The 115,343-nt window shown below is 59.1% G+C and carries 96 protein-coding genes and 2 tRNA genes (1 of these 98 only partly in view); 48 read left to right on the forward strand and 50 right to left on the reverse strand.

Translation table 11 applies throughout. The features are described from left to right. The 4 genes from QRN41_RS08300 to edd form a co-directional block, all read right to left on the reverse strand. Positions 1-895: the 5' portion of an ATP-binding protein gene (locus QRN41_RS08300; protein ID WP_034139159.1), read on the reverse strand. The gene continues 575 nt to the left of window position 1, outside the view; only the first 895 of its 1,470 coding nucleotides appear in the window; its start codon is at positions 893-895; the stop codon falls past the left edge of the window. Next, positions 885-1,619 carry a response regulator gene (locus tag QRN41_RS08305; RefSeq protein WP_034100258.1) on the reverse strand — a complete coding sequence of 245 codons (735 nt, stop codon included), beginning with the start codon at positions 1,617-1,619 and terminating at the stop codon, positions 885-887. Before QRN41_RS08305 ends, QRN41_RS08300 begins: the two co-directional genes overlap by 11 nt. 88 nt (positions 1,620-1,707) lie before the next feature. Continuing rightward, complete coding sequence (locus QRN41_RS08310; protein WP_034100260.1) at positions 1,708-2,664, reverse strand: glucokinase; 957 nt, start codon at positions 2,662-2,664, stop codon at positions 1,708-1,710. Further along, complete coding sequence (gene edd / locus QRN41_RS08315) at positions 2,661-4,487, reverse strand: phosphogluconate dehydratase (RefSeq protein WP_034100262.1); 1,827 nt, start codon at positions 4,485-4,487, stop codon at positions 2,661-2,663. Before edd ends, QRN41_RS08310 begins: the two co-directional genes overlap by 4 nt. Positions 4,488-4,708: 221 nt before the next feature. Here edd and gap point away from each other — a divergent pair, with 221 nt between their 5' ends. From gap to QRN41_RS08350, 7 genes are all read left to right on the forward strand, one after another. Further along, positions 4,709-5,710: a type I glyceraldehyde-3-phosphate dehydrogenase gene (gap, locus tag QRN41_RS08320; protein WP_034114997.1), complete on the forward strand. Its 1,002-nt coding sequence runs from the start codon at positions 4,709-4,711 to the stop codon at positions 5,708-5,710. A 131-nt stretch (positions 5,711-5,841) separates the two neighbouring features. After that, complete coding sequence (locus tag QRN41_RS08325) at positions 5,842-6,360, forward strand: RNA polymerase sigma factor (RefSeq protein WP_034114998.1); 519 nt, start codon at positions 5,842-5,844, stop codon at positions 6,358-6,360. A 75-nt stretch (positions 6,361-6,435) separates the two neighbouring features. Beyond that, positions 6,436-7,404 (forward strand): FecR family protein, encoded by a 969-nt coding sequence (locus QRN41_RS08330; protein WP_167416656.1) that lies wholly within the window; start codon positions 6,436-6,438, stop codon positions 7,402-7,404. A 115-nt stretch (positions 7,405-7,519) separates the two neighbouring features. Next, complete coding sequence (locus QRN41_RS08335) at positions 7,520-10,084, forward strand: TonB-dependent receptor (protein WP_167416655.1); 2,565 nt, start codon at positions 7,520-7,522, stop codon at positions 10,082-10,084. A 134-nt stretch (positions 10,085-10,218) separates the two neighbouring features. Then, on the forward strand, positions 10,219-10,827 hold the full coding sequence (locus QRN41_RS08340; protein WP_034100272.1) for a biliverdin-producing heme oxygenase: 609 nt from the start codon (positions 10,219-10,221) through the stop codon (positions 10,825-10,827). A gap of 147 nt (positions 10,828-10,974) precedes the next feature. Beyond that, entirely contained in the window at positions 10,975-11,376 is a 402-nt protein-coding gene (locus QRN41_RS08345) for a YbaN family protein (RefSeq protein WP_034100274.1), read from the forward strand. Positions 11,377-11,512: 136 nt separating this feature from the next. Then, complete coding sequence (locus tag QRN41_RS08350; protein WP_167416654.1) at positions 11,513-13,651, forward strand: methyl-accepting chemotaxis protein; 2,139 nt, start codon at positions 11,513-11,515, stop codon at positions 13,649-13,651. A gap of 110 nt (positions 13,652-13,761) precedes the next feature. Here QRN41_RS08350 and QRN41_RS08355 read toward each other — a convergent pair whose 3' ends face one another. After that, positions 13,762-14,325 (reverse strand): nitroreductase family protein, encoded by a 564-nt coding sequence (locus QRN41_RS08355; protein ID WP_034115003.1) that lies wholly within the window; start codon positions 14,323-14,325, stop codon positions 13,762-13,764. Between the two features lie 140 nt (positions 14,326-14,465). Between QRN41_RS08355 and QRN41_RS08360 the strand changes: the two genes are divergently transcribed. The 4 genes from QRN41_RS08360 (at position 14,466) to QRN41_RS08375 (ending at position 19,280) form a co-directional block, all read left to right on the forward strand. Further along, on the forward strand, positions 14,466-15,893 hold the full coding sequence (locus tag QRN41_RS08360) for a di-heme oxidoreductase family protein (RefSeq protein WP_167416653.1): 1,428 nt from the start codon (positions 14,466-14,468) through the stop codon (positions 15,891-15,893). A gap of 31 nt (positions 15,894-15,924) precedes the next feature. Next, entirely contained in the window at positions 15,925-16,989 is a 1,065-nt protein-coding gene (locus QRN41_RS08365) for an imelysin family protein (protein WP_094065464.1), read from the forward strand. A gap of 2 nt (positions 16,990-16,991) precedes the next feature. Then, positions 16,992-18,089, forward strand: coding sequence for a DUF1513 domain-containing protein (locus QRN41_RS08370; RefSeq protein WP_167416710.1), 1,098 nt, complete (start codon positions 16,992-16,994; stop codon positions 18,087-18,089). A 90-nt stretch (positions 18,090-18,179) separates the two neighbouring features. Next, the gene (locus tag QRN41_RS08375) at positions 18,180-19,280 is read left to right on the forward strand and encodes a hypothetical protein (RefSeq protein WP_285421439.1); all 1,101 of its coding nucleotides are present in this window, start codon (positions 18,180-18,182) and stop codon (positions 19,278-19,280) included. Positions 19,281-19,346: 66 nt separating this feature from the next. On the opposite strand, the gene QRN41_RS08380 is transcribed toward QRN41_RS08375, so the two are convergent. The 5 genes from QRN41_RS08380 to colR form a co-directional block, all read right to left on the reverse strand. Continuing rightward, positions 19,347-19,574: a hypothetical protein gene (locus QRN41_RS08380; protein ID WP_034100283.1), complete on the reverse strand. Its 228-nt coding sequence runs from the start codon at positions 19,572-19,574 to the stop codon at positions 19,347-19,349. Then, the gene (locus QRN41_RS08385; RefSeq protein WP_094065467.1) at positions 19,571-20,290 is read right to left on the reverse strand and encodes a lipopolysaccharide kinase InaA family protein; all 720 of its coding nucleotides are present in this window, start codon (positions 20,288-20,290) and stop codon (positions 19,571-19,573) included. The genes QRN41_RS08380 and QRN41_RS08385 overlap by 4 nt, the downstream gene beginning before the upstream one ends. Before the next feature lie 4 nt (positions 20,291-20,294). After that, positions 20,295-20,975, reverse strand: coding sequence for a class I SAM-dependent methyltransferase (locus QRN41_RS08390; protein WP_285421440.1), 681 nt, complete (start codon positions 20,973-20,975; stop codon positions 20,295-20,297). A 187-nt stretch (positions 20,976-21,162) separates the two neighbouring features. After that, complete coding sequence (locus tag QRN41_RS08395; RefSeq protein WP_167416651.1) at positions 21,163-22,443, reverse strand: sensor histidine kinase; 1,281 nt, start codon at positions 22,441-22,443, stop codon at positions 21,163-21,165. Further along, a complete protein-coding gene (colR, locus tag QRN41_RS08400; RefSeq protein WP_034139171.1) occupies positions 22,433-23,116 on the reverse strand; it encodes a two-component system response regulator ColR in 684 nt (227 codons plus the stop codon). Before colR ends, QRN41_RS08395 begins: the two co-directional genes overlap by 11 nt. A 201-nt stretch (positions 23,117-23,317) precedes the next feature. On the opposite strand from colR, the gene QRN41_RS08405 reads away from it, so the two are divergent. Then, positions 23,318-25,267, forward strand: a complete 1,950-nt coding sequence (locus QRN41_RS08405) for an LTA synthase family protein (RefSeq protein ID WP_285421441.1) — start codon at positions 23,318-23,320, stop codon at positions 25,265-25,267. A gap of 83 nt (positions 25,268-25,350) precedes the next feature. Here QRN41_RS08405 and groL read toward each other — a convergent pair whose 3' ends face one another. The 5 genes from groL to QRN41_RS08430 all read right to left on the reverse strand — a co-directional run bounded on the left by groL (position 25,351) and on the right by QRN41_RS08430 (position 29,967). Further along, a complete protein-coding gene (groL, locus tag QRN41_RS08410; protein WP_167416649.1) occupies positions 25,351-26,997 on the reverse strand; it encodes a chaperonin GroEL in 1,647 nt (548 codons plus the stop codon). Between the two features lie 49 nt (positions 26,998-27,046). Then, positions 27,047-27,343: a co-chaperone GroES gene (locus tag QRN41_RS08415; RefSeq protein WP_017846112.1), complete on the reverse strand. Its 297-nt coding sequence runs from the start codon at positions 27,341-27,343 to the stop codon at positions 27,047-27,049. 247 nt (positions 27,344-27,590) lie between these two features. After that, positions 27,591-28,067: an FxsA family protein gene (locus tag QRN41_RS08420; RefSeq protein ID WP_034139174.1), complete on the reverse strand. Its 477-nt coding sequence runs from the start codon at positions 28,065-28,067 to the stop codon at positions 27,591-27,593. Between the two features lie 66 nt (positions 28,068-28,133). Then, positions 28,134-28,865, reverse strand: a complete 732-nt coding sequence (locus QRN41_RS08425; RefSeq protein ID WP_034139175.1) for a HugZ family pyridoxamine 5'-phosphate oxidase — start codon at positions 28,863-28,865, stop codon at positions 28,134-28,136. Positions 28,866-28,959: 94 nt separating this feature from the next. Next, a complete protein-coding gene (locus QRN41_RS08430; RefSeq protein ID WP_034115006.1) occupies positions 28,960-29,967 on the reverse strand; it encodes a DUF481 domain-containing protein in 1,008 nt (335 codons plus the stop codon). A 202-nt stretch (positions 29,968-30,169) separates the two neighbouring features. Between QRN41_RS08430 and QRN41_RS08435 the strand changes: the two genes are divergently transcribed. The 4 genes from QRN41_RS08435 (at position 30,170) to QRN41_RS08450 (ending at position 34,941) form a co-directional block, all read left to right on the forward strand. Next, the gene (locus QRN41_RS08435) at positions 30,170-30,484 is read left to right on the forward strand and encodes an MGMT family protein (protein WP_285421470.1); all 315 of its coding nucleotides are present in this window, start codon (positions 30,170-30,172) and stop codon (positions 30,482-30,484) included. Positions 30,485-30,527: 43 nt separating this feature from the next. Next, entirely contained in the window at positions 30,528-32,060 is a 1,533-nt protein-coding gene (locus tag QRN41_RS08440; protein WP_034115007.1) for an AmpG family muropeptide MFS transporter, read from the forward strand. A 191-nt stretch (positions 32,061-32,251) separates the two neighbouring features. Next, entirely contained in the window at positions 32,252-33,967 is a 1,716-nt protein-coding gene (locus QRN41_RS08445; RefSeq protein WP_034139177.1) for a proline--tRNA ligase, read from the forward strand. A 20-nt stretch (positions 33,968-33,987) separates the two neighbouring features. Further along, the gene (locus QRN41_RS08450) at positions 33,988-34,941 is read left to right on the forward strand and encodes a hypothetical protein (RefSeq protein ID WP_034139178.1); all 954 of its coding nucleotides are present in this window, start codon (positions 33,988-33,990) and stop codon (positions 34,939-34,941) included. A gap of 61 nt (positions 34,942-35,002) precedes the next feature. Here QRN41_RS08450 and dinB read toward each other — a convergent pair whose 3' ends face one another. Next, complete coding sequence (gene dinB / locus QRN41_RS08455) at positions 35,003-36,061, reverse strand: DNA polymerase IV (RefSeq protein ID WP_285421442.1); 1,059 nt, start codon at positions 36,059-36,061, stop codon at positions 35,003-35,005. 279 nt (positions 36,062-36,340) lie between these two features. Here dinB and QRN41_RS08460 point away from each other — a divergent pair. From QRN41_RS08460 to QRN41_RS08475, 4 genes are all read left to right on the forward strand, one after another. Further along, positions 36,341-36,417: transfer RNA gene (locus tag QRN41_RS08460), tRNA-Met, on the forward strand. 206 nt (positions 36,418-36,623) lie between these two features. Further along, positions 36,624-36,700: transfer RNA gene (locus tag QRN41_RS08465), tRNA-Met, on the forward strand. A 266-nt stretch (positions 36,701-36,966) separates the two neighbouring features. Next, entirely contained in the window at positions 36,967-39,609 is a 2,643-nt protein-coding gene (mprF, locus tag QRN41_RS08470; RefSeq protein ID WP_094065472.1) for a bifunctional lysylphosphatidylglycerol flippase/synthetase MprF, read from the forward strand. Further along, a complete protein-coding gene (locus QRN41_RS08475) occupies positions 39,609-40,889 on the forward strand; it encodes a virulence factor family protein (RefSeq protein WP_034139181.1) in 1,281 nt (426 codons plus the stop codon). Before mprF ends, QRN41_RS08475 begins: the two co-directional genes overlap by 1 nt. 76 nt (positions 40,890-40,965) lie before the next feature. Here QRN41_RS08475 and recJ read toward each other — a convergent pair whose 3' ends face one another. Both recJ and QRN41_RS08485 read right to left on the reverse strand, forming a co-directional pair. Continuing rightward, positions 40,966-42,675: a single-stranded-DNA-specific exonuclease RecJ gene (recJ, locus tag QRN41_RS08480; protein WP_285421443.1), complete on the reverse strand. Its 1,710-nt coding sequence runs from the start codon at positions 42,673-42,675 to the stop codon at positions 40,966-40,968. A gap of 96 nt (positions 42,676-42,771) precedes the next feature. Beyond that, positions 42,772-43,314 carry a YaeQ family protein gene (locus QRN41_RS08485; RefSeq protein WP_285421444.1) on the reverse strand — a complete coding sequence of 181 codons (543 nt, stop codon included), beginning with the start codon at positions 43,312-43,314 and terminating at the stop codon, positions 42,772-42,774. Between the two features lie 148 nt (positions 43,315-43,462). Between QRN41_RS08485 and QRN41_RS08490 the strand changes: the two genes are divergently transcribed. Together QRN41_RS08490 and QRN41_RS08495 are read left to right on the forward strand one after the other, a co-directional pair. Further along, entirely contained in the window at positions 43,463-44,662 is a 1,200-nt protein-coding gene (locus QRN41_RS08490; RefSeq protein ID WP_034100321.1) for a CaiB/BaiF CoA transferase family protein, read from the forward strand. After that, the gene (locus tag QRN41_RS08495; RefSeq protein WP_285421445.1) at positions 44,662-45,546 is read left to right on the forward strand and encodes a TIGR02285 family protein; all 885 of its coding nucleotides are present in this window, start codon (positions 44,662-44,664) and stop codon (positions 45,544-45,546) included. The genes QRN41_RS08490 and QRN41_RS08495 overlap by 1 nt, the downstream gene beginning before the upstream one ends. Positions 45,547-45,718: 172 nt before the next feature. On the opposite strand, the gene QRN41_RS08500 is transcribed toward QRN41_RS08495, so the two are convergent. From QRN41_RS08500 to ffh, 10 genes are all read right to left on the reverse strand, one after another. Then, positions 45,719-46,015, reverse strand: coding sequence for a DUF3509 domain-containing protein (locus QRN41_RS08500; RefSeq protein WP_034100324.1), 297 nt, complete (start codon positions 46,013-46,015; stop codon positions 45,719-45,721). Positions 46,016-46,280: 265 nt separating this feature from the next. Beyond that, entirely contained in the window at positions 46,281-47,690 is a 1,410-nt protein-coding gene (gene thrC / locus QRN41_RS08505) for a threonine synthase (RefSeq protein WP_285421446.1), read from the reverse strand. A gap of 103 nt (positions 47,691-47,793) precedes the next feature. Next, entirely contained in the window at positions 47,794-49,098 is a 1,305-nt protein-coding gene (locus QRN41_RS08510; protein ID WP_034100328.1) for a homoserine dehydrogenase, read from the reverse strand. 129 nt (positions 49,099-49,227) lie between these two features. Beyond that, the gene (gene dsbC, locus QRN41_RS08515) at positions 49,228-49,959 is read right to left on the reverse strand and encodes a bifunctional protein-disulfide isomerase/oxidoreductase DsbC (RefSeq protein ID WP_034100330.1); all 732 of its coding nucleotides are present in this window, start codon (positions 49,957-49,959) and stop codon (positions 49,228-49,230) included. Between the two features lie 140 nt (positions 49,960-50,099). Beyond that, on the reverse strand, positions 50,100-50,996 hold the full coding sequence (gene xerD / locus QRN41_RS08520; protein ID WP_285421447.1) for a site-specific tyrosine recombinase XerD: 897 nt from the start codon (positions 50,994-50,996) through the stop codon (positions 50,100-50,102). 109 nt (positions 50,997-51,105) lie between these two features. Further along, positions 51,106-51,456 carry a 50S ribosomal protein L19 gene (gene rplS / locus QRN41_RS08525; RefSeq protein WP_003175895.1) on the reverse strand — a complete coding sequence of 117 codons (351 nt, stop codon included), beginning with the start codon at positions 51,454-51,456 and terminating at the stop codon, positions 51,106-51,108. A gap of 45 nt (positions 51,457-51,501) precedes the next feature. Continuing rightward, complete coding sequence (trmD, locus tag QRN41_RS08530; protein ID WP_024077235.1) at positions 51,502-52,275, reverse strand: tRNA (guanosine(37)-N1)-methyltransferase TrmD; 774 nt, start codon at positions 52,273-52,275, stop codon at positions 51,502-51,504. Beyond that, positions 52,257-52,793: a ribosome maturation factor RimM gene (rimM, locus tag QRN41_RS08535; protein ID WP_034139188.1), complete on the reverse strand. Its 537-nt coding sequence runs from the start codon at positions 52,791-52,793 to the stop codon at positions 52,257-52,259. Before rimM ends, trmD begins: the two co-directional genes overlap by 19 nt. Before the next feature lie 5 nt (positions 52,794-52,798). Further along, positions 52,799-53,050: a 30S ribosomal protein S16 gene (gene rpsP / locus QRN41_RS08540; RefSeq protein WP_003238923.1), complete on the reverse strand. Its 252-nt coding sequence runs from the start codon at positions 53,048-53,050 to the stop codon at positions 52,799-52,801. A 250-nt stretch (positions 53,051-53,300) separates the two neighbouring features. Then, positions 53,301-54,677, reverse strand: a complete 1,377-nt coding sequence (ffh, locus tag QRN41_RS08545) for a signal recognition particle protein (RefSeq protein WP_034100336.1) — start codon at positions 54,675-54,677, stop codon at positions 53,301-53,303. Positions 54,678-54,896: 219 nt separating this feature from the next. On the opposite strand from ffh, the gene QRN41_RS08550 reads away from it, so the two are divergent. From QRN41_RS08550 to QRN41_RS08560, 3 genes are all read left to right on the forward strand, one after another. After that, positions 54,897-55,709: a cytochrome C assembly family protein gene (locus QRN41_RS08550; RefSeq protein ID WP_167416641.1), complete on the forward strand. Its 813-nt coding sequence runs from the start codon at positions 54,897-54,899 to the stop codon at positions 55,707-55,709. A gap of 12 nt (positions 55,710-55,721) precedes the next feature. Further along, positions 55,722-56,960, forward strand: coding sequence for a transporter associated domain-containing protein (locus QRN41_RS08555; protein ID WP_285421448.1), 1,239 nt, complete (start codon positions 55,722-55,724; stop codon positions 56,958-56,960). A 282-nt stretch (positions 56,961-57,242) separates the two neighbouring features. Beyond that, the gene (locus QRN41_RS08560) at positions 57,243-58,553 is read left to right on the forward strand and encodes an MFS transporter (protein ID WP_034100341.1); all 1,311 of its coding nucleotides are present in this window, start codon (positions 57,243-57,245) and stop codon (positions 58,551-58,553) included. Positions 58,554-58,636: 83 nt separating this feature from the next. Here the strand turns inward: QRN41_RS08560 and purT are convergent, their stop codons facing one another. From purT to QRN41_RS08585, 5 genes are all read right to left on the reverse strand, one after another. Next, entirely contained in the window at positions 58,637-59,818 is a 1,182-nt protein-coding gene (gene purT, locus QRN41_RS08565) for a formate-dependent phosphoribosylglycinamide formyltransferase (protein ID WP_017139720.1), read from the reverse strand. Positions 59,819-59,887: 69 nt separating this feature from the next. Then, positions 59,888-60,355, reverse strand: a complete 468-nt coding sequence (locus QRN41_RS08570) for a VUT family protein (protein ID WP_034100344.1) — start codon at positions 60,353-60,355, stop codon at positions 59,888-59,890. A 134-nt stretch (positions 60,356-60,489) separates the two neighbouring features. Beyond that, positions 60,490-60,705 (reverse strand): DUF1289 domain-containing protein, encoded by a 216-nt coding sequence (locus tag QRN41_RS08575; protein ID WP_034139190.1) that lies wholly within the window; start codon positions 60,703-60,705, stop codon positions 60,490-60,492. After that, positions 60,702-61,226 carry a gamma carbonic anhydrase family protein gene (locus QRN41_RS08580; RefSeq protein ID WP_034139191.1) on the reverse strand — a complete coding sequence of 175 codons (525 nt, stop codon included), beginning with the start codon at positions 61,224-61,226 and terminating at the stop codon, positions 60,702-60,704. Before QRN41_RS08580 ends, QRN41_RS08575 begins: the two co-directional genes overlap by 4 nt. A gap of 36 nt (positions 61,227-61,262) precedes the next feature. After that, entirely contained in the window at positions 61,263-61,865 is a 603-nt protein-coding gene (locus QRN41_RS08585; RefSeq protein ID WP_034100348.1) for a CoA pyrophosphatase, read from the reverse strand. 147 nt (positions 61,866-62,012) lie between these two features. Here QRN41_RS08585 and QRN41_RS08590 point away from each other — a divergent pair, with 147 nt between their 5' ends. The 8 genes from QRN41_RS08590 to QRN41_RS08625 all read left to right on the forward strand — a co-directional run bounded on the left by QRN41_RS08590 (position 62,013) and on the right by QRN41_RS08625 (position 76,366). Then, a complete protein-coding gene (locus QRN41_RS08590) occupies positions 62,013-62,561 on the forward strand; it encodes an NUDIX hydrolase (protein WP_034139192.1) in 549 nt (182 codons plus the stop codon). A 35-nt stretch (positions 62,562-62,596) separates the two neighbouring features. Then, positions 62,597-63,100: a L,D-transpeptidase family protein gene (locus QRN41_RS08595; protein WP_285421449.1), complete on the forward strand. Its 504-nt coding sequence runs from the start codon at positions 62,597-62,599 to the stop codon at positions 63,098-63,100. Positions 63,101-63,363: 263 nt separating this feature from the next. Further along, positions 63,364-64,095, forward strand: coding sequence for a GntR family transcriptional regulator (locus QRN41_RS08600; RefSeq protein WP_034100353.1), 732 nt, complete (start codon positions 63,364-63,366; stop codon positions 64,093-64,095). A gap of 53 nt (positions 64,096-64,148) precedes the next feature. Continuing rightward, positions 64,149-65,255, forward strand: a complete 1,107-nt coding sequence (nagA, locus tag QRN41_RS08605) for an N-acetylglucosamine-6-phosphate deacetylase (protein ID WP_040269359.1) — start codon at positions 64,149-64,151, stop codon at positions 65,253-65,255. Next, on the forward strand, positions 65,236-66,258 hold the full coding sequence (locus QRN41_RS08610; protein WP_285421450.1) for an SIS domain-containing protein: 1,023 nt from the start codon (positions 65,236-65,238) through the stop codon (positions 66,256-66,258). The genes nagA and QRN41_RS08610 overlap by 20 nt, the downstream gene beginning before the upstream one ends. 36 nt (positions 66,259-66,294) lie before the next feature. Continuing rightward, entirely contained in the window at positions 66,295-68,805 is a 2,511-nt protein-coding gene (gene ptsP, locus QRN41_RS08615; RefSeq protein ID WP_285421451.1) for a phosphoenolpyruvate--protein phosphotransferase, read from the forward strand. 26 nt (positions 68,806-68,831) lie between these two features. Next, on the forward strand, positions 68,832-70,526 hold the full coding sequence (nagE, locus tag QRN41_RS08620) for an N-acetylglucosamine-specific PTS transporter subunit IIBC (RefSeq protein WP_285421452.1): 1,695 nt from the start codon (positions 68,832-68,834) through the stop codon (positions 70,524-70,526). A 92-nt stretch (positions 70,527-70,618) separates the two neighbouring features. Further along, positions 70,619-76,366, forward strand: a complete 5,748-nt coding sequence (locus QRN41_RS08625) for a membrane-targeted effector domain-containing toxin (RefSeq protein ID WP_285421453.1) — start codon at positions 70,619-70,621, stop codon at positions 76,364-76,366. Between the two features lie 67 nt (positions 76,367-76,433). On the opposite strand, the gene QRN41_RS08630 is transcribed toward QRN41_RS08625, so the two are convergent. Together QRN41_RS08630 and purL are read right to left on the reverse strand one after the other, a co-directional pair. Then, the gene (locus QRN41_RS08630) at positions 76,434-76,745 is read right to left on the reverse strand and encodes a YqfO family protein (RefSeq protein WP_034139199.1); all 312 of its coding nucleotides are present in this window, start codon (positions 76,743-76,745) and stop codon (positions 76,434-76,436) included. A 4-nt stretch (positions 76,746-76,749) separates the two neighbouring features. After that, positions 76,750-80,646 (reverse strand): phosphoribosylformylglycinamidine synthase, encoded by a 3,897-nt coding sequence (gene purL, locus QRN41_RS08635; RefSeq protein WP_034139200.1) that lies wholly within the window; start codon positions 80,644-80,646, stop codon positions 76,750-76,752. Positions 80,647-80,932: 286 nt separating this feature from the next. On the opposite strand from purL, the gene mltF reads away from it, so the two are divergent. Next, positions 80,933-82,393: a membrane-bound lytic murein transglycosylase MltF gene (mltF, locus tag QRN41_RS08640; RefSeq protein WP_034100367.1), complete on the forward strand. Its 1,461-nt coding sequence runs from the start codon at positions 80,933-80,935 to the stop codon at positions 82,391-82,393. Between the two features lie 39 nt (positions 82,394-82,432). Here mltF and QRN41_RS08645 read toward each other — a convergent pair whose 3' ends face one another. The 5 genes from QRN41_RS08645 to treP all read right to left on the reverse strand — a co-directional run bounded on the left by QRN41_RS08645 (position 82,433) and on the right by treP (position 89,809). Next, positions 82,433-82,711, reverse strand: a complete 279-nt coding sequence (locus QRN41_RS08645; protein ID WP_034100369.1) for a PTS sugar transporter subunit IIB — start codon at positions 82,709-82,711, stop codon at positions 82,433-82,435. Positions 82,712-82,713: 2 nt separating this feature from the next. After that, entirely contained in the window at positions 82,714-85,230 is a 2,517-nt protein-coding gene (ptsP, locus tag QRN41_RS08650; RefSeq protein ID WP_285421454.1) for a phosphoenolpyruvate--protein phosphotransferase, read from the reverse strand. 61 nt (positions 85,231-85,291) lie between these two features. Further along, positions 85,292-86,512, reverse strand: a complete 1,221-nt coding sequence (locus QRN41_RS08655; protein WP_034139202.1) for a maltoporin — start codon at positions 86,510-86,512, stop codon at positions 85,292-85,294. A gap of 72 nt (positions 86,513-86,584) precedes the next feature. Further along, positions 86,585-88,231 carry an alpha,alpha-phosphotrehalase gene (gene treC, locus QRN41_RS08660; protein ID WP_094065489.1) on the reverse strand — a complete coding sequence of 549 codons (1,647 nt, stop codon included), beginning with the start codon at positions 88,229-88,231 and terminating at the stop codon, positions 86,585-86,587. A gap of 135 nt (positions 88,232-88,366) precedes the next feature. Further along, on the reverse strand, positions 88,367-89,809 hold the full coding sequence (gene treP, locus QRN41_RS08665) for a PTS system trehalose-specific EIIBC component (RefSeq protein ID WP_167416630.1): 1,443 nt from the start codon (positions 89,807-89,809) through the stop codon (positions 88,367-88,369). Positions 89,810-90,054: 245 nt separating this feature from the next. Between treP and treR the strand changes: the two genes are divergently transcribed. From treR to QRN41_RS08680, 3 genes are all read left to right on the forward strand, one after another. Beyond that, positions 90,055-90,759, forward strand: coding sequence for a trehalose operon repressor (gene treR, locus QRN41_RS08670; RefSeq protein WP_034100378.1), 705 nt, complete (start codon positions 90,055-90,057; stop codon positions 90,757-90,759). A 119-nt stretch (positions 90,760-90,878) separates the two neighbouring features. Further along, positions 90,879-91,775 (forward strand): alpha/beta hydrolase, encoded by an 897-nt coding sequence (locus QRN41_RS08675; RefSeq protein ID WP_243269793.1) that lies wholly within the window; start codon positions 90,879-90,881, stop codon positions 91,773-91,775. Positions 91,776-91,987: 212 nt separating this feature from the next. Continuing rightward, the gene (locus QRN41_RS08680; RefSeq protein ID WP_103387571.1) at positions 91,988-94,291 is read left to right on the forward strand and encodes an autotransporter family protein; all 2,304 of its coding nucleotides are present in this window, start codon (positions 91,988-91,990) and stop codon (positions 94,289-94,291) included. Between the two features lie 117 nt (positions 94,292-94,408). Here QRN41_RS08680 and QRN41_RS08685 read toward each other — a convergent pair whose 3' ends face one another. The 3 genes from QRN41_RS08685 to QRN41_RS08695 are packed head-to-tail and all read right to left on the reverse strand — an operon-like array spanning position 94,409 to position 96,149. Beyond that, entirely contained in the window at positions 94,409-95,248 is an 840-nt protein-coding gene (locus QRN41_RS08685; RefSeq protein ID WP_167416629.1) for an MBL fold metallo-hydrolase, read from the reverse strand. Between the two features lie 21 nt (positions 95,249-95,269). Continuing rightward, positions 95,270-95,596, reverse strand: coding sequence for a hypothetical protein (locus QRN41_RS08690; protein ID WP_167416628.1), 327 nt, complete (start codon positions 95,594-95,596; stop codon positions 95,270-95,272). Then, complete coding sequence (locus QRN41_RS08695) at positions 95,589-96,149, reverse strand: sugar ABC transporter (protein ID WP_167416627.1); 561 nt, start codon at positions 96,147-96,149, stop codon at positions 95,589-95,591. The genes QRN41_RS08690 and QRN41_RS08695 overlap by 8 nt, the downstream gene beginning before the upstream one ends. A gap of 158 nt (positions 96,150-96,307) precedes the next feature. Between QRN41_RS08695 and QRN41_RS08700 the strand changes: the two genes are divergently transcribed. Next, a complete protein-coding gene (locus QRN41_RS08700; RefSeq protein WP_034139218.1) occupies positions 96,308-97,234 on the forward strand; it encodes a LysR substrate-binding domain-containing protein in 927 nt (308 codons plus the stop codon). Positions 97,235-97,523: 289 nt separating this feature from the next. Here the strand turns inward: QRN41_RS08700 and QRN41_RS08705 are convergent, their stop codons facing one another. Both QRN41_RS08705 and QRN41_RS08710 read right to left on the reverse strand, forming a co-directional pair. After that, positions 97,524-98,561, reverse strand: coding sequence for a PIN domain-containing protein (locus QRN41_RS08705; protein ID WP_285421455.1), 1,038 nt, complete (start codon positions 98,559-98,561; stop codon positions 97,524-97,526). Further along, on the reverse strand, positions 98,558-98,725 hold the full coding sequence (locus QRN41_RS08710; protein WP_502941875.1) for a hypothetical protein: 168 nt from the start codon (positions 98,723-98,725) through the stop codon (positions 98,558-98,560). Before QRN41_RS08710 ends, QRN41_RS08705 begins: the two co-directional genes overlap by 4 nt. Positions 98,726-99,032: 307 nt before the next feature. Between QRN41_RS08710 and QRN41_RS08715 the strand changes: the two genes are divergently transcribed. From QRN41_RS08715 to QRN41_RS08730, 4 genes are all read left to right on the forward strand, one after another. Then, positions 99,033-100,262 carry an ABC-three component system protein gene (locus QRN41_RS08715; protein ID WP_285421457.1) on the forward strand — a complete coding sequence of 410 codons (1,230 nt, stop codon included), beginning with the start codon at positions 99,033-99,035 and terminating at the stop codon, positions 100,260-100,262. After that, a complete protein-coding gene (locus tag QRN41_RS08720; RefSeq protein ID WP_087715960.1) occupies positions 100,259-100,924 on the forward strand; it encodes an ABC-three component system middle component 1 in 666 nt (221 codons plus the stop codon). Before QRN41_RS08715 ends, QRN41_RS08720 begins: the two co-directional genes overlap by 4 nt. Beyond that, positions 100,899-103,238: an AAA family ATPase gene (locus QRN41_RS08725; protein WP_285421458.1), complete on the forward strand. Its 2,340-nt coding sequence runs from the start codon at positions 100,899-100,901 to the stop codon at positions 103,236-103,238. The genes QRN41_RS08720 and QRN41_RS08725 overlap by 26 nt, the downstream gene beginning before the upstream one ends. Before the next feature lie 807 nt (positions 103,239-104,045). Next, positions 104,046-105,098: a hypothetical protein gene (locus QRN41_RS08730; protein ID WP_087715957.1), complete on the forward strand. Its 1,053-nt coding sequence runs from the start codon at positions 104,046-104,048 to the stop codon at positions 105,096-105,098. 462 nt (positions 105,099-105,560) lie between these two features. Here the strand turns inward: QRN41_RS08730 and QRN41_RS08735 are convergent, their stop codons facing one another. Next, positions 105,561-105,932 (reverse strand): plasmid mobilization protein, encoded by a 372-nt coding sequence (locus QRN41_RS08735; RefSeq protein WP_068967679.1) that lies wholly within the window; start codon positions 105,930-105,932, stop codon positions 105,561-105,563. Positions 105,933-106,424: 492 nt separating this feature from the next. Here QRN41_RS08735 and QRN41_RS08740 point away from each other — a divergent pair, with 492 nt between their 5' ends. The 6 genes from QRN41_RS08740 to QRN41_RS08765 all read left to right on the forward strand — a co-directional run bounded on the left by QRN41_RS08740 (position 106,425) and on the right by QRN41_RS08765 (position 110,061). Beyond that, positions 106,425-106,634, forward strand: a complete 210-nt coding sequence (locus QRN41_RS08740; protein WP_124401818.1) for a TraC family protein — start codon at positions 106,425-106,427, stop codon at positions 106,632-106,634. A gap of 2 nt (positions 106,635-106,636) precedes the next feature. Then, positions 106,637-106,861 (forward strand): hypothetical protein, encoded by a 225-nt coding sequence (locus QRN41_RS26275; RefSeq protein ID WP_124401819.1) that lies wholly within the window; start codon positions 106,637-106,639, stop codon positions 106,859-106,861. A 268-nt stretch (positions 106,862-107,129) separates the two neighbouring features. After that, a complete protein-coding gene (gene trbJ / locus QRN41_RS08750) occupies positions 107,130-107,924 on the forward strand; it encodes a P-type conjugative transfer protein TrbJ (protein WP_285421459.1) in 795 nt (264 codons plus the stop codon). A gap of 2 nt (positions 107,925-107,926) precedes the next feature. Beyond that, complete coding sequence (locus QRN41_RS08755) at positions 107,927-108,115, forward strand: hypothetical protein (protein ID WP_140920011.1); 189 nt, start codon at positions 107,927-107,929, stop codon at positions 108,113-108,115. Positions 108,116-108,118: 3 nt separating this feature from the next. Next, complete coding sequence (gene trbL, locus QRN41_RS08760; protein ID WP_285421460.1) at positions 108,119-109,738, forward strand: P-type conjugative transfer protein TrbL; 1,620 nt, start codon at positions 108,119-108,121, stop codon at positions 109,736-109,738. A gap of 2 nt (positions 109,739-109,740) precedes the next feature. Further along, positions 109,741-110,061 (forward strand): hypothetical protein, encoded by a 321-nt coding sequence (locus tag QRN41_RS08765; protein WP_285421461.1) that lies wholly within the window; start codon positions 109,741-109,743, stop codon positions 110,059-110,061. Positions 110,062-110,617: 556 nt separating this feature from the next. Here the strand turns inward: QRN41_RS08765 and QRN41_RS08770 are convergent. From QRN41_RS08770 to QRN41_RS08785, 4 genes are all read right to left on the reverse strand, one after another. After that, the gene (locus QRN41_RS08770; protein WP_285421462.1) at positions 110,618-112,789 is read right to left on the reverse strand and encodes a CHAT domain-containing protein; all 2,172 of its coding nucleotides are present in this window, start codon (positions 112,787-112,789) and stop codon (positions 110,618-110,620) included. A 678-nt stretch (positions 112,790-113,467) separates the two neighbouring features. Continuing rightward, the gene (locus tag QRN41_RS08775) at positions 113,468-113,974 is read right to left on the reverse strand and encodes a hypothetical protein (protein ID WP_238545194.1); all 507 of its coding nucleotides are present in this window, start codon (positions 113,972-113,974) and stop codon (positions 113,468-113,470) included. Positions 113,975-114,206: 232 nt separating this feature from the next. Further along, positions 114,207-115,085 (reverse strand): helicase RepA family protein, encoded by an 879-nt coding sequence (locus QRN41_RS08780; RefSeq protein WP_285421463.1) that lies wholly within the window; start codon positions 115,083-115,085, stop codon positions 114,207-114,209. Positions 115,086-115,088: 3 nt separating this feature from the next. Next, entirely contained in the window at positions 115,089-115,319 is a 231-nt protein-coding gene (locus QRN41_RS08785) for a helix-turn-helix transcriptional regulator (RefSeq protein ID WP_024777066.1), read from the reverse strand. Positions 115,320-115,343 lie beyond the last annotated feature (24 nt).

Genomic DNA, 115,343 nt, shown 5'->3' on the forward strand with positions numbered 1-115,343 from the left:
GCGTGCGCAGGTCGTGGGAAATTGCACTGAACAACTGGCTGCGCTCGGTCAGGTAGCGGCTGATGCGTTCGCGCATGGCGTTGAATGCACGCCCCACTTCGACCACCTCGCTGCCGCCGCCTTCGGCTACCGGTTCGACGTCGGCGCCCAGGGACATATCCCGTGCCGCCCGCGCCAGGCGCTTGAGGGGCCGGCTCTGCCAGTGCACCAACAAACCGATAAACAGCAATAGAAGGCCGCTGGTCAACACGATGAACCACACCTGCTGAGACGGCAGGCCCTGTTCTTCGAGGCTGGTGTAGGGTTCGGGCAGCAGCGAAGCGATATACAGCCATTCGCCGGGCGCCAGTTGGATCTGGGTCACCAGCACTGGCGGGTTCACCGGCTCCAGGGTCAGCGCGTAATGGGCCCAGGACCGTGGCAATTCATCGAGCTTGAGGCCCGCGTTGAAAATCCGCAGGTCTTCGGCGCTGACGAATTCCACCGAGATATGCACATCGGCGCCCAGGGTCTGGCGCAACACTTCATCCACCGCTACCAGCACCGCTTGTTTGCGCGGAGTTTCAGGCAGTACTTGCATGTCGAGGGGGCGATCGTTGAGGGTCACCACAAAGCGAGTGCCGCCCATGCTGCGCAGTTGGTCGAGCACCAATGGGCGATAGGCCACCGGCAGGGAACGGAAGTAACTCACGCTGGCGGTCATCGAATGCGCCAGGCTGCGCGCGCTGGTGACCAGGCCTTCGAGCTGGGTAGCGCGCAATTGCGAGACCCAGATCACGCTGGACAGCGCCTGGGCGAACAGCACCACCAGCAACGTGAGCAACAACATGCGCCCCAATAGCGAGCGTGGCACCGGAAAGCGGCGGCGACGTTCGGCTACTGGTTCAGTGGGCATTGCCGGCAACCACGTTGGCTGCCAGTTGATAGCCGCTGCCGCGCACGGTGCGGATCAGCCGTGGAGGCTTTTCGGTATCGCGCAGGCGTTGGCGCAGACGGCTGACCGCCATGTCGACGATACGGTCCAGCGGCATCAGGTCGCGGCCACGGGTGGCGTTGCCGATGGTGTCGCGGTCGAGAATTTCCTGGGGATGATCGAGAAACAATTTGAGCAGGGCAAAGTCGGCGCCGGACAGAATCACTTCTTCGCCATCGACGTGAAACAGGCGGTGGCTGATCATGTCCAGTCGCCACTCGTCGAACACCACCACGTCGCCGCCGGTATTGCGCTCCTGGCCGAACTGACAACGGCGCAACAGCGCTTTGATCCGCGCTTGCAGCTCACGTGGGCTGAACGGCTTACCGATGTAGTCATCGGCGCCCAGCTCCAGGCCGATCACGCGGTCGGCTTCGTCGGAGCTGGCGGTGAGCATGATGATCGGCACCTGCGCCTGGCGCGGGTGCTGGCGAACCCAGCGACACAGGCTGAAACCGTCTTCGTCCGGCAACATCACATCAAGGATCACCAGATCGCACGGCGCGTCGTTCATCGCCTGACGAAACCCCGCGCCATCGGCCACGCCCCGCACCTGGAAGCCGGCGCGACTGAGGTAGGTTTGCAGCAATTCGCGGATTTCCTGGTCGTCGTCGACCAGGAGAATGGATTTACTGATAACGCTCACGAGGGGCCTCCTTGTTGTTATGGGGTGTTGTTGCTGGCCTCATCGGGGGCAAGCTCCCTCCCACACGGCTGTGGGTGGCTATCACTGCCTAAGCAAATGCCTGTTCTAACGCCACACCCGCCCCGGTCAAGCCAGAATACGGCGCCGTCACCAGCCACACCGGAATACCGTTGAAGTACTCGCTCATGCAGCCTTTGTCACGAAAGCTCTTGGCAAAGCCGCTGTGGATAAAGAAGTCGGCAAATCTCGGAATCACCCCGCCCACGATATACACGCCGCCGCGCGCGCCGGTGGTGAGCACGTTGTTACCGGCCACACGACCCAGCCAGATGCTGAACTGATCCAATACTTCCATGGCGATCGGATCGCCGGCCAGGCCTGCCGCCGTGATGGCTTCGGGCGTGTCCAGCACCGGCACATGACCGTCCACCGCACAAATCGCCCGATACAGACGCGGCAAGCCGCCGCCGCTCAAGGCAGTTTCGGCGCTAACGTGGCCGATCTCGTTGTAAATGTGCTGCCACAGCTGGGTTTCCCGTGGGCTGCTCAGGGGCAGGTCGACATGGCCGCCCTCCCCCGGCAACGCCGCGAACCGGCCGGCGCCAAGGTCCAGCAAGGTGCCGACCCCCAGCCCGGTGCCTGGGCCGATCACCACCGCTGGGCGCAACGGCTCGGGCGTGCCTTCGCAAACCACGCGGAATTCGTCGGGTTGCAGGCGCGTCATGCCCAGGGCCATGGCCGAGAAATCGTTGACCAGCAGCAGTTCATCCACCTGCAACGTTTTGCAGAATGCGGTCTTGCTCAAGCGCCAGTGATTGTTGGTGAACTTGAACTCATCGCCACTCACCGGCCCCGCCACTGACAGGCACACCGCGCCGATGTCGCCGACGCTCAGGCCCTCTTCCTTGAGGTAGACCTGGATGGCCGCCTCAGGGCTGTCGTGATCCGCCGTGGCGTGCACGCGGATCGAATGCAGGGCTTGATCCCGCCACAACGCGAAACGGGCGTTGGTACCACCGATGTCACCGACCAGCGCTAACTTCACTTAAGCGTCTCCAGGGCAGAGGTAAAGGCGCTGGCGCCCTGCTCTGCGGAGCTTGCGGCCAAGCGCATAAATGCAAACAGCTCGCGACCGGCCCCCACGTTATTGCCCAACAGGCCCGTGGCAGGCGCTCGCGCTGCAAATTCTTCGGCGTCCACCTTAAGCTCCAGGGTGCCTTTGACGCCATCCACGCGAATGATATCGCCATCGCGCACGCGCGCCAGCGGCCCGCCGCTTTGGGCTTCGGGGTTTACATGGATCGCGGCGGGAATCTTACCCGACGCGCCGGACATGCGCCCGTCTGTTACCAACGCCACTTTGAAACCACGGTCCTGCAACACACCAAGGAACGGCGTCATTTTGTGCAGTTCCGGCATGCCATTGGAGCGCGGGCCCTGGAAGCGCATCACCGCCACGAAATCTTTTTCCAACTCGCCGGCCTTGAACGCGTCGGCCAGGTCCTGCTGGTCCTGGAACACCACCGCCGGCGCTTCGACGATCTGGTGCTCAAGGGCCACGGCGGAGACTTTCATTACGCCACGACCGAGGTTGCCCTCCATCACCCGCAGCCCGCCTTCGGGCGAGAACGCACGGGCCACCGGGCGCAGGATGGCTTCGTCGAGGCTTTCGATGGGGCCGTCGCGCCAGATCAGCTCGCCGTCGACCAGGAACGGTTCCTGGGTGTAGCGGCTCAGGCCTTTGCCGGCCACGGTGTTGACGTCTTCATGCAACAGGCCGGCTTCCAGCAGCTCACGGATCAGGAACGACATACCGCCCGCTGCCTGGAAGTGGTTGATATCGGCTTTGCCGTTTGGATAAACGTGGGACAGAGTCGGCACCACCTCGGAGAGGTCGGCCATGTCCTGCCAGGTCAGGATGATGCCCGCCGACATGGCGATGGCCGGCATGTGCAGGGTGTGGTTGGTGGAGCCGCCGGTGGCATTCAGGGCCACGATGGAGTTGACGATGGATTTTTCGTCGACTATCTCGCCGATCGGCGTGAAGTTGCCGTTGGCCTTGGTCAGACGCGTGACCTGGTGCGCGGCTTCGCGGGTCAACGCATCGCGCAGCGGTGTATACGGGTTGACGAATGACGCGCCCGGCAGGTGCAGGCCCATCACTTCCATCAGCAGTTGGTTGGTGTTGGCGGTGCCGTAGAAGGTGCAGGTGCCGGGGCTGTGGTAGGACTGCATCTCCGATTCCAGCAGCTCCTCGCGGCTGGCCTTGCCTTCGGCGTAGCGCTGGCGCACATCGGCTTTCTGTTTGTTGGAGATGCCCGACGGCATCGGCCCGCCGGGCACGAAGATCATCGGCAAATGCCCGTAGCGCAGCGCGCCCATCATCAGGCCCGGCACGATCTTGTCGCAGATGCCCAGCATCAGCGCCGCATCGAACATGTTGTGGGACAGCGCCACCGCCGTGGACATGGCGATGACTTCACGACTGAGCAGGCTCAGCTCCATGCCCGGTTCGCCCTGAGTCACGCCGTCGCACATCGCCGGAGTGCCGCCGGCGAATTGGCCGACCGAGCCCACTTCGCGTAGGGCTTTCTTTATTTGTTCAGGGAAATGTTCGTAGGGCTGATGCGCTGAGAGCATGTCGTTATATGAAGAAACAATTGCCACGTTGGCGGCATTCATCATGCGCAGGCTCTGTTTGTCTTCGGTGCCGCAACCAGCCACGCCATGGGCAAAGTTGGCGCATTGCAGCTTACCGCGCATCGGACCGTCGCTGGCTGCGCCGCGGATGAGCGCAAGGTAAGCCTCGCGGGTGGCGCGGCTGCGGGCGATAAGCCGTTCGGTGACCTCAAGGACGCGGGGATGCATGTGTAGAACTCCAGGCTAACGGATGTGGCGACCTGAGTGTCTATGCTGATCAAACGCCCACAGCGCATGGGATGGCAGGGTGTCGTTTGGATCATCGGACCAGTTGATTCAGGTCACTCGTTGTAGATTGAACAAAATATTGCCACTAAAAAGGCTTGTTTTCTATTTTTATGCGAATAATCTTGTAATTCTTACAACAAATCGACGACAGGCACTTTCCAATGACTCTTCGTATCGCAATCAATGGTTTTGGCCGTATCGGCCGCAATGTCCTGCGCGCACTGTATACCCAAGGCTACCGCCAGGATTTGCAGATCGTCGCCATCAATGATCTGGGCGACAGTTCGATCAATGCCCACTTGCTCAAATTCGATACCGTACACGGTACTTTCGATGCAGAGGTCGCCCACGATCAGGAAAGCCTGACCGTCAACGGTGACCGGATCGCCGTCAGTGCTATTCGCAACCCGGCCGAGCTGCCGTGGGCCGCGCTGAATATCGACGTGGTGTTCGAATGCACCGGTCTGTTCACCGACCGCGCCAAAGCCGCCGCCCATATCAGCGCCGGCGCGCGCAAGGTGATCATCTCCGCCCCGGCCAAGGGCGCGGACGCCACCGTGGTCTACGGCGTGAACCATGACATTCTGCGCCAATCCCACCAGATCATCTCCAACGCTTCGTGCACCACCAACTGCCTGGCGCCGGTGGCCCAGGTGCTGCACCGTGAGCTGGGCATCGAAAGCGGCCTGATGACCACGATCCACGCCTACACCAACGACCAGAACCTGACCGACGTTTACCACACCGACCCATACCGCGCGCGTTCGGCCACCCAGAACATGATCCCAAGCAAGACCGGCGCTGCCGAAGCGGTCGGCCTGGTGCTGCCGGAACTGGCGGGCAAACTGACCGGCATGGCCGTGCGCGTGCCGGTAATCAACGTGTCCCTGGTGGACCTCACCGTGCAACTGAAGCAAGAAGCCACCGCCGAGCAAGTCAACGCGCTGCTCAAGGACGCCAGCCAGCACTCCAAGATCCTCGGCTACAACACCCTGCCGCTGGTTTCCAGTGACTTCAACCACAACCCGCTGTCGTCGATCTTCGATGCCAATCACACCAAGGTCAGCGGTAAATTGCTGAAAGTGCTCGCCTGGTATGACAACGAGTGGGGCTTCTCCAACCGTATGCTGGATAACTGCCTGGCACTCTGCAACGCCGAGTAATGGTGGTTGTGCGGGAGGGGGGGCAAGCTCCCTCCCGCATTGGCTTTGCATTGAGCAACAGAGGAATAGCCACTTGCCATTTGCGTTGATGATAAGCATTATCATTAACTGCCTATCGGTCTGGTGTCACTGTGAGCCAATCTCGCTTCAACCATGTCTTCCTCACTCAACGGGCGATTCTGCTGCGCACCCTGCAACGCATGGTGCATAACCACAGCACCGCCGAAGACTTGCTGCAGGAAACCTACCTGCGCGTGACCCGGGCCCTGAACGAGCGGCCGATCGATCACCTGGAACCTTTCGTCTATCAAACAGCGCGCAATCTGGCGTTGGATCATCTACGCGCGCGCAAAATCCAGGCCCGCACCCTGCAAGAAGACGTACCGCTGCAGATTCTGCAAAGCGTCGTCGCCCCCACCACCACCCCCGAGGATGCGACCCAGGCCGAGCAACTGCTGGAGCACCTGAGCGTCAGCCTGGGCCAATTGAGCGCGCGTCAGCAGCAGATTTTCATCCTCAGTCGCCTGCACGGTTGCAGCTATCAGGAGATTGCCGACCAGTTGGGTGTGTCCTTGAGCACGGTGCAGAAGGAACTGAAATTGATCATGGCCATCTGCGTAGGTGTGGCCGAACGGCTGGATCAGTCTTAAGCTTCATCCCACAGAAGTGTCGACGCAGGCCGTAGGAAAATTGAATAAAAACGTGGCGAAGACCCGAGGAACCCCGTGACCGACCCCAATAACCCGCGCCCCGAAGCGCTGGCGCATGAGGTGCTGCAAGACCCGGCGATGGACCAGGCCCTCGATTGGCTGATCGCCCTGCAGTGCCCGCAGCCCGGCCAGCAGGCTGAGTTCCAAGCCTGGCTGGCCCGCGATCCGGCCCATGCTCACGCCTTCGATAAAGCCCAAGCCGCCTGGGGCGGCGCGCCGGTACACAGCGCCGCCGTGGCCCTGGCCGCGCCGCGCAAACCCAGCGCCTGGCGCCGTATCCAACCGCACTGGAAACCCCTGGCTACCGCCGCCGTGCTGGTGATCGGGCTGTTCAGCTTCAGCAGTCTGCCGATGCGCCTGCAAGCCGACCACCTCACCGTGGTCGGTGAACGTCAGCGCCTGCAACTGGACGAAGGCGCCAACGTGTTGCTCAACACCAACTCGGCGTTTTCCAGCCGCGTTCAGAACCACCAGCGCATCGCCCGCCTCTATCAGGGCGAAGCGTTTTTCGACGTGGCGGCCACCCATGGCCTGCCCCTGGAAATCGATGCCGGCCCGGTGCGCGCCAGCGTAAGTGACACCGCGTTCGCCGTGCGCTACCTCGATGGCGAGGCACAAGTGCAGGTGCAACGCGGCGATGTGGACCTGAGCAACACCTTCGACGACGCCCGGGTGCGCCTGAGCGCAGGGGAAAGTATCCGCATCGGCCCCAAGGGCTTCGGCCAGCCGGCCAAGCTGGATGCCAACAAAGACCTGGCCTGGGTGCGGGGCCGGCTGATTTTCGAAAACTGCCCTTTGAGCGAGGTGCTTGCCGAACTACGTCGCTACTACCCCGGCTGGATCGTCAACACCAACGAGCAACTCGCCAGTGTCGCCGTCACCGGTAATTACCGCCTCGACCAACCTCTGGATGTTGTGCGCTCACTGGCCCACATCACTTCGGCCACGCTCTCGGAATACCCCGCGCTGGTGATCTTGAACTAAATGAGAATTATTTTTACTCGATAGCCAGCGGTGGTACGTCTCGTCTTAGCCAATGCAACTAATTCCTATTTGGAAAGGTTCGCAACTATAAGATTCGTACCCCGGAGCGCTCTCGATGTCCTCTCGTTTCAACCGCCGGTCTTCTTCGCCCGTTCTGTCCTTGCTCACCGCCGCCATCCTGTTGGCCGGCATACCCGCCGTCAGCGCCACGGCCGCCGAACCGGCGCCGCGCAGCCACGGCAATTATCAATTCAGCATCGAACAACAGCCGCTGGTCTCGGCCCTCAATGCCTTTACCGCGGTGACTGGCTGGCAAGTGGGCCTGCCGGCGGAACTCGGCCAGGGCGTGTCCTCTCCGGGCGTGCGCGGCCCATTGCCGCCGGAAAAAGCCCTGGATCGGCTGTTGGTGGGGACCAACCTGAGCTATCGCAAACTGGGCAATAACAACATTGTTCTAGAGAGACGCGCCGCCGGCAGCACCCTCAACCTGCAACAGGTGACCATCAGCGCCACCCGCAACGCCCAGGACGTCGACAGCGTACCGAGCACCGTCAGCGTGCACGAGCGCGAGGAACTCGACCGCCAGAACGTCAACACCATTCGCGACCTGGCCCGCTATGAACCTGGGGTTTCGGTGGGCGGCGCCGGCACCCGTTCGGGCAATGCCGGTTTCAACATCCGCGGCATCGACGGCGACCGCATTCTCACCCAGGTGGACGGCGTGGAAGTGCCGGACAACTTCTTCAACGGCCCCTACGCCAAGACGCGCCGCAACTACGTCGATCCGGAAATCGTCAAGCGCGTGGAGATTCTGCGCGGCCCGGCCTCGGCCCTGTACGGCAGCAGCGCCATCGGCGGTGCCGTGAGTTACTTCACCCTCGACCCGGACGACATCATCAAGCCCGGCCAGGATGTCGGTGCGCGCCTGAAGACCGGCTACAGCTCCGCCGACGAGAGCTGGCTAACCTCCGGCACCTTCGCCGGCCGCGTGGGCGACGTCGACGGTTTGCTGCACCTGAGCCAGCGCAACGGCCATGAAACCGAATCCTACAACGGCAACAACGCCACCGGCCTGGCCCGCACCGGCGCCAACCCGGAAGACGCACGCACCACCAACGTACTGGCCAAGCTCGGGTGGAACTACGGCGAGGATAACCGCCTGGGCCTGACCTACGAAAAGTACAAGGATGACCGCGACGTCAACTTGAAGAACGCCGTGGGTGGTCCGTTCATCGGTGGCCGAGGGTTCAACCTGTACCGTGATCGTCGAGGCAACGACACCATCACCCGCGAGCGTTTCGGCCTGGAAAACAGCTTCGCGCTTGAGTCGCCGATTGCCGATCGCATCAAGACCAGCCTCAATTACCAGATCGCCAAGACCGACCAGACCACTGCCGAGATCTATCAGTCAGGCCGTCGCGTCCTGCGCACGCGCGACACGCTCTACCAGGAAAAACAGTGGGTTTTCGATGCGCAGTTAGACAAAGCATTCAGCCTGGGTGCCACCGATCACCAAGTGACCTACGGCACCACCCTCAAGCAGCAGAAGGTCACCGGCTCGCGGGAGGGCAGCGCGACGTGCCTGGCCGTTGGCAGCGGTTGCACCGCCATCGGCGCGCCCAGCCCAATGGCCAGTGACAGCGTGAAGAAGTCCAGCGACTTTCCCGACCCGACCATCAACACCTACTCGCTGTTCGCCCAGGATCAGATCGCCTGGGACAAATGGACCTTCCTGCCGGCCGTGCGCTACGACTACACCCGGCTCAAGCCCAAGCTGACCCAGGAGTTCCTCAACACCGTCAACCCGACCGGCGCGGACCCGGTGAGTGACAAGGAAAAAACCTGGCACCGTATAACGCCCAAGTTTGGCCTGACGTACGCCCTGACCGATCAATACACCTGGTTCGGCCAATACGCCGAAGGTTTCCGTACACCGTCCGCCAAGGCCCTGTACGGGCGCTTTGAAAACCTCAATCTGGGCTACACGGTCGAACCGAACCCCGACCTCAAGCCAGAAACCAGCAAAGGCGTCGAAACCGGGATTCGCGGCAAGTTCGACGAGGGCTCTTTTGAAATCGCGTTGTTTTATAACAAGTACCGCAACTTTATCGACGAAGACAATGCGGTCGTCGGGGGCACGGTTGAACAGTTCCAGGCGGTCAATATCAAGCGCGCCACCATCAAGGGCGCGGAAGCCAAAGGCCGCCTGAACCTGGATGCTTTCGGCGCCCCGCAAGGCCTCTATACCCAGGGTGCGGTTTCCTATGCCTACGGCCGCAACGACGATAACGGCGAGCCGCTGAACAGCGTCAACCCGCTTAAGGGCGTATTGGGCCTGGGCTATGACCAGGACAACTACGGTGGCCTGTTGAGCTGGACCCTGGTGAAAAAACAGAACCGCGTTGACAGCAGTACCTTCCACGCGCCGGACGGCGATACCAGCGGCCCGTTCAAAACCCCAGGATTCGGCGTGGTCGACCTGACGGCCTTCTACAAAGTGACTGACGACGTGACCATCAACGGCGGCGTCTACAACCTCACCGACAAGAAATACTGGAACTGGGATGACGTGCGCAGCTACGACAGCGTCGGCGAAGCGGCTGTGACCGGTCCGGCCAACCTCGACCGCCTGACCCAGCCCGGGCGCAACTTTGCCGTCAATGTGATCTGGGATATCTGACCGCATCGACCTCACTTCGCCGAAATGTCAGCGGCGAGGTGAGGATTTTTTACTGTGCTGCGTCTTCTTGTTCGTCTAGTTGATAACCACTCTCTTTAAGAACAACCCGGCGCCCCCCTATCAAGGACTTTTTCATGACCGCTTCCCCTACCGCAGAACGCCCAAGCCTGCGCTCCCAGCGCCTGAACCAGATCACCCACGCCCCGCACGCCAAGCTCGACGCGCTAGTCAAGGCCCACGCCCCATTCGAGACCCAGGCCAACTTCGCGCGGTTCGTGGTGGCGCAATACCTGTTCCAATCGGAACTGGTGGCGCTGTACACCGATCCCGAGCTGATCAAGCTGGTACCGGACCTGGCCGAACGCTGCCGCGCCGAAGCCGCCAGGCTGGACCTGGCCGACCTGGAGACCGACGTGCCAGCCCCAGTCCCGGGCGCACTGAAAAACCCAAGCAAGGCCGAAGCCCTGGGCTGGTTGTTTGTGTCCGAAGGTTCCAAGCTGGGCGCTGCGTTCCTGATCAAGCGCGCCGTGGGCCTGGGCCTGAGCGACACCTTTGGTGCACGTCATTTGGGTGAGCCGGCCGGCGGACGCGCCGAAGGCTGGAAAAGCTTCACCCGCACCCTGGATGCACTGCAATTGAGCGCCGAAGAAGAAGCGGCAGCGGAAAAAGGCGCGATTGACGCGTTTGTACGCTTCACCGTTTTGCTGGAACAGGCGTACGCTAGCGCCCCAGAACTGGCCTGATCTCGCTTTTGAAATGCAATCGACTGTGGGAGGGGGCTTGCCCCCGATGACGGCGGGTCAGTTTCCTATTTGTTGGCTGATGCACGGCAATCGAGGCCAAGCCCCCTCCCACCTTTGTCTTTGTTTTTTCCCGAATCTGCATATCCCATGACCCGCCAGACCCAATCCACTTCGAAAATCGCCCAGCTCCTCTTCGGCCTGCTGGCTTATGTGAGCCTGGGCATCGGCTTGATTGCGATTGTGGTGCCGGGGTTGCCCACCACCGAATTCATCCTGCTGGCCGCCTGGGCCGCGACCAAAAGCTCGCCGCGCCTGAGCGCGTGGCTGGAGAACCACCGCCTGTTCGGACCCATCCTGTTCAACTGGCGCAACGGCAAGATCATCGCCCGGCGCGCCAAAATCAGCGCCACCGTGAGCATGTTGCTGTGCGCGATCCTGATGCTGGTGATGCTCGACCATGGCTGGCCGGTGTACCTGGCAATCGTCGGCATGAGCCTGGGCAACCTATGGATCTGGTCGCGCCCCGAGAGGCTGCCAGCCCCCGCGTAACAAAGGCTGTAGTTGTTTTCCTACCGCTTATCGCCTTCTGCTCATGAATCGATCCGTTGCGCCGATGTTGCAGACATAGCGCTGAATGGACTTGGCCGTGCCTTGCCCACCACTACGTCCATTCGTGAGTGAACCTATGTTCGACACCCTCTCTATCCGCTTGAAAATCGTGCTGCTGTCCGGGCTTTGCCTGTTAGGGGTGATTGCGCTGGTGGTCAGCATCAACATTTACAACACCAACCAGAATGATCAACTGGTCAGTGACTCAAGTTCACGCATGCTCACTGACGGCGTGGAACAGTTGCTGCAGGCCAAGGCGGCCGAACAGGCGGTGCAGTTGCAGGAAACATTCGGCGACAGCCTGCTGGCACTGACCGCACTGGCCGACCAGATCAAGGACCTGCGCATCATGGCCAACAAACGTGGCCTGGAAGCCGGTGCGCTGCGCGAAGACCTCAATCAGAGCATGAAAACCACGTTCGATCGCAACAGCAAAGTATTGGGTTTCTGGCTGTCGTTCGAACCCAACGCTCTGGACGGCAAGGACAGCGAATTCCTTGATGACAAGGCCCGCGCTTCCAATGAGAAAGGGCGCTTCTCCAGTTATTGGAGCCGTGCCGGCGGCGAAAGCTTGAACACCGTCATGGTTGAAGAGGACCTGAACAAGACCACTCTGACCCTCAACGGTACGCCCTACAACATCTGGTACACGTGCCCACGCGACACCCGCAATACCTGCCTGCTGGAACCCTATGAAGATACGGTAGGTGGCAAAAAGGTACTGATGACCACCATCGCATCGCCGTTGATTGTAGAGGGCAAGCTTATCGGCGTCGTCGGCGTGGACATTGCGCTGACCGCCTTGCAGGAAACCACCGACGTCGCACAAAAAGACCTGTTCAACGGGGCTGCGCACCTGGAGATTCTCTCCAGCAGCGGTCTGATTGCGGCCTACAGCGGCGAACCGGCCAGGGTCGGCAAGAATTTGATCGACACCCTGGGTGAAGAAGGCAAGGAGATCGTGCAGTTGCTGGCAAGTGACAGCCGCATGATCCGCGAACAGGGCGACACCATCCGCGCGGTGTACCCGGTCAAACCACTCGCCGATGCCAAGCCTTGGGGCGTGGTGATCAAACTGCCCAAAAGCGTGATGCTGGCCGATAACGTCAAGCTCCAAGCGGTACTCGACGAAGCCCAGGCCAGCGGCACAATCAAGGCGCTGCTGGTAGGGGCTGCTGCCGGCCTGCTGGGCCTGCTGCTGATCTGGCTCACCGCCACCGGCGTGACCCGTCCGATCAACAGCGTGGCGGCCATGCTCAAGAACATCGCCAGCGGTGAAGGCGACCTTACGCAGCGTCTGGCCTACGCCAAAAAGGACGAACTAGGCGAGTTGGTGAACTGGTTCAACCGCTTCCTCGACAAGCTGCAGCCCACCATTGCACAGATCAAGCAAAGCATCACCGAAGCCCGGGGCACGGCGGATCAATCGTCGGCCATTGCTCGCCAGACCAGTGAAGGCATGCAAGTGCAGTTCCGCGAAATCGACCAGGTGGCCACCGCCTCCAACGAGATGAGTGCCACGGCCCATGACGTCGCCAACAGCGCCTCCAACGCCGCCAATGCGGCGCGCGGCGCCGACCAGTCGGCCCGTGAAGGCATGCAGATTATCGAGAAGAGCACCCGCGACATCACCACCTTGGCCGACGAAGTCAGCAAAGCGGTGGGTGAAGTCGAAGCGCTGGCGGTCAACAGCGAGCAGATCGGCTCAGTGCTGGAGGTGATCCGCAGCATCGCCGAGCAGACCAACCTGCTGGCGCTCAACGCGGCGATCGAAGCAGCGCGCGCCGGGGAAAGCGGACGCGGATTCGCGGTGGTGGCCGACGAAGTGCGCAACCTGGCCAAGCGCACCCAGGATTCGGTGGAGGAAATCCGCCAGGTAATCGAACGCATCCAGAGCGGCACCCGTGGCGTGGTGGCGACCATGCATTCCAGCCAAAGCCAGGCCCAGAGCAATGCCGGACAGATTCATCAGGCCGTGCAGGCCCTGGGCAAGATCAGCGACGCAGTTACGGTGATCAGCGATATGAACCTGCAAATCGCCAGCGCCGCCGAGCAGCAGAGCGCGGTTGCCGAAGAGGTCAACCGCAATGTCTCGGCAATCCGCACCGTGACCGAAACCCTTACCGGCCAGGCCACCGAATCGGCGGCCATCAGCAGCCAGCTCAATGCGTTGGCCAGCCAGCAGATGAAGCTCATGGATCAGTTCAAGGTTTAACAAACACCACGGGACCAATGTGGAAGGGGGCAAGCCCCCGATTGCAGTGTGTCAGTCAACTCATCTGTAGCTGACACATCGCTGTCGGGGGCAAGCCCCCTCCCACCTTGTCAAAGACCGGGCCAAGCCTGCACAAACGCCGCCACATCTTCCTTCGGCGCCGTACGCGGCGGGTTCTGCGGTGTGCCCAAATAGAGGAAGCCAATCACTTCCTCATTCGCCGCCAGCCCCAAGCCCTTGGCGACGTGGGCCGAGTAGGACAATTCGCCAGTGCGCCACACCGCGCCTATTCCTTGGGCGTAAGCCGCCAGCAGAATGCCGTGGGCGGCGCAGGCGGCTGCCAGCAGTTGTTCGGATTTTGGCACCTTGAAATGCTCCTGCAGACGCGCGATCACCACCACCACCAGCGGCGCCCGCAACGGACCATTCTGGGCCTTGTCGATGGCGGCCTGCGGGGCTTGGGGGTCTTGCAGGCGCGCGGCTTCGGCCAGCAGCGTGCCCATTTGCTCACGCGCCGCGCCTTCAACGGTGAGGAAACGCCACGGACGCAGTTGACCGTGGTCCGGCGCGCGCATGGCGGCGGCGAAGAGCACCTCGCGCTGCGCCGGGGTCGGTGCCGGCTCCAGCAAACGCGGCACGGAAACACGGTTGAGCAAAGCGTCGAGAGCCTGCATTGGCCACCTCCAGAAAAAAATGTGCGGTCATTCTAGCGGGAATGAACCGTGAGTCCATCAAACGATAATTGCTCTTATTCAATCCGCCCCGCCCTGTTAGACTTTGCGCCCACCTTTTTCGCATTCGTTCAGGAAACTCGATGTTCCGTTCGCTTTTTCGTCTGTCTGTCGCATGTATGGCCCTGGGCCTGACTGCGTGCGACAACGCCCCGCGCTTTACCCAGGCCGAGCCCGGTGAAGCGCGCGCCGGCGGTGCGACGACGGTAAACAAAGGCGACCAGAACGCGTTTTCCCTGCCCTCGGCCAACCTGTCACCCACGCGCCGCCTGGACTTCAGCGTCGGCAACAGTTTTTTCCGCAGCCCCTGGGTGATTGCACCGTCCACCACCACCGCCCGTGATGGCCTGGGCCCGCTGTTCAACACCAATGCCTGCCAGAACTGCCATATCAAGGACGGTCGCGGGCACCCGCCGCTGGCCGATGCGCCCAACGCAGTGTCCATGCTGGTGCGCCTGTCGATACCGGATGCACCGCCCTACGCCAAGCTGATCGAACAACTCGGCGTGGTGCCGGAGCCGGTGTACGGCGGGCAATTGCAGGACATGGCCGTACCGGGCGTGGCGCCGGAAGGCAAGGTGCGGGTCGACTACACCCCGGTCAACGTGACATTCAAAGACGGCACCGTGGTCGAGCTGCGCAAGCCGAACCTGCAAATCACCCAACTGGGCTACGGCCCGATGCACCCCGACACGCGTTTCTCCGCCCGCATTGCGCCACCGATGATTGGCCTGGGCCTGCTCGAAGCCATCAGCGACGCGGATATCCTGCGCAACACCGATCCAAAAACCGCCGACAAAGACGCCATTGTCGGTCGGCCGAATTGGGTCTGGGACGACGCCCAGCAGAAAACCGTGCTGGGCCGGTTTGGCTGGAAAGCCGGGCAACCCACGCTCAATCAACAAAATGTTCACGCGTTCTCTGGTGATATGGGCCTCACCACCACCCTGAGACCCTTCGATGACTGCACCGACGCCCAAGTCGCCTGCAAACAGGCGCCCAACGGGAATGGCCCCGACGGCGAGCCGGAAGTCAGCGATAACATTCTGCGCCTGGTGCTGTTCTACACTCGCAACCTGGCCGTGCCGGTGCGCCGCAATGTCGACTCACCACAGGTGCTGGCCGGGAAAAACCTGTTCTATCAGGCCGGTTGCCAGGGTTGTCACAAGCCGACGTTCACCACCGCCGCCGACGCCGCCGAGCCTGAATTGGCCAATCAAGCCATCCGTCCATACAGCGATTTGTTGTTGCACGACATGGGCGAAGGCCTTGCCGACAACCGCAGCGAATTCAAGGCCGGTGGCCGTGACTGGCGCACGCCGCCGTTGTGGGGCATCGGTTTGACACAAACCGTGAGTGGTCATACCCAGTTTCTGCATGACGGCCGCGCCCGCAACCTGCTCGAAGCCGTGCTCTGGCATGGCGGCGAGGCCCAGGCGGCGCAGCAGCATGTGCTGTCTTTCAATGCCGAGCAGCGCGCTGCGTTGCTGGCGTTTCTGAACTCTTTATAAGCTTCGCCCCAATTACAGAAGGGAGCTCGACATGTTCCGTCCCAAGTTGTTGTTCACCAGCCTGGCCGCCCTCGCCCTTGGCGCCTGTTCGCCCCAGGACCCGCAAGCCGTGACCTCGGCGGCCATCGCCAAGCAAGTGATCCTGCCTACCTACAGCCGCTGGGTCGACGCCGACCGCCAATTGGCGGTCAGCGCGCTGGCCTACTGCCAAGGCAAGGAAAGCCTGGACACCGCCCGCGCCGATTTCCTGCACGCACAAAAGGCCTGGGCCGAGCTGCAACCGCTGCTGATCGGCCCGTTGGCCGAAGGCAACCGCGCGTGGCAAGTGCAGTTCTGGCCGGACAAAAAGAACTTGGTGGGTCGCCAGGTCGAGCAACTGGTGGAAGCCCAGCCGCAGATCGACGGCGCCGCCCTGGCCAAGGCCAGCGTGGTTGTGCAAGGCCTGTCGGCCTACGAATACATCCTCTACGACGCCAAGACCGACCTCGCCGACAGCGCCCAGAAAGCCCGCTATTGCCCGCTGCTGGTGGCCATCGGTGAGCGCCAGAAAGCCCTGGCCGAAGAGATCCTGGCCAGTTGGAACAGCACCGACGGCATGCTCGCGCAGATGAGCAAATTTCCGAACCAGCGTTATGCCGATTCCCACGAAGCAATCGCCGATCTGCTGCGTGTGCAAGTGACCGCGCTGGACACCCTGAAGAAAAAACTCGGCACGCCCATGGGTCGCCAGACCAAAGGCATCCCGCAACCGTTCCAGGCCGATGCCTGGCGTAGCCAGTCGTCGCTGCAAAGCCTGGAGGCCAGCCTCGCCGCCGCCCAGACCGTGTGGGTCGGCGTCGACAATAAAGGCTTGCGTGGCTTGCTGCCGTCGGATCAGAAAGCCTTGGCCGACAAGATCGACGCCGCCTATGCCGCGTCCCTGAAACTGTTCGCCAGCAACCAGCGCAGCCTCAACGAACTGTTGAACGACGACGCCGGGCGTCAGCAACTCAACGACCTCTACGACAGCCTCAACGTGGTGCATCGCCTGCATGAAGGTGAGCTGGCCAAGGCGCTGGGGATCCAACTGGGCTTTAACGCCAACGACGGTGACTGATGATGCTCAGGCGACAGGCTTTGGCGATTGGCAGCGTGCTGCTCAGCGCGCTCACTCTGGGCGGCTGGACGCTGTTCAAGCACAAGGACAACGGACCGTTGCTGCTGTCGGCGCGGGATGATGCGCACGGCAAGCACTACGCCGTGGGTTATCGACTGGACGGCACGCGGGTGTTCGCCACCCAGGTCGGCCAGCGCTGCCACGACATCATCAACCACCCGACGCTGCCGATTGCGCTGTTTGTGGCCCGTCGTCCGGGCACCGAGAGCTACCTGATCGACCTGCGCGATGGCGCGCTGCTGCAAACCATCGCCTCAAACGCCAATCGCCACTTCTATGGCCACGCGGTCATCCACAAGAGTGGCGAGTGGCTGTACGCCACCGAAAACGATACCTCCGACCCCGGCCGCGGCCTGCTCGGTGTGTACAAGTTCGAGGGTGAGCGCCTGGTGCATAGCGGCGAGCTGTCCACCCATGGCATCGGCCCGCACCAAGTGTCGTGGATGCCCGACGGCGAAACCCTGGTGGTGGCCAATGGCGGCATCCGCACCGAAGCGGAAAGCCGCGTGGAGATGAACCTCAACGCCATGGAGCCGAGCCTGGTGCTGATGCGTCGCGACGGCACGCTGATCAGTAAGGAAACCCTGAGCCAGCAAATGAACAGCGTACGTCACATGGGTATTGCCAGCGATGGCACGATCCTTACCGGCCAACAGTTTATGGGCCCTTCCCAGGAGCGCTCCGAACTGCTGGCCATCAAGCGTCCCGGCCAACCGTTCGTGGCATTTCCGGTGGCCGATGCGCAGTTGCAAGCCATGGGGCATTACACCGCCAGCGTGGCCGTGCACAGCGAACTGCGCTTGGTCGCCTTGACGGCCCCGCGCGGCAATCGCTTCTTTATCTGGGACATGGACAGCGGTGAGCTGCGCCTGGACGGCCCACTGCCCGACTGCGCGGGCGTGGGAGCGGTGGCGGATGGGTTTGTGGTCACCTCGGGCCAGGGCCGTTGCCGCTTCTACGATTGCCGGCAGAAACAGTTGGTCGCTAAACCGTTGGAATTGCCGGCCGGGCTTTGGGATAACCATCTGCACCTGGTCTGAATATCCCGACAGATTCAAGCGCCCTTTGGAACCGTAACGCGCGAATGGTCACTCAGCAGATTCATATCAGTACGACATCTCGAGGTGACCATGACGATCAGCAGTCCCCTATCCCGCCATTTCTCCCAGATGCTGACGCCAGCATCGGTTAACCGGACCGATGCAAGATCCACTATTGAGAAACAATCTTCCTGGGGAATGGAAAACCCAGGCACTAGTGCTAGAGCGTTCGCAAGTACATTCACCAGCGCGGTTATCGAAAGCAATCACCGCGCGCTCAGAGACCCGCATTCACCACTGAAAAACCCGGACACGCAGAGGACGATGGCAAATAAGGCCAACACGGCTTCACTCAGTGAGAAAAATACTGACTTTGCCCCCACCGCTGCTACGGGACGGCCGCAAGGCGACCATCGCACGGCAGAACAGATCATCAGCGAAAATCCCATTTTGAATAACCTGCCCTCGTCTGTCTCGAAGGAGGCGATGTTCAAGCATCTGGGTGACTGGACCAGCAGTAATCCGGATCCAGAGAAACGAGCAGATGCAGCCTTCAATGCCGCACGCCTGTTCAATTACATTGATGGGCTCGAAGCGAAGCAATCCGCTCGAGGCGACAGCAAGCAAGGTGACGGCAAGATCAAGGGTGAGTACTGGTCCCCGCTCCCGCCGCCCTTCGATGAGGTCTCGATCGAAGAAAATTCCGAGGCCGCTCTGGTTAAAAAATTCAGCGAAGAGGGTTACGCCGCCTTGGGCAATCAAGGCGCACCGCTTGCCTCAGAGAATGAAAAAGCCGTTGAGACAATCCCGACTTCGGCTTCCGGGCGGCCTGAAGGCGATGGACGCACGGCGGATCAAATTCTCAGCGCGAATCCGATCGTTGCCCGGTTGGAATCATCCTTGGCAAAGCAACCCGGTGGCGCTAAAACGTTGGAGAACCTCAAAGCGCTGACAGGCGATTGGAGCGAGAACAATACGAATGCCGACTCGCGTGCCGACGCCGCGTACAACATCGCGAAAGTAGCCAACTATCTTGACGCAAACCCCACCTACAATCGGCTTGATGAGGCGTTTGATAACATCGGCCCTGGCCACCTGACTGGCTTCACCCGCAACGGCGCGAACCCAGGCACTGAAGCAAGCGCCCTGATCGACTTCAGCAATAGAGGCTACACGGCCTTGGCGGGATGATTAAAATTGCGGCACATTGAAAAAATGCCTCGCAGTGCGAGGCATTTTAGGTGGGTTTGAATCGTTTCAACTTTGCGGCCTCATCCCTTGAGACATTCCGAACATGAACAGCAACAGTTCATGATCGGGCTTGGCCGCGGTGCTCGCCTTGGCGACACGCGGCAACAGGCATTGCGCGCCGCCCTGCGACGCGCTGAGTACCTGGGTGCGAGGCTGCTCCCAGGCGGCCAGCGCCAAGGCTGCTACGCCTAACGCTCCCACCAAAAAAAAACCTCGTGCTATTTCTAGCTTCATCTGGTTAAACCCTTGATAGCGCTGCCAAACGCCGTCTCGTAAAAGTAGCTGAGTTTTTCCCAGTCAGCGCTGCTCCACGACGAATGGCGCCGCAGTTGCAGCATGTCGTGGGAAGCCGCCCGATAAGCGGTAAGGCGCTGGCGACATTTTTCAAAATCCAGCAACGCCACTTCGACGGTGGCCGAGTCACCCTCGCCCGTCACGCGCGCAAAAATATGCTTGATGTACAGACAGCCGTGCTGCCAGCGCCCCTTGTGCATACGTGCCAGGGTGGTCGCCACTTCCTTGAGCAGACGCTCATGCACCTGTTCACCGTACTGCTCACGGCCACCGGCGGCATACCATTTTTCGATCTCGTCGAAACCGTCCAGCGAAGCCGTCACCAACAAGGCTTTCCATTGGTGGTCGGGATCGCGACGTGCCTCGCAAAACACCATTTCCGGGACTCGCACGTCCAACAGACGCAGACCGTTGAGCGCGTCACGTTCGCGCAGCACCGTGGGGCGCCCGAAGGGATGCAACCAACTGCGGTAAATATGCCCGGTCTGCCGCTTGCAGTAGAGCAAACGCCCGCTGGCACTTATAACCCGCTGTACACCGCTTTCACCGCCGCGCCGACGGTTGGGCTCTTCCACCCATTCGCCCTGCTGACGCCAGAAATAGTCAAATCGTTCTTCTGGAGCTACGTGACTGCCTGCTACGCACTCAACTGCCATCCTGTTACCTCTTGCGTAATACATATACTCGCCACATGGCGTAGAGCGGTATGAAGTCCAGAGCGTCCTGAACACGAAAACCCGCCTGCTCGAATTCTGCTTCTACAGTAGCAGCCGGTAACACAAACCTGTTTTGGTAACCGTCCTGCCCACCTTTGCTACGGCGTCGCTCTTCGCTGCGCTTGCGCTTCCACGCTTTGAAATTGCCGTCGACCCATAGCGAAATAATCACACTGTCACGGGTAACTCGCTGAAACTCGCGCAATATCGCCAAACGATGGGCCGGATCACCAATATGGTGCAGCAGGCGCATACAGAAAATGCTGTCGACCGCGTTATCTGGCAAATCAATATCAAAGGCAGAGGTGTGCAAAGGACGTACCCGTTTCACCACCTCTGCCGGCTGCGCCTGGGTGGCCACCTTCAGCATCGACGCGGAATTATCGGCACCGATAATCACGCGGTTGGGCTTTTCCGCCAGCAGCGGCCAGAAACGACCGGCACCACACGGCAGGTCCAACACCAGCCCAGGCTCACCGGCCATGGCCAGCGCGCCACGGGCCAATTGCTCGTCGCGTTTGTGGGACAACCGGCGAGCCAGATTGTCCTGATGCTTGAGCAAATATTTCTCTGCGTGCTGATCGTCGTACTTTTCGGAAAAATCGAGCTTGATCGGGGTAGGCATCAACAGGTCTCCAATGACTGATGCCTACAAACTATTCAGCGCCGCGTGATCAATAGGTCAACTCGTTGTGAAAAACTTGTCCTGTCCAATCTCATACATTTCAAGACTTTACAAAGACAAATAGTATCAACGGGCCATATTCGCCGAATTACGGCGACCATTGGCAGGATAGCGGCAGGGGATGGAGTCAGGGTTTGACCTGACTCAACTCGACATGAAAGCGGCAACCATTGGGCTCCATGGTGCTGAGGCTGACGCTCCAGCCCTGGTTCTCGCAGATGCGCTGTACCAGCGACAGGCCCAGCCCCAGGCCCTCGCCACGTTTCTCACTACCGCGTACGAACGGCTCGAACATGGCTTCGCGTTTTTCTTCGGGAATGCCGACGCCGCTGTCTTCCACGACAAAACCGGTCGGTTCCAGCGTCAGGCGGATAAAGCCCTGCTCGGTGTAGTGCAACGCATTGCGCAGCAGGTTGCCCATTACCGCGTGCAGGAAGGTGGTGTTATAGCGCGCGTCCAGAGGGTTGCCCGGTTGATAGATCAGTTGCAGGCCCTTCTGCTCGATAGGCTCACGCCAGATTCCCAACAGGTCCTCCGCCACTTGAGTGAGGCTGACCTGAGGCGACATCACCGCATCGTTGTGCTGGGCCCGCGCCAGCATCAGGAAGGTTTGCACCAGCTCGCGCATTTCTTCGCAAGCCCTGGCAATGCGTAGCACCTGGTTACGCCCGCGCTGGTCGATGGCCGGGTTTTCCAGCAGCAGTTCGCAAGAACTGGCCAGCACCATCAACGGCGTGCGCAATTCGTGACTCACATCGCTGGTAAACAATTGCTCGCGGGACAATGCCTGGCGCAGACGGCCCAATGTGGCGTCGAATGCCACCGCCAATTCGCCCACTTCATCGGCCGCGTAGTCCGGCGCCAAAGGCGGCGCCAGGCCCAGCAACTGGTCACGATGGCGCACCTGGCGGGCCAGACGCACCACCGGGGCCATCACTTTGCGCGCCAGCACCCAACCGAGGAACACAGCCAGGGCAAGGCTGAGCACGAAGCCCACCAGCACCACGGCGAACAGCACGCGCTCACGCTCTTCGAAGTCACTCTGATCCTGCAGCAGCACGTAGCGCCGCCCGTCTATGACCTCGACCATGGCGTGGTATGACAGCGACTCACGGAATACCTCGTGAAAGCCAGGCTCCAGGTGACGCAGATCCTTGGGTAATTCGAAATCGCCACGGCCGCCGCTGAAATAGAACAGTTGATCCGGCTCGGGTCGATGGCTCCAGTCTTCGACGCTGTCCATCAGCAGCAAGCGTTGCAAATCGCCACCGAGGCCCGCCGAAATCAGCTTTTCCTCCACCAGGTGCACCGTTGCCACAATGCCCATGGCGAAAGCCCCCGCCACCAGCGCGCTCATCAAGGCAAAGGCAATGATGATCCGCTGGGCAAGGCTCTGCTTAAATTCCATCTCGGCCCTCGGCCAGGCGATACCCCACACCGTGCACCGTGTGCAGCAGCGGTTTGGCAAAAGGTTTGTCGATCACTTGGCGCAACTGGTGGACATGGCTGCGCAGGCTGTCGCTGTCCGGGCAGTCATCGCCCCACAACGCCTCTTCGAGAATTTCCCGCCGCAGCACATGGGGGCTTTTTTGCATCAGCACCGCCAGCAGCTTCAGGCCGACCGGGTTGAGTTTGAGCAGGCGCCCTTCACGGGTCACTTCCAAGGTGTCGAGGTCGTAGCTCAGGTCACCCACTTGCAACTCCCGGCGGCCGCCGCCCTGGGCACGGCGAAGCACCGCTTCGATGCGCGCGGCGAGTTCCGACAGGGCAAAGGGTTTGAGCAGGTAATCATCGGCGCCGGACTTGAAGCCTTGTAGCCGATCGTCCAATTGGTCGCGCGCGGTGAGCATGATCACCGGCGTATCGCGCCGCGCATCTTCGCGCAGGCGCTTGCACAAGGTGTAGCCATCGATGCCAGGCAGCATGATGTCGAGCACGATCAGATCGTAATGTTCGGTGGCGGCCAGATGCAGGCCCGACAGACCGTCTTGCGCACAGTCGACGGTGTAGCCCTTCAGCCCCAGGTAATCGGCCAGGTTGGCCAGAATATCGCGGTTGTCTTCAACCAATAGAATTCGCATGGGCAGTGTCTCCGTACGCGGTAACGGCCGTGTTGGCTCGCGCAGCTTAAGGCCAAGTGGGGCTCAGGGATAGACCTGAAAGGCCCGTGGATCAGGGTTTTCAATCAAATAGCCAGGGCAACGAGTTTTTCACTATAGCTTCACAAACTGACTACAGTGTCAGGACGAATATCGCCCCCCATTTATATAAGGAACATAGACATGGGTTTCGTCAAAACAGCGCCAATGCGCTATCTGCTGTTGATAACCGGTGCCTGGTTATTGATATTCCTGCTGACGCGCGCCGTGCTGCTGCTCACCCACCTGGACGAAGTCGGCGGCAACCTGCTACCGGTGTTCGGGGTGGGCCTGGTTTACGACCTGGGTTTCCTGGCCTATGCAGCCTTGCCGCTGGGCCTGTATGTGCTGCTCTGCCCGCCCGGCCTGTGGCGGCGTCGCGGCCATCGCTGGTTTTTGCAGGCGGTACTCACCGTCAGCATCTTCGGGATGCTGTTTACCTCGGTGGCCGAATGGCTGTTCTGGGACGAGTTCGGTGTGCGCTTCAACTTTATCGCCGTCGACTATCTGGTGTACTCCGATGAAGTGTTGAACAACCTGCTGGAGTCTTACCCGATCGGCAAACTGCTCAGTTTGCTGGCGATGCTGGCCGTCGTGTTGAGCCTGGTGTTGCGCAAACCGTTCAACGCCGCCATGGACGCCCCGCTGCCGCCGTTGCGTGGCCGTTTGCTCAATGCACTGGTGCTGGTGCTGGCCGTAGGCCTCAGCCTGCAGTTGATTAGTCAGGACAGCCCCCGCACCCAGGGCGGTAACGCCTACAAAAACGAACTGGCCAGCAACGGCCCTTATCAGTTTTTCGCAGCCTTCCGTAACAACGAGTTGGATTACGCACAATTCTATAAAAGCCTGCCGACCGAAGTTGTCGCCAAGCAACTGCGCGCCGAACTCAGCGAGCCCAACGCGCGCTTCATCGGCCAGGACCCGCTGGATATCCGCCGCGCCATCAGCCACCCGGGCCCGCTGCGCACGCCCAATATCGTGCTGGTGACCATCGAAAGCTTCAGCGCCAAATACATGGGCAGCAACGGCGACGGGCGTAACCTCACACCCAATCTGGACGCGCTGCGCCAACAAAGCCTGTACTTCAATAACTTTTACGCCACCGGTACCCGAACCGACCGCGGCCTGGAAGCGATCACCCTGGCGATTCCCCCTACACCCGGGCGCTCAATCGTCAAACGCATCGGTCGTGAAAGCGGTTTTGCCAGCCTCGGGCAACAGCTTTCCGCGGTCGGTTATGACAGCGTGTTCGTGTACGGTGGGCGCGGTTACTTCGATAACATGAACGCGTTTTTCAGCGGCAACGGTTATCGCGTGGTCGATCAGAGCAGCGTACCCGAGACCGAAATCTCGTTTAAGAACGCCTGGGGCATGGCCGACGAGGATCTGTACAAACAAACCCTGAAGCTGGCCGATGCCGATTACGCAAAGCAGCAGCCATTCCTGCTACAACTGATGACCACCTCCAACCATCGCCCTTACACCTACCCGGATGGGCGTATCGATATCAAATCCGGCAATGGCCGCGACGGCGCGGTGAAATACACCGACCATGCCATCGGCGAATTCCTCGATGCGGCACGCCAGAAGCCTTGGTTCGATAACACGATCTTTGTGTTCGTCGCCGACCACACGGCCGGCAGCGCGGGCAAAGAGGACCTGCCCATCACCAACTACCAGATTCCATTGTTCATTTATGCCCCCAAACTGATCGACCCTCGGGAATCCGCGCAACTGGCGAGTCAGATCGACCTGGCGCCGACCCTGCTGGGCCTGATCAACCTGAGCTACGAGTCGACGTTCTTCGGCCGCGACCTGCTTCAGGACAACCCGCTACCGCCGCGCGTGGTAGTCGGCAACTACCAGCACCTGGGGCTGTTCGACGGCAAGGACTTGGCCATTCTCAGTCCGCGCCTGGGCTTGCGTCGCCACGATCAGGCGTTGGCGGAGAGTCAGGAATCGCGAGTGGGCAGCGATGATCCGTTGATTCAGCGGGCGATCACCTACTACCAGGCCGCCAGCTACGGGTTCAAGCAGCAGTTGCTGAGTTGGAAAGCGCCCAAGGAGGCGAGCCCACGGTTGACCGAGCGCTAGGTACGTTCTTTACCGAACGCGCAATAAAAAGCCCCGCCTGCATCACTGCAGGCGGGGCTTTTCAGTACGGGGGTAAGGCTGGCTTACATCATGCCGCCCATGCCACCCATGCCGCCCATGTCTGGCATACCGCCGCCAGCCGCGCCTTCAGCCTTCGGCTTGTCAGCAATGGCCGCTTCAGTGGTCAGGATCAGACCGCCGATGGAGGATGCTGCTTGCAGAGCGGAACGGGTAACCTTGGTTGGATCCAGGATGCCCATTTCGATCATGTCGCCGTAGACGCCAGTGGCGGCGTTGTAACCGTAGTTACCTTTGCCGCTCTTGACTTCGTTGACCACAACGCTTGGCTCGTCGCCGGAGTTGGCAGCGATCTGGCGCAGTGGTGCTTCTACAGCGCGACGCAGTACAGCAATACCGACGTTCTGGTCGGCGTTGTCGCCAGTCAGGCCAGTCAGGGCTTCCAGAGCACGGATCAGCGCAACGCCACCGCCAGGAACCACGCCTTCCTCAACGGCTGCACGGGTTGCGTGCAGGGCGTCTTCAACGCGGGCTTTCTTCTCTTTCATTTCAACTTCGGAACCGGCGCCAACCTTGATCACTGCAACGCCGCCGGACAGCTTGGCCAGACGCTCTTGCAGTTTTTCACGGTCGTAGTCCGAGGAAGTCTCGGCAACCTGGGCGCGGATCTGAGCGATGCGCGACTCGATGTCACCTTCAACGCCAGCACCGTCAACGATGATGGTGTTTTCCTTGGACAGGGTCACGCGCTTGGCGCTACCCAGGTTTTCCAGAGTGGCGCTTTCCAGGCTCAGACCGATCTCTTCGGAGATAACGGTACCGCCAGTCAGAACGGCGATGTCCTGCAGCATGGCCTTGCGACGGTCACCAAAGCCTGGCGCCTTGACGGCAGCGACTTTGACGATGCCACGCATGTTGTTCACAACCAGAGTCGCCAGGGCTTCGCCTTCGACGTCTTCGGCCACGATCAGCAGTGGGCGACCGGCTTTGGCAACCGCTTCCAGCACCGGCAGCATTTCGCGGATGTTGGAGATTTTCTTGTCGACCAGCAGGATCAGCGGGCTGTCCAGCTCGGCAACCATGGTGTCTGGCTTGTTGACGAAGTACGGGGACAGGTAGCCGCGGTCAAACTGCATGCCTTCAACAACCGACAGTTCGTTTTCCAGGCCCGAGCCTTCTTCAACGGTGATCACGCCTTCTTTACCGACTTTTTCCATGGCTTCGGCAATGATGTCGCCGATGGAGTTGTCGGAGTTGGCCGAAATGGTACCCACCTGAGCGATGGCCTTGGTGTCGGCACATGGCTTGGACAGGTTCTTCAGCTCTTTAACGATGGCGATGGTCGCCTTGTCGATACCGCGCTTGAGGTCCATCGGGTTCATGCCGGCAGCGACGGCCTTGAGGCCTTCGTTGACGATCGACTGAGCCAGAACGGTGGCGGTGGTGGTGCCGTCGCCTGCGTCATCGTTGGCACGGGAGGCAACGTCTTTGACCAGCTGCGCGCCCATGTTTTCGAAACGGTCTTCCAGTTCGATTTCTTTGGCTACGGAAACGCCGTCCTTGGTGATGGTCGGAGCGCCGAAGCTCTTCTCGATGATCACGTTACGGCCTTTCGGGCCCAGGGTCGCTTTTACTGCGTCAGCCAGGATGTTGACACCTGTGAGCATTTTCTTACGGGCGGAGTCGCCGAATTTAACTTCTTTAGCAGCCATGATCGATATTCCTTAAATACTTTGAAGTAACGGGAAAATGAGCGGGAAATCAGCCTTCCAGTACAGCGAGAATTTCGTTCTCAGCCATTACCAGCAGGTCTTCGCCGTCGACTTTCACAGTGTTGCTACCGGAGTAAGGGCCGAAAACAACCTTGTCACCCACTTTCACGGCCAGCGCGCGTACTTCACCGTTCTCCAGGGTTTTGCCTGGGCCAGCAGCGACGATCACACCGTGGTTGGCTTTTTCAGCAGCCGAACCTGGCAGGACGATGCCGCCGGCGGTTTTCTTTTCTTCTTCGCTGCGACGGATGACGACGCGGTCGTGCAGAGGACGAAGCTTGCTCATTGTCGATCTCTCCTAATTGTGTTTTTCATCGGCCGGTATCAATTCCGGCGGGTTAAATTCCGGCGGTGCCGGTCGCGGTTCGCTGAGCGAAACGCGGAAGTCTGTCTAGTGTCACCACCAGAAACCTTGCGGTGACCGTTACATAAGGGCGCCTGGGCCTATTACAAGGGGCGGCAAATGAAATTTTTTATGTCCGGGAGCGGGTAAATGCAGCACGGCACCCGAAGGTGCCGTGCCAATGAAGCGGTTATTTGCTGTCGCGGTGCTCGAACTCGCCTTCGATCACATCGCCTTCACGTCCCAGGGGCTGGCGCGGAGCCGGGCCGCCACGGGGTTGCAGGTCGTCGGCAAACGCGCGCTGACGAATAGCTGCCTCCTCGGCACGCTGGCGCATCTTGCCGGCTAGTAGCCTGCGGGTAACCGGCAGCAGCATCACCAGGCCCACCACGTCGCTGATGAAACCCGGCAGGATCAACAGGCCACCGGCCAGGGCCATCATCAGACCTTCGAGCATGGTCTGAGCGGGCAATTCGCCGCGATTCAGGCTTTCACGGGCACGCAGCGCCGTGGCCAGGCCGGCGACGCGCAGCACCAGAACGCCGAGCATCGAGCCCAGAATAATCAACAGCAATGCTGGGAAGAACCCGATCGCACCGCTGACTTGAACGAAGACGAACAGCTCCAACACCGGGAACAGCAGAAAGAGCAATAAAAAAGGGCGCATCAAATGTTTCCTCAACGCAAGAATGCCTTGCCAGTCCACCTTAGATGACGTCGCCGTTTCGTGAATTCAAGCATCAGCCGCCGCTTTTTTCGGCCAGGCTGCGGCGTGAGCCAGTGAAACCAAGGCTTCGCGCACTTGTGTCGGCGTGTTGCAAGGCGCGGCAAATGGCAACCAATGTAGCGATTGGCCAATCCGCAGGTGCATGCCTTCACTGTCGATGCCGGCCAATTGCGCAGGCTCGCTGACGGGTAAACCGGCCAGGTCGACGTAATGGGCAATCGCCTTGGCATGGTCGCTGTTCATGTGTTCGACCATGCTGCGCTCTGCCGCGCCGGCGAAGGGGTTGGCCAGGGTCAGTTGATCGAGCCAGTGGATCGCGCCGAATCCGCCTATGTAGCGGTGGCGAACCGGCTTGAGCACCCAGAAATCGAAATCGTGGGCCTTGTGGTAATTGGCCGATTCGGGGAAGTAGCGGTAATAGCGCTCGGCTGCGGCCTCGATGGCGGCATCGTCATGCAATTGCTCGGCTTCGGCCAGGTAGGTGAGACGCCCTACCGCCTGCACATCGTCCGCCCCACGCTCACCGACCAGCAGCGAGCATTTGGGCTCTTTTTGCAGGTTATGGGTGTGCTGGGCGATGCGGCTAATCAGGATCAGCGGGCGGCCCTGCTCGTCCAGGCAGTACGGCACCACCGATCCAAATGGAAAGCCAGGCATGGCTTTGGACAATGTGGAGAGAGCCCCACGGTATTCCTTGAGCAACAGCTCTCGGGCGTTCTTGGCAACCTGTGCGCTCAACGTATGACTCCTCGGGTATTCAGCCGCCCATAACGTATGGGAATGGATCTCAACACAAGGTAATCAATATAAGCAGCGGTTGCCAGGGACGCGACTACCAGGCTACCCCGAAACCGGCGGTATAACGGGTCTTGCTCAGACTGCTCTCCGAGTCGCCGCTGATCACGTCACGCTCGGCCTTGAGGTTGAGCGATGCCCACTCGGTGACTTTGTAGCGCAGGCCCATTTCCGCATCCAGGGAGTACTCGGCCGGCGCATCGATAGGCTTGCCCAGTTCGCCATTGGTGAAGAACTCAACGGTCTTGCCCACCAGGTAGCGGTTGTAGTTCCACTTCATGGCCAGGGAATAGAAGTTGTCCTTGCCGCCATCGGCATATTCATAGTCGGTGCGGTTGACCAGCGAGCCGAGGGAGAAAGCGCCCAGCTCGTCATCCCAGAACTGGTAGCCAGGGCCAGTACCCACGGTGCGCTGACGCGCCAGGTCTTCGACTTTGTCGCGCTTGTAGGTCAGGCGCCCCTGCCAGAACCAGTGCTCGGTGATAAAGCGGTCCAGGTCGTACTCCAGGGCCCAGTTGTCGGTGGTGGTCACGTCGTCCTGGAATTCGCGGTTGTACTCGCCCTGCCCGGTATGGCGCCATTGGCCATGGCGGGCGGTGGTCTTGAAGTCGACGTCGTAGTCGTTGGTGTCTTTTTCGGCGCGCTTGTAGTCCAGCGCCAGATCGACATTGCCCTTCCACACCAGGTCCTCGATCACCGGTTTAGGCTTGATGATCTGTTGGATGCTCGCCAGTTCAACGGTCTTGGGCGCCTCGCCATTGGCCAGCACCACCTTGCCGTCTTCTGCCGCATGGAGGGACTTGGCTTTCTCGCCGCTGTAGGCATCCTGCTTGACCAGCAGCTCCTGGTCGCTTTCCAGGGTTTTGACTTGCTTCCAGTCCACTGGAATTGCACCGGCATACGCGGTCTGGATCAGCAATTTGCCGCCGTCGAAGACCTTGATTTTGCCGGTCAGGCGGTCACCGTTCTTCAACCAGACGGTGTCCGCAAGCAAGGGTGTGGAAGCGCTTAAAACAGCAAGGCACAGCAAGGTTCTGGACAACATAAGCGGATTCGAGGCTCGGGCTTGGCGAAAAAGAGGGCATTATCGTGTTAGATAACGTCTTAGCAAGGACTGACTCAGGGATCGCAGATGAGTTCAATTCTCACCGCCATGTTTACAGCCGTTTCTTACAAAAACGCCGACATATTCAACGGATAGTCCCACAGTGAAATTGCCTGTCGATACACCACAAACCGCTGCCGATATGCGCCGCACCGCGCTGTACCTGACCTTGGCGCAAGTGCCCGAGGGCTGCGTGGTGAGCTACGGCGAGCTGGCGCACTTGGCCGGTCTCGGGCGGGCGGCGCGCTGGGTGGGGCGGACCTTGAGCCAGCTCCCAAAGGACACGCGGTTGCCCTGGCATCGCGTGCTGGGTGCCGGCGGTCGGATAAGTCTGCCGGCGGGCAGCGCATCGGGTGACGAACAACGTGCGCGTTTGCGCAGCGAAGGTGTCAGTATCCTGAACAATCGCGTTGATATTCAGCGCCATGGCTGGCGCCCGGTAGAGCACAGCGGTTAGAGTGCGCGCTTTGTTTCCGTGAATCTGAGGCAGACTCCAGCCCATGCCCCGTAAAACCTGGCGCGCCGCGCTCGCTGCCTATGCCAGCCCCTCGACGTTAGTGCTGTTGTTGCTCGGCTTCGCCGCCGGCATGCCTTACATGTTGGTGTTCTCGACGCTTTCGGTGTGGTTGCGCGAAGCCGGTGTGGCCCGCGAAACCATCGGCTATGCCAGCCTGATCGGGCTGGCCTACGCCTTCAAGTGGGTCTGGTCGCCGCTGCTCGACCAATGGCGCCTGCCGCTGCTGGGCAGGCTCGGGCGCCGCCGTTCATGGCTGGTGCTCGCGCAGTCGCTGGTCATCCTGGGCCTGATCGGCATGGGGTTCTGCGATCCGCAGAAGCATTTGTCCTGGCTGATCGCCATTGCTGTGATCGTTGCCTTTGCCTCCGCCACCCAGGACATCGCGGTCGACGCCTATCGCCTGGAAATCGCCGACGACAGCCGCCAGGCCGCCTTGGCCGCCAGCTATATGTCCGGCTACCGGATCGCCGCGCTGCTGGCCACCGCAGGCGCGCTGTTCTTTGCCGAAGGTTTCGGCTCCACCGGTTTCAACTATAAGCACTCGGCATGGACCGGCACTTACGTGCTGTTCGGCGTGCTGATGATCCCAGCCCTGCTGACCACGCTGTTCATGCGCGAGCCCAATGTGCCGCTGCGTACCCAATTGCAGGCGGGCCGCTACAGCTTCGTGCATCAACTGGCCTCGGTGTTCGTGCTGATCGTACTGCTGGTGTCGGTGCCGGCGATGTTCACTCAGCTGTACAACACCGATTTCGCCAGCGTGCTCTTCCAGGGCGTCAGCCTGTGGGATTTGCTGATGGAAGACCGCGCCTTCCTGCGCGCAATCCTCTATATCACCCTGACCTGCCTGTGCCTGTCGACCATGGGCCGCCGTGGCCTGGCGCCGGTGCTGACGCCAGTCAACGACTTTATCCTGCGCTACCGTTGGCAGGCCCTGCTGCTGCTCGGACTGATCGCCACCTATCGCATGTCCGACACGGTGATGGGCGTGATGGCCAACGTGTTCTACATCGACCAGGGTTTTACCAAGGACCAGATTGCCGGCGTCAGCAAGATCTTCGGCCTGATCATGACCCTGCTCGGCGCCGGTATGGGCGGCTTGCTGATCGTGCGCTTCGGTATCCTGCCGATCCTGTTTATCGGCGGCGTCATGTCGGCCGGCACTAACCTGCTGTTCGTGATGCTCGCCGATATGGGCCCGGACCTGCAGATGCTGATTTTCACCATTTCCCTGGATAACTTCAGCTCGGGCATGGCCACGTCGGCCTTCGTGGCTTATCTGTCGAGCCTGACCAACCTCAAGTTCTCCGCCACCCAATATGCGTTGCTCAGCTCGATCATGCTGCTGCTGCCGCGCTTGATTGGCGGCTACTCGGGCGTGATGGTGGAGAAGTTCGGTTACCACAACTTCTTCCTGATCACCTGCATGCTGGGTGTGCCGACGCTGCTGCTGATCGCGTTGCACTGGTTCCAGGAAAATCGGCGGATTCGGTTGAGTCCACCCGCTGAAGACTGACAATGTGGGAGGGGCATTGCGACGATTGGACTTGCCCCGGTAGGTCAGTAACACATTAGCGCCTGACACCCTGCTATCGGGGGCAAGCCCCATCCCACATGCCCCTCTGCATTCTGATGCCTGTACTCCTGCAGCCCGCGCCCGTACAATCCCAAGTCATTTCAAGTCCAAGCAACCGACAACGGCCTACCATGCGTACCAGTCAATATTTGCTCGCCACACAGAAAGAAACGCCTTCCGATGCGGTCGTGATCAGCCACCAACTGATGCTGCGCGCCGGCATGATTCGCAAGCTGGCCTCCGGCCTTTACACCTGGCTGCCCATGGGCTTGAAGGTGATGCGCAAGGTCGAAGCCATCGTTCGTGAAGAAATGAACGCCGCCGGCTCCCTGGAAGTGTTGATGCCGAGCACCCAGCCGGCCGAGCTGTGGCAGGAATCCGGGCGCTGGGAAGAGTACGGCCCTGAGTTGCTGCGCTTCAAGGATCGTCATGGCCGCGACTTCTGCGCCGGCCCGACCCATGAAGAAGTCATTACCGACCTGATGCGCAACGAGCTGAGCAGCTATAAACAGTTGCCGCTGAACCTGTATCAGATCCAGACCAAATTCCGTGATGAAATCCGCCCACGTTTCGGCTTGATGCGTGGCCGCGAATTCATCATGAAGGACGCCTATTCGTTCCACGCCGACCAGGCGTCCCTGCAGGTCACCTACGACCGCATGCACCAGGCCTACTGCAATGTGTTCACGCGCCTGGGCCTGAAATTCCGCCCGGTTGAAGCGGATAACGGTTCCATCGGCGGCGCCGGCTCCCACGAATTCCACGTACTGGCCGAGTCCGGCGAAGACGATATCGTGTTCAGCAACGGTTCCGACTACGCGGCGAACATCGAGAAAGCCGAGGCCGTGCCACGGGAAACCTCACGCCCTGCCCCGACCGAAGAACTGCGCCTGGTAGACACGCCGGACACCAAGACCATCGCGGCCCTGGTGGAGAAATTCAATCTGCCGATTGAAAAGACCATCAAGACCCTGATCGTGCACGCTGAGGAAGCAGGCAAGCTGATCGCCCTGGTTATCCGTGGCGACCACGAACTCAACGAAATCAAGGCCGCCCAGCAGCCAGGCGTGGCCAGCCCGCTGGTCATGGCCAGCGATGCCGAACTGCGCGACGCCATTGGCGCCGGCGCCGGCTCCCTGGGCCCGCTGAACCTGCCGCTGCCGATCATCATCGACCGCTCGGTCGAGCTGATGAGCGACTTCGGTATCGGTGCGAACATCGACGACAAGCACTACTTCGGCGTGAACTGGGAGCGTGACCTGCCGGTTCCGACCGTGGCCGACCTGCGCAACGTGGTGGCCGGCGACCCAAGCCCGGATGGCAAGGGTACCCTGGAAATCAAGCGCGGCATCGAAGTCGGGCACATCTTCCAGCTGGGCAACAAATACAGCAAGGCGATGAAGTGCGAAGTGCTGGGCGAGAACGGCAAGCCGATCACCCTGGAAATGGGTTGCTACGGTATAGGCGTATCCCGCGTAGTGGCGGCTGCCATCGAGCAGAGCAACGACGAGAAAGGCATCATCTGGAGCGACGCCCTGGCGCCGTTCCAAGTGGCGCTGGTACCGCTGCGCTACGAAACCGAGCAAGTACGCGAAGCCACCGACAAACTGTATGCCGAATTGACGGCCGCCGGTTTTGAAGTGCTGCTCGATGACCGGGACAAGAAAACCAGCCCTGGCATCAAGTTCGCCGACATGGAACTGATTGGCATCCCACACCGGATCGTGGTCAGCGACCGCGGCCTGGCCGATGGCAATCTGGAATACAAGAGCCGGACCGAAGCCGAAGCCCAACCGTTGCCGGTGGCTGACGTGCTGTCTTTCCTTCAGGCGCGTATTCGTCGCTGAAAACCAGATCAAGAGAAGTCATGTTCAAGCGAAACACCAGAGCCCTGGGGGGCGCCGCCTTGTGCGGCGCCCTGCTGGTCAGCGGCTGCGCCAATCATATGTCGCAACGCAGTGAGCACGAGGAGCGGGTCGAGCGCAAATTGCTCGATCACAGCCTGCAGATCGATGTAGGCGAACCCAAAGTGCTGGAACTGCCGCAACGCCGGGTTCGCATTCACGAGCAGAAGACCTTCGAGGTCACCGAGTTCGAAGTCACCCGGCATTACGACCGTTACACCCCCTATCAGCCTTGGCGCAAAGTCTACGAGATGCCCCTGGGCGCGGTGGCCCTGGTGGCGGGCGCGGGCGCCAATGTGGCGAACATCTTCGCCCTCGGCAACCTGCCTTCGAGCATGACCCATGACTGGCTGATCTACGGCATAGACGGGCTCAACCCGTTCATGAACGTGCAATCCCATGGACGCGCGCAACAGAACCTTGCGGGTATTGATGAAGTTCAGCGCGACAAGCGCCTGGATTATTCAAGCCTGCCGTGGAGCGAGCGTCCCGTGCAGGTCACCGCCGGCCAACACACCCACGAGCTGACCACCGACCGTAACGGCGTGCTGCGCCTGAACCTGTTGGACAGCCCGTTCGCCGAGCAGGACCTTAACCATGTCACCACTTTGAAGATCAGCGTGGAGGATGGTCAGGACGACGCGCACTCGGACTCGACCCTGGCTATCAGCAAGACCCTGCGCGGCAAGTTGCTCGAAGCCCACGGCTTGATCTACGACGATCTGGAAGACGACGAAGTCAGCCAGTGGGTACACCGGGTCAAGCGCCTGTCGGAGCTGGGTCTGGAAGAAGAAGCCAGCGAGCTGGAACAAAGCCTGATCGAACTGACCCGCAATGATCCGGAGTTGCAGCAGGAATTCCTGCAAGCGCTGACCAAGGATGCGGGGCGACTCGTGGCAGATCCAGGCGCACGCTGAGAGCTCAAAGGGTTGGAGATGGATGTGGGAGGAGCCCCTTCCACATTTTGATTGGCGATTTCTACCAGGCGAATTCTAGCTGTTCGTTACCGCCACTGAGGTCCAACAACCGTACCCCGATCCCCAGCAGACGCACCGGCTTGCCGCCGCGATTGAACGCTTGGGTCATCAACTGTTGATAACTCTCCAGATCCCGCCCTGCCCCGGCCTGCTCCAAGGTGGTCTGGGTAAAGTCATGAAACTTCACCTTCACGAACGGCTTGCACGCGCGATAACTGTTGTCGATGCGCGCCATGCGCCCGGCCAGGGTTTCCATCAGTTCGGGCAATTTAGCCAGGCAGCTTGAGAGATCCGGCAGGTCCACATCGTAGGTATTTTCCACACTGATGGATTGCCGACGGCTGTCGTTCTGTACCAAGCGATCATCGATGCCACGGGCCAGACTCCACAGTCGCTCGCCAAAACTGCCGAATTCCCGCACCAGCGCCAGCTTGTTCCATTCGCGCAACTGCAGGCAGTCCTCAATGCCCAAGCGCGCCAGTTTGTCAGCGGTAACTTTGCCCACGCCGTGGAGCTTGCTTACGCGCAACTGCGAGACAAACGCTTCTACCTGATCCGGCGTGATCACAAACAGGCCATTGGGCTTCTTCCAATCGCTGGCGATCTTGGCCAGGAACTTGTTCGGTGCCACGCCAGCTGACACCGTGATGTGCAATTGATTGGAGACGCGACGACGGATGTCCTGGGCAATGCGTGTGGCGCTGCCGCCAAAATGCGGGCTGTCGGAAACGTCCAGATAGGCTTCATCCAGCGACAACGGTTCAATCAGGTCGGTGTAGTCGCGAAAGATGGTCTGGATTTCCTTCGACGCCTCTTTATAAGCATCCATGCGCGGCTTGACGATGGTCAGGTCCGGGCACAGCTTCAAGGCATGCCGTGACGACATCGCCGATCGCACCCCGTAGGCCCGCGCTTCATAGTTACAGGTGGCAATCACCCCTCGACGATCGGCTGAACCACCGACCGCCAGAGGCTTCTGCGCCAGACTCGGGTCATCGCGCATCTCGATGGCGGCGTAGAAGCAATCACAGTCAACGTGGATGATTTTGCGCTGCGTCATAAATAGAAGGGGCAATTCAACGGGCGATCAGTATCGCATCCACCCCTGTATATAGCACCAGTAGTTTGAATCTTCCGCCTGAACGGTAGGAATTCTCCTCCATGGATTTATTTTCTCAATCGAATTCACCACCTCGATAGAGCTGAAAGCCTCGGCCTGACTGGGCCCGCGGTGTTTTCGGCGCACCTCACCGAACGCTAACCGATTGAACCCAAAGCGCTTTTCTTGGATTTACGGGTTGACACACTCGCGTTCCTCTGTAGAATGCCGCCACACAGACGCGGGATGGAGCAGTCTGGTAGCTCGTCGGGCTCATAACCCGAAGGTCGTCGGTTCAAATCCGGCTCCCGCAACCAAACATCAAAAAAGGCTACTCGAAAGAGTGGCCTTTTTTGTGCGCGTCTGTTTTGACATGTATGGAAATTGTAAGACAAAAAAATCTTTGCCCACCGTAGACTTACCGTGCGAAGCGCAGGCAGGGCCATCAATTCACACTTATTTGACCCATTAGGTCATTAACGGTTGACACCTCGCCGTCTGACTGTAGAATGCCGCCCACAGACGCGGGATGGAGCAGTCTGGTAGCTCGTCGGGCTCATAACCCGAAGGTCGTCGGTTCAAATCCGGCTCCCGCAACCAAACATCAAGAAAGGCTACTCGAAAGAGTGGCCTTTTTTGTATCTGGCGGAAAAGTTCTTCTGAAACAATGACATGGCATCTTTCATGAAACCGTACAGGGTTTGTGGAGTCCATCTCAGCACACGCTATGCTTACTCCTCTACGACCGATGGTCGCAGTCGCCGCCCCCGGTGATACGCGTTAATATTTGTAATTATTTTGTCCATAGGGATTGGTAACTTGGCTGGATACCCCCATCCTGTCGCGCACAATCCTAGAGGTGATTGATGCGCGCCAACTCGTCTGAACCACAAGACTCCGTGACTGCAACCCAACCGATCGCCCCTACCCGTTTGCGTTGGCTTGATCTATTGAGCAAATACCGACAGCCGATCGGCCTGGCCGTTACGTTGTTGCTGTTTGCAATCGCCCTGATCGCCTGTCGACACCTGTTGCTGGAGCTGGATCTCTACGCTCTCCACGACTCCATCCTGGAAGTGCCCAAGCCAGCCTTACTGGGAGCCTTCGCCGCGGCCGTCGCCGGCTTTGTGATCCTGCTGGGCTATGAATTTTCCGGCGCCCGCTACGCAGGGGTGAACCTACCCGCCAAGACTCTGGCCCTCGGCGGCTTTACCGCATTTGCCATCGGCAACGCCATTGGCCTGTCGATGCTCTCGGGCGGGTCGGTGCGTTACCGTCTTTATGCCCGCCACGGCATCGGGGCTTCGGAGGTGGCGCGCATGACGGTGTTTGCCAGCCTGGCCCTGGGTACTGCCCTGCCGCCGCTGGCCGCTCTGGCGACCTTGAGCAACCTGCCGGCAGCCGCCACCTACCTGCATCTGCCGCAGATACTGCTCGGCGGCATAGCCGGCGCCGTACTATTGCTGTCGACGGTGCTGTGCATCGGCATTTATCGCCGTCGCCTGCCGGAACAACCGTTTGCTGACAACCTGCTGGTCAAAGTCGGCCGCCGTACGCTGCGCCTGCCCGGGCGTCGCCTGACCTTCCTTCAGTTGATCATCACCGCGCTGGACGTCGCCGCCGCTGCCACCGTCCTTTATATGTTGCTACCGGAGGCGCCGCCCTTCGGGCCGTTCCTGCTGGTGTACCTGTTGGCCCTGGCCGCGGGCGTGCTCAGCCATGTACCAGGCGGTGTGGGGGTGTTCGAGGCGATCCTGCTCGCCGCCTTCGCCGATAAGCTCGGCGCCGCGCCATTGGCGGCCGCGCTGCTGCTGTATCGCATGATCTATGTGGTGCTGCCGCTGTTGATTGCCTGTGTGTTCCTGCTGGTCAACGAGGCCCAGCGCCTGTTCCAAACCCAGCAGAGCCTGCGGGTTGCCTCGGGCCTGGCGGCACCGGTGTTGGCCGTACTGGTTTTTTTGTCCGGCGTGGTCCTGCTGTTTTCCGGCGCCACGCCGGAAATCGATTCACGCCTGGAAAACATCGGCTTCCTGATTCCCCACCGCCTGATTGACGCGTCCCACTTCGGCGCCAGCCTGATCGGCGTGCTGTGCCTGCTGCTCGCTCAAGGCTTGCGTCGACGTTTGTCGGCCGCCTGGATGCTGACCATGGTGCTGCTGCTGGTCGGCGCCCTGCTCTCGCTGCTTAAAGGCTTCGACTGGGAAGAAGCCACCCTGATGACCATGACTGCGGTGCTGCTGGCGATCTTTCGACGCTCGTTCTACCGCGCCAGCCGACTGACCGAGCTACCGTTTTCGCCGCTGTACCTGGTGGCCAGCGTCTGCGTGCTGGGGGCTTCAATCTGGCTGCTGCTGTTTGCCTATCAAGATGTCCCCTACAGCCATCAACTGTGGTGGCAATTCACCCTCGACGCCAACGCGCCGCGTGGCCTGCGCTCGTTGCTGGGCGCAGCGGTGTTGCTGGTGATAGTGTCGCTGACCTGGCTGCTGCGCACCGCGCGCCCGGTGATCCATTTGCCGACGCCGGAAGAACTGGAGCGTGCCACCAAGATTTTAATGGCTTCGTCCCAACCCGACGGCGGCCTGGCATTGACCGGCGACAAAGCCCTGCTGTTTCACCCCAACGATGAGGCGTTCCTGATGTACGCCCGTCGTGGACGCAGCCTGGTGGCCTTGTACGATCCGATCGGCCCGACCCAACAACGGGCCGAGATGATCTGGCAATTCCGCGACCTATGTGACATCCACCACGCGCGCCCAGTGTTCTACCAAGTGCGGGCGGAGAACCTGCCGTACTACATGGATATCGGCCTGACCGCGATCAAGTTGGGCGAAGAAGCCCGAGTCGACCTCAAGCGCTTTGACCTGGAAGCCAAGGGCAAAGAGATGAAGGATCTGCGTTACACCTGGAACCGCGGCACCCGGGACGGTTTGTCCCTGGAGATCTGCGAACCGGGCACGGCGCCGATGGAGGAGCTAAAGGTCATTTCCGATGCCTGGCTGACCGGTAAGAACGTGCGGGAAAAAGGCTTTTCCCTGGGGCGCTTCAGCGACGACTACCTTAAGCACTTTCGCATTGCGATTATTCGCTTCGAAGGGCGCCCGGTTGCCTTCGCCAACCTGCTCGAAACCTACAGCCACGACCTGGCCAGCCTGGACCTGATGCGCGCGCACCCGGATGCACCCAAGTTGACCATGGAATTCATGATGGTCGGCCTGATTCAACACTACAAAACCCACGGCTACGCCCGCTTCAGCCTCGGCATGGTGCCGCTGTCGGGCCTACAACCGCGACGCGGCGCTCCGCTGACCCAGCGCTTGGGCTCGATGGTGTTCCGCCGCGGCGAGCAACTGTATAACTTCCAAGGTTTGCGCCGCTTCAAAGACAAGTTCCAGCCCGACTGGGAACCTCGTTACATGGCCGTGCCCGCCGGACTCGATCCGCTGGTGGCATTGGCCGATACCGCCGCCCTGATCGCGGGCGGCTTGACTGGACTGGTGAAACGCTGATGATTCGACGCTCCTGGCGGTATGTATTGGCCTTTGTAGTGCTGCTCGCCCTGATCCTGGGCGGCGGCTTTTGGTACTGGAACCGCCCTGCCCCGCAGCCCACCCTGGAGCAGTTGCCCCAGGCCGATGGTGTTGCGATGACCCGCGTGACCCCGAACGGCAATGCCAAAGCCCGTGTGATCGTGGCGGTGATGGCCGACGACGTGTTGGCCGACAGTCAATTGCTTGCCCTGAGCCAGGGCGGTAAAGCGCAGATCGTGCAGGTGGTGCTGCCCAAGGATGACTGCAAGCTACAAGAACAAGCCTTGCAAGGCGCTCTGGCGCAGCTCAAAGGCCCAGCGACCCTGGTCAGCGGCATCGGCCCCGGCGCAGCCCTCGCGTGGCGCTGGCTGGCCACACAGAACGACGATAAGGCCAATGCCATCTCCGTTGGCTTTGCCCTGGTGCAGGAAGGTTGCAAGGATCCGCTGCCGAAGACCGCCGCCCACGGCAACTGGCTGGTGGCCTGGAACGACAACCCTGACGACGAAAGCGCCAGTTTCGTACGCGATACGCCGCGCGCCACTACCAGCATCAGCGACTACGACATTCATTACCCGCAGGTGCTGAACAACGAGCTGCGCAAGCAATTGGTGGGTTCGGACAACGGCGGCCTGGCGATCCCGGTGGTTGAAGTGCCGGCCGGGCAAGCCAAGGACACCGTCACGCTGTTTCTCTCCGGTGACGGCGGCTGGCGCGACCTGGACCGCGATGTGGCCAGCGAGATGGCCAAGATCGGCTACCCCGTGGTCGGTATCGACACCCTGCGCTACTACTGGCAGCACAAGACCCCGGAACAAAGCGCCAAGGACCTCACCGAGCTGATGCAGCACTACCGGCAGAAGTGGGGCACCAAACGTTTCGTATTGACCGGCTACTCATTCGGCGCCGACGTCCTGCCCGCTATCTACAACCGCCTGCCGGAAAACGAGCAACAGCGGGTCGATGCGATAATCCTGCTGGCCTTCGCCCGCACCGGCAGCTTTGAAATCGAAGTGGAAGGCTGGTTGGGTAACGCCGGCAAAGAGGCCGCCACCGGGCCGGAAATGGCCAAGTTGCCAGCGGACAAAGTGGTATGCATCTACGGTGCCGAAGAAGTCGATGAGAGCGGCTGCACCGATAAGACTGCCGTGGGCGAAGCCTTGAAGCTGCCGGGCGGCCATCACTTCGACGAGAACTACCCGGCACTGGCCAAACGCCTGGTAGATATCATCGTCAAGCACCAGGCCAAGTCCGAGTAATTCCGGGCTGTACGCCAAACAAACTGTGGGAGGAGGCTTGCCCCCTCCCACAGTTGTTTTGCGGCCTTAGTAAAATCTAGCGCGGTTCGATGTGGGCAATCATCAGTTGCACGGTTTCATTGCCACGAAACTCGTTCACATCCAGCTTGTAGGCCAATTCCACCCAACGCACCGTCGGGTTCGGCCAGACTTCCCGATCCACCCCGAACGCGATGCCGTCGAGCTTCACCGAACCGCACTCACTCTTGAGCACCACCTTCAGGTGCCGCTCCCCCACCACCCGCTGCTCTACCAACTGGAACACCCCGTGAAACAACGGCTCGGGAAAGTGCTGGCCCCAAGGGCCGGCATGCCGCAGAGCGCGGGCCAGTTCCAGGTGGAATTCCTCCACCGCCAAGGTGCCATCGGACAGCAGGCGCCCGGTGAGGTCTTCTTCACGCAATTGCCGACGCACTTCGGCATCGAAAGCTTCAGCGAACAGCGGGAAATTTTCCTCAGGCAACGTCAGCCCCGCCGCCATGGCGTGTCCGCCGTATTTTGAGATCAGCGTGGGATGCTGGCTAGCGACTACAGCCAGCGCGTCACGGATATGGAAACCCGGCACAGATCGCCCTGAGCCTTTAAGCTGACCGTCACCGGCGTCGGCAAAGGCGATGGTCGGGCGGAAATAGCGTTCTTTCATGCGCGACGCCAGGATGCCGATCACCCCCTGATGCCACTCCGGATCGAACAGGCACAGGCCATAGGGCATGGAGTCCACCGGCAAGTCCTTGAGCTGGGCCAGGGCCTCGCGCTGCATGCCCTGCTCGATGGATTTACGGTCTTGGTTCATGCCGTCCAGTTGCGCGGCCATCTCACGCGCCGCAGCGAAATCGCGAGTCAGCAGGCATTCGATACCCAGGCTCATATCGTCCAGGCGCCCGGCGGCGTTGAGCCGTGGCCCGAGGATAAAACCCAGATCGGTGGAGGTGATTCGCGCCGCATCGCGCTTGGCCACTTCAAGGATTGCCTTGATCCCCGGTCGCGCGCGCCCGGCGCGAATACGCTCCAGCCCCTGATGGACGAGAATGCGATTGTTGGCGTCCAGGGGCACCACGTCGGCGACGCTGCCCAGGGCTACCAGATCGAGCAGGTCCCCGATATTGGGCTGTGGTGTGTTCGCATACCACCCCAACTCGCGCAGGCGTGCGCGCAGGGCCATCAATACGTAGAAAATCACGCCGACACCGGCCAGGGCTTTGCTGGGGAACGTGCAGCCAGGCTGGTTCGGATTGACGATGGCGTCCGCCGCCGGCAACTCTTCCCCCGGCAAGTGGTGGTCGGTGACCAGCACCTTCAGCCCCGCCGCTTTTGCCGCTGCCACGCCTTCGACGCTGGAAATGCCGTTGTCCACGGTGATCAGCAGTTGCGGCTCGCGCTGCAGCGCCACGGCGACGATTTCCGGCGTGAGGCCATAACCGTATTCGAAGCGGTTGGGCACCAGATAATCGACATGGGCCGCACCCAGCAACCGCAGGCCCAGGGTGCCGACGGCGCTGGCCGTGGCGCCATCGGCATCGAAGTCGCCCACGATCAGGATGCGCTGGCGTTGCTCCAGCGCGGTCACCAGCAAGTCCACCGCGGTATCGATACCCTTGAGCTGCTGGTAGGGAATCAACCGCGCCAGGCTCTTGTCCAGCTCGGCCTCGGACTGCACCCCGCGCGCGGCGTAAAGGCGGGTCAACAGGGGCGGCAAGTCACCGAGAAACGGCAGGACGGCGGGCAACGGACGAGGATCGATACGCATGGGGTGAAGGAAACTTCTCTTTAATAAGACGGTTAAACGGCAAGGCTGAAATCAACTGACAGGCGACGTGGGAGGGGCAGGCCCCTTCCGACCGTTTCAACCACGCTCGCCGACCAGCCACTGCAGCTGCACTTCATGCTGGCCACGGTCGTCGGTGACGAACATCGTGCCTTCGCTGATCATCACATCCCACTTGATCACCCGGGGCATGTCCTTGGCCAGGGTTTCGAGGACTTCCTGCGGCACAGCCGCGATGTTCACGTTCTTCAGGTTAGCGGCGACCGGCACCACTTTGCCTTCCCAAACGCGCAGGCTGCCGTAGGCCAGCAGGCTGGTGCGCTCGGTGCGGCGCGAGCACCAGGTCAGGCGATCGGCATCGGGTTGGCCGACTTCAATCCAGTGTAAAACCCGGTCATCCAGGCTTTTTTCCCACAGGGCCGGTTCGTCTACATCTGACAAACCACGCCCAAACGACAACTGCTCGTTGTACCAGAGGGCATAGGCCAGCAAACGCACGGTCATGCGCTCTTCGGTCTCCGACGGGTGGCGGGCGATGGTCTGTTTGACGCTCTCGTACACCGAACGGTCGAGGTCGGTGAGGTTGAGTTCGAATTTGTAGGTCGTGGACGGCTGGGCCATGAACGGGCTTCTAGAGACAAGGAAAGGCGGCCAGTCTAACCGATGGCGAGGCCAATCAACGAATCCTGCGCTGCATCACCCTTATCCCTGGGCCCCTCGCCTATGTTAAAAGGCATCACACACCTGTTCTGCGCAGCCAAGGATCCCCATGTCGTTTAATGCCAAACCGCTTGCCGGCCTGAAAGTCATCGAACTCGGCACCCTGATCGCGGGCCCGTTCGCCTCACGTATCTGCGCAGAATTCGGCGCCGAGGTCATCAAGGTCGAATCCCCGGACGGCGGCGATCCGCTGCGCAAATGGCGCAAGCTGTATGAAGGCACATCGCTGTGGTGGTTCGTGCAGGCGCGCAACAAGAAATCCCTCACGCTGAACCTCAAGCACCCGGATGGCCTGGCCATTCTTAAGCAACTGCTGGCGGACGCCGACATCCTGATCGAAAACTTCCGTCCCGGCGTGTTGGAAAAACTGGGCCTGAGTTGGGAAACCCTGCACGCGCTCAACCCGAAACTGGTCATGGTGCGCCTCTCGGGTTTTGGCCAGACCGGGCCGATGAAGGACCAGCCAGGGTTTGGCGCCGTGGGCGAGTCCATGGGCGGGCTGCGTTACATCACCGGTTTCGAGGACCGCCCGCCGGTGCGTACCGGGATCTCCATCGGAGATTCCATTGCAGCGCTATGGGCGGTGATCGGTGCGCTGATGGCGCTGCGGCATCGTGAGGTTAACGGCGGCCTGGGCCAGGTGGTCGATGTCGCGCTGTATGAAGCGATTTTCGCCATGATGGAAAGCATGATTCCCGAGTTCGACGTGTTCGGGTTTATCCGCGAACGCACCGGCAACATCATGCCCGGTATCACGCCCTCCTCGATCCATACCAGTGCGGACGGCAAGCATGTGCAGATCGGCGCCAATGGCGATGCGATCTTCAAGCGCTTCATGGCCGCCATCGGCCGCGAAGACCTGGCCAACGATCCACAACTGGCCAGCAATGACGGGCGCGACAGCCGCCGTGACGAGCTGTACGGCGTAATCGATCGCTGGGTCAATTCGCTGCCACTGGAGCAGGTGATCGAGCAATTGAATGGTGCCGAGGTGCCCGCCAGCCGCATCTACAGTGCCGAGGATATGCTGGGCGACCCGCAATTTCTGGCCCGCGAGATGTTCCTCAAGGCGCAGCTTCCGGGTGGCAAGGATTTTAAGATGCCGGGCATCGTGCCCAAGCTGTCGGATACCCCCGGCAGTTGCGAGTGGGTGGGCCCGCAACTGGGCGAGCATAACGGCGCTGTACTGGGTGAGCTGGGCTATGACGCCGCAGCGATTGTGCGCTTGCGCGAGGCAGGCGCCATCTGATGCGCCATGGGTGCGTACGCGGGTTTGCGCAGCTCTGTCTGGTGACTGCACTGGCCAGCGTGTGGCCAGCCTCGGCTAACGCGCAAGATACCGTGATCTGGCTGCTGCGAGATTTGCCGCCATTGACGATTTTCGACGGCCCCGGCAAAGGCCAGGGCGCCTTGGATCAGTTGCTGCCGCTGCTGATCGAGCGCCTGCCGGACTATCGCCACGAAGTGCTGCACGTCAATCGCGCACGCGGAACGCAAATGCTGCGCGAGGGGACGCTCATCTGCGATCCCTCGTTGCTTTGGACGGCGAAGCGTGCGGCATACGTTGCGTTTTCAAAACAGGCCTTTGTCGTCGCCAGCAATGGCGCGGCCATCCGCAGCAGCCAGGGTGAGCAACTGGCGCGATTTATCAGCCACGGTCAGTTGGACCTGCAGGCGTTTCTGGCTGCCCATGAAGCTCGGGTAGGCGCTGTTGCGGAACGAAGCTATGGACCGAATATCGATGAAGCGCTCAAGCAGACCGACACCCAGCACCTGGCCCTGCACTACGGCAACGATGCCATGGGCAGCCTGCTGCAAATGCAACGCCTGGGCAGACTGGAAGCGGTGCTCGGCTATTGGCCGGAGATCCGCTATCACGCCCAGCAACAAGGCATTGCACCTGACGACTTGAGTTTCTACCCGATCAAAGGCTCCCCACCCTATCAGCACACCCATATCGGCTGCTCGAACACGCCCCAGGGGCGCCAGGCCATCACCCGCATCAATCAAGCGGTGCGTGACATCCCGCAGAAGCAGATACAACAAGCCTACGCCGCCTGGCTGGACCCGCTGATGCGCCAGAATTACCTGCGCGACAACCCGGAATTTTTTCAAGACTGGAACGAGCCCTGACAAATCGCAGGCAAAAAGAAACCCCGAAGAGTGGGGAGACACTTCGGGGTTAAACGTGGCCTATCTAAAGACCAGTACAGCAAGCCACAAACACCGGAGCACAATGTTTGCTCTTGCTGTTACAAAATCTGACCGGGCACGCTGTAGGAAGTTTCCATGAGTGAACAATTCTTCATGCGCAGGCAGCGCCACGGGTTTGGGCGGCATTGCGCAGAGCAGCGATCACCGACGGTTCCAAGCGGCCTTCAGCGATTTTCAGGTCGCGCAGCAGGCAATCGACCACATCTACCAGCACCCGCTTATCCATCAACTGGGCGCGGTCGACTTCACGTTCCACCACGATAGCGCCGGCAGGATTCTTCACGGTCACCAGGCATTCGCCTTGCACGCCAACGGTGGTCAGCGTAACCCGGTAAGGGCTCAGTGCTTCTTCGAGCAATAGGCTGATACTTTCCATCTCGATCACCATTCAATAGTTCGGGAACAATCGTTTCAACGAGCGCTGCATCTTTTCTAAATGACCGATTGCCACGTAGGAAAGTTCGCTTTTTCGTCGCTATGGACATTCGGGGTATCCAGCTCAGCTTGCGCTTGGAACATGACAAGCAAAAAACGGCGGCTTATCGCTGATCACGCGATGGCAGGTGTTGGCGGGTTTATCGGAGGCGAACGAAAAAAAAACGCCGCTGCCCCACGAATGGGAAAGCGGCGTCTCTTACGCGGGCAAATCAGCCTTACAGCGGCTTGCCTCGGTTACCGTGTTGGCTGACAAACGCCTGCACGGTCTTCAGGTCATTGGCCAGTACGGTGCAACGTTCTTCACGCTCGAAGAGGTCCGCCAGGTGCGTCGGCAACTCCAGCGCCTTGCCAACGCCCGCCTTTTCCACCGCTTCCGGGAACTTGACCGGGTGGGCCGTGCCCAGGATCACCATCGGGATGTCTAGGCTGCGACGGCACTCCCGTGCGGCCTTCACGCCGATGGCAGTGTGCGGGTCGAGCAGCTCGCCGGTCTGGGCATAGACTTCAGCGATGGTTTCGCAGGTCTGTGCATCGTCCACGGCCAGGGAATCGAACAACTTGCGGGTTTCGGTCCAGCGCTCTTGCTCGACGCTAAAACCGCCGCCTTGCTTGAAGTTGTCCATCAAACCGGCAATGGCCGCACCGTTGCGACCGTGCATGTCGAACAGCAGACGCTCGAAGTTCGACGACACCATGATGTCCATGGACGGCGACAAGGTAGCGTGCAGGGTTTCCTTGACGTACTGGTTGCCGCTCATAAAGCGGTGCAGGATGTCGTTGCGGTTGGTGGCGACGATCAATTGGTTGATCGGCAGGCCCATGTTGCGCGCCAGGTAACCGGCGAAGATGTCGCCGAAGTTGCCGGTCGGCACCGAGAACGACACCGAACGCGCTGGGCCGCCCAACTGCAGGGCTGCGTGGAAGTAGTAGACGATCTGAGCCATGATCCGCGCCCAGTTGATCGAGTTCACCGCCACCAGACGCGTGCCCTTGAGGAAGCTTTGGTCGGCGAAGCTGTTCTTGACCATTTCCTGGCAGTCATCGAAGTTACCTTCGATGGCGATGTTGTGGATATTGTCGCCGAAGATAGTCGTCATCTGACGGCGCTGCACTTCCGACACCCGCTTGTGCGGATGCAGGATGAAAATGTCGACGTTTTCGCAGTGCTTGCAGCCTTCAATCGCCGCCGAACCGGTATCACCGGAGGTGGCACCGATGATCACCACGCGCTCGCCACGCTTGGCCAGCACGTAATCCAGCAGGCGACCCAGCAGTTGCAGCGCAAAGTCCTTGAACGCCAGGGTCGGGCCGTGGAACAGCTCCAAGACCCACTCGTTGCCGTTCAACTGACGCAACGGTGCGATGGCGCTGTGGGAAAACACGCCGTAGGTTTCTTCCAGAATATTTTTGAAGTCCGCATCTGGAATGCTACCGGTGACGAACGGGCGCATCACCCGAAACGCCAGCTCGTGGTACGGCAGGCCAGCCCAGGAGGCAATTTCTTCCTGGGTAAAACGTGGCAGGTTTTCCGGCACGTACAGACCGCCGTCGGTGGCAAGACCTGCCAGCAGGACGTCTTCGAAATTCAGGGCCGGTGCCTGGCCGCGGGTGCTGATGTAGCGCATAAAAGCAAACCTTTGGTTTGAGCTTCAAGCTTCAAGCTACAAGCGGCAAGTTAAAGCTGATCGGCTTTTACTTGCAGCTTGCAGCTAATAGCTTGCAGCTGGATTAATTCAAATGTTCGACGCGAATCCGTACAACCGGCCCAACCACACCCTGGAGCGCTTCCAGTGCCTGGATGGCATCGTTAATGTGCTGTTCGAGCACGCGGTGGGTCAGCAGGATCATTGGCACTTGGCCGTTTTGCTCCTCGACTTCCTTCTGCATGATCGACTCGATGTTGATGCCCCGCTCCGACAGGATGCTGGCCACCTGAGCCAACACGCCCGGGTGATCCTGGGCCTGGATGCGCAGGTAGTAGGCGCTTTCGCAAGCCTCGATCGGCAGAATCGGGTGGGCCGACAGCGAGTCCGGCTGGAAGGCCAGGTGCGGCACACGGTTTTCCGGGTCGCTGGTCATGGCGCGAACCACGTCCACCAGGTCGGCGATCACCGACGAAGCCGTAGGCTCCATGCCGGCGCCGGCGCCGTAGAACAGGGTCGAACCTGCGGCGTCACCGTTGACCATCACCGCGTTCATCACGCCATTGACGTTGGCGATCAGGCGGTCGGCCGGGATCAGCGTCGGGTGCACACGCAACTCGATACCCGCCGGCGTGCTGCGAGCCACGCCCAGGTGCTTGATGCGGTAGCCCAAGGCTTCGGCGTAGTTGACGTCGGCGGTGGTCAGCTTGGTGATGCCTTCGGTGTAGGCCTTGTCGAATTGCAGCGGGATACCAAAGGCGATGGACGCCAGGATGGTCAGCTTGTGTGCCGCGTCGATGCCTTCCACGTCGAAGGTCGGATCGGCTTCGGCGTAGCCCAGAGCCTGGGCTTCGGCCAGCACGTCTTCGAAGGTGCGGCCCTTCTCGCGCATTTCGGTGAGGATGAAGTTACCGGTGCCGTTGATGATGCCGGCCACCCAGTTGATACGGTTAGCCGACAGGCCTTCACGGATCGCCTTGATCACCGGGATACCGCCGGCCACTGCGGCTTCGAACGCCACGATCACGCCCTTCTCGCGGGCCTTGGCGAAAATTTCGTTGCCATGCACGGCGATCAGCGCCTTGTTGGCGGTGACCACATGCTTGCCGTTCTCGATGGCTTTGAGCACCAGCTCGCGGGCCACGGTGTAGCCCCCGACCAGCTCGATGACGATATCGATTTCAGGGTTGGTGGCCACGGCGAAGACATCGTTGGTAATCGCAATACCGGTCGTTTGGAACTGAGGCTTTGGCGAACGCGTGGCAATTTGCGCCACTTCAATTCCACGCCCTGCACGGCGCGAAATTTCTTCAGCGTTACGCTGAAGGACGTTGAAGGTGCCGCCACCGACGGTCCCTAACCCACAGATGCCTACTTTGACCGGTTTCACTGAAGAACTCCCCATGAAACGGCCGACGCTAGGTCGGCCGTGGAAAACAGCCGCACAACTGCGGCTTTCAATTAATGGTCCGTCGACTCATCGGCGGACCACGATCGTCAAAGATTCGACGATGCTGGTTTATTTGGCACTCAGCGCCAGTTTGGCAACTTGTGGTGCCGGCTGGTAGCCCGGAATCACTTGGCCGTCCGCTAATACGATGGCCGGTGTACCGTTCACGCCAATGGACTGGCCGAGAGCGAACTGCTTGGATACCGGGTTGGCGCATTTGGCGGCCTTGATTTCCTTACCGTCGACCATCTTGTCCATCGCCGCCTTCTTGTCGGCTGAACACCACACGGCCTGCAATTGTTCATCGCCCGGCGAGCCCAGCCCCTGACGCGGGAACGCGACGTAGCGCACTTCCACACCCAGCTTGTTCAGCTCAGGCACTTCGGCGTGCAGTTTGTGGCAGTACGGGCAGGTGGTGTCGGTAAACACGGTGATGTGGGTCTTGGTTTCGCCGATGGCCGGGTAGACCACGGTTTCAGCCACGGGAATGCCATTGATCAGCTTGGACACGCCCAGGCGCTCGGCCTTCTCGGTCAGGTTGACGGGCTTGCCGTCCTTGAGCTGGAACAGGTAGCCCTGGACGATGTACTGACCATCGGCGCTGGCGTACAGCACGCGGCTGCCCTTGAGCTTGACCTCGTACAGACCGGCCATGGGGCTGGCGCTGATGCTTTCGATCGGTGTGTCGAGCTGCAGATTGGCCAGGCTCTTGCGAATGGTCTGCTCGGCAGCATCATCAGCGAAGGCAAACGAGGAAACCAACGCAATCGCTGCGGCGGCAATAATCTGGGTCAAGCGCATGGGAACTCCTGAAGGCAGATGCAGGGACGGGAAGGAACACCGATCTGGAAACACGGGCCGGGACCGTCCCCTTTGCTAACCGGCAAAGCCTACCACAGTTGGGCCGCAGGGCAGCCCGTGGCGGAATAAATTGGCGGTTTTCAGCCGCGCGGATGGTGCTTGGCGTGCATATCCTGCAAGCGCGCACGCGCCACATGGGTGTAGATCTGGGTTGTGGATAAATCGCTGTGGCCGAGCAGCATCTGCACCACGCGCAAATCCGCACCATGATTGAGCAAATGCGTGGCGAAAGCATGGCGCAGCGTGTGGGGCGACAACGCCTTGCCGATCCCGGCGACCTTGGCCTGGTGCTTGATGCGGTGCCAGAACGTCTGACGGGTCATCTGCTCGCCACGCTGACTGGGGAACAGCACATCACTGGGCCGCCCGCCGAGCAGTTCACTGCGCGCGTCACGCATGTAGCGCTCGACCCACACAATCGCCTCCTCTCCCATCGGCACCAACCGCTCCTTGCTGCCCTTGCCCATCACCCGCAACACGCCCTGGCGCAAGTTGACCTGCTCCAAGGTCAGACTGATCAGCTCGGTCACCCGCAGACCGCAGGCGTACAGCACCTCCAGCATCGCGCGGTCGCGCTGACCGATGGCTTCGCTCAGATCAGGAGCATTGAGCAAGGCCTCCACGTCGGCTTCCGACAGGGATTTAGGCAGTGGCCTACCCAACTGCGGCATATCGATTTGCAAGGTCGGGTCGAGAGGGATGAGTTTTTCCCGCAGCAGATAGCGATAGAAACCTCGCACGCCCGAGAGAAATCGCGCCGTGGAACGCGGCTTGTAGTTCTGCTCCAAGCGCCAGGCCAAATGATCAAGGATCAATTCACGCCCGGCGTTGATCAGTTCGAGGTTCTTTTCCTGCAGCCAGCCATTGAACAGAGCCAGGTCGCTGCGATAAGCCTGACGTGTGTTATCCGACAGGCCTTTTTCCAACCAAAGGGCGTCGAGGAAACGGTCGATCAGAGGGTGGTCAATGGCAGGCATGGGGGCTCGAACAGGAAAATAGATAGAAAAGAGATCCTAGCGCGGACCTTAAATCGCAGGCACAAAAAAGCAGCCCGTAGGCTGCTTTTTTCTGCATCGGAAGCTGGACTTAAGCCAGTTTTTCCTTGATGCGAGCTGCTTTACCGGACAGGTCACGCAGGTAGTACAGCTTGGCTTTACGTACGTCACCGCGACGCTTAACGGCCATGCTGTCGATCTGCGGGCTGTAGGTCTGGAAAGTACGCTCTACGCCAACACCGTTGGAGATTTTACGAACAGTGAAAGCACTGTTCACACCACGGTTACGCTTGGCGATTACCACGCCTTCGAACGCTTGCAGACGCGAACGGTCGCCTTCCTTCACTTTCACCTGAACGACAATGGTGTCGCCCGGGGCAAAGGTAGGGATCTCTTTGGTCATCTGCTCTGCTTCGAGTGCAAGGATGATTTTGTTAGTCATGCTGTGCTCCTAAGGTAAGTCAATGGACCTACCATCGATACGTTGTTAACTATCGTCCCGCGCGAGGATGTATTCCTCGAGCAGCTTCTTCTCTTCTCCAGAAAGCGAGCGGCTTTCCAGAAGATCGGCGCGTCGTTCATAGGTCCGACCAAGGGACTGCTGTAAACGCCAACGCCGGATGTGTGCGTGATTGCCACTTAGCAATACGTCGGGAACACGCTGATCCGCATACACCTCCGGTCGGGTGTAGTGCGGGCAATCCAGCAGACCATCCGTGAAGGAGTCTTCCTCCGCGGAGTCCGCATGCCCTAAAGCTCCAGGCAGCAGTCGTGTAACCGCATCTATCAGGACCATCGCTGGCAGCTCGCCGCCAGACAGAACATAGTCCCCAATCGACCACTCTTCATCGACATGAGCTTCAATAAACCGCTCGTCAATGCCTTCATAGCGACCGGCAATCAGGATCAGTGCTTCCTCATTCGCCAGTTCGCGTACCGCCGCCTGTTTCAGCTGACGGCCTTGAGGGGACAGGTAAATTACCTTCGCCTTCTCCCCGGCAGCTGCCTTGGCCTGAACCAACGCGTCTTCCAGGGGCTTGATCTTCATCACCATGCCCGGGCCACCGCCAAATGGGCGATCGTCCACAGTGTGATGTCGATCCGTCGTGTAGTCTCGCGGGTTCCAACAGGTAAGCTGCAACAGCCCCTGTTTCACCGCCCGACTGGTGATGCCGTACTCGCTGATGGCGGAAAACATCTCGGGAAACAAACTGATCACTTCAATGCGCAAATTAGCCACGCTTAGAAGTCCGCGTCCCATTCCACCTTCATCTCGCCCGCTGCCAGGTCGACGGCCAACACGCATTGCTCGGTATAGGGCAATAGGCGTTCGCGATCATCCAGGCTGCCAGCGCAAGGCTTGACCACCATTACATCATTGGCGCCGGTTTCCAGAAGATGATCGATTTTCCCGAGCAATTGCCCCAGTTGATCAATAACCTTCAGACCTTCCAGCTGGTACCAGTAGTACTCGCCGTCGGTCAATTCAGGGAACAGGTTGCGCGGCACGCAGATCTCATAACCGGCCAGAAGACGGGCTTCTTCACGATCATCAAGACCCTTGAGCTTTGCGACCAGGAACTTATCGCTCCCGCGTCCACTGACCAGCTCGACCTGTTTCACACTACCTTCGCGCTTGAGCGTCCAGGTCTTGTACTGCAACAGGTTTTCAGTCGGATCAGTAAAGGAATACACCTTCACTTCGCCGCGAACGCCATGAACAGAATAAATCTTGCCGATAACGATCAAATCATCAGCAACCGCTGGCGTCGCGCTCATATTGCTCAGGCTGCGGCCTTAGCCGAGTCCTTCAACAACTTGGCAACACGCTCAGAAGGCTGTGCACCAACGCTCAGCCAGTAGGCTACGCGCTCTTGGTTCACGGACAGGCGGACTTCTTGACCACGAGCGATCGGGTTGAAGAAGCCAACTTGTTCCTTGTGAGAGCCGTCACGTGGGTTGCGGCTGTCAGTTACGGTCAAGTGGTAAAACGGGCGCTTTTTGGAGCCGCCAAGGGCAAGACGGATTGTTAGCATGTGAACATCGTTCCTGTAGTCGGTGCTGCAAATCTAAATGCACAGCGGGCATAGGTGCCCGAAAGGCCGCATATTCTAAGGAATATCCGGACTTTTGCAAATGTCTTTTTCTGGCGCCTATGGGCGTACCACTCAGATCTGCTGGAGAGCCGTCGGTTAAAACAGCGAGTCAGCACCCGCCAACGGCGGGTTTGCTGGAGATCCCACATCCCTGTGGGGCGGAGCAAGAGCGAGCCCTTGCTCGAATTCTTTACATTTTCGGCATGCCGCCGCCGGGCAACATACCGCCCATGCCGCGCATCATCTTGGCCATGCCGCCTTTGGCGGAGAATTTCTTCATCATCTTCTGCATCTGCTTGTGCTGCTTGATCAAGCGGCCGATGTCCTGCACCTGAGTGCCGGAACCCATGGCGATCCGACGCTTGCGCGAACCGCTGATCAGCTCAGGGTCGCGGCGCTCGGCCGGGGTCATGGAGTTGATGATGGCTTCCATCTGCTTGAACTGCTTCTCTGCCGCGCCCTGGGCATTGCCCATCTGCGCCAGGTTCACGCCACCGATGTTTGGCAGCTTGTCCATCAGGCCGCCGAGGCCGCCCATGTTCTTCATTTGTTGCAACTGGTCGCGGAAGTCTTCGAGGTCGAAGCCCTTGCCCTTCTTCAGTTTCTTGGCGAGCTTGTCGGCCTTGTCCTTGTCGAGGGTGGCTTCGGCCTGCTCGATCAGGCTGAGCACGTCGCCCATGCCGAGGATGCGCGAGGCGATACGCTCAGGGTGGAACGGTTCGAGCGCTTCGCTCTTCTCGCCCATACCGATGAACTTGATCGGCTTGCCGGTAATCGAGCGCACCGACAAAGCGGCACCGCCACGGGCATCGCCGTCGACCTTGGTGAGGATCACGCCCGTCAGTGGCAGCGCGTCGCCGAAGGCCTTGGCGGTGTTCGCCGCGTCCTGGCCGGTCATGGCGTCAACCACGAACAGCGTTTCGACCGGGTTGATCGCGGCATGCAGCGCCTTGATCTCGCCCATCATCTCTTCGTCGATGTGCAGGCGACCGGCGGTATCGACGATAACCACGTCGATGAACTTCAGCCGGGCTTCTTTAATAGCAGCGTTGGCGATGTCGACCGGCTTCTGGCTCAGGTCGGACGGGAAGAAGGTCACGCCCACTTCGCCGGCAAGCATTTCCAACTGTTTGATGGCCGCCGGACGGTACACGTCGGCCGACACCACCATCACTGATTTCTTCTTGCGCTCTTTAAGGAAGCGCGCCAGCTTGCCGGCGGTGGTGGTCTTACCCGCGCCTTGCAGACCGGCCATCAGCACGACGGCCGGTGGCACGGCGCTGAGGTTGAGGTCTTCGTTGGCAGCGCCCATCAGGCTTTCGAGTTCGGCCTGGACGATTTTCACAAACGCCTGGCCCGGAGTCAGGCTGCGGGACACTTCGGTGCCGACTGCGCGCTCCTTGACCGAGTTGACGAAGTCCTTGACCACAGGCAAGGCGACGTCGGCTTCCAGCAGTGCCATGCGCACTTCGCGCAGGGTGTCTTTAATATTGTCCTCGGTCAGCTTGGCCTTGCCGGTAACGTGGCGCAGCGTCTGCGAGAGACGGTCAGTCAAGTTTTCAAACATGCGCGATCCTTTCAGGCCCTATGGTAGACCGAGGTAATGGCGGCCCAGGCTGTGGTAAATCGCTATTAGAAACAGCGGCCGGCGAGCCTGCGGCGGGGGCAGGTCGCGGATTATAGCGAAGACTGCGCCCATGCACACCCGCTGTCTGGCGCGGGAGTCTTTCGTGGAACGCAGGTGTATGCCAAACTCAGCGCCTTTCGGGCTTGCCTAACAGGATTTATGCTCCCTTTGCCACCCAGTTTGCTACCCAGCCTCGCCGCCGCCCTTTTATATGCCGCTGCGACCCTCTATCAGGGCACCCGCCTGGCCCAATGCGCCAAGGCCGACAAACGCCTGCTGGTCGGCTTGGGCGTCCTCGCCCTGCTGGCACATGCCGCGAGCCTGTTCACCCATTTGATGACGCCGATCGGCCTGGGCCTGGACTTCTTCAGCGCCGCCAGCCTGATCGCCGCCGCGGTGATTGCCCTGACGCTGCTCGCCTGCTCCCGCATTCCCGTAGAAAACCTGCTGGTGCTGCTCTTCCCACTGGGCATGTTGACGGTGCTGCTGGCGCAGTTCGCGCCCACCGGTACCGTGCAGGTGATCGACGAAGAACCGGGCATTCTCGCCCACATCCTGCTGTCGATCCTGGCCTACGGCATGTTCACCATTGCCGTATTCCAGTCCCTGCTCCTGCTGTTGCAGGACCACCAGCTCAAGCACAAACACCCATTGGGCCTGATCAAGAACTTCCCACCGCTGCAAACCATGGAGAGCCTGCTGTTCGGTTTCCTATGGGCCGGTTGGACGTTGCTGTCGCTGTCGCTGATTTCCGGCTGGCTGTTCGTCGAGAACCTGTTCGCCCAGCACCTGGTGCATAAAACCCTGCTGGCCTGCCTGGCGTGGGTGGTGTTCAGCGTGTTGTTGTGGGGCCGTAACCGTCTCGGCTGGCGCGGGCATAAGGCAATCCGCTGGACCCTGGCCGGTTTCTGCCTGCTGATGCTGGCCTATTTCGGCAGCAAGCTGGTTCGCGAATACATCCTGCATATCTGACGGGCAGCGATCATGGACAATTTGCCCCTGGGGCCTATGCTCGCGGTAATCGCCCTGCTGGTGTTATGGGCCGGGCTGTTTACCGCCATAGAAGCCGCCCAGCAACACCTGCTGGCCCTGCGCCCCGGCACGCGCCAGGGCGACAAGGCCGCCGCCCGCCTGAATTTCCCGCGTGACAGCCTGATCCTGTGCAATACGCTGTGCCGTGGGGTGGTGGTCATTCTGTGTACGCTGCTGGCGATTTACGCCTGGGCGGAAAACGGTCCGTGGCTGGGCTGGCTGATTTCTTGCGCGGTCCTCCTGGTGCTGGCCGACTACCTGCCCCGCGCCCTGGCTACCCGTCATCCGCAAGCGGTGCTCGGTTTTGGCAATACGTTGCTGGGCGTGCCACTGAAGATCCTCTATCCCCTGGCGTGGTTGCTCAATGGCATCAGCCTGATGCTATTGCGTCCCTTCGCCCGCAAGACTGGCGCAGTCAAAAAAAGCGACGAGCCGCTGCCCGATCACGATGATGAACCGGAGCAGGCAACCGATAAAAGCCAAGCCCACGGCATGCCCGGCATCCACGCCCTGGACAACATCACGGTCAATGACATCCTGGTGCCGCGCAGTGAAGTCGACGGCATCAACCTGGACGAGCCGATCGACGCGATCATCGAACAACTGCGCGCCTCCGAGCGTACGCGCTTGCCGGTGTTCCACAGCGATATCAACCAGGTGCAGGCGGTGTTGAATACGCGGCAGATCCAGCATTTGCTGCCCGACGCCAGCCTGACCAAAGAGGCGTTGCTCGCCGCCTGCCACGACCCCTACTTCGTTCCGGAAAGCACGCCGCTGCAGTTGCAACTGCTGAACTTCCACAAGCAGCAGCGTCGTCTGGGCATGGTGGTGGACGAGTACGGCGAAGTGCTGGGGATTGTCACCCTGGAAGACATCCTCGAAGAAATCGTCGGCGAATTCGAAAGCGAGCAAGGCGCGGATAACCCGCACATCCAGGCCCAGCCGGATGGTCGTTACATCATCGACGGCGCCGCTTCGATCCGTGAGCTGAACAAAAGCCTGGGCTGGCACTTACCCAGCGACGGCCCCAAAACCCTCAACGGCCTGGTGACCGAAGCACTGGAGACCATCCCGGATTGCGCGGTGTGCCTGAAGATCGGGCGTTACCGCCTGGAAATCCTCGAGACCGAAGATAACCGCGTGAGCAAGGTGTTGATCTGGCATACCAGCAGAATGCCTGTCGCCGCATAACTTCTGATCAACCAAAACTAAACGTGGGCCCCTTCTCCACAGGTTGATTTGCACCGTGTCAGGCCTTGTTACAATTCCACCCCCCTTCCTATAATCCCTGCGGCTTATCCAAGCTCTGCCAGACCGCGTGCTACCCGCACTCAGCGCGTCCAGGCATCGATTCACCATGTCCGACCGGTGTTCGCTCCCATCCCGAGCCGCCCCGCGTGCAACCCTGATCCATGGGTGTTCGACCAATAATAATCCGCGTCCAAACGCGCAACGACCGTCAGGGATACTGCCATGAGCACCACCTATAACGAGGCCGCGACCGCCGCCCCGAGCAACTCCACCGCACGGGTCGCTACCGCGAGCATCGTCGGCACTGCCATCGAATTCTATGATTTCTATATCTATGCCACCGCTGCGGCACTGGTGATCGGCCCGGTGTTCTTCCCGCAGAGTTCGGGCACCGCGCAGATGCTGGCGTCTTTCCTCACTTTCGGTATCGCCTTTATTGCCCGCCCGCTGGGCTCGGCACTGTTCGGCCATTTCGGCGATCGCATCGGCCGCAAGTCCACACTGGTGGCTTCGTTGCTGCTGATGGGCGTGTGTACGACGCTGATCGGCTTGCTACCCGGCTATGACAGCATTGGAGCCTGGGCGCCGATCCTGTTGTGTGTGCTGCGTTTCGGGCAAGGCCTGGGCCTTGGCGGCGAATGGGGTGGCGCGGCGCTGCTGGCCACCGAGAACGCGCCCAAGGGTAAGCGCGCCTGGTTCGGTATGTTCCCGCAACTAGGCCCCTCGATTGGCTTCCTGGCGGCCAACGGCCTGTTTCTTATCCTGGCCATGAGCCTGAGCGACGAACAGTTCCGCAGTTGGGGCTGGCGCATCCCGTTCATCCTCAGCGCCGCACTGGTGATGGTCGGTTTGTATGCGCGTCTGAAGCTGCATGAAACGCCGGTGTTCGCCAAGGCCGTAGCTAAGCAAGCACCAGTGAAAGTGCCGCTGGTGGAGCTGTTCAGCCAGCATTGGCTGCCAGTGCTGCTGGGCGCCGCGTCGATGGTGGTGTGCTATGCGCTGTTCTACATCACCACCGCATTTTCTCTGAGCTATGGTGTTTCCACCCTGGGTTACAGCCGCGAGACGTTCCTCGGCCTGCTGTGCTTCGCCGTGTTGTTCATGGGCCTGGCCACGCCGATTGCCGCCTTGGCCAGCGACCGCTATGGCCGCAAACCCGTGCTGATCGTCGGTGCGATTCTGGCGATTCTGTCCGGTTTCACCATGGAACCACTGCTGACCCATGGTTCCACCTGGGCCGTGGCCTTGTTCCTGGCATTGGAGCTGTTTCTGATGGGCGTGACGTTCGCACCGATGGGCGCCTTGCTGCCGGAGCTGTTCCCGACCCGCGTGCGTTATACCGGGGCTTCGGCGGCGTATAACCTGGGTGGCATCGTTGGCGCATCGGCCGCGCCGTTTTTCGCGACCAAGCTGGTGGCAATGGGAGGGCTGAGTTATGTCGGTGGATATGTGTCGGCGGCGGCACTGCTCAGTTTGATTGCGGTGCTGTGCCTGAAAGAGACGCGGGATAACGATTTGAACAGGGTGGGCTGATAGGCCGCTATCGGGGGCAAGCCCCCTCCCACATTTGACTGTATTCACAAATCAAAGTGGGAGGGGGCTTGCCCCCGATGCTTTTAGAGTTCTACAACAACCGCTTTGGAAGCACGGGTAGCCTTGGCCCGAGCCGCTTCAATCGACTCATCCCGCGCCAACGCCACACCCATGCGGCGCTGGCCATTCACTTCTGGCTTACCGAACAGACGCAATGCTGTATCCGGCTCGCTCAAAGCCGCGCCGAGATTGGCGAAAGCGGTCTGGGTCGACTGCCCTTCCACCAGGATCACCGCCGACGCCGATGGCCCGAACTGACGGATCAACGGGATCGGCAGGCCGAGAATGGCGCGTGCGTGCAAGGCGAATTGCGACAGGTCCTGGGAAATCAGGGTCACCAGACCGGTGTCATGCGGGCGCGGCGATACTTCGCTGAACCACACTTGATCGCCCTTGATGAACAATTCCACGCCGAACAAACCACGTCCGCCCAGAGCCTCGGTCACGGCCTTGGCCACGCGCTCGGATTCGGCCAGGGCAATCGGGCTCATGGCCTGTGGCTGCCAGGATTCCTGGTAGTCGCCTTTTTCCTGACGATGACCAACCGGCGCGCAGAACGTGGTGCCGCCGATATGGCGCACGGTCAGCAAGGTGATTTCGTAGTCGAAATCGATAAAGCCTTCGATGATCACCCGGCCTTTACCGGCACGTCCGCCTTCCTGGGCATAGTCCCAGGCTTTCTGCACGTCATCGGCGCTGCGCAACAGGCTCTGGCCCTTGCCCGACGAACTCATCACCGGCTTGACCACACACGGGAAGCCCAGGTCCTGAACGGCCTTGCTGTAGTCCTCGAAGGTGTCGGCGAAGTGGTACGGCGAGGTCGGCAGGTCCAGTTCCTCGGCGGCCAGGCGACGGATGCCTTCACGGTTCATGGTCAGCGACGTGGCGCGTGCGGTCGGGATCACGGTGAAGCCTTCGGCCTCCAGCTCCACCAAGGTAGCGGTGGCGATGGCTTCGATTTCCGGCACGATGAAGTGCGGTTTTTCCGCTTCGATCACCGCACGCAGGGCGGCGCCGTCAAGCATGTTGATCACATGGCTACGATGGGCCACCTGCATGGCCGGCGCATTGGCGTAACGATCCACGGCAATCACTTCAACGCCCAGGCGTTGCAGTTCGATTACCACTTCCTTGCCCAGTTCACCGCAGCCACACAGCAAAACGCGGGTCGCGGTTGGCGACAATGGAGTTCCGATTCGGGTCATCTCAGGTCCTCAGGGGAGCGGATCATGGGGAGAAAGGCCGGCATTTTACATGAACTGTAAAAATTGGCCTCAGTTGGCGACCGCCCGTTTGCGCACGCGCCAGGCCATGATCAGCCACACCGCAGTGACCCCGGCGAATTTCGACACCAGCGCGGTGCCCACCACCATCGGCGTCAACGCGCCGATCAGGCCGAAGAAGATAAACGTATCGAGGGGGATGCTCAGCGCCGAACTTATCCACAGGCGATCGTGGAGCGGGCGCTTGGTGATGGTGAACACCAGCCAGTCGATGCACTCGGACACCGCGAATGCCGTGGCACTGGCCAGGGCGATGGACGGGTCGGAAGTGATATAGGACAGCACCAGCGCGGCCAGCATGGCGATGATCGCGCCGTGGCCGAAGCGGGTTTGCACCATGTCGCGCAGGATAAACACCAGGCCACCCCAGGCGGACCAGATCACATCCAGGTGCGGGGCGGTGGAGAAGGCGAAGTTGATCAGCACGACGCTGCTGATATAGGCGATCAGGAAGAGCATGGCGGGATGGGCCCTGTGTATAAGGGGCACAGGGTACTTCACATTAAGACAGATGTCGTCTGGGGGGGATCGGGGGCAAGCCCCTCCCACACGCTTTCAAATGTGGGAGGGGGCTTGCCCCCGATAGCAATGGTTCAGGCGCCGGACTTACCAGAAGCCATAAACACCAACCCATTCGCCAAGGCCCGCTCATGGCACAAGCCCAACACTACCCGGCGCTCGGCATTAGCCATGCGACTCCAACGCGTGATTTCATCCACGGTACGCTGGCAGCCGGTACAGATGTCGTCATCATCCAGCGCGCAAATGCTCACGCAGGGCGATGCAACAGGTCGTTCAATTGCACTCATTCTTCCTGCTCAGCCAGGTCACGGGCATAACGCTGCGAATTGTGTACATAGTGCGCGGCACTGGCCTCGAGCATCCTCTTCTGCGCCTCGGTCAATTCACGCACCACTTTGCCCGGCGAACCCATCACCAGCGAGCCATCGGGAATCTCCTTGCCTTCGCCGATCAGCGAGTTAGCGCCAATGATGCAATGCTTGCCAATCTTCGCGCCGTTGAGCACCACCGCATTGATGCCGATCAGGCTGTAATCGCCGACGGTGCAGCCGTGCAACATGGCGTTATGGCCGATGGTCACGCCGGTGCCGAGGGTCAGCGGGTAGCCCATGTCAGTGTGCATCACGCTGCCATCCTGCACGTTGCTGTTCTTGCCGATCAGGATCAGTTCGTTGTCGCCGCGCAATACCGCGTTGAACCAGACGTTGGCGCCCTCCTCCAGTTTGACCTTGCCCACCAGCGTGGCGTTGGGCGCCACCCAGCTGTGTGGATGGGTCTCGACGCGGGCATCGCCCAGGCGGTATTTCATGGTGTTCCCTCACGGCGTTGCCATTGAATGGATGGCTTATTTATGGATAAAGCTCTTGGGCGGCTGGTGCAGGCTGATCTGCGCGTCGTCATAGAGCAGGTTGATCAGCTCGACGATCATGATCGCCGTCAGCCCCCAAATCTTGTATTCACCGAAACGGTAGCTGGGCACGTACCAACTGCGGCCCTGGTAATCGATTCGGTGGGTATGCTCCCGCGGGTCCTGTCGGAAAAAATCCAACGGGACGCTGAAGACCGCGGCAATCTCGGCATCGTTGGCCAGGTACTCCACGTAATCGGGAATCACACCTACGTAGGGGGTGACGCGGATACCGTGCAAGGAGATCAGCGGACTGAGTGGCCCGATGACCTCCACCAGGCCCGGCGCCAAGCCGATTTCTTCTTCGGCTTCACGCAGGGCGGTAAAGACCAGGTCCGGGTCTTCCGGGTCGCGACGCCCGCCGGGAAAGGCCACTTCGCCACCATGGGTCGACAGGCCGCTGGCGCGCAGGGTCAGGATCAGCTCAGGTTCGTCACTGCGGGTAATCGGCACCAGAACGGCGGCCTCGGGGAAACGTCCGTCGGTCTCCAACGTGTGCGGCGTGTGATTGCTTACCCGGCGAAGTAGCTCGTCCAGCATGAGTCATCTCGATCTGTTGGCTACCTGGCATCATGCACCAAAGCGTGCAGGCGCCCAACCCCAAAACCATGACCGTGTCGCGAAACGACAACTTGCAGGAACGCCTGACCCCAAGCCAAGATGGATGGACTTTCCAGGAACCCCAGCATGAAATTCTGCAGCCAGTGCGGTAAACCGGTGACCCAACGCATTCCCGACGGCGACGCGCGCCTGCGTTATGTGTGCGATCACTGTTCGACCATTCATTATCAGAACCCCAACATCGTCGCCGGCACCGTGCCGGTGTGGGGCGATCAAGTGCTGTTGTGCCGCCGCGCCATCGAGCCGCGCCTGGGTTACTGGACCCTGCCCGCCGGTTTCATGGAGAACGGTGAAACCGTGGAACAGGCCGCCATGCGCGAAACCCTGGAAGAAGCCTGCGCCCGCGTACGTGACTTGAGCCTCTATACCTTGATCAATGTGCCGCATATCAGCCAGGTGCATATTTTCTACCGTGCCGAGCTGATCGACCTGGACTTCGCCGCCGGCGCCGAAAGCCTGGAAGTGAAGCTGTTCGCCGAGGCTGACATCCCTTGGTCCGAGCTGGCTTTCCGCACCGTCGGGCGTACCTTAGAATGCTTCTTCGCTGACCGCCGCCAGCACGCCTACCCGGTGCGCAGCGAGTCGGTGCCGCCACTTGCCAAACCCGCCCAATAACAACGGCAGACGGCCTTCAAAGGGAAATCGTTTCAATGCGTTGGTTGCTTGCTCTGTTCTGCCTGTCGTTCGCCCTATTGTCATCAGCCTCCACCCTGCAAACCGCGAGCGGTAAAACGGTCGAAAAGGTGCTGGTGCTCAAGTCCGCTCATCAATTGCAGTTGATCAATGACGGCAAGCCTTTCAAGACTTATCGCATTTCCCTGGGCAAAAACCCCAAAGGCCACAAACTGATCGAAGGCGACCGCCGTACGCCCGAAGGGCTGTACTGGATCGACTGGCGCAAGACCAGCGAGCGCTTCAACCTGGCCATGCACATTTCCTACCCCAATATCAGCGATGCCGCACGCGCGCGCCGCGAGGGCGTGAACCCGGGCAGCATGATCATGATCCACGGCACCCCCGACACCGAGGACTACCCGGAGCAGTGGTTTCATACCCTGGACTGGACCGACGGCTGCATCGGCATGCGCAACGTCGACATGCGCGAAGTCTGGAACCTGGTCAAAGACGGCACCCTGATCGAGATCCGGCCGTAACCGTCGACCGCTCGTAAAATAATTCAAAAACTTCTATCGCCCCTGGCGAGGCCTACCGGTGAATACCAGTTCACCGCGCGGGCCTGTGCATTTCTGCGCGCCACAAAGACCTCTCTAATACCACTTACCAAACAGCACCAATATCGCGCCCTAAATCATGGATTCGCACCGTTTTGGCAGCATTGACATGGTATTTAAGTGGTATTAGCTTGCGCCCCATACCGAGTGCCAGAACACCAATAACCGCATCGGACACCTCACAAATGAACCACATCCTCACCCTGCGCCCCGACGATAAACAATCCACGCCGCTGTACCTGCAATTGGCGCGCAATCTGGAGGCCGCCATTCATGCCGGTCGATGGACGTCCGAACAAGCTCTGCCGTCGGAGCGAACACTCAGCGAGCAGTTGAGCATTTCGCGGGTTACCGCGCGCAAGGCGCTGGAAGTGTTGCTCAGCCAGGGCCTGATCCGCCGCAGCCAGGGCTCCGGGACTTTTATCACGCCGCGCCTGGAGCAGCCGTTGTCGCGCCTGTCGGGGTTCAGCGAGATGTTGCGCCTCAAGGGTTTCGTGCCCAGCTCACAGTGGCTGGAGCGCGAGATCACCCCGCCGACCCATGAAGAACTGATCCGCCTGGGCCTGTCGCCCACCGACAAAGTCGCACGGCTCAAGCGCCTGCGTAAGGCCGATGACACGGTGATGGCGATCGAGATGACCACCCTGCCCGCCAGCGTACTGCCACAGCCGCAGTCCGTCGGCAACTCGCTGTACGAATACCTGGACGGCGTCAACAAACCCATCATGCGCGCGCTGCAGCATATTCAGGCGATCAACGCCTCGGACGAGTTCGCCAACCTGGTGGGCATCGCCCCCGGCACCGCCATGCTGCTGATGACCCGGGTCGGCTACACCGCCGACAACACACCGATCGAAATCACCGACACCTACTGTCGCAACGACTACTACGACTTCGTCGCCGAACTTCGACGTTAAAACGCCGCGCGGCGCTGACGTTGCGACCCTTTGCGAGACACAGAGAACTGCCCATGTCCGAAGACAATATCCTTACGCCCCAAGGCTGGGTGCGCGGCCGCCTGGTGCACGAGCACGGCAAGGTCATCGCCGTCCACGGCCAGCCGTGCGACCCGGCCGACAACGACCTGCCCTACCTGCTGCCCGGTTTTATCGACCTGCATGTACACGGCGGTGGCGGCAAGGACATCATGGAAGGCGCCACGGCCTTCGAGACCATCACCCGCACCCATGTGCGCTTCGGCACCACCTCGCTGCTGGCCACCACCATGACCGCACCGGTGGATGAAATCTCCAGTGTCCTCGGCCAGCTCGGCGCGTTCTGCGAGCAACGCCCCGTTGGCTGCGCCCGGGTACTTGGGGTGCATCTGGAAGGGCCCTACATCAATCCGGGAAAACTCGGCGCCCAGCCCAACTTCGCCCACACCGCGCTGATGGCCGAAGTGGAAGCCTATCTGCGACTGGCGCCGATCCGGGTGATCACCATTGCTCCGGAAATCGCCGGCCATGACGGCCTGATCCGCGCCCTCAGCCAACGCGGCGTGCGCATGCAGATCGGTCACACCCTGGGCAGCTATGAAGAGGGCGTTGCGGCCCTGGCCGCTGGCGCTACCAGCTTCACCCATTTGTACAACGCCATGAGCCCCCTGCATCACCGCGAACCCGGCATTGTCGGCGCCGCGCTGGCCCATGCCACCTACGCCGAATTGATCCCGGATTTGCTGCACGTACACCCCGGCGCCATCCGCGTGGCGTTGCGGTCGATCCCGTGCCTGTACTGCGTCACCGACTCCACCGCCGCCGCCGGCATGCCCGACGGAGAATACAAGCTGGGCAGCCACACCGTGACCAAATGCCTGGGCGGCGTGCGTCTGGCCGACGGCACCCTGGCCGGCAGCACCCTGACCATGGATCAGGCGCTGCGTAACCTGGTGAAGATCGGCCTGCCGCTTCACGAAGCCTCGCAGCGCCTGTCGCAATTCCCCGCGGATTACCTGGGCCTGGAAGAACGCGGCCGCCTGCAACCCGGCAGCTTTGCCGACTGCGTGCGCCTGGACCGTTCCCTGCACCTCACTGACGTAATGGTCGAAGGAGACACCATTGACTTCAAAAATGCTTGAAGAGGCCCTGGCCTCCGCTGACGCGGTTGCCGCGCAGTTGCAACGTTTGGATCCGTTGCTGGAAGAGATTGCCGGTCGCCTGCGTCGCCAGCCGCCGCAAGTGGCAATGACCATCGCCCGCGGCAGCTCCGACCATGCCGCCAGTTACTTCGCCTACTTGGCCATGCAGCATGTGGGTGTGCCGGTGGCGTCATTGCCGATGTCGGTGGTCACGTTGTTGCAAGCGCCATTGAAGGTCAGTGGCCAGGTGGCGTTCGGGTTTTCCCAATCGGGCCAGAGCCCTGATCTGGTCAACAGCCTGCGCCTGCTGCGCAAGCGTGGCGCCTTGAGCATCTCGTTGGTCAATGCCGAAGATTCGCCCCTGGAAGCCGCGTGCGAATTCCACGTACCGCTGTGCGCCGGGCCGGAACTGAGTGTCGCCGCCACCAAAAGTTTTATCGCCACCCTTAGCGCCACGGCGCAGTTGATCGGCCACTGGAACCAGGAAGCCGAGCTGCTGCGCGCATGCCGCGCGTTGCCCGATGAATTGCGCGCCGCCGCCAAGCAGGATTGGAGCCCCGCCATCAACGCCCTGCGCGACAGCCAACGCCTGATGGTGATCGGTCGTGGCGCCGGTTTCGCCATTGCCCAGGAAGCCGCGCTCAAGCTCAAGGAAACCTCGGCGATCCAGGCCGAAGCCTTCAGCAGCGCCGAAGTACGTCACGGCCCGATGGCCTTGATCGATAACAACTACCCGCTGTTGGTGTTCGCCCCGCGCGGCGCCGAGCAGGCTGGTCTGCTGAGCTTGGCCGCCGACATGCGCCAACGCGGCGCCCGCGTGCTGCTGGCCGCGCCGGACGATATCGCCGAACGCGACCTGACCCTGAGCCGCGCCGAACACCCGAGCCTGGACCCGATCCTGGCGATCCAGAGTTTCTACGTGATGGCGGCCGGCCTGGCCGTGGCGCGAGGCATGGACCCGGACCAGCCGCGCCACCTGAGCAAAGTCACCCGCACCCACTGAGTCGCTTGCCGTGTTTTCCTGATGAGTACCGTGCCCATGTCCAATAACAACAATGACCTGACCCTCAGCGCCCCTTTAAGCGGGCCGGTGCTGGCCCTGGGCAATGTGCCCGACGAGGTATTCGCCAGTGGTGCCATGGGCGACGGCCTGGCCATCGATCCGTTGAACGATTGCCTGCACGCGCCGTGCGACGGCGAGATCATCCAAGTAGCCCGCACCGGCCATGCGCTAACGATCCGCGCCGACAACGGCGCCGAACTGCTGATGCACGTGGGCATCGACACGGTGGCGCTCATCGGCCAGGGCTTTGCCCTGCGCGTGGAACAGGGCGCACGGGTCAGCCGGGGCCAGGTGTTGCTGCAGTTCGATCTGGACCGTGTCGCACGCCACTGCAAAAGCCTGATCAGCCTGATCATCCTCACCAATGGCGAGCACTTCCAATTGCGTCCGCTGGGGATTGACTCGGTCAAGGTCGGCGAGCCGTTTATGCAGATTACGGCGCGCGCGGCCGCTTCGGTGCGCACGGCTGTGGACAGCAGCGACGCTGAAGCCAGCGCCCTGGTGCGCGTCACACATCGGGGCGGTTTGCATGCGCGCCCGGCGGCGCTGATCCGCAAGGCGGCGCAGGGGTTCAGCAGCCAGTCACGCCTGCATTTCGCCGGTCACTCAGCGGCGTGCGACAGCTTGATGGGCGTGATGGGGCTGGGCGTGGGAGAAGGCGACGAGGTGCGTGTGACATGCCGCGGCAAGGATTGCGAAGCCGCACTGCAAGGGTTGGTGGCGGCGCTGTCCCAGCCCATCGGCGATGCCCCTCACGCGCCGGCCGCCGCCGCGCCCGTGCGGGTCACTGCCGAGGCCGGCGTGCTGCAAGGCGTGTGCGCGGCGCCCGGGCTGGTGTGCGGGCCGCTGTTGCGCATGGCCGGTGTGGAGCTGGCGCCCGATCCCGGCAATCATCAAGCCGATGAACAACTGCAGCGCCTGGACGCGGCGCTGGAACAAGTGCGCGGAGAAATCCGCACCACCCTGGCACAGGCCCGCCACCGTAAAGCCGTGGAGGAAGAAGAGATCTTCGCCGCCCATTTGGCCTTGCTGGAAGACCCCGCATTGCTGGACGCCGCCAACGCCGCCATCGAACGCGGCAGCGCGGCCACCCACGCCTGGCGCGATGCGATCCAGGCCCAGTGCCAGGTGTTGCTGGGCTTGGGCAAGCCGCTGTTCGCCGAACGCGCCAATGACCTGCGCGACCTGCAGCAACGGGTGCTACGTGCATTGCTCGGCGAAGCCTGGCAGTTCGAACTGCCCGCCGGGGCCATCGTCAGCGCCCATGAACTGACCCCATCGGACCTGCTGCAATTGAGTGCACAACACGCGGTGGGCCTCTGCATGGCCGAAGGCGGCGCCACCTCCCATGTGGCGATCCTCGCCCGAGGCAAAGGGCTGCCCTGTGTGGTCGCCCTCGGCGCCGAAGTGCTCGACGTGCCCCAAGGCCAACGGGTGGTGCTCGACGCGGCCAATGGGCGCCTCGAATTGGCGCCCAGCGAGGCGCGTCACGCCGAAGTGCATCGGATTCGCGACGCGCAAAAACGCCGGCGCCAGCAGCAACAAACCCAGGCACACCAGCCGGCGCAGACCCGCGACGGGGTGAGCATTGAAGTGGCGGCCAATGTCGCCTCCAGCGCCGAGGCACAGGTAGCGTTCGAGAACGGTGCCGATGGCGTCGGCCTGCTGCGCACCGAATTCCTGTTCGTCGAGCGTCGCACCGCGCCGGATGAGCAGGAGCAACGCCAGGCCTATCAAGCGGTGCTGGATGCCATGGGCGAAAAATCGGTGATCATCCGCACCATCGATGTGGGCGGTGACAAACAGCTCGACTATCTGCCGCTGCCGGCGGAAGCCAACCCGGTGCTGGGCTTGCGTGGTATTCGCCTGGCCCAGGTACGGCCCCAATTGCTCGATCAACAACTGCGCGCGCTGTTGCAAGTCACGCCGCTGGGGCGTTGCCGCATCCTGCTGCCGATGGTCAGCGAAGTCGACGAACTGCTGCACATCCGCCAGCGTCTCGACCAACTGTGTATGGAGCTGGAACTGAGCGTGCGTCCGGAACTGGGCGTGATGATCGAAGTGCCTGCCGCCGCGCTATTGGCCGAGCAACTGGCCCGGCATGCGGATTTTCTCTCCATCGGCACCAACGACCTGTCCCAGTACACCCTGGCCATGGACCGCGACCACGCGGGGCTCGCGGCCCGCGTTGATGCCCTGCACCCGGCGCTGTTGCGCCTGATCGCCCAAACCTGCGCCGGCGCGGCCAAGCACGGGCGTTGGGTCGGCGTGTGCGGCGCCCTGGCCTCCGATCCGCTCGCCACCCCGGTACTGGTGGGGCTGGGGGTCAGCGAGCTGTCCGTCAGCCCGCTTCAAATAGCCGAGATCAAAGACCGCGTCCGCCATCTGGAGGCGGCGCACTGCCGGCAACTGAGCCAAGGGCTGCTCGACCTGAGCAGTGCCGCGGCCGTTCGCCAAGCCTGTCAACGCCACTGGCCGCTGAGCTGACAACAACAAGAAAAGGGAGACATGCCATGTACCAGCACTTTATCGAAGGCCTGCAACGCCTGGGCCGTGCACTGATGCTGCCGATCGCGATCCTGCCGATCGCCGGCCTGCTGCTGCGCCTGGGCGACACCGACCTTCTGAACATTGCGGTGATGCACGATGCCGGTCAGGCGATTTTCGCCAACCTGGCGCTGATCTTCGCCATCGGTATCGCCGTGGGTTTTGCCCGCGACAATAACGGCACCGCCGGCTTGGCCGGGGCCATCGGTTATCTGGTGATGATCTCCACCCTCAAGGTGATGGACACCACGATCAACATGGGCATGCTCGCCGGTATCGCCAGCGGCTTGATGGCCGGGGCGCTGTACAACCGCTTCAAGGACATCAAGCTGCCGGAGTACCTGGCGTTTTTCGGCGGCCGGCGGTTTGTGCCGATTGTCACCGGGTTCTCTGCCGTGGGCTTGGGCGTGGTGTTCGGCCTGATCTGGCCACCGATCCAGCATGGCATCAACAGCTTCGGCGTACTGCTGATGGAAAGCGGCAGCCTCGGCGCATTCGTGTTCGGCGTGTTCAACCGCCTGCTGATCGTCACCGGTCTGCACCACATCCTCAACAACATGGCCTGGTTCGTGTTCGGCAGTTTTACCGACCCGGCCACCGGCGCGGTGGTCACGGGCGACCTGACCCGCTACTTTGCCGGCGACCCCAAGGGCGGCCAGTTCATGACCGGCATGTTCCCGGTGATGCTGTTCGGCCTGCCCGCCGCGTGCCTGGCGATGTACCGCAACGCTTTGCCGGAGCGGCGCAAGGTCATGGGCGGGATTTTCCTGTCGATGGCCCTGACATCGTTTCTGACCGGGGTGACCGAGCCGATCGAATTCGCGTTTATGTTCCTCGCGCCATTTTTGTACCTGATCCATGCAGTACTGACGGGTCTGTCGATGGCCGTCACCAATATGTTGAACATCCACCTCGGCTTCACCTTCTCCGGTGGCTTTATCGATATGGTGCTGGGTTGGGGCAAGTCCACCAATGGTTGGTTGGTGGTCCCGGTCGGCTTGGCGTATGCGCTGATCTACTACAGCGTGTTCAGCTATTGCATCCGCCGCTTCAACCTGAAAACGCCGGGGCGTGAAGATATCCAAGCCGCGCCGATGCAAACCCTGACCGACAACCAACGCGCCAGCGCCTATATCCGCGCCCTGGGCGGTGCGGACAACCTGCTCAGCGTCGGCGCCTGCACCACCCGCCTGCGCCTGGATATGGTGGATCGCAACAAAGCGCTGGATGCCGACCTCAAGGCGCTGGGCGCCATGGCCGTAGTGCGCCCCGGCAACGGTGGCAGCCTGCAGGTGGTGGTCGGGCCGATGGCCGATAGCATCGCCGATGAAATTCGCTTGGCCATGCCGTCATTCGTCGCTACCGCACCGGTGGCAGCGGCACCTGTGGATAAACCGAAAGCGGTGAATGAGCAGCACGCCGAGCAATGGCTGAACGCCTTGGGCGGACGCGCGAATGTGCGCCAATTGGAAGCGCTGGCCATGACCCGCCTGCGGGTGGTGCTGGGCGATGATTCAGCCTTGTCCGAAGCGCAACTGACGGCGCTGGGCTGCCAGGGCATCAGCCAGCTCGACAGCGGCGTTTGGCACCTGCTGGTCGGTGACAACGCAACCGGATTGGGCGAGGCGCTGGAACGCCTGACCCGCCCGCTCAACGCCTGACCGGCGGGGGGCACCACTGACTTATCTACAGCCCGTTCACGGCGCCATTCTCCAAGCTAAGGGTTCTTTCCCTCAGCATGGAGAATGTGCCCGTGAGCACGTCCAGCCCCCCTATCGCCCCGACGTTCGATGAGATAAAGGCCTACCTCAATCAGATCGGCCAGCATCTGCTCGAATCCCCCACACTGTTGATCCCGGAGAAAGCCCCCTCGCCTGACCTGCGTTATCTCGAACGCTTGAACGGGCTGATCCGTGGCGCCCGCCGGCAATACCTTGAACATGCGCGTGTCCACTACGGAACACTGCGCGACAGCGATCTGCGCAGCGAAGCAGGACAAGCCTTGCTCGCCACCCTCAAGGCCAACCTCGATACCCGGTTGCGACAACTGGATCTGGCCCACCAGATCGACGGCAAACCACGCAAATCCTTTATGACCTTCGACGCCGGCTTCATCGCCCTGACCCACGAAGCCAAGCTCGGCGTGCAGGATCGGCTGTTGCACCCACAAGAAGGCGCGATGCTTGAAAAGGTGTCGCTGTACCCAACCCTGCGCCCGGGGCTGTATGCGTTGCGCTTCAGCTATCAGGAGCAGACCGTCGAGCTGGCCGGTGCGTTTGTGGTGACCGAAAAAAACCATCCCGTGCCGAGCAGCCTCACCGCCCCGCAGGATGTCGGCCAGGTGCTGCTGTTCACTCCGGCGCGGGGCGTCGAGTCATTCGATTCATTGGCGCTGCTGGACAGACGCCTGCACCAGCAGTTCGAACACCCCGCCAGCACCGAGGAATTCAGGGCGCTGCTGCCAGTGCGCTACCAGGCGCTGGGTAGCAGCGGAATCTGGCCGCTGACGCTGTCGCCCATCAGCGATAAGCCGCTGTTCGAGCACGTCAACGAAGTGCTGATCGACCGGCGCACCCTGGACATCGAGCGCGCGTTAAGCCTTGTGGACAACCCGGACCAAAACGCCGCGCAACTCATTGAGGCTGTCGAGCATGCCATCGATGCCGCCCTGCCCGACCTCACCGCCCGCCTTGAACTGCGAGCCCAGACCCTGCTCGAACGCTGCCTGCGTTACAGCGCGCCGGACTGGTACCGCAGCGCCAGCGAGGTTGCGCGCAGCACCCTGGCCGAGCGCCTCAAGGGCTACGATCAGGCGCGCCGGGCAATGCTGGAGGTGTTGAACCCGGCCACCACCCCCCGCACGCTGGCACGCTATCAATGGCTGGAACGGCTGGCGGACGAGTTGGACATCCACGACCTGGAACCCCAGCACTTGCTGGTCAGCACCCGACGCTTCGTCCCCAATGTCGGCCATTACGATCACGACCGCACGCTGATCGAGCTGGCCTTGCGCGGCCTGCATACCGACGATGAAAAGCCGGGCTCCGACTTCCTCGCCAACACCGTCCTCACTTACAAGGATGCGCCCCTGCCGCCGGCCTATCAGGATCTGAACGTCGCCTGGCTGGCGCAGCAAATGGCCACCCTGCAACCGCGCCTGGACTTCGCCGATGCGCAACGCGATCTGCATGGCCGGGCAGAAGTGCGGCGCGCGGTTGAGCACATGCTCGATCAACGTATCGTCGCATTGGCGTATATCGCCCACCTGCAAGGTCATCTGCTGGAGAGCGACCTGCAACTGCTTGAGCGTCTGCGCGAAGGCACCGACCCGCAGCTCAGCGCCGCCACCGTGGGGGCCAATACCCTGTCGCTGCACGGCGCACAGCTTCAGGACCTGTGGGTGCTGCGCCGCACGAACGCCAGCGGCGTCGTGGACCGCGTGCTGCTGTGCACCCCTGAAGCGCCGCGCGACCAGCAATTCAAGGCCTTCGACACGGAACGGGCCTGCCAGCAACATATCCTCGGCTGGACCTTGGACAACGGCCTGAAGGCCGCGCCGGGGAGCATGACCGATTACCTGATCACCCGCGTGCCGCTGCGTTTTCGCGCGGCGATGCAGCACGTACTCAGCAACCTGAGCCTCAAATACCACGCCGAGGAATACAAAGAGGTCACCTTCAGCACCACCGCCAGCCACGCCGAATGCCTGCAAGCGATGTCGCGCCATGTGCTGTCGGCGCGTATCGACGACTATGCGTTCAGCACCCCGAACTGGTACCGCTCGACCACCGATGAGGTGCGCAAACAACTGGTGACCGCCGCCGAGGACGCCGAAGGGGCGCTGCAGGCCTACCACGAACATCCGCTCTCGGAGGCTAATTTCCACAGCTTCAACACCTACCTCCATGACCAGGCACGACAACGCTTGAATGGCCTGCTGGGCCGCCCAGGGAATGACGTCGACCCGGATACCGTCTGGGTCTATGCCCCGCCGACATTAGTTCTTGCCTCGCGCCCCGAACCGATGACCTACACCCAATTGTTTCGCGACGGCTACGCCGACGGGGTGGGCTTTCTCGATGAGAAATTTTCCCGCTCGGCCACCTTCAGGGGCCCGGAGGGTATCGACCTGAGCGCACTGACCGCCGAAAAGGTCGCGCGCTCGGTCACCGGGGTGTGGATCGGTCAGCGCTACACAGACAAAGTCAGACGCGAACTGCTGAATGCCGACAGCCCGGCCTATGACTTCCGGCGCAATGCCATTCTGGCCATCACCCAACGCCAGTTGCTCAGTGGAGCCATCGAGGCGCAGCTCAAAGGCGACATCGCCGGGGTGGACTTGAATTGGCTGAAAAAAAGCATCGCCAGCCTGGGCGACACCACCGTGCAGACCCGCAAGACCTACGCCATCCACCGCTTGATGATCGATGGCGATTGGGTGATCGACACCTACCTGTTCAGCCACGCCGACAACCCGGTCCTGCTGTACACCCCGCAAGCGCCCGACGGCATCAGTTTTCGCGAGGCTCGGCTGTTCAATTACCTGCTCAAGACCCAGCCCGGCTGGATCGGCTACCTGGTCAACCGGGTCGGCGTTCAATCCCAGGCGCGAGTGCGCAGCTTTCTGGAAGAAGCGCGGCGCCTGCTGCCCGCGCACTTGGATAGCACCAGCCTCAGTCCGGCGCGCTACGACGCCATAGCCGGCGTGCCGCCTGTTACCGACCTGCGCCAGCTGCTGTACAACATGAAACTGCAACGCAAGATCGATAACGTCACGGGCACCACGGTCAACCGCACGCAAATGGTGACCGGCATTCTCTGGACCTGTGTGGAATGGGTCACCGCTATCGCCACCGCGCCCTACCCGGTGCTGAGCCTGAGCACCGGGATGTTGCTGGCTTTCAAGGACGCCATGCTCGCCCTGCACGCCTATCACCAGGGCGACACCGGCGCGACACTGGAACACCTGGCCGGGTACCTGTTCAACAGCGCCGGCGCGGTGTTCACCGACTTGCGCCCGGTATTGCGCGGCCTCAGGCCGACTGGCAAACCGTTGCGTCTGGCCGCAGCCAAGAACGAACACCTGCGCGCCATGAAATTGATCCGGCAACTGGAGCCCGCCCCTGCGGTGCCCGCCAACATGCAGCCGGTGATGTTCGAAGGGCAAGCCTTGTGGGCGAGCCGTACGCCGGATGTGATCGGGCGCTATTTGCTGTATCGGCTCGATCCGCTCAGCGGCAGGTTGGTCTCGACCACCCGCGTGGCCGCCCCCAATGCCGAGGGCGTATGGCGTCGTACCGGAGTGGCCGGCGGCGGCCCGAAATATGAAGCGCTACCAGAGACACCCCAACCGTTTGCCCAGTATGAAATGCCGGAGAAACACTGGCGCGACCTGACGACGGTGATCAACCCGAACGTGCGCGAAGAACTCATACGGCTGGGCCGCGAACGCGACGTGCCAGCCTATACGGTGTTGTCGTCCGCGGCCGACAGCGTGAAACACTTGCAGCCGGTTTACGTGCAAAAAGTCGAGCGGCTGATCAAGGATGCGCGCAATTTTTTCCGATTCCTCGACCCGATCCCCACCCGCGCGCCCGCGCCGCCCATAGAGGCGAGCACAACCTTCAGGCAACTGCTCGACAGCGATGTGTTCGCCGGCAACAAGAACCTGGTCATTGGGGCGGTACCCGGCTCCATCGCCAGTAAACAGGTGCTGATGCAACAGATGGACGCCCTGATCGAAAAAGGCTTCAAGCGCCTGTACGTGGAATACCTGCCGGGGGACGTGTTCCGGCCGAAACTGGAGAAATTCAACAAGGGCCAGTCCTGGCGGCACATCCAGCAGCATATGCGGAGTATCGACAGCGCCTTCGGCATCGCCGACGACGCGGAGTTTTCCTACGCTGCCCTGCTAGGTAAAGCGCAGGAAAAAAAGGTGCAAATCTGCGCCCTCGATGCCACGACGACCTATCAACTCGAAGACTCGCTGACCCTGCTCGGTAATACGCCGTCCACCACGCCACGGGGCAATGACCTGAGAAACTTCTATTCCCATAAAGTGATTCAAGCCGACAGCGTCGACGCCATGGATGAACGCTGGGTGGCCTTGGTCGAACCGTCCCGGATGCGCAGCTTCAATCAAACCCCGGGGCTGGCCGACCTGCACAATGCGGTGGCGTTGCGCATCGACGACGTGGGCGCGAACCAACCTGTCGGCCTTTGGCTGGATACTCCCGGCGCGATTCCCGGCGATGGACTGGCCAAGGCCGATTACCGTATGACCCTGCACACCGACTACAAAGCCCCCCAACCCAGTATCGCGGAGAGTGCACCCCAGCCCGGTCACTTCAGTGAGTTCGACATTGCGCCAACCTTCAGGGACGACATCGCCAGCCTGGCCGAACACCCCAGGGGCCTGGACACGCGTTACGCCCCCAGCGGTGCCCGCAGTCGTGCAGCATTCGATGCCTTTGTGGCGCTACGCACGCAGTTGAAGGCCAAGGCCCGAGCGTTTTTTGCCGACTATCACGCCACGCCCCGACCGGAACTGCCGCAGCTGGGAACGGACACCACACCGGAAGCTTTCCTCAAGCAGGTCAGTGACAGCACGTTCTCGGGGCTGGTGATTGGCGAAGCCCACTCGGCCCAGGCGAGCAAAGCGTTCCTGCGCAAACAGATGAAGACCCTCAAGCAACAAGGCTTCAAAACCTTATATGTCGAGCACCTGCTGACCGACCTGCATCAGGCACAACTGGACCTGTTCCATCGCACCCAGCGCCTGCCCGACGAACTCAAGGCTTACCTCAAGCGCCAGGACAGCGGGCATATGCCGCTGTACCGAGGCCCTAACAGTTATTCCGAAGTGGTTCAGGCCGCCGGCAAATACGGCATTCGCGTTCGCGCCCTGGACTGTACGGCCAGCTATCACGTCAAAGGCCTGGAGGGCATCACCGATCGCAATCAACTGTTCAGCTATTTTGCCGCTCAGGTAATCAAGGCAGACCAGACTGCCCATGGCCCGCACAAATGGGTGGCGTTCGTGGGCAGCGGCCACACCAATACTCAGCTCGGGGTGCCGGGGCTGGCCGAATTGCAGGGCGCCATCAGCCTGCATATTCGCGACGTCGCGCCCACCCTGTCGCGCAGCCTGCATCGCGGTTATTGGGAGACGGACATTCAGGGAGCCTACTGGATTGCCGTGCGTAGCGACTTCAAGCTAGACGTCGGTATCGCAGGCACCCAGACGCTCCTGCCCTTTCCTGCCGCCGACCGCTCGAAACTGACTCGACCCGGTTTCTTTCTGGTGGAACGCCCATCAGCTGCCGAAACCAACATCCTGCACCGCTCCCGTAGCGGCGAGATCGTTTCCACGCCAATTCAGGTAGACGACAACGGGCTGTTTTTCATCGACCGCTGGAACATGAAAGAACAGCGCTTCGAGTTCCAGAACACCCTGATCGAAGCCTTGAGGGAAGAGGTGAAACTGACACCGGCCCCCTGAACACCGGCCACAAAAAACCCGCCGACCATAAAGGCTCGGCGGGTTGCTTGGAGTGGCTGCCGGCAGATCAGAAATCCGCCAACGACCACACTTCATACGCAGGTGTTTCGTAGGGATGGCTGAGCTTTAACGCAGCCACTGCGGCTACGATCAAATCGTCCGCCACCACCATCTCAACTTTCCACTCATCGACCACTTCAACCTCGCCGACTTGCCCGAGAAACGGCTGGCTGCCGTCCAACGCGCGAAACTGGCCGCGGCCCAGCACTTGCCAGGCGCAGCTGTCGTAGTCGCCGATGCGCCCGCCGCCAGCTGCAAAGACGGCGGTTTTCACCGTCTCCACATGACTGTCGGGCACAAAGAAGCTGAGCTTGTACACCGCCTCAGTTCACCCACACGCGCGCGTTGCGGAACATGCGCATCCAGGCACCGTCTTCGTTCCACTCTTCCGGACGCCACGAGTTCTGCACGGCGCGGAACACGCGCTCCGGGTGCGGCATCATGATGGTCACGCGGCCGTCGCGGCTGGTCAGGCCGGTGATCCCACGCGGCGAGCCGTTCGGGTTGGCCGGGTAGGTCTCGGTGACCTTGCCGTGGTTGTCGACGAAACGCAGGGCCACGGTGCCGGACAGGTCGGCTTCCAGCAGTGCCTCTTCGCTTTCGAACTCGGCATGGCCTTCACCGTGGGCGATGGCGATCGGCATGCGCGAACCGGCCATGCCTTGCAGGAAGATCGAGTTGGACTCCTGCACCTGCACCATGGCGACACGGGCTTCGAACTGCTCGGAGCGGTTGCGCACAAAGTGCGGCCAGAACTCGCTGCCCGGGATGAGCTCGTGAAGGTTGGACATCATCTGGCAACCGTTGCACACACCCAGGGTGAAGCTGTCGTTGCGCTCGAAGAAGCCCTGGAACGCATCGCGGGCACGGCTGTTGAACAGCGCCGACTTGGCCCAGCCTTCGCCGGCACCCAGCACGTCGCCATAGGAGAAACCGCCACAGGCCACCAGGCCCTTGAACTCGTTGAGGTCGACACGACCGGCGAGGATGTCGCTCATGTGCACGTCGATCGCATTGAAGCCGGCGCGGTCGAACGCCGCCGCCATTTCCACCTGACCGTTGACGCCCTGCTCACGCAGCACCGCCACCTGTGGGCGGATGCCTTTCTTGATATACGGCGCGGCGATGTCCTGGTTGACGTCGAAGCTGAGCTTGGTGCTCAGGCCCGGGTTGTCTTCTTCCAGGATCACGTCGAATTCCTGCTCGGCGCAGTCGGCGTTATCGCGCAGGCGTTGGATCTGGTAGCTGGTCTCGGCCCACTGGCGTTGCAGCAGACGACGCTGGCCGCTGAACACGGTGTCGCCGTTGAAGGAGATATTGATTTCGCCGTTGTTGATCGGCTGACCGATCACCGCGACGCAATCGGCCAGGCCGGCCGCGCTGAACTGAGCCAGCACATCCGGAGTGGCGTCCTGACGGACCTGGATCACTGCACCCAACTCTTCGTTGAACAGGATGCCGTTGATCTCGGAGGCATCCTCGGCAACGCTGTCGAGCACGATGTTCAGGCCGCAGTGACCGGCGAAGGCCATTTCCACGACGCTGGTCAGCAAGCCGCCGTCGGAACGGTCGTGGTAGGCCAGCAGGTGGCCGTCGGCGTTAAGGCCCTGGATCACGGCGAAGAAGGCTTTGAGGTCTTCGGCGTCGTCGACGTCCGGGGCCTGCTTGCCGAGCTTGCCGTGGGTCTGCGCCAGGATCGAGGCGCCCATGCGGTTCTGGCCACGGCCCAGGTCGATCAGCACCAGGTCAGTGGTGCCCTTGTCCATGCGCAGTTGCGGGGTGAGGGTCTGGCGGATGTCGGTAACCGGGGCAAAACCGGTGACGATCAGCGACAGCGGCGAGGTGACGCTCTTGTCGGTGCCGTCTTCGTTCCAGCGGGTGGCCATGGACATCGAGTCCTTGCCCACCGGGATGGTAATGCCCAGCTCAGGGCACAGCTCCATGCCGACGGCTTTCACGGTGTCGTACAGGCGCGCGTCTTCACCCGGGTGGCCGGCGGCAGACATCCAGTTGGCCGACAATTTGATGTCGGACAGCTTGCCGATGCGCGACGCGGCGATGTTGGTGAGGGTTTCGCCAATGGCCATGCGGCCCGACGCCGGAGCGTCCAGCAGGGCCAGCGGGGTACGCTCGCCCATGGCCATGGCTTCACCGGTATAAACGTCGAAGCTGGTGGCGGTGACGGCCACGTCAGCCACCGGGACCTGCCACGGGCCGACCATTTGGTCACGGGCCACCAGGCCGGTGATGGTGCGGTCGCCAATGGTGATCAGGAAGCTCTTGCTCGCCACGGCCGGGTGATGCAGCACGCGTTCGATGCTGTCGGCCAGTTCCAGCTTGCTTGGGTCGAAATCATCGCCCAGTTCGGTTTCACGTACCGCCGAACGGTGCATGCGCGGGGCTTTGCCCAGCAGCACTTCGAGGGGCATGTCCACCGGGCTGTTGCCGAAGTGGCTGTCGGTGACGGTCAGTTGCGGTTCGGCAGTGGCTTCGCCGACCACGGCAAACGGGCAGCGCTCACGCTCGCAGATGGCCTGGAAGCGCGCGAAGTCGTCGGCGCCGACGGCCAGCACGTAACGCTCCTGGGATTCGTTGCTCCAGATTTCGTGCGGGGCCATGCCCGGCTCGTCGTTTGGAATATTGCGCAGTTCGAAGCGGCCACCACGGTCGCCATCGTTGACCAGCTCCGGGAAGGCGTTGGACAGACCGCCCGCGCCGACGTCGTGGATAAAGCTGATGGGGTTCTTGTCACCCAATTGCCAGCAACGGTCGATGACTTCCTGGCAACGGCGTTCCATTTCCGGGTTTTCGCGCTGTACGGACGCGAAGTCCAGGTCCGCCGAGCTGGTGCCGGTGGCCATGGAGGAAGCAGCGCCGCCGCCCAGGCCGATCAGCATCGCCGGGCCGCCGAGCACGATCAGCTTGGAGCCGACCAGGATCTCGCCTTTCTTGACGTGTTCTTCACGGATGTTGCCCATGCCGCCGGCCAGCATGATCGGCTTGTGGTAACCGCGCACTTCATCGCCACGGGGGGTGGTGATGGACTGTTCAAAGGTACGGAAGTAGCCGGTCAGGGCCGGACGGCCGAACTCGTTGTTGAACGCGGCGCCGCCCAGCGGGCCTTCGATCATGATGTCCAGCGCGTTGACGATGCGCTCCGGCTTGCCGTACGGCACTTCCCACGGCTGTTCGAAGCCCGGGATCTGCAGGTTGGAGACGGTGAAACCGGTGAGGCCGGCCTTGGGCTTGGCGCCGCGACCGGTAGCACCTTCGTCGCGGATCTCGCCGCCGGAACCGGTGGCTGCGCCTGGGAACGGGGCAATCGCGGTCGGGTGGTTATGGGTCTCGACCTTCATCAGGATATGCACCGGCTCCTGCACCGCGCCGTATTGGCGGGTCTCGGGGTCCGGGAAGAAACGGCCGGCGACGGAGCCGACGATTACCGAGGCGTTGTCCTTATAGGCAGAAAGAACACCTTCGCTGTGCATCACGTAGGTGTTCTTGATCATGCCGAACAGGCTTTTTTCCTGGCTTTCGCCGTCGATGTCCCAACTGGCGTTGAAGATCTTGTGACGGCAATGCTCGGAGTTGGCCTGGGCGAACATCATCAGTTCGATGTCGTGGGGGTTGCGCTTGAGGCCGTTGAAGGCGTTGACCAGATAGTCGATCTCGTCTTCGGCCAGGGCCAGGCCCAGTTCGGTATTGGCCTTCTCGAGGGCGGCGCGGCCACCGCCGAGCACGTCAATCGCGGTCAGCGGCTTGGGCTCGGCATGGCTGAACAGACCGGCGGCCTGTTCCAACTGACCGACGATGATCTGGGTCATGCGGTCGTGCAGGCTGCTGGCGATCAGCTCGGCTTCGGCCTCGCTGAACTGCCCGGCGACGTAGAAGGCGATACCGCGTTCCAGGCGCTGGATATTCGACAGGCCGCAGTTACGGGCAATGTCGCTGGCCTTGCTCGACCAGGGCGAGATGGTGCCGAACCGTGGCAGAACCAGGAACAAGCGGCCGGTCGGCTCTTGAACGGGAACGCTTGGGCCGTACTTCAGAAGGCGTGCCAGCACTTGCTGTTCGTCGGCGGTCAAAACGCCGCTCACGTCGGCGAAGTGAGCAAATTCAGCGTACAAGCCTGTAACAGCTGGAACCTTCTGGCTCAGTTGCTCAAGGAGTTTGCTGTGGCGAAAGGCAGAAAGGGCAGGAGCGCCGCGCAGGATCAACATCTTCGGGACAGCCTCGGGAAGGGGTGTGCTTTGAGGCCGTGCATTCTAGCGTAAACCGCCGCCAACGGCACCCGAAACGGCATCGCTGGCCGCTGCCGAACGTCAGTTGGCCGCGATTGCACCTTATCGCGGCGGCATCCGCTGCATTCCGCGCAGTTATTTTAACCGTCACAAACGCCCGCCAACGCCCATTTCTGCGGGCTGCAGCACAGTTTTGGCGGCGCTAGCAGACAAGTCCCGCGCTGTCGAGATATGGCGCCGTGGGCCGTTTGCGTATACTGCGCAGATGTTCTCCCCAACTGCTTTGCGCCCGCGATGCGCCAGATGGCTCATCGCAACCGGACTCTTCCTGATGCTCAGCGCCTGTGTTGATAAACCCAGCACGCTCGAGCGAATCAAGGAGGATGGCGTATTGCGGGTGGTTACTCGAAACAGTCCAGCCACTTATTTCCAAGACCGCAACGGTGAAACCGGTTTCGAGTACGAACTGGTCAAGCGTTTTGCCGATGACCTTGGGGTGAAGCTGGAAATCGAGACCGCCGACAACCTTGACGACCTGTTCGGCCAGTTGGGCAAACCCAACGGCCCGGTGCTAGCCGCCGCCGGCCTGGTGAGCAGCGAACAGCGTCAGCAACAAGTGCGTTTCTCCCATCCTTATTTGGAAGTCACTCCGCAGATCATCTACCGCAACGGCCAATCGCGGCCGACCAACGCGGCGGATCTGGTGGGCAAGAAGATCATGGTGCTCAAGGGCAGCACCCACGCCGAACAACTGGCCGAGCTGAAAAAGCAAAATCCTGCCATCGAATACGAAGAATCCGACGCGGTCGAGGTGGTCGATTTGCTGCGCATGGTGGACGAGGGCCAAATCGACCTGACCCTGGTGGACTCCAACGAAGTGGCCATGAACCAGGTGTATTTCCCTAATGTGCGCGTGGCCTTCGACTTGGGCAATGCCAGCAACCAGAGCTGGGCCGTGGCCGCCGGGGATGACAACAGCCTGCTCAACGAGGTCAACAGTTACCTCGACAAGGTGCAGAAGAACGGCACCCTGCAACGGCTAAAAGACCGCTATTACGGGCATGTCGACGTACTGGGTTACGTCGGCGCCTATACCTTCGCCCAGCATTTGCAGCAACGCCTGCCCAAATATGAAAAGCACTTCCGGGCATATGCCAAGGCAGAAAAGGTCGATTGGCGCCTGCTGGCGGCCATCGGTTACCAGGAATCACTGTGGCAGCCGGCCGTCACCTCCAAGACTGGCGTGCGCGGCCTGATGATGCTGACCCAGAACACCGCCCAGGCGATGGGCGTGTCCAACCGCCTGGATGCCCGGCAAAGCATCATGGGCGGCGCCAAGTACCTGGCCAAGATCAAGGACGAACTGGACGACAAGATCGCCGAACCGGACCGCACCTGGTTCGCCCTCGCCGCCTACAACGTGGGCACCGGCCATCTGGAAGACGCTCGCACGTTGGCCAAGCGCGAAGGCCTGAACCCGAACAAATGGCTGGACGTAAAGAAGATGCTGCCGCGCCTGTCGCAGAAGCAGTGGTATAGCAAGACCCGCTACGGTTACGCGCGGGGCGGCGAACCGGTGCACTTCGTGGCGAACATCCGGCGCTACTACGACATTCTCACCTGGGTGACCCAGCCGCAGCTGGAAGGCAACCAGGTGGTCGAAGGCAACCTGCATGTGCCGGGTATCGACAAGACCAAGCCGCCGGAAGACACCCCGCCACTCTGAGCGCAATATTTCAGACACCGCCAATTGGCTTTACTTGGCTCAAAGGCCGGTGAGCAGATGGACTACGCCGCCCGGTAACACCATCACGCCAGCAATACCCGACGCCCTTAACCCCGCCTCATCCAGCCGCCCCGCATCCTCCAACTGCACCCGCACCCGCGTCAGTGCCACGCGCTGTTGCGACTTGAGGTTATCCGCCCCGCCCAGCGCACTCAGCACCTCGGCCGACAACTCATTCTGCGTTGGCGCGGCTACGGTTTCCGCCACCAGATCCGGAGTAAGGGCCTTCCAGAACGCCCGCTGCAATTTCTCGAACATGCTCAAAGCTCCACGACAGGTGAGGTTTCAACGGTGGCCGCCTGGTACATGCGCAATGCCTCGCGCACTTGGGCGGCTTCTTCCAGGCCCAGGACCTGACGAGCGATGATCTGGCAGTCAGCCAGGTCCAGTTCGCGCACCGTGGCCTTGATAGTGGGGATCAACGGGACGCTGACCGACAGCTCATCCACCCCCAACCCGATCAACACCGGCACCGCCAGCGCTTCGGACGCCAACGCACCGCACACGCCTACCCACTTGCCGTGGGCATGGGCAGCCTTGACCGTTGTGTCGATCAGCCGCAATACCGCCGGGTGGAAGCTGTCGGCCTGACTGGCCAGGCGCGGATGGTCACGGTCCATGGCCAGGGTGTATTGGGTCAGGTCATTGGTGCCGATGGAGAAAAAGTCCACATGGGGAGCGAAGACATCCGCCATCAATGCAGCGGACGGCACTTCGATCATGATGCCCAGTTTCGGTAGCGTCGCGAGCCCGAGCGCCGCTGCTTCTTCTTGAAGAATCCGCCGAGCCAGGTGCAACTCAGAGAGCAGGCTGACCATCGGCAGCATGATATGCAGCCGCGCGAAACCGGCGCTGGCGAGGATCGCGCGAAACTGTTCGCGCAACAATTGCGGCCGCTCCAGGCATAGGCGAATGCCGCGCAGACCGAGGAATGGGTTGTTCTCGGCGTCCATCGGCACATAGGCCAAAGGTTTGTCACCGCCGACATCCAGGGTGCGCACCACCAGATTGCGCTCGGTGCCCAAGGCACGGGCGATGGCGGTGTAGGTGGCGGCTTGTTCGTCGGGGCTGGGGGCGCGGTTGCGGTCCAGGTAGAGAAATTCCGAACGCAGCAGGCCGACGCCTTCGCCGCCCAGGCCCAGGGACTGCTCCACTTCCGGCAACGAAGCAACGTTGGCGGTGACTTCGACATGATGCCCATCGCGGGTGATTGCAGGAACGCCAGCCTGCGCCATGTCCCGCTGATGACGCAGCAGCTGTTGCGCGCGCGCCGTTTCCAACTGCTCGATTTGCGCCAGGTCCGGGTCCAACTGCAACGTACCCTGATCGGCGTCCAGCAAGACATACCGAGCATTGGCCAGCGCCAGCGCTTCAGGCGACACGCCGCAAATCGCCGGCAGGCCAAGGGCCCGGGCGAGGATGGCGACATGGCTGGTGGCGCCGCCGCCGACCGTGACAAAGCCCAGCACCTTGCGCGTGTCCAGGCTGGCGGTTTGCGAAGGGGTGAGTTGCTCGGCGATCAGGATTGCGCGCTCGGGCAAGTCCCAGGCGCTGTCTTGAATGCCGAGGATCAGTTTCAACACACGCTGGCCGACATCCGCCAGGTCCGCGGCCCGCTCAGCGATCAGCGCATTGCCCAAGCCCTGGAAGAGTTCCACGGTGGCGGCGGTGGCACGGTTCCAGGCAAAGGCTGCGCTCTTGCCCTCGGCCAATAATCCGTGGGCTTGTTCCAGTAATGTCGGGTCTTCAAGCAGTTCCTGATGGGCACGAAAGATCTCCGCCTGGGCACTGCCGACGGCATCGTCCTGCAAGGCTTGAAGCGCTTGGGTCGCGGCCGCCAGACCACGGGCCAACGCTGCCTGCTCAACGGCCTGCCCGGCGCCCTGCTCAGTGATGTTCAACACAGGCTCGGCCACTTGAAACACTTGGCCGAACGCCGCCCCCGGCGATGCACACACGCCCCTTAGTAGCGTGGCCGACAACGCCGGTTGCTCCGGTGCCGTCGGTGTCGCGACGGCCTCGCCACAGCCTTGCGTCAACAACGCAACCAACGCCGCGATCGCGGCCTCGGCGTCTTCCCCCGCCGCACTCACTTGCACGCTGTCGCCCTGCACGGTTTGCAGGGCCATGATCGCCACCAGCGATTTGGCATTGGCGCTCTGGGTTTGCTTGTGCAGGTAGATGCTTGCGCTAAACGCTTTCGCGGCCTGGGCCAATACAGCCGCCGGGCGGGCGTGCAGGCCGTTGGCATTCGGCAAGGTCAGGGGCCTGGAGAACAGCGCGTCGCCCTCCTCCTCATCGGCCTCTTCTATCCGATTGCCAGGGGCTACCTGCAACACGGGCTGGCCCAGTTCTACCAGGCCGTTTGCCAAAGGCGTGAAGGGCTCGCCGCTGACCACCAGCATCAGGGTCAGCACACTGCGTGCGTTGAGCGCCACATAGTCGGCATCGAATTCGATCAGGGCTTGCCCCGCCTCCACCCGCTGGCCTTCCTCGACCAGACGGGTGAAGCCCTTGCCGGCCAGGCTTACGGTGTCCAGGCCGATATGCATCAGCACCTGCACGCCGTTGTCATCGGTGATGCTGACCGCATGCCCAGTGTCCTGGATATTGCTGATCACCCCGGCCAGCGGTGCGCAGAGGGTCTGCGATGTTGGGTCGATGCACAGGCCGTCGCCGATCATGCGGCTGGCGAATACCGGGTCGGGCACCTTGTCCAGCGCCAGCAGTACACCCGACAAGGGCGCCCGCAATTCCAGGGGTTGCGTTGCGATCATGACTTCACCTGCTGTTTTGTTCTGTAAAAATCACGGGGTAGATGCGAATGCCAGGGGTGACTTATTTCCACCAGTATTCAACCTGCACGCCCACGTTCGACCCATGCCGCGCCGTGCCATAGGAACCGGTGTCGGACAACGCCGAGCCCGCCGCCAGTTCATTCGCCGCACGCTTAGCCGCTTCGTTCCAGGTCGCATAGGTGTAGTACAAGCGCACTTCCGGTCGCGCCCAGAAATCCGGGCCTTTGGGCGACCAAGTCGGGGCGAAGGTGAATTTGCTCAGTTTGCGCGTGCCGCCGGTGGCGTCGACTTGATCGTGCCCCAGTTCGGTGACCAGTTTGAATTGTTCGCTGAGCGCATACGCAGGTCGTACGCCGATGGACATCCAGGTCTGATCCTGGCTGCCGGGCCGAATGTCCTTCTGGTACACCGCCTCGATCTGCCCACCGAAACGCGGGGTCACCTGCCAGTCGAAAAACTCCACGGCGCGATAACTTTTGCTGCTGTTGTCCAGGAAGGTATTGCCGGTGTAGCCCAGGCCGGTGCCGGGGCCTTCGCCGTACTGCAGGGCGAATTTGTTCTTGCCGCCCAGGAAGGGTTTTTGCACATGCTGCGCGGTCAGCGCCCAACCGCTGTGGGTATCACGCCCACCGGCCTTTTCGATATAGCTCAAGCCCAGCTCCAGCTCGCCGCCGGGGTTGGTCTTGAAGCCCGCGACGTTGAAATCGTGACGGGTGGCGTATTCCTTCTGGTACAGGTTGTCCTTGCGGGAAATCGCATAGCTGTACTTGAGGTCGCCGATCAGCACGTCCTCGATACCGCCGCCCGTGGCGCTCTGGTTCCAGTAGTAGAAGTCGGAAATATGGATGTCGTTACGTTTGTAGTAACGCCGACCGGCCCACAGCGAACCGCCGTTGAGGGCAGGCAGGTTCGACCATTGCGCATACATCTGCGGCATGCGCGCCGAGCCGTTGTCTTCGCCTTGGAATTTAAGGGCGCGGTCGTACTTGTTGTAGAGCGAGGCCATCGCATCGACGCTGAGTACCGAGCCATCGTCGAAGGTCAACAGGTCCTGACGCAGTTCCAGTTCGGCGTACTGCTCGCATTCGTTGCCCAGGCGGTATTTGGTTTGCGCCCCCGGCAACTGGAAACACTGCTGTGGGCCACTGCCCGTGGAAGTCCCCGCGCCACTGCGCAGGTAACCGGCAAATTCCAGGGCCTGGGCGCCGAATGGCAGACTCAGGCAGGAGGCAACGAGGCCGAGCTTTACGGTGGTTTTCATGAAGCACTCCAATATTTTTATTATGTTTTTTTGCAGCGCCCCTGCACTCCCATACAGGGGTTACAGCGGGTCTCAGTCCTTCAAATGCAGCACAAAAGATTCGTACGGACGCAACACCACCGTGGTGGTGCGTTGCGGGCAGTCGGGGTAGTTGCTGATCAGCAGGCGTTGCTCGGTCGCCGCACCAATCACCTGGTCAGGCAGTTGGATCTCACAGGGCTGGCCGTAGAAGTTGTTCAGCACCAGCAGGCGCTCGCCGAGGCCTTCGCGCAGGTAGGCCCAGACCTGCAAATGGTCTTGCAGCAGTGGCCGGTAAACGCCCTCTTGGATCAGCGGTTCGTGACGACGCAAGGCGATCAGCGCGCGGTAGTGGTGCAGCACGGAGTCGGGATCATCGAGTTGGTGTTCGACATTGATATGCGCCGCATTGGCCGGGATGCCGATCCACGGCTCGCCACTGCTGAAGCCCGCATTTGGCTGCGCGTTCCATTGCATGGGCGTACGGCCGTTGTCGCGGGACTTCTGCATGATCGCGGCCATGCTCGCCGCTTCGGATTCGCCCGCATCGCGCTTGAGGCGGAAGATGTTCAGGGTCTCCACATCGCGGTACTGCTCGATCCTGTCGAAGCCCGGATTGGGCATGCCCAGCTCTTCGCCCTGGTACACAAACGGCGTGCCTTGCAGGAAGTGCAGCGCAGTGGCGAGCATCTTGGCCGAGACCACGCGGTACTCGCCGTCATCACCGAAGCGCGAGACCACTCGCGGCTGGTCGTGGTTACACCAGAACAGCGCGTTCCAGCCGCCACCGGCCTGCATGCCCAGTTGCCAGTCGGAAAGGATCTGCTTGAGTTGCAGGAAATCGAAGTCGGCCTTCACCCACTTTTGCAGGTTCGGGTAATCCACTTTCAAGTGGTGAAAGTTGAAGGTCATCGACAGCTCTTTCGACTCGGGCCGAGAGTAGCGGATGCAATGTTCCAGGCTGGTGGACGACATTTCGCCGACATTGATCAGGTCATGCCCCTCGAAGACTTCGCGGTGCATTTCCTGCAGGTACGCGTGCACGTTCGGGCCATCGGTGTAGAAACGGCGGCCGTCGCTGCTGTCTTCAGGGAAATCGGCGGGTTTGGAGATCAGGTTGATCACATCCAGGCGGAAACCGCCCACGCCTTTGTCACGCCAGAAACGCATGAGCTTGAACACTTCGGCGCGCACCTTGGGGTTGTCCCAATTGAGGTCGGCCTGGGTGTGATCGAACAGATGCAGGAAATACTGGCCGGTTTGCGCCTCGTACTCCCAGGCCGAACCACCAAACTTGGATTCCCAGTTGTTCGGCTGGTCGCGCCAGATATAGAAATCGCGGTAGGGGTTGTCGAGGCTGCTGCGTGCCTGCTGGAACCATTCATGCTCGATGGAGGTGTGGTTGACCACAATGTCGAGCATCAGCTTGATGCCGCGCTTGGCCGCTTCGGCGATCAGCAGGTCGCAGTCGGCCATGGTCCCGTAGCTGGGGTCGATGGCGTAGTAGTCGCTGATGTCGTAGCCGTTGTCCCGTTGCGGCGAACGCAGGAACGGCGTGATCCACAAACAATCCACGCCTAGCCATTGGAGGTAGTCGAGCTTGTCCACGATGCCCAGCAGATCACCGGTGGCGTTACCCGCGTGACTGTGGAAGCTTTTGGGGTAGATCTGGTAGATCACCGAGTGTTGCCAGTCTTGCATGGTGGGTTCCTTTAGTAGGGTTTTGTGCTGGCCTCTCGGGCCTCATCGCGAGCAAATCGAACCGTCGCGCCGCCCTCCCACAGGGTGTAAGCATTCCAACTGTGGGAAGGGGGATTGCCCCCCGATAGCGATAGTTCAGGCGACGCGATAACCCGGCCGAACAATCTTCATGCTCAACGCGCAGGTCAAAACAAACGGCACGACCATCGCGATGACCATCCCGATCACAAACATCGCGATGGATTGCGGCACGATCGAAATAAACCCAGGCAAGCCTCCCACCCCGATGGCCGAGGCCTGCACCTTGTTCAGCGACAGGAAAATGCTGCCCAGGGCCGACCCTACCAACGCCGCATAAAACGGAAACTTGAAGCGCAGGTTCACCCCGAACATCGCCGGTTCCGTGATGCCGAAATACGCGGAAATCGCGGAGGTGGAGGCCATGCTTTTGTCCCGCGCATTGCGGGTGGTGTAGAACACTGCGAGTGCGGCACTGCCCTGGGCCAGGTTGGACATCACGATCATCGGCCAGATAAAGGTGCCGCCCTGGGTGGAGATCAGTTGCAGGTCCACGGCCAGGAACATGTGGTGCATGCCGGTGATCACCAGCGGCGCATACAGCAGGCCGAAAATCGCCCCACCGACCATCGGCGCCAGGTCGAACAGGGTGACCACGCCTTCAGTGATCAGGATGCCGAGGTGACGGGTCACCGGGCCGATGATTGCCAGGGCCAGCACGCCGGTGACCACAATGGTGGTGATGGGCACTACCAGCAATTGAATCGAATTGGGCACCCGTGCCCGCAGCCACTTCTCGATCACGCTCATCACGTAGGCGGCCATCAGGATCGGCAGGATCTGCCCCTGGTAGCCGACTTTTTCGATCCTGAACCAGCCGAAAATGTCGAAGTACGGCAGGCTCTGGCCATCCAGACCGGCGACGGCCTTGCCGTAATTCCAGGCGTTGAGCAGGTCCGGATGCACCAGCATCAAGCCGAGTACGATGCCGAGGATTTCACTGCCGCCGAAGCGCTTGGCCGCCGACCAACCCACCAGCGCCGGGAGGAACACGAACGAGGTATTGGCCATCAGGTTGATCAGGCTCCACAGGCCATCCAGGTTCGGATAGGCCTCCAGCAGCGTCTTGCCCTCGATGAACATGCCCTTGGCGCCCATCAGGTTGTTGATGCCCATGAGCAGGCCGGCAATGATCAGCGCGGGCAGGATCGGCATAAACACATCGGAAAACACGCGGACCAGGCGCTGCATGGGGTTGGTTTTGTCGGCGCCCTTCTTCTTCACGTCGGCGATCGTGGCGGCGGCCAGCCCGGTGATTTCGCGCAGGGCGGCGTAGACCTTTTCGACTTCGCCGGGGCCGATCACCACCTGAAACAGGCCGCCGGTAAAGAACGACCCCTTGACCAGATCGACCTGGTTCAGCGCGCTGCCATTGACCCGGCTGGGGTCCTTGAGCGCCAGGCGCAGGCGAGTCACGCAGTGTGCGGCTTGCTCCAGGTTGTCGCTGCCTCCGAGGTGCTCGAGGATCTCGCGGGCGATATTCGAATAGTCGTGGCTCATGCTTGGTTTCCACTTTGGTTTTTTTATTTGGGGGCAGTCATTGGCAGCACGCCGAAAGCAAAAGTACTCGTACAGACGAGTTAAAGCAACAACTCGTCTGTACGAGTTTGAAATTGTTTTTTCCTGATTTTCTGTAGGAATCTGCTGAGCCCCATGGAAGCCGCAGCAACCAAGGGCTCAATGGACAAACCCTATCGGTAGCACTAAGGTTCGAGCTTGAATAAGCCGGGCACAGAGCCATCCCCATGAGCAAATACAACCAGATCTATAGCGATCTGCTTGCCAGCATCACCACTGAACGCCTGCAACGTGGTACGCGCCTCCCCTCCGAAACCGAATTGATGGACAGCTACCAGGCCAGCCGAGGCACCGTGCGCCGCGCCATCGAACAGTTGCAGGAACGTGGCTTTGCGCAAAAGATCCACGGCAAGGGCACGTTCGTGTTGTCGCCCAACCCGATCGAGTTTCAACTGGGCGGCATCGTCAGCTTCCACGAAACCCACGCCGACCTCGGCGATGACGTCCTGACCGAAGTGGTCGAATTCACCCAGATCCCGCTGGAGGGTTCGCTGCTGCAACACATCGAAGCCGAACCCGGCACGCTGATCACCCGCATCAAACGGGTACGACACATCGATGGCAAACGCGTGATCCTCGACATCAACCACTTCGTCGCCGACCTGATCCCAGGCTTGGACCGCACCATTGCCGAGCAGTCGATCTACGCGTTCATCGAACAGACGTTGCAGCTGCAAATCAGCTACGCCCAACGCACCATCAAAGCCCTGCCCCGCAGCAAAGACGACCAGGCCCACCTGGACCTCGACGGCCAGAGCCATGTGATCGTGGTGAGCAACCAGACATTCTTCCAGGATGGACGGCAGTTCGAGTACACCGAGTCGCGGCATACATTGGATAAGTTTTATTTTTCGGATATTGCGCGGCGGTGAGCCGAGTCAGGAAAAAGCATTGGCGTTAAGTCATCTGCTACGAAGAACTCCCCCCTATGTTGAGTAGAGACTTTTCCTGCCGTCGGCCATTGGCCGGCGTCTGTAAAGCCTGGTTGGTGATGCTCAGCGTGCTGCTCATCGCCTGCCAGACGCCGCGTGAGGCGCTGCAACAACTGGCTCAAGAGCATGGCCGACACTGGGAGGTCTTGCCGGGACATGCGTTCCCCCTCTTCATCCTTGCACCGCGAACTGCCGAAAAAATGACTCGCCTGCGTGTCTATTTGGAAGGCGATGGGCATTCCTGGGCCACGGCCACACAACCCAGCCTGGACCCAAGCCCGCATAATCTCTTGGTGCCACGGCTGGCGGTCGACGATCCGACGCCGAACGTTTACTTGGCACGCCCCTGCCAGTTCGTGATGGCCGCAACCTGTCAAACCTCACTCTGGACCGATCGACGATTTTCTCAGGCAGTGGTCGACCGTCTCAGCCAGGCCATGGACCAACTGAAACAGCGATATGGCAATCGTGAGTTCGAACTGGTGGGGTATTCAGGAGGCGCCGCCCTGGCATTATTGCTGGCGGCGCAGCGCAATGATGTGACCCAAGTGCAAACCCTTGCCGGCAATCTCAGCCCACGTCTGTGGGCGGCGATGAAAGGGTTGTCCCCGCTCGACGGTTCACTGGAACCGCTGGACTACCGTGATCGACTCGTCTTAATACCCCAGCGTCATTTCATCGCAGAAGCTGACTCAATCATTCCGAGTCATTTAGCCGATCAGTACCAACAGGCACTTGGCTCGCCCCTCTCCCAATGCGTGCATGTACCAGGGGCAAGTCATGACAAGGGGTGGGAAGCGGCATGGAGCCGATGGGCTAAAACTCCGTTGGCGCATCAGCGTCTTGAGGCTGAGAGTAGGCAGATCCCTTTGAAACAACCCACTACCTCCCCCATCAGGCTCCGCGCGGCGCGTGACAGCGCCAATAACCCTGAAGTTCCAGCTATTGCTGATTAATTCCGCAAAGTTAAAAAAAATAACTGAAACGTCGCATTTTTTAGCTTTTTTCCCGGCCTTAATCATTTTCTTGATGAATTGTCCTACACGCATCGTGTAAATTCGGCCGCGCTTGAATCAGCACTCACTGACAAGCTGGCAGGGATGCCTAAAAGACGGACGCTGACGCGCGCGTTATTCCCTGTCAGTTTCCGCCCTGTAAGGATACTGCCTTGAACATTTCCCACCTGCGCCGCTCGTTGTTGGCGCTGTCCGTTGCGGCTGCCACTGCCACGGTCCATGCCGCACCCGCACCCGACTTCAACTATGACCTGAGCAACGGGGCCTACAACAGCGACGGCGATGTTTTCAATAACGCCACCCTGACCGGGACCTCGCAAAACGCAGGTGTCGGCCTGCTCAACGTGACCCTGGCGGGCAATCTGATCAATCAGGGCAACATCAACCTGACGACCACCAGCCCCAGCGACGTCCCGTCCGGCATCGCCGTACTCCTTAATTCCAACATCGCGGGCGACCTGGTCAATAACGGCGACATTACGGTGAGCGGCAACGGCGCGATGGGGCTGGACCTGTATCAGGCGAATATCGCGGGCAACGTAAACAACAACGGCAAGATCAGTGTGACTGGCCAAAACGCCAACGGCATGATGATCACCTCGACTCAGGCGCGCATCAATAACTCGGGCACGATCACCGCTCGCGGCCTCGATTCAGCGGGCATCGAGATCGAGAACGCGCGCTTCACCGGGCAGATGACAGGCGCGCCCTTCACAAGCGATATCAACAACAGCGGGACTATCTCCGGCGAAGGCATGGGTATCCACTTCGTCAACCTCGACACCTCCGGGGGCTTCGACACCCTCTCCATCAGGCAGACAGGTGGCCTGATCGAAGGCGGCATTGCGGCAATTCTGGTGAACGACAACGCCTCACCCTCGTACTTCTACTGGCAAGGTGGTCAGGTCAAGGGTGACCTGCTGGGCCTCAGTGGCGTGCTGGTGCAAGGCGAGGCGATGTTCGATGGCTCGACCATCCGCGCCGGTTTCGTCGATATCGACGGTGGCCGCCTGACGCTGCTTCGCCCGCAGACCACCATCGTCGGCGACCTCGACATGGACAGCGACACTGCGCGCCTGCGTCTGCTGCTTGATAACGACACACTGCCCAACGCGCCGATCCTGAAAGTCACCGGCAATACCTTCTTCTCTGCAGGCAGCCAGATCGAATTGCAGGCTCGCTCCGATGACTTCCGCACCTCGGCCGCGGGCAACCGCTACACCCTTATCAATTCCGGTACGTGGGAAGACCCGGAGAACCTGTCCGTGGTTTCCTCCTCGGCCCTGCTTGAAGTGAAGAACTTCGGCATTGAAGGCCAGGACGTGAAAGCACTGGTTGCCACCCGCAATGATGAGGTCGTCACACAAGACCTGCTGGGTGCCCACGGCTCGCGTAATGCGGTGAATGCCATCAAGCCGTTCAAGAACACGGTGATGGGCCAACTGGACGAAAGCGACCCGGTATTCCAAAGCTTCGCCAATGCCGCCACCGCCGAAGAGCTGGCCAAACTGGCCGAAACCCTGACCCCAGATGTCAGCCGCGGGGCGATCAACGCTGCCACCAACAGCCAGAACTTGGTCGCAAGCGCCATCAACCGTCGTGCCAGCAAAGCGCGCAGCGGTTTGTCCTCCGGTGACGTGCTGGCTGAACAAGGCGTATGGCTGCAAGCGCTGTCCAGCGATGCCGACCAAGACAGTCGCCACGGTGTCGCAGGCTACGACGCCAACACCAACGGCATCGCCGTGGGCGCCGACGGCAAGGTCAACGCCGAGACCACCGTGGGCCTGGCTTACAGCTACCTGACCAGCGACGTCAAATCCGACCTGGGCAACAAAACCGATGTCAGTGGCCACGCATTGACCCTGTACGGCAACTGGGCCCGTGACAACTTCTTTGTCGACACCTCGCTGATGTATGGCTGGAACGACAACGAATCCAAACGCTACATCGCCGGCACCCGTGCCAAGGCCGACTACGACAGTGAGATCTTTGGCGTCAACGCACTGGCCGGCTACACGTTCCAGCTCAACAAGCAGTGGCTGCTGGAACCTCAGGTCGGTGCGCGCTATGCCAATGTGTCGATGGATTCGTACCACGAGAAAGGCAGCTCAGCCGCCCTCAACGTCGGCAGCCAGCGCTATGAAATCGGCGAAATGGGCCTGGGCGCTCGCCTGGCGGCCGCTTTTGACCTAGGTGCAGGCAGCCTGGAACCGGAAGCCAAGCTGATGGCCTGGCACGACTTCATCGGCGACAAGGCCGGCACCACCTCCACCTTCGTGCTCGGCGGCACCCCATTCACCACCACCGGCGCCACACCAGCGCGCGACAGCTACGAGCTGGGCCTGGGTGCAAACTACCGAGTGGGCGCTTGGAGCGTGGGAGGGACATACAACTACCTGACCAGCAGTGGTTTCGACGCCGATACGTTCAGTGCGAACGTGCGTTACGACTTCTGATAAACCCCTTCGCTAGAAACAACAAAACCCGCCCATGCGGGTTTTGTTGTTTTCAGGCTGGTGGTTTGCGGCGGGTGGGCGCCGTAGCCGACGCATCGTAGGCATCGCCAACAGCCGCTAAGTTTCGTAGGAAATTTTGTAGGTCTTGCCTAGCCGTTCGACACGTGCAAACCCGAGTTCGCCAAGGTGCATACCCGCGATAAGAATCTTATCCGAGCTAACAACACTCAATAGTTTGGATCGTGTTTCGGCGCTAAGAAGCGGATCTTGGTCGAATGCAATGGATACATCGGGACGAGCAATCTGAATTTGGGGGAAATGAACGATATCCCCCCAAACCAGCAGACTACGACCATTGGAATCGAGACGATAACCGCAATGTCCTGGGGTATGCCCCAGAAGAGGCATCGCACTGATGCCAGGCAGAACTTCGTTATCAGTAAACGTGCGCGTCTTCTCCCGATACTGATCGAACACCTTGCGAGCAAACAGAAAGTTGCCACGAGCCCGCTCACTCGCTCGGCTGAGGTGACCATCATCCTTCCAAAAAGAAACCTCGCGCTGGTGGACGACTAACTCTGCATCGGGAAAGGCTGCTTCCCCTGAAGAGTCAAGCAGGCCCCCAACATGGTCGGGATGAGCATGGGTCAGAAGAATGGTGTCAATGTCAGCGGGTTGCACCCCAGCAAGCGCGAGATTCGCCTTTAACTTGCCGCCCCACTGCTTGAAACCACCAGCCCCCGCATCGATGAGGATCGTGCGGCCCCTTCCACGCACCAGGTAACAGTTGATGTGAATCGAGGATGGGTCGCTCACACCTGCGTCCTGCTGCAACTTGTACGCCTGCGTAGGATTAATGTTGGAGAGAAGATCCAGACTTGCGCAAAGGTATCCATCACTGATGGCCGTAATCGAAAAGTCGCCGATCTGCTGGCCCGGAAATTTCATGTCGTTCATTGCGGCACTCCTTGCGGATCATCAGTTCCGCGCGTAGAGGGTATCGGCTGGATAGCCAAAGCAACGGATGCGTGCCGTTAGCCCGGCATGGCGTTTTATTGCCTCATCCAGTCGCGCCATGAAATCGTCCATGACCGATGCCGTTCTGAACGGTTCGAGGCGGTACTTGATTTGCGCGTAAGCAGGATGCCCACGCCCCTGGCGAGCAGCGACATAGATGACATGCACGTTGTCCAGCGCAGCCTGGAGGACGTCCGTGCAAAGCAGGGTGCATCGTCCGGTGAGTTCCGCCAGATTCGCTTCGGGCGGCATCTTTTGCGCCTGGATAAAGATCGTCAGGTTAGGCATGTCGATTCCGCCCCTGCGTCTGGGGCACTGCGCCATTGCCACCGGTCAATTGCGCGGTCATCGGTGCATAGAGGTGCACGTTCTTTGGAAGGGTATTTGCACCAAGACTAATGGCGCTATCCAGCTTCGCCAGCCACCTGTTTTCAGGACATTTCTCCAATGCGACCGCCCACATCTGCTCAGGCGTGAGCCCCATCTCGATGAGCGGCTCGGGACCGACTGCGCTCACGATCAGATACTCGCCTTCACCGATGACAGGCGCGCGCTCAAGGCCGCCGTAAAGATTGCGGTGCCAATCGGTAATGTACTGCTGCCAGCGTGCGAAGTCGCCCCCGCCCTTCTGGCGATACTCATCACTTTCAAGCACAGCCAGACCGTCGATCGAGTGCATGGCCAGGTACACAGGGCAACCAGTGCTAATCGCTTTGAAGCGTTGCGAAGTATGGAACCCACTTACGGAAATAAGCGCGGGTAACTTCTCCAGGCTATAGAAATCATTCCACAGTGCTTCGCTGACTGGGTCAGCAAAGCTGCACTCGACGGTATAGATCATGGATAGCTTGCTACCGGCCTTTTCGTAGGTCCGGCCCTAATTATTGATGTCTAGTCATGCTATGACCTTGATCTCGGCGTATAAAACGATTAATCGATATGCTTCAGTGACAAAAGATCAAGCTAAGCTGGATCGCCATCATCAGAAAGGGAACGCTCATGCGAAGGAAGATCCCCAGCAGCACGGCACTGACAGCATTTGAAGCCGCCGCCCGCCACGGCAGTTTCGCGCGCGCGGCAGAGGAACTGTCTTTGACTGAAGGAGCTATCAGTCGCCAGATCGGCCGGTTGGAAGCCTTCCTCGGGGTCACGCTGTTTGAGCGGATCGGCAATCGTGTCCGACTCCTTCCTAACGGAGAGCGTTACGCGGCGCAGGTTCGCGAATCACTTGACCGCTTGGATCGGGACAGTCAGTACTTGATGGGGCAGCCGAACGATGGCGCAAGCCTGGACATTGCCACTATCCCAACGTTCGCGATGCGATGGCTCATCCCTCGCTTGGGACGCTTCCAGCAGAAGCATCCGAACATTACTGTGCATTTGGCCGAGCGCATGGAGCCCTTCGTCCTGGCCGGTAGCGGATTCGATGCTGCCATCCATTTCGAACACCCGGCGTGGACGGGCATGCAAACTCACCAACTTTTGCATGAAGTGCTGGTTCCGGTTTGCCATCCTGGACTTCTGACAGGACGCAATCGAACAACCGCATTGGACGAATTACCGCGCCTTCACCGACGACAGAACCCTGACGCTTGGCAACACTACTCCCAAGAGGTGGGAAGCCCGCTGACCAATCCTGCAATTGGCGCACGCTTTGATCTCCATGGAATGTTGATAGAAGCCGCATTGGCCGGCCTCGGCGTTGCGCTAGTACCGCGCCTGTACGTTGAGACCGAACTGGCGTCAGGAAGCCTGATCGCCCCGTGGCCGGACGGAAAAACCATCTCTAAAACCTTCTGCCTCATCCTCCCTGAGCCCATCGAATTGGGTAGAGAGCCAATACAAGCTTTTGCTCAATGGCTGCTCGACGAAGCAAAGAAGGGAACAGAACTTGCCCGCGGCGATCATCTTCTTCGCCTCCCCTAGACGCTCACACGCTTGAGCCAGGGTGATCCCGCCTAAGCCGTAACGACCGGAGCTGACGTCACACAGACACGCTGCCTGGCGATGCACAAAGCTGCCAGAATTTGCCAGCCCCAAAAAGCCAAAAGCCCGCAGTTACGCGGGCTCCAGGGCATTTTTTGCTAGTGGGTGCCGGACAATGCCGGACGTCCAATCATTCCCACTCTATTGTAAATAGCTGCCTAATCCCTTTTAGATTCAATAGATTGAGAGATACAAAACTATAAATACCATGAAAAAAACCATGCCAACCTTACGTATCGAGCATATCCCACTCGTCTCCGAGTACCCAACGTATTGCAGACAGCTTGCCATTGATCATCCCCCACTCGAAGTCGGTCCAAGGCCCCAGCCCTTCGGGGCCCAACTCTTCTTCCGCTCTCTTCATCGATGCGAGCATCCCCTCCCAAATCGTATGCACAAGTAAATTCGGCCGCTCTTCCGGCGCGGCTTGGTCCCACACATCTTTGGTCACAAGCTTTTCTTCACCGTCTTCGACGCGAGCGATAATGTTCCATTTTCTGTTGTACCAAACCTGCGTTGTCAGCTTACTCTCCGCCTCAAGCAGTTCAGAAAGCTGTCGTGGATCTTGACTGTATTCGCGCTCAAATCTGGTCTCTTCGATCAGGTCGCTCGCGAACTCGCTAAGCAGCGCACTTAGGTTGGTCTCGTATCGCGATCGCACACCATCAAAAAGGGAGGCCAAATCGGGATGAGGGAAACGCGTGTCAGCTCCCTTTTGGCTGAAGTCGTGGATGTTGTGGGTCACAAAGGCAAAAACATCATCATCTTTGCGCACGGCTAGCGCATCAATGTAAGTCTCGATAATGATGGCATCGCCAATCCCGTTCATTTGCCGGTGAAAAGGGGCAATCTTGGCAATAGCTCGATCCGCAGAGCGCACCTTGATGTTATCGCTGACAGGGACTGGCGTTGTCTGCCCGAACAATTTTTCGATCAAATCCACCGCTTCGTTCACAGCCTCTCCGCCAGTAGCAACCCGATGATCGACCTCGTTTAGCTGCTTCAGCGTCGCTTCCAGCCCTTCTTCTGGGGCAAATTGCACAATCGCCTCTCTGACACGCTTAAAGTGGCTAGAAAGACTGGCTCGACTAGCCGCCATGACTCGATCCCGATTCCGAGCAAATTCCTCAATAACGATCTGCGGCATGATAAGAATGACCTCGTCGGCTTCGGCCATTGCGGACAAAGCATCCAGTAAAGGAAGGTGTCGGGGGTCTTTCGTAAGGTCGAGCCATACCGACGTATCGATCAACAGGTTCAATCTCATTCCCACTCGCTCCATGTCGCGCTGACCGTGCCGACGCGATCCTTACCGCCCATCCCTTGTAGCTGACGCAACAGGATGGCCAATTCGGCGAGATCGCCGCCGCGACGAACTTCGGCAAGCAGCGCCTCTGCATAGGCCGGATTTGCGAAGAAATAGTCAAGCATAGCGTCGTCATGCGACCTATCTTTCATTGGTGTCTTACTCCTTGTAAGAGCAGGTTTCGGTAACCGAATGCAGCGCCAGACCAGCTAGAAGGGGAATACTATCGTCCCAGCTGACCTGTTTACACGCTGAAAACATTGCTATGCATCCAACGGTTACAGCGATATTCGTGAGCGATCCGACCATGGAGGATGAGCTCTGCGAGATCACGCTCATGTCCAGTTTACGGATCTTCAGAAACCTGTCATGGCTCTGTGATATCGTCCCAATGCCCAAGTACAGCATGCCCGTGTGGTGAAAGGAGTCAACATGAGCGACGAGGAAGCAAGCAAATACCCGCATAGCGCTATTTCCACCTGGAGCGGATTTGTCTACCAAGGCAAAGTGGCGCTCTATCATTCCCTCAAGCTAATCAATGAAGGCGATACTCGATTCGAGCTACAACTGGATAGCACTGACGACTTCGCCATTTACAAAGATAACAAACTAATTAGCGCCCATCAGGTGAAAGCAAAAATAGGTGATTACCGTAGCAATTACAAGGAGGCTTTAGAAAAATCAGCCGCCTTGGAGCTAGATAGAGTTGCCGGAATCAAAAGATTTTTTCATATATCGCTACCAATTAATGACCATAGCGACTACGTGCATCCTTCAACTGGCGAACGCGTTGAATTCTACTCATATGGTAAATCTAAACATTGCGCACTTGATAAAATAGAAGAGCTGACGAAGCAAATCATCAAAGAAATTTATGCCAGTCAAAATGTAATCTTTGATGACAGTCTACTGGACGCAAATTACTGCCTGCTATCAGACAGAATCAGCTCAGAGGCTTTAGCCATTCATGCAAAAATTCAAAATGAAGGTGACACTCAACGTCAGGCAGCTTACAAAAATCGAATAGATGCTGCGAGCATTCTTTCAGGCATAACGGATACGAATCCGTATCAACGAAAAGACTATTACGCAATTGAACTTAAAGCGCGCCTTCACGCTTACCTTGAAGAAAGACTGGTCGAGTCATTACCAGGCATGTCGGACGCAGCATATGAAAGAGCCAGAAGTATTTATGCGCTGATAAGACTCTCAGAGGGCGGTGACTTCAAGATACTTTGCCAACTAATGAAACCTTCAGAGAAGTTCTCACGCATTCAAAGTTCAGACATACGTCGATATTCCGACCTCGTCCACACGATTAGTGCTGACCCAATCTTAAAACGACTGCCGCACTATTTAGACAGCAATAACAAATTCTACGCCCCAACGGCGCTTTACCTACCAGAACCAACAGATAAAAAATATTGTACCTCTGAGATTATCGCTGAAATAAAAGATAACGACGACCTTGGCAGACTGCTCTTCGAATTTAATAACCTGATTGCAGCCAAGGCCACAGAAAGCTTTACAATCGACACCAAGTATACAAACTGTTTCGATGAAAGTTCTATAGTCGCTCAAGAACGCATCGACAGCAATATTACGAGAAGTTTGTGCATCAGTATTTTAACAAGAGACGACGCAGAGGCGCGACTTAAATGATTATTGACCTGATCCACCAAGCCCTAGCAAGTCACGGGTTTTCAAAAGTTAAAAGCAATGATACGACTGGCTTCTATGTTCGAGAAAAAGATACAGCGATCCGATTTGCAGTCTTGCACAGGTTAGACGAGCTGATGAAGCCTGGAGATCTCAACGCAGCCATCAATCAGTGTGCGCCGGAGGAGTTCCTTACTGACCCAGCCTTTAAAAAGAACTGCGACCTGATCTGTATTCATCACCTAGACAAGTTAGCCGAATTTAAAAGTCATGAAGAACAGATTTTTGAAATTGAAGAAGATCCACATTTTTATAAAAAATATGTGCTTTACTATAGCGAAGCCGAAGTTGAAGCTATCAAGGGGCTAGATTTCGGCAAGCTAAATGAATTAATCTCAGACAAATCGCAATTCAACATTTATAAAAAAGACCCCACAGCAGCCACTAAATATAGTGCAGCTGCAAAAATCTTCATCAAACTGCCCTTCCTAGCACTTCACATCAAAAAGGTAGAACTAGTACCTCTTCGCCTACAAATTGAGGAAGCAGTGGCCGAAATCGACCTTGCCAACATTTATGGAACAGTACAAAAACTCGGCCAAATTAACGCCGATGATATAATCAAGGAGCTGATTAGCTATGAACTGGCAAATATCCAAAATTGAGATCTCTAGTTTCAAAGCCTTCAAAAAAATTAATCTCGACTTCGGCGACTCATCGCTTTTAACATTAGACGGCCCCAACGGGTTCGGCAAAACTAGCGTTTTCGACGCTATCGAGTTGCTATTGACCGGTAGCATCAAACGTATTCGCCAGCTCTTTAACACATTAATGATGGGCAACAGAACCAACTATGAGGACAACTTACTCTGGAATAAACGATCCGGAAAGAAAGATTTAGCGATAAAAATTGAGTTCTTCAATGGCGATCGAAAACTTATATTGGCAAGGCATACTGCCGCAGCAGAATTTGAGGAGCAGGCCAACAATCGCGCCGACCAATTCAACCACCTCATTCTCTACGAACTTCCCGACTTTGAATCAAACAACTACATATCAGAAAATCTCCGCGACGAGAGTTTCATTGAGGAGCTTTTCGGAAAAAACTTCAAAGAAAACTTCCCATACCTAAATTATTTGGAGCAGGGCCAAAACCAGCTTCTGCACACGAGGGTGGACAAGCGTAAGGAGGCGCTAAACAACCTCTTTAATATTCGCGACGTGAAGGCAGAGACTGACAACTGCAGAGCTATCGCTACGCGGCTGACAAAATTCATCGGCGATCCGAAACGTGCCACCGATTTATCAAGGCTTAAAACTGAGGCTGACTCGCTTAAAGGAATGATTCAAGCTGACTTAGGAGGAATTGAATATAGAAAAATCTCAACCGCTGTACTCCAACCAGGCTGGGACAAAGAGCTACCCTTCCCTACCTACGCTGCCGAAATCCACGCTGAGTATGTTGAAAATCTTCGGCGGCTTGAAGAGTTAGTTACACTAAAGAACGCTATACAGATTAAAGATAAAAACGAGGGGATTGAAAAGTACATTGAGATAAACACAGACTTTGTGAAAAGCTTGGCACGCTTTGGCAGCGATCTAGAAAAGCTAAATGGTCTCGACGTCACCAAAAATGAATTAAACGAACTAAATAAATCCGTGGGCATCATAAAACGGGGCGTCATTGTCATTAAAGCCGATGAGGCCAAAAGCCTTCCTGGATGGACCCAAGAACGCTTGGGCTGGTTCTTAGAGCAAATAGTCATCCGTGACGCGCTTCAGCAAAAAAGCAACTCGAACGCCAATGCTGCTGTCGAGCTGAATCATCTAAAAGCAGAACTGCTTGCAGAGCACGCCAAGCTCTATGCTGACGATCAACACTGCCCGCTGTGTGGTGCAGATTGGCAAACTCATGACACTATGCTGCAAAAGATTGAGTTCAGGTCAAAGCAGATCAATGACGCGCTAAGCGCTGATAGCCTGAACCTGATCAATCTCACCGGGGTTATGACTGCAGAGCTAGCCACGATTGAAGCTCAAATCCACGCTAGGGTTGCGCAGTTATCCGTGGGGTACAACATCGCTCTACATGATGCCCTGCTCCTTGATAAAGCTCGATTGCCTGCAATCACCAAACTCGCAGCCCGGCTTCAGGCTTTAGGTGTGCAGCTCAACTACCCATTCTCCGAAAATGAGGCGGTGGTAGACACTAGGGTTCAGCAACTGACAGCTTCCATTAGAAGCCAGAAAACACCTGAAACAGAACCGCTGCCGGAAGACTGGAGAACGGTAATCACTGCAGCCTTCAAAGAGCTCCAAGAGTTCTACATCGTCGAGCCTCAAGCCCTGAAAGACAAGGGGCTATACATCGCAGTTAAAGCTAACGAAGCGAAGAGCAACAGGCTAAAACTTTGTGTTGATGAGCTTCAGGTAATCCAGCGTGAGAACGAAGCAGCGAGAATCGCTAAGGACAAGGTCAATACGCTAAAGACAACCTTGGAGAAGACGGAGCGCAGCTACTCTGAACAAACCATTGCTGAGATTGAGCTGATTTTCCATATCTACAGCGGACGGCTTATCCAGAACTATCAGCGCGGATTGGGGCTGTTCATTGAAAGCAAAGACGGAAAAGAACTTAGATTCCTGACAGCAGAAAAGTCTGAGCATGATGCGATTTTGTCAATGAGCTCCGGGCAGGTGTCAGCTCTCAGCCTAGGTTTCTTCCTTGCGCTTAATAGAGTCTACTCGAGTGTACCGCTTATCCTGATCGATGACCCTTCCCAGTCGCTGGATGAAGTCAACATCGCCTCTCTGACTGACCTGCTACGCTGTGAGTTTAGCAATCGTCAACTGATCGTTTCCTCGCATGAGGATGACATCTCCGCGTATATGCGCTACCGGTTCACCAAGGCAGGCCTCAGCACCAGATCGCTCAACATGCAGCGCTTGGCTAAAGACGCCCTAGTAGCGGCAATCTGAGTCACAACGATAGGGGGACATGGTAACCGCTCCATGAACCCCACATTCAAAGCGCTAATCTGATGTCCGATTGCCCCATACTGCCTATAGCTACCCCCCCCCCCTGATGAGCTAACGTCTATTCACGCCTACAACCAAGGAAAAACATGGCTCGACTAAATGGCATCACAGAAACGTACTGGGCTTCCATGAAAGAGGATGACAAGCTCAAGTGGAAATTTTTTAGTAAAGGGTTAGTATTCTTCGGAACACTATACCTAACGAAAACAGGTTTTTTGCCATTTGACTATGCTGTTGCAGCTGCAACTACAATTTTTTCGATGCTTATCATCGAAAGCCAACGCACCTACAAACGATTCAGTCCAAAGCTACGCAAAAGAATCGTCCGCACGTGTATATTCCTAGGAACTTGGGGCACTACCACTATAGGAGTTCTATACTTCTCTCTTGTGGCGGCTTCTGCGGCCAGCGGTGCGCTAGAATCCTACAATTTAGTACTCTCCACAAACCCACGAGACTTATTCAAACTAGCGATCTTAATACCAATATTTTTGGTCGTGATTTTTTACACTCCAATAAAGATTTTTAGAGAATTACACATTGAGCAGATCATCTACCGCTTACCACACACTAAGCTTATTGACTTGTTAGTAAAAAAGAAATTTAAAGCAGACAGCCTACTCTCTTTCTTAAATTTTGAGTATGCCATAATAGCGTCATGCACTCTGTACTCCATTATCCTTACGGAGCTTGTGCGGGCATATTTGTCCCCATTCATAAAAACTATAGCCTCAAGTGGATGCTTTTATGCTACCCATCAAAATTCAAGACGGCCACGAGATTAACAAATCAAACTTTCTAAACATAACTCCCTCTAGTAAAATACTTAATGAGGTTTTTCAATCAAACAACCTAATAGATGCCAGATTAGATATAGCAACGAAAATTTGCGACCGTTTTCGGCGAGAGGTTGAGCACCTAAACAATTTAATCAAAGCAACAGCTCTTGACCGATCAGGCTGGGTGATAAACTTTAATTTCTGCGCACTAGATATTTTTTATGCTGAGGCAGGTCAATCTCTATTTGCCCCCCAAAACACCTATGAGCTTAGGGTATCACTAGGCGTACCGGTAATTACTCTATCTGTGGTTTTAGAGCTGATGGAAATATTAGAGTCAACGCCACCCCGAATAGACGAACCGGAAAACCTAATTAAACCCAACTCTATAACAGTAATATTCAATAACCTGACCAAAGAAGAAAGCGTGAGCGACCTCGCTATAGAGCTTGCACTGGACACCTGCCTCCTACTTTATTTCCATGAGCTGTCCCACATATTATTCGGACATTGCGACTATCAAACCTCAGACGAAAACGAGCTAAGGGCGATCGAGCTTGACGCCGACTTCAATGCTGGATCTTTTTTCTGCTCATTGGTGTCGGAGCTTCCGGACCCTCTTCGAAGACCAAGCTCTACAAATTCAATAACTGAGCGTCTAATACGAGCTTCCTTCATTCTAGGCACAATCCTTAAAGCCTGTTCAACAAAGTCAAAAAAGTACCATTATCCTACCGTCCGCGTAAATTGTTTCGTGGGCGGTGGTGCATATTATATTCGTCATAGCGCACTTAATCCGAACGTAACAACTGACAGCCAAGAGGACCAATATTGGGAGGAACAAACAAATCGCATACAGCCCCCTCTACTAGAAGCGCTGAGAAAGTCATCGCTTGCCTACTACGCTGGCACCGAGATCGAAATTGACAAAGACAGAGATGAAATGGACACCATAACTTACACAACACGTAACAGACTAAAGGATGGTCCACTAAAGCATTTAAAGATCCCCATCCGATAAAACCGCACGTACAAGCCTGACGAAGCACCGTGCCAGGCCAAGCCTTTAAATCAAGGTAAATGCAAATCCCACTCACTCAAAAGGTTTAAGCCTTCTCACTTCAACACAAACTCTGCGACTATTTACTCAGTATCTTCGCTACTGGGTATTTGTCGCTCCAGAATGAGATCGTGAGCACAGCATCAGATATCAGATTAACGCTTTGAATGTGGGGTTCATGGAGCGGTTACGGTACCTGGCATGTGCCCCTGGTCGTTTACTTGAGGAGCCACCAGCTATTAATAGCTTATTTTAGCTTTCAATGTTCTTTTAAAACGCTCTTACTTTACTACTGGAACTGATCAGTACATCGCCCCAAAATTCCGCACTACTACATCAATAAAAAGTAACTCCCTAAAAGAAAATTAACGCCTTATATAAGCCTCTATCCAATATCTGGCCACAAGTGTATTCAGCAAATTTTTATTTGTGAGCTTTAACTATAGTGCCCATCTTCATACCTATAGCTACCTGCAACCTCCGAAACTCCATCATCAGGCTTTCCACATCAATGGCGTTCGCGCTTTCTCCACGCTTCTCTGCAAGCCACAGTTTCAACAGACCAGCAACCCGCCCGAGGTCGCCACTGACCTTGGCCAATTCACCCACAGCGGTCAGGTCAACGACCGACCGAATGGGAGTGTTCATGCCTAGGGCGCGAAGGTAGCCCGAGCGGGACATTCCAGCTTCTTTGGCCTTGTCAGTGATCGCCGCCTTTTCCTCGTTAGTAACCCAAACTTCGATTGGCTTGCCGCGTCGGCGAGCCGTCGTTTTTTCTTTGGTTCCGCTTGTCATAGGTGCTCCAGCTGTTGCTGTGTTTTGCCCTTAGACGCGGCAGCGGCTGTGCGCCTCGCAGAGCAAGATCCGTTGAGCCGAAGGCGAATAAGGGGCAGTGATGGATGGGTTCGGGCTTGCCCGTACCCGTACAACACACATCTTGCCGTCTGCCTGAGTGCAATTCAAAGAAATTTAGTGCTAATAGCCGTTTCGGTAAAGTCAGTTGCCTTAAATTTCCTTGAGTTGCGTTAATTCTCCCTAAGTTGCCTAGAGCTGCATTAATTCAGGTAAGGAATTGCCTAAAATTGCTTTGAATTAACTAAATCGACTAAATTTAAATCAATGGTTCAAACAGGACGGAAAAAGTATGATTTCCGGCCAACTTGCCGTACCCACGCTTAGCTCGCAGCGATGTCGACCCTGATATGGTTAACAACTCCAGCGGTCGGTAGAATCTCCGCTACCCACAATAGATCAAGGCCGAAACGGCACCAAAAAGGAGCATGAAAAATGGCTAGAAAAACTCTTTCTGAGCGTCGAGCTGATGCCTGCTCTGAACTAGAGATGGCTAAGGCAAGGCTTGCAAAACTAGACAATGAGGCAGCAGAAAGAATTGCAAGAATTGCAATAAAATCAGGATTAGTTAATCTTGATCTTGCGGACGATCACATCCGGGAAGAATTCGACAGAATCGTGGAAAGGATAAGCAAGAGGAATTGATTATGAAGACAGCCCACCGCATCAGCGCTTTGGCCACTCAACTCAACGAACTGCAAGCCTGCCTCGGTCGAGCCAGCGGGCAATCTGGTAAGCGTATTGTGGAGGCCCAGCGCATTGCGGCCGAGCTAGCTTCTTCACTCGAAGAGTGGCACCTTGAGACGCTGCACATCCCTGAAACTGAGCGTTGCCTCTACCGCACTCATAATCCTTATTACGCAGCCCACTGACGCCGCGCACCAACTTATAAAAAGCGCACTTCGGTGGGATTTTTTCGTCCGCAAAACGCATCAAACCGGACAGCCGATTCTTCTTCCTCATGAAAGAAAAACCCTAGACAAACCAGAGAGTTGGCATCAGTTAAGGGGTTGATTGACGGACAGTTTCCGGACGCAACTTATTGAAATCTATGCGGATAGACTATTATCCGCATATTCAAAACAGCGCCATATCGGAGAATAATCAAGCCTCAAGTTACTACAAAATGAGGTATTCGGTATGGAAATAGAATCGCAAAAAATGTCAGTTTATATCGCTCGGATATTTGGCCGAGGCGCGGCGCTAGCTGTGGCAATGGCAACCACAAGCCTTGGTGTAGTTCTCTATATGACACCTGCCCCGGCTTACGCCATTTACTGCTCTAACTGCTCGACGTTCTATCAACAGATGTTCGAGTACGCTGAGCAGGTCAACACGGCGCTGAACACCGCCGAGCAACTGCAAACGCAAATTCAGCAGTACCAAAACATGGTCACGCAGGGCACGGGCTTGCCCGATTCGATGTTCGGCAGCATCGCGTCTGACTTGAAAAGCGTGGTCAACATCTACAACCGCTCCCAAGCCTTGGGCCGCCAAGTCCAGAACATGGATTCGCAATTCAACACGGTTTTTCCCGGCTTCGAGTACTACCTAAATCAAGCAGCGAACTCGGCAGAGTTCCCGGCGCAGGATCGCTATCAAAAGTGGTCACAACAGGGCCGCGACAACGTGAAAACGGCGATGGAAGCGACGAACCTCAATACCAGCACCTTCGAGTCCGAGAACGCTCAGCTAGACCGCATGGTGGCTCGTTCGCAGTCGGCCATTGGTCGGATGCAGGCGATTCAGGCGGGCAACGAAATTGCCTCGCAAAACGTGCAGCAACTGCAAAAGCTGCGCGACCTGCTGGCCACGCAAATCAACATGCAGGGCAATTACATGGCTCAGCAAGGCGACCGGAAGACTGCCAGCGAAGCCGCCGAACAGCAGTTTGAAGCGCGCAAAAACACACGCGGCGGCGTGAAGGAGTACTGAGAATGACTATTTCGAAATGGATCATCGCATTGATGTGCGCCGGATCCGCACTGGCCGGTTACATGGTTACCGTGGTGGTTCAAAGCAATAGCGAATGTACTGCGATGGCTGAGCAACAACGTCACCAGCGTGACGCTGATGCGTCGTTTGAGGCGCGCCCGAACACTCGCGGCGGTGTGAAGGGATACTAGCTAATGGATCGTCGTCTATTGTTGTTCCTCGCCTTAGCGAGTGTGTTCGTGGCCGGAAATGCTGTGGCCGCGACCGACCTTTCGCATGCCGACACATCGGTTCAGGGCCTACTCGACCTAGTTTTGCAACAGTCGCACCAGTGGTCAGCGAAGCTGTATGACTATGCGATCAGACTGTTCTGGCTCCTGGCCTCAATCCAGTTTATTTGGACTTTCATGCCTCTGGTCATGAAGCAAGCCGATTTCGGCGAGATTGTCGGCGAGCTGCTGCGCTTCATTCTGGTGATCGGTTTCTTCCTTGCAGTCATGAAGTACTCGGTGGAATGGTCGACGGCCATTGTCGATAGCTTCCGTGATGCGGCGGCATCGGCGAGCGGCCTCGGGCGTGCATTAGAACCCGGCGATATGCTGGCAGTTGCGCTGGATTTTGGCCGCACCATGGTGGAGGGCATTTCAGTGTTTTCTCCAGCCAAGGGACTTCTGATTGCTGTATGCGCAATCCTTGTGTTGGCATGTTTCGCCTTCATCGCTGCATTCATGTTTGTCACGCTCGTAGAGTCTTACGTCATCATCAATGCTTCCGTGCTGTTCATCGGCTTTGGCGGTTCGCAATGGACGCGGGATTTTGCAATTGCGCCGATGCGCTTCACCGTTGCGATTGGCGCCAAGCTATTTGTACTAACCCTGATTGTCGGCCTGATCGTCCAGTCGGCAAAGCAGTGGTTGGCCGCCTACACCAATGACGAAGCGTCATTGATGACGATGGTCGGTTTGGCCTTAGTGTGCTGTTACCTCACGAAGACAATTCCTGACCTGATCGGTGGCATGATTAGCGGGACGTCAATGGGCGGTGGCTCGGCCATTGGTGGGATGGCTGTGGCCGGTGCTGCCGGGGCGGCGGCTGCAGCGGCCACCATCGCCACAGCCGGGGCGGCAGCGCCTGCTGCTGCCCTCGGTGCTGCCGGTACTGGTAGCGCAGCCGGGGCTGGGGCGGCGGGTGTCGGTGGACTCGGCGGCAGCGGTCTGGCGGGGGCGATTAACTCCAGCTTTGCCGGTGCCAGCTCCGCAGGTGGTGCCGCGTCGTCTATGGGTGCAGCGGCGTCCTCTGGCGTGGGTGCTAGCACCGGCGGCGCAGCAGCCAAGAGTGCCAGTTCCGCAGGCGCGAAGGTCGGCGGCAGCTCTGCCAATCCTCCCGGGCAGGCGTCGGCCCCGCCGTCCTCTCCAAGCAGCGGCGTACAGCAAGTCGCCAAGCAGGCCGGAAAGGCCGCACAGGGGAACGACGACAAAGACCAGCAGAGGACACCAGAAGGGGGAGTTGTAATCTCCGGCAGCGCACTTTCCCAAGTGGCCGACGGTGGCGCAAAGATGCTCGGCGTGATGGCCTCGATGGCAGTGCCAGGTATGGAGAATGCGCACGCCTTGTCTCTTGGTGCAGGATCTCCGCCACCAGTTTCCGACTATACCAACTCGACCATTCCAGCCAATGGAGCAGAATCGGCCACGGAAGCTTCACAAGCTGGGCCTAACGTCATCCGTCCGGCCTCGGACACTAACTCTGCTACCGGCCGCCTCGCCTCGCTCAAGGTGCCGGGAATGACCTCGAACGATCAACCGGAGAAATAACCATGATGGGCTTTCTGATGTTCGCTGGATTCGTAGTATTCGCCTTTACGTTCGCCATCGGCATGTGGGCGCTCAACAGGTGGCTGCGCAGCAAGGGCTATGGGCCGCAACTCGATGGGCTGGATCGCCAATTCACGGCCTTGCAACTTCGAGTAAGCCCGCTGGCCTTGTCGGCGTCCTATCGCATGTTTGCCGGAGCACAGATCATCAATCGTTTACCTCTGCTGGGAAGCAAGAGTAGCGCCTGTCTGAACCAGCAAGTATTAGCGGCCATACAAGCTGCGAAGAAAGAGGAGAAGCTCAAGAGGCGCGACAAGCTGTGACCGATGACCAATCCCACGCAACCCCGCCTTACCGCGGGGCTTGCTTGCCAGACAGCGCGCCTCCTTTCGTATACCCCAGCTTAGGACTCAAACATGCTTCCGCTCTGTTCCAGAGCTGCGCGAGCCGTAGACAACGCTCCGCGTTGACACACCGCCCCTGCGGCTACTCGTGACATTTGATCACGGGGCCTATTCTAGGCTGCGCCGGTCAGAAGCAAGGGCTTCGCCATTAGTAATACGCACGGACTTTGTACACCACCCGAGGCTCCACGATTAGGCTCTGTACGAAATCCCGAGAAACACAATCGCCGCGCCTCGAACGCTGAGATTTTGTAAAGCTCCCGCACTCGACGGAAAGAGTTCTGTCAGGGCCACCCAAGCCTCAGATGGCGCTCGGACAAAAGAGGGGCTAAAGAAGCTGCCGATCTCGCTCTAGGCCGCAGTTGCGGTGACCTGACAGCCAAGATCCACATACTCTTCGATGCCAAGAGTAGACGCGAGGAGCGACCGCAAGTAAGTGATTTAACTCCGTCGTCGCCTCAATATGAGGACAAGTCTATTTCACAACGGGAATGTGGTTTTCAGCTACCAAAATAATGGATTCGGGATTGCCAATCTGAATGTACTTTAGACATTCAGGTAGCGCGAAGTAATCTACAATGAACTGTTCGATGGCCGCTATCGCAAGACCGGTTTTTGTGCTTGTGTACTGCAATATATCTTCATGCCAGTTTTCACTGAGTGGGTCAACCCGCGTGCCTGCGAAGTAATTGAGATCCCTTTTTGTATTTGGACTCAACACAAATTTATTCGCCAACAATTCGAACAGCTCCGAGTAGTAGGATCGCCTTACCATGCCAGATACAAAACTCGACCAGCGGACGCTGACACCGTCTTTAGCAGACAGTCTTCTGGGCAAATACAGCTGGATCCTCAATAGCAAACGAGCAACAAAGATAGAAGCTTCTTTACTAAGGATTGGAAGAGCGCTAGCGAGAACGGTTTTTGCGCCAGCGCGGAGGAAAGCTGATGCAGTGGAATAGTGATTTCTATCTATCGGGTTAGTATCGCACGAGCACAACACAACAATCGGAGACGCTTGAAATTCGTCAATGAAATCGTAAAGAGATACGAGATCCTTGCCTACTGCGAAGCTGCCCGCCCCCTGTAAATCGTGACCGCCATGCATGTTGAAGATCGTTATCGCACAGTCATTATCTAACAAGCTCGATCTAAACTCATCAGCGCTATTAACCTTGAACCACTCAATTTCAAGCTCTAAAGGCGTGACGCTTTCAAAGTCTTCTGTCACTCCTAAGGTAGCCCTGTGCTTGGCTAAAGATTCTGCATCGTACGCTCGCCGAGTAACGATATTTACTCTCTTTTCCAGATCGTCTTTTCGTTTGTCACTCTCTTCAAACGAACTTATAACTCTTATTTTTTTTAGATTATCGATGGTCAAGCAAATCTGCTCCCCGTCAAGGAGTAACATAGTGGCTGGTAAGCCCGGTGAGACTGGGATTCGGCTGACTTCGTGCCTTACCATAAGCGGTAGCCCATTGTGAATACCCCACTCGACTGGAAGGTTCGACACTATTTTAATAGCTGAAGTGGAGGTGGACGGAATAAATTTAAGTGGTATCTCCAGAAATTTTTCTAGCTCACTGACTAGGCCTGCAACCTGCTTCCCGACCTTGGTGCTATTCGATCCACGATCAATGATGCCAATGTCTTTGAGATAGCCAAATAGATCCCTATTAGCTAATGGCATCTTTATGGTAGCTGACGCGTAACTGGCAGCATATAGAGCTACCATCGCCTCTAATAAGAGACGCTCCTCATAAAACTGCACGATGAAGGGATTGCTTCTAAGCCCCTCTGAAATCGTGTTTCTATTGATTAGCGTGAGCGCTTTGACTAACGTCCCCGGATCTGTATGACCATCATTCTTAAGATAGTTTTGTGTATAATTCTGTTTAAACACAAGAGAGCCTAGGTTACTCGACATGTCCGAAAGCACGAGATCGACATGCGGCAATATGGAAGAGCGGTCTAATGTTTTTGCGATATCAAGCTGTAGGCGTCTCAGCAGTCCCAACGGCTTCATTACATCTTCCTCGTCCCACTGCAAACCTACATCCTCAAAGCTATAAGACACTTTGAGCGAGGAGAGTACGTCCAAGCTGGCACGATTATAGATACTCCTTGCAAATTTATAATTAGTATCTATGCAAAGATCGACCTCCCCATAACTTAGCACCTCTTCAAGTTCGGTTATATAATCCAGCGCTTCCTTAGAAAGCTCTTTGGAGACCTCCAAAAGATTTTTCCTAACGGTAGAAAAATCTAGACTTTCTAACCCAACAGACCTGTGATTCTCGACGGATGCCACAGCGGAGGAAAGGAACAGGGCACGTGAAATCTTAGACAAATCCGCTTCATCAGCAACTAAAGCAACTTTGAACTCATAGGGCAGTCGACAAGCAGCATCAATCGATGAGCAAAAACGCACTTTGTAACCGTCATGCAAGCCACTCATACGAAAGCCTATCATGGCCTCAACCGGCGCGAATATCTCTCCCATATTCTTTGGTAGAGTGGATATTATCCGAAAGACATTAGAATTTCGAATGATAAAGCTATCATATCCATTAAAGAAGGAGCCGCTGTAATTATCGGCAACTACAATTATATAACAGATGCTATTAAGGTATTTTTGATTCAACATTTTGAGTCCATTCACATTGAGAAACTTTATCAAGCTACCACCTTTTAACTGAAATTTGAATTATGCGGTCAGCAGTGGCTGATGTCCTTGGCTTGACCGCCAGTGAGAGGAAGAGCAACGGTATCCCTTTGGCGTCGCAGGGTATTTGGTCTTGGTTGCCAGGTCTCCAAGACTGCGGCATAGAGCGTGACCGCGCAGGCTTGTCAGCCCCCTTTTTTCAAAGCGCCAGATGGTTTCGAGTTGCCATCACAGAATTCTTTCCCGTCGATTACGGGGGGAATTTGTAAAATCTTAGCGTTCGAGAGCAGCTACTGGGTTTTTTAGGATTTCGTACAGAACCTAGTAATACGCAGGGACTTGTCTCAGCCCCATCGATTACGCATTGCTGCTTGGCTATACGCGGCGGTCTGATCAACTTCTAAGGCATCCGCAACACTGACCATCCTGTAAGCGTCTGAGCGCTTCTACAGCGCGCTCGACGTATAGTCGCTCTTCCTTTTGGTGCCAAAAGGCCGTAGGCCGACTGGCAAGGCCTGACCGCGCCTAAGCGCGGGCTGCGCCGCGCAGGACTGAATATCCTGAAGATCCTGCTAACCCCGGGCGGGTGTGGCACGTTTCGGGCGGGTGTGACGCGCTACCGGGCGGGTGTGACACGCCATCGGGCGGGTATGGCACGCTTCAGCTGCTGCAAGCACTGCTTTTCTTGATGCGATCACCATCAAGTACAAGCCCAATTCCCCTTAGATCTTCAGCTTCCTCCTTGAGCCTTCGCCGCGCATTGCGCATGTCCTGACTTGAGGCTTGTCCGGCTACCGCCACGATAACGGTGTCTAGATACCAACCGCCTGTAGGCACTACTTTGTGGCTCAAAACGTGCCGAGCTACCGCTTGGCTTATGCCGTGCTGGAGGCGCGCAATGGGAGCTGGGTCGTAGTAGAGACTCAGATCATGCTCAAGGAGCATTACAAGCGCAATTCCGAGCCGCACCCGCCATAGGTTCCGGGCTCCTCCTGTCAGAGGATCGGGACGTGTCATGGGTGAAGGGATGACGTGGTCAATCAATCCGCCGATGATTGGAAAATCAAATTGCGGCGTTTCAATTATGATCGTTGCGGCTCGCAGTTCGGCGAGCAGCTTTTCGATCTGTGTGAAGCTGTAGCGGCTATCGGAAAGTGTCTTTCTCACACGCGCGGGATCTACCAGAAGTTCTACGCCACCATCTGAGACAGACCGTCGACGTTCTGCGCAGTACAGAACAGCTTCCAGTATGTCCGCGTGCCTCTGCCCTAGTCTGCCTGTCACGCGGCAGCGCCCAAATGATGTTTCTGCCCAATTACCCTCCCGCAGTCGCGGGCGCTGGCTAGGCTGATAAAGCATCACTCTGGCCTGTGCGATAGAACTGGTGGGGACCACGGCGTTACCACCGCTCATCGTCACTTCCGTTTACGACTTGCAGCGGGGTACCTTTCTTCACTTCCGCCAACTCAACCGGCACAAGAACGCCGCCTTCCTGGCGCTGGTACCATTGGTCGAGCGGGGTGGCGTCGTAGTTCTGCTTGCTAACACCGAAACGAACAAAAAACTTGCGCCTATCGTTGCCAATGGCCTGTCGCTCATAGGTGCGATCACTCAGTCGCTTTGCCTCGTCCTCTGTCATCTTGGCCACGAAGCCGCACCAACGGGCGTTATCGATTAGAGCTGATGCGCCCCGCGCTGCCTGCTGCTGATCGACTTGCCCCTCGCGAGCGCTGCCTTTACTGACATGATGAAGGTAAAGCACCGATGCTCCGGTGCTGGCCGCAACGTGCTCAAGCGTGGCGACAAGCCGAGACATGTCGCCGTTGCTGTTCTCGTCACGATCGTGAATCCGGCTGAGTGTATCCAGTACGATCAACCGGGCACCGATGCAAAACTCGGTGATACGGGCAAGATGCCGATCATCCATGACGTTTAGTCTTTTGCCCATGATCGACTCAAGGACGAGATTCTTCGCTATGGCCTCGCGTGCCTGCTGATTTAAGTGCTGGCCTATGGCATGAATGCGGCGCACCAACGCGACTTCGGGATCTTCTCCGGCGAAATAGACCACTCGACCAGCGCATGAGGGGGCAAGCCCTACAAGATCACCGCCGGCAACGCTGCATGCGATAGCCATCGCCGCTTCCAACGCCCAGAAGCTCTTCCCTGTAGCTCCGGGAGCTACCAATGCTCCCACTGTGCCAGCGAGGAAGCCAGGCCATATGAAGTCCAGTGTGGGCGGTTCGTTCTCGAATGCTGCCCGTAAGTCAATCGCCACAACTCAAGCTCCCATTCCGGGACGCGTGGCCGGGCCGGATTGCCTGCACGTATCAATCCATGTCTCGACCTCTTCCAAATCCCAGACGACCTTCCGGCTGCTAACGGCAATGCGACGAGGGAATTTCCCCTGCTTTTCGAAGTTATAAATCGTCCGCTCACACAAGGGAATCATTGCCAGCAATTGCTTTTTGCTGATGAGCACTTTGCTCGACTTCCTCGATTCTTTTTCCACACCGAACTCCTCGTTTGTCGCATT

Source organism: Pseudomonas sp. efr-133-TYG-23 (assembly GCF_030209215.1).
Classification (GTDB): domain Bacteria; phylum Pseudomonadota; class Gammaproteobacteria; order Pseudomonadales; family Pseudomonadaceae; genus Aquipseudomonas; species Aquipseudomonas rhodesiae.

Coding starts and splice junctions, on each gene's coding strand:
- edd (WP_034100262.1), bottom strand. CDS start 4,487: ATGCATCCCCGCGTCCTTGAGGTCACCGAACGGCTTATCGCCCGCAGC.
- gap (WP_034114997.1), top strand. CDS start 4,709: ATGACTCTTCGTATCGCAATCAATGGTTTTGGCCGTATCGGCCGCAAT.
- QRN41_RS08335 (WP_167416655.1), top strand. CDS start 7,520: ATGTCCTCTCGTTTCAACCGCCGGTCTTCTTCGCCCGTTCTGTCCTTG.
- QRN41_RS08340 (WP_034100272.1), top strand. CDS start 10,219: ATGACCGCTTCCCCTACCGCAGAACGCCCAAGCCTGCGCTCCCAGCGC.
- QRN41_RS08345 (WP_034100274.1), top strand. CDS start 10,975: ATGACCCGCCAGACCCAATCCACTTCGAAAATCGCCCAGCTCCTCTTC.
- QRN41_RS08350 (WP_167416654.1), top strand. CDS start 11,513: ATGTTCGACACCCTCTCTATCCGCTTGAAAATCGTGCTGCTGTCCGGG.
- QRN41_RS08355 (WP_034115003.1), bottom strand. CDS start 14,325: ATGCAGGCTCTCGACGCTTTGCTCAACCGTGTTTCCGTGCCGCGTTTG.
- QRN41_RS08360 (WP_167416653.1), top strand. CDS start 14,466: ATGTTCCGTTCGCTTTTTCGTCTGTCTGTCGCATGTATGGCCCTGGGC.
- QRN41_RS08365 (WP_094065464.1), top strand. CDS start 15,925: ATGTTCCGTCCCAAGTTGTTGTTCACCAGCCTGGCCGCCCTCGCCCTT.
- QRN41_RS08370 (WP_167416710.1), top strand. CDS start 16,992: ATGCTCAGGCGACAGGCTTTGGCGATTGGCAGCGTGCTGCTCAGCGCG.
- QRN41_RS08375 (WP_285421439.1), top strand. CDS start 18,180: ATGACGATCAGCAGTCCCCTATCCCGCCATTTCTCCCAGATGCTGACG.
- QRN41_RS08380 (WP_034100283.1), bottom strand. CDS start 19,574: ATGAAGCTAGAAATAGCACGAGGTTTTTTTTTGGTGGGAGCGTTAGGC.
- QRN41_RS08385 (WP_094065467.1), bottom strand. CDS start 20,290: ATGGCAGTTGAGTGCGTAGCAGGCAGTCACGTAGCTCCAGAAGAACGA.
- QRN41_RS08390 (WP_285421440.1), bottom strand. CDS start 20,975: ATGCCTACCCCGATCAAGCTCGATTTTTCCGAAAAGTACGACGATCAG.
- QRN41_RS08395 (WP_167416651.1), bottom strand. CDS start 22,443: ATGGAATTTAAGCAGAGCCTTGCCCAGCGGATCATCATTGCCTTTGCC.
- colR (WP_034139171.1), bottom strand. CDS start 23,116: ATGCGAATTCTATTGGTTGAAGACAACCGCGATATTCTGGCCAACCTG.
- QRN41_RS08405 (WP_285421441.1), top strand. CDS start 23,318: ATGGGTTTCGTCAAAACAGCGCCAATGCGCTATCTGCTGTTGATAACC.
- groL (WP_167416649.1), bottom strand. CDS start 26,997: ATGGCTGCTAAAGAAGTTAAATTCGGCGACTCCGCCCGTAAGAAAATG.
- QRN41_RS08415 (WP_017846112.1), bottom strand. CDS start 27,343: ATGAGCAAGCTTCGTCCTCTGCACGACCGCGTCGTCATCCGTCGCAGC.
- QRN41_RS08420 (WP_034139174.1), bottom strand. CDS start 28,067: ATGCGCCCTTTTTTATTGCTCTTTCTGCTGTTCCCGGTGTTGGAGCTG.
- QRN41_RS08430 (WP_034115006.1), bottom strand. CDS start 29,967: ATGTTGTCCAGAACCTTGCTGTGCCTTGCTGTTTTAAGCGCTTCCACA.
- QRN41_RS08435 (WP_285421470.1), top strand. CDS start 30,170: ATGCGCCGCACCGCGCTGTACCTGACCTTGGCGCAAGTGCCCGAGGGC.
- QRN41_RS08440 (WP_034115007.1), top strand. CDS start 30,528: ATGCCCCGTAAAACCTGGCGCGCCGCGCTCGCTGCCTATGCCAGCCCC.
- QRN41_RS08445 (WP_034139177.1), top strand. CDS start 32,252: ATGCGTACCAGTCAATATTTGCTCGCCACACAGAAAGAAACGCCTTCC.
- QRN41_RS08450 (WP_034139178.1), top strand. CDS start 33,988: ATGTTCAAGCGAAACACCAGAGCCCTGGGGGGCGCCGCCTTGTGCGGC.
- dinB (WP_285421442.1), bottom strand. CDS start 36,061: ATGACGCAGCGCAAAATCATCCACGTTGACTGTGATTGCTTCTACGCC.
- mprF (WP_094065472.1), top strand. CDS start 36,967: ATGCGCGCCAACTCGTCTGAACCACAAGACTCCGTGACTGCAACCCAA.
- QRN41_RS08475 (WP_034139181.1), top strand. CDS start 39,609: ATGATTCGACGCTCCTGGCGGTATGTATTGGCCTTTGTAGTGCTGCTC.
- recJ (WP_285421443.1), bottom strand. CDS start 42,675: ATGCGTATCGATCCTCGTCCGTTGCCCGCCGTCCTGCCGTTTCTCGGT.
- QRN41_RS08485 (WP_285421444.1), bottom strand. CDS start 43,314: ATGGCCCAGCCGTCCACGACCTACAAATTCGAACTCAACCTCACCGAC.
- QRN41_RS08490 (WP_034100321.1), top strand. CDS start 43,463: ATGTCGTTTAATGCCAAACCGCTTGCCGGCCTGAAAGTCATCGAACTC.
- QRN41_RS08495 (WP_285421445.1), top strand. CDS start 44,662: ATGCGCCATGGGTGCGTACGCGGGTTTGCGCAGCTCTGTCTGGTGACT.
- QRN41_RS08500 (WP_034100324.1), bottom strand. CDS start 46,015: ATGGTGATCGAGATGGAAAGTATCAGCCTATTGCTCGAAGAAGCACTG.
- thrC (WP_285421446.1), bottom strand. CDS start 47,690: ATGCGCTACATCAGCACCCGCGGCCAGGCACCGGCCCTGAATTTCGAA.
- dsbC (WP_034100330.1), bottom strand. CDS start 49,959: ATGCGCTTGACCCAGATTATTGCCGCCGCAGCGATTGCGTTGGTTTCC.
- xerD (WP_285421447.1), bottom strand. CDS start 50,996: ATGCCTGCCATTGACCACCCTCTGATCGACCGTTTCCTCGACGCCCTT.
- rplS (WP_003175895.1), bottom strand. CDS start 51,456: ATGACTAACAAAATCATCCTTGCACTCGAAGCAGAGCAGATGACCAAA.
- trmD (WP_024077235.1), bottom strand. CDS start 52,275: ATGGGACGCGGACTTCTAAGCGTGGCTAATTTGCGCATTGAAGTGATC.
- rimM (WP_034139188.1), bottom strand. CDS start 52,793: ATGAGCGCGACGCCAGCGGTTGCTGATGATTTGATCGTTATCGGCAAG.
- rpsP (WP_003238923.1), bottom strand. CDS start 53,050: ATGCTAACAATCCGTCTTGCCCTTGGCGGCTCCAAAAAGCGCCCGTTT.
- ffh (WP_034100336.1), bottom strand. CDS start 54,677: ATGTTTGAAAACTTGACTGACCGTCTCTCGCAGACGCTGCGCCACGTT.
- QRN41_RS08550 (WP_167416641.1), top strand. CDS start 54,897: ATGCTCCCTTTGCCACCCAGTTTGCTACCCAGCCTCGCCGCCGCCCTT.
- QRN41_RS08555 (WP_285421448.1), top strand. CDS start 55,722: ATGGACAATTTGCCCCTGGGGCCTATGCTCGCGGTAATCGCCCTGCTG.
- QRN41_RS08560 (WP_034100341.1), top strand. CDS start 57,243: ATGAGCACCACCTATAACGAGGCCGCGACCGCCGCCCCGAGCAACTCC.
- purT (WP_017139720.1), bottom strand. CDS start 59,818: ATGACCCGAATCGGAACTCCATTGTCGCCAACCGCGACCCGCGTTTTG.
- QRN41_RS08570 (WP_034100344.1), bottom strand. CDS start 60,355: ATGCTCTTCCTGATCGCCTATATCAGCAGCGTCGTGCTGATCAACTTC.
- QRN41_RS08575 (WP_034139190.1), bottom strand. CDS start 60,705: ATGAGTGCAATTGAACGACCTGTTGCATCGCCCTGCGTGAGCATTTGC.
- QRN41_RS08580 (WP_034139191.1), bottom strand. CDS start 61,226: ATGAAATACCGCCTGGGCGATGCCCGCGTCGAGACCCATCCACACAGC.
- QRN41_RS08585 (WP_034100348.1), bottom strand. CDS start 61,865: ATGCTGGACGAGCTACTTCGCCGGGTAAGCAATCACACGCCGCACACG.
- QRN41_RS08590 (WP_034139192.1), top strand. CDS start 62,013: ATGAAATTCTGCAGCCAGTGCGGTAAACCGGTGACCCAACGCATTCCC.
- QRN41_RS08595 (WP_285421449.1), top strand. CDS start 62,597: ATGCGTTGGTTGCTTGCTCTGTTCTGCCTGTCGTTCGCCCTATTGTCA.
- QRN41_RS08600 (WP_034100353.1), top strand. CDS start 63,364: ATGAACCACATCCTCACCCTGCGCCCCGACGATAAACAATCCACGCCG.
- nagA (WP_040269359.1), top strand. CDS start 64,149: ATGTCCGAAGACAATATCCTTACGCCCCAAGGCTGGGTGCGCGGCCGC.
- ptsP (WP_285421451.1), top strand. CDS start 66,295: ATGTCCAATAACAACAATGACCTGACCCTCAGCGCCCCTTTAAGCGGG.
- nagE (WP_285421452.1), top strand. CDS start 68,832: ATGTACCAGCACTTTATCGAAGGCCTGCAACGCCTGGGCCGTGCACTG.
- purL (WP_034139200.1), bottom strand. CDS start 80,646: ATGTTGATCCTGCGCGGCGCTCCTGCCCTTTCTGCCTTTCGCCACAGC.
- mltF (WP_034100367.1), top strand. CDS start 80,933: ATGTTCTCCCCAACTGCTTTGCGCCCGCGATGCGCCAGATGGCTCATC.
- QRN41_RS08645 (WP_034100369.1), bottom strand. CDS start 82,711: ATGTTCGAGAAATTGCAGCGGGCGTTCTGGAAGGCCCTTACTCCGGAT.
- ptsP (WP_285421454.1), bottom strand. CDS start 85,230: ATGATCGCAACGCAACCCCTGGAATTGCGGGCGCCCTTGTCGGGTGTA.
- QRN41_RS08655 (WP_034139202.1), bottom strand. CDS start 86,512: ATGAAAACCACCGTAAAGCTCGGCCTCGTTGCCTCCTGCCTGAGTCTG.
- treC (WP_094065489.1), bottom strand. CDS start 88,231: ATGCAAGACTGGCAACACTCGGTGATCTACCAGATCTACCCCAAAAGC.
- treP (WP_167416630.1), bottom strand. CDS start 89,809: ATGAGCCACGACTATTCGAATATCGCCCGCGAGATCCTCGAGCACCTC.
- treR (WP_034100378.1), top strand. CDS start 90,055: ATGAGCAAATACAACCAGATCTATAGCGATCTGCTTGCCAGCATCACC.
- QRN41_RS08675 (WP_243269793.1), top strand. CDS start 90,879: ATGCTCAGCGTGCTGCTCATCGCCTGCCAGACGCCGCGTGAGGCGCTG.
- QRN41_RS08685 (WP_167416629.1), bottom strand. CDS start 95,248: ATGAACGACATGAAATTTCCGGGCCAGCAGATCGGCGACTTTTCGATT.
- QRN41_RS08690 (WP_167416628.1), bottom strand. CDS start 95,596: ATGCCTAACCTGACGATCTTTATCCAGGCGCAAAAGATGCCGCCCGAA.
- QRN41_RS08695 (WP_167416627.1), bottom strand. CDS start 96,149: ATGATCTATACCGTCGAGTGCAGCTTTGCTGACCCAGTCAGCGAAGCA.
- QRN41_RS08700 (WP_034139218.1), top strand. CDS start 96,308: ATGCGAAGGAAGATCCCCAGCAGCACGGCACTGACAGCATTTGAAGCC.
- QRN41_RS08705 (WP_285421455.1), bottom strand. CDS start 98,561: ATGAGATTGAACCTGTTGATCGATACGTCGGTATGGCTCGACCTTACG.
- QRN41_RS08710 (WP_502941875.1), bottom strand. CDS start 98,725: ATGCTTGACTATTTCTTCGCAAATCCGGCCTATGCAGAGGCGCTGCTT.
- QRN41_RS08715 (WP_285421457.1), top strand. CDS start 99,033: ATGAGCGACGAGGAAGCAAGCAAATACCCGCATAGCGCTATTTCCACC.
- QRN41_RS08720 (WP_087715960.1), top strand. CDS start 100,259: ATGATTATTGACCTGATCCACCAAGCCCTAGCAAGTCACGGGTTTTCA.
- QRN41_RS08725 (WP_285421458.1), top strand. CDS start 100,899: ATGAACTGGCAAATATCCAAAATTGAGATCTCTAGTTTCAAAGCCTTC.
- QRN41_RS08730 (WP_087715957.1), top strand. CDS start 104,046: ATGCTACCCATCAAAATTCAAGACGGCCACGAGATTAACAAATCAAAC.
- QRN41_RS08735 (WP_068967679.1), bottom strand. CDS start 105,932: ATGACAAGCGGAACCAAAGAAAAAACGACGGCTCGCCGACGCGGCAAG.
- QRN41_RS08740 (WP_124401818.1), top strand. CDS start 106,425: ATGGCTAGAAAAACTCTTTCTGAGCGTCGAGCTGATGCCTGCTCTGAA.
- QRN41_RS26275 (WP_124401819.1), top strand. CDS start 106,637: ATGAAGACAGCCCACCGCATCAGCGCTTTGGCCACTCAACTCAACGAA.
- trbJ (WP_285421459.1), top strand. CDS start 107,130: ATGGAAATAGAATCGCAAAAAATGTCAGTTTATATCGCTCGGATATTT.
- QRN41_RS08755 (WP_140920011.1), top strand. CDS start 107,927: ATGACTATTTCGAAATGGATCATCGCATTGATGTGCGCCGGATCCGCA.
- trbL (WP_285421460.1), top strand. CDS start 108,119: ATGGATCGTCGTCTATTGTTGTTCCTCGCCTTAGCGAGTGTGTTCGTG.
- QRN41_RS08765 (WP_285421461.1), top strand. CDS start 109,741: ATGATGGGCTTTCTGATGTTCGCTGGATTCGTAGTATTCGCCTTTACG.
- QRN41_RS08770 (WP_285421462.1), bottom strand. CDS start 112,789: ATGTTGAATCAAAAATACCTTAATAGCATCTGTTATATAATTGTAGTT.